The following is a 114320-nucleotide window of genomic DNA, read 5'->3' as shown; positions in this document are numbered from 1 at the left end:
AAGTGCGCATTCCGCGCGATGCCATTGTCGCCTTCACCGGGGTCTCCGGTTCCGGGAAATCTTCCCTGGCCTTCGGAACCATCTTCGCTGAATCCCAGCGCCGATTCCTGGAATCGGTGGCTCCCTACGCGCGGCGGCTGATTGCCCAGGGGCACACGCCCAAGGTGGAATTCATCTCCGGGCTGCCACCGGCCGTGGCCCTGCAGCAACGGCGTGGTGTTGCCAGTTCCCGTTCCACCGTCGGGACCCTGACTACGCTGTCCAACTCCGTGCGCATGCTGTTCTCCCGCGCAGGAACCTACCCCCAGGGTGCGGCGAGGCTGGATTCGGATGCCTTTTCCACCAACACCGCGGCCGGCGCCTGCGCGCAATGCCACGGTGCGGGAACGGTGCATTCGGTCAGCGAGGAATCGCTGGTCCCGGATTCCTCCCTGAGCATCAGGGACGGCGCGATTGCGGCTTGGCCCGGCGCCTGGCAGGGCAAGAACCTGCGGGACATCACCACGCACCTGGGCTACGACATCGACGTTCCGTTCCAGCAGCTGCCCGCGGAAACACGGAAGTGGCTGCTGTTCACCGAAGACCAGCCAGTCGTGGAAGTCACCCCGGAACGGGATCGCGTGGCCAAACCGTACAAGGGCCGGTTCTGGAGTGCCGAACGCTACGTCCGGCACACGGTTGCGACCTCGAAGAGCGAGAACCTGCGGTCCAAGGCGCTGGCTTTCATGCATTCGCAGGATTGCCCGGCATGCTCGGGGACGGGATTGCGCCCCGATGCGCTCCAGGTCACCTTCGACGGTCTGGATATCGCGGAATTCAACGGCAAGCCGCTCAGCTCCCTGGCCGAGCTCTTGCGCCCCTTCGCGGCTGATGCCCAGGCAGAGGCGCAGGCCGAAGTCGCGAGCATCATCAGCGCCGACCTGCTGGGCCGAATCCAGGTGCTGGTCGAGCTCGGGCTGGGATACCTGAGCCTGGACCGCGCCACCCCGACGCTGTCGCCGGGGGAAATGCAGCGCCTGCGCATCGCCACCCAGCTGCGCGCGGGACTGTTCGGCGTCATCTACGTGCTCGATGAGCCATCGGCCGGGCTGCACCCGGCCGATGTGCAGCCGCTGATCGAGGTGCTCGACGCGCTCAAGGCCGAAGGCAACTCGGTGTTCGTGGTGGAGCACAATATGGATGTGGTCAGCCGTGCGCAATGGATTGTCGATGTCGGCCCGGGCGCGGGCAGCAACGGCGGGCAGGTGCTCTACAGCGGAGAAGTTTCCGGCCTGTCCGGAATTCAGGAATCCGTGACCCGGCGCTTCCTCGATCCCGGGCCTGCGCCGCGCCGCGAGCCGCGCGAAGCCCAAGGATGGGTGCAGCTGCGCGGGGTGAACCTGCACAACCTGGACGACGTGGATGCCGCGTTCCCGCTGGGGGTCGTCTGTTCGGTCACCGGCGTGTCGGGATCGGGCAAGTCCAGCCTGGTCTGCGGTGCCCTGGCCCAGGCTGCGGGCGGCCCGGTGCTTGCCGGGCCGGAGGATCCGGAGGCGGTGGCGGATCGCGCGGTGATCGCCGAGGTCACCGGCGCAGACCAGCTAAGCCGCGTAGTGCTCATGGACCAGAAGCCCATCGGGCGCACGCCCAGATCCAATGTCGCAACCTACACGGGCCTGTTCGATGCGGTCCGCAAGGCTTTTTCCGAGCTGCCGCTGTCCAGGCAACGCGGCTACAGTGCCGGACGCTTCTCCTTCAACGTCGCCGGCGGGCGGTGCGAGAACTGCCAGGGCGAAGGCTACTTGGAAATCGAGCTGCTCTTCTTGCCAGGGACCTACGGGCCATGTCCCGAATGCCGCGGAACCCGGTACAACCAGCAGACCCTGGATGTCGAATACCAGGGCAAGAACATTGCCCAGATCCTGGAACTGGACGTCAGCCAAGCCGAGGATTTCCTCTCCGGGATCCCTTCCGCGGCACGGGCCCTGGCGACCCTGCGCGAAGTCGGACTGGGGTATCTGCAGCTGGGCCAGCCTGCCACCGAAATGTCCGGCGGCGAAGCCCAGCGCATCAAGCTGGCCACCGAACTCCAGCGCCAGCGCCGCGGGCACACGCTCTATCTGCTCGATGAGCCCACCACCGGACTGCACCCTGCCGACGTGCAGCTGCTGGTATCGCAGCTGCAGCAGCTGGTCGACCAGGACAACACCGTCATCGTGGTGGAACACCAGATGGATGTGGTTGCCGCAAGCGACTGGGTGATCGATTTGGGGCCGGCCGGAGGGGATGGCGGCGGGCGCATCGTTGCCGAGGGGACCCCAAGGGCGGTGGCGCAAGACAAGGCCAGCAGAACCGCGCAATACCTTGCGCGCCGGCTGGCCTTGTGAAGCTGGACTAGTTGCTGTTCAGCAGTGCGTGCGGCGGAGTCTGCACCCCGTCGGCCACGGCTTCGGCAGGATCATCGCCGAGGTGGATGATCTTGTTATCGGCATCCACATGCACCACGCTCGGCACATAGCTGCGCGCCTCGGCATCGTCCATCTGCGCATAGCTGATCAGGATGACCAAGTCGCCGGGGTGCACCAGATGCGCTGCCGCACCATTGATGCCGATGACCCCGCTGCCTGGCTCGCCAGCGATGGTGTAGGTTTCCAGGCGGGCGCCGTTGGTGATGTCTACGATGCTGACCAGTTCGCCGGGCAGGATATCCGAGGCTTCGAGCAGCTCGGAGTCAACGGTGACCGAGCCTACGTAGTGCAGGTCTGCCTGGGTGACAGTTGCCCGGTGGATCTTGGACTTGAACATGGTGCGTTGCATTAGACGATTCTTTCACGCGAGGTAAGTGGTTTCCCGGTATCCAAGCTTACGCCTCTTGCGCGCAGATGCCCGGGCATTGTCCGGCACCCCACACAGTTGGCCGCGAACGGCTACTTTGGCAGATGGGTTTCCAGCACGCGATGCACTTCCCCGGAGGCCAGCAACTGGCAAGCAGCTTCCAGCTCGGCAGAGAGGAAACGGTCCTCGCCCGGGCCTGCAACCTTGGTGCGCAGCAGCTCCAATACGGCGCGGGTAGCCGGGCCAGGCTGCAATGGCTGGCGCAGATCCAGGGCTCGGCCGGCAATCAGCATTTCTATTGCCAGGATGCGGCGCAGGTTGGTGACCGAGGTGCGCAATTTGCGCGCCGCGTGCCAACCCAGGGAAACATGGTCTTCCTGCATCGCTGATGACGGGATGGAATCCACGCTGGCCGGTACGGCCAGACGCTTGTTCTCCGCGACCAGTCCGGCCTGCGTGTACTGGGCGATCATCATGCCCGAATCCACGCCCGGGTCATCGGCAAGGAACGCTGGCAGGTCGCGGGAACGAGCCGGGTCGAGCATGCGATCGGTCCGGCGTTCTGCAATGGATCCCAGGTCAGCTACGGCAATGGCCAAGAAGTCCAAGACGTACGCCACGGGAGCGCCGTGGAAGTTGCCGTTGGAAGTGACTTCACCCGATGGCAGCACGACAGGGTTATCGATGGCTGCTGCCAATTCGCGGGTGGCGACCAGGCGGGCATGGGCGATGGTGTCGCGTACTGCGCCGGTAACCTGCGGGGAGCAGCGCAGCGAGTAGGCATCCTGCACGCGGCCGTCGCCTTCGCGGTGCGAAGCGACAATGGGGGAGCCCGAAAGGAAACTGAACATGTTTGCAGCACTGCGGCCCTGGCCCGGATGCGGGCGCAGCGGTTCGTGCAGTTCAGCACGGAAGACCTGGTCGGTGCCCAGCTGGGCTTCGACGCTCATGGCCGCGGTGGCATCGGCAATGTCTGCGAGCTCTTCCAGGTCTGCCAGTGCCATCAGCAGCTGGCCGAGCATGCCGTCGGTGCCGTTGACCAGCGCCAGGCCTTCCTTCTCCGCCAGTTCGACAGGTTCCAGTCCTGCTTCAGCAAAGAGCTCCGGCACGGGGCGCTTCACGCCTTCGCGGTCAGTGGCTTCGCCTTCGCCCATCAGGACCAGTGCGCAGTGGGAGAGCGGAGCAAGGTCTCCTGAGCAACCCAGCGAACCGTACTCACGCACTACCGGGGTGATGCCGGCATTGAGCAGTCCAACCATGGTTTCCAGCACTACCGGGCGCACGCCGGTGCGGCCCGAGGCCAGGGTCTTGGCACGCAGGAACATCAGCGCGCGCACCACTTCGCGCTCAACTGGGTCGCCCATGCCGGCTGCATGCGAGCGGATCAGCGAACGCTGCAGCTTAGCGCGGTCCTCGGGAGCGATGTGGCGCGTTGCCAGGGCGCCGAACCCGGTGGAAATGCCATAGACCGGGGTGTCGGCTGAAGCGAGGGCATCGATGTGGGCGCGGACTGCTGCCAGTTCTTCAAGAACCTGAGGCGCGATGCTGATTTGCGCGTTGTGCCGGGCTACCGCAATCACGTCATAGGCGGTGGCGCCAGCTAGGTCCAGGGTTACGTGCGGGGAAGTAGCCATGATTTTCAATCCGTTCTCTACGCTGCAATGAGGTCTCTAATCTCCATTGTTCGGCAGAACGAGTTTGCACGGCACTGATATTCGGGTCATCTGTCCGAAATGCCAGACAGTGCCCTGGAGGCCCGTTCAGGGGTTCCGGTTTCAGAAGGTGATGCCTTCGAAGGCATCCTCGCCAAATTTGTTGGACGAGCCGTTGTCCGTGACCTTGGCGTTCTCGTTAAGGGATGCGGCCGAATTGCCGATGCCGCTAAAGGTTACGTGCTTGATGTTCTTGACCGCTGCGATATTACCGCTGCCGTCCAGCTCAAGATTTTTGATGTGCGGAGCGACGATCATGTTTCCGGAACCAGAGATGGTGACGTTCTGGCAATCGCCGATGAGCTTCAGCATTTGATCCATTTCAGAGATATCCATGCCGCCCGTGCACCTGATTTCGGTCGCTTGCGCATCGAGGAAATCATAGACGAACTGGAAGGTGCTGTCCGCAGGTGCCTTTGGAACATTGGGAGTACCAGTAGAAGCGCCTTCTGGTGCTTTGGAGCTTGGGGTGACGCTGCCTTCGATAGGCCCGGCGTTCTCCGGTGCCATGCTTTCTTCTGCTGGTGCGCTTGTCTCTTCGCTGGAGGGTTGGATGCTCACGCAACCTGCCAGTGCGCCTGCAAGGATTCCAACCGCCAGCGGCCCAGCGAAGCGTTTGGTAATTTTCGAGAACATGACCATCCTGTCAATCGAACCGGCCAGCGCATTTGGACACGTGGTATAGATACATTCTGCGTTGAATGACGATAAATGACCAACGCGAACGGCACAGGAACGAATGAGTTCTCGTGCCCCGGGAGCACGCAACCATGCAATTTACTGACGATTCCATGCGGGGACAAAAGCAATCGCTTCACCGCATGCCCAGTGCAAGCAGTGAAGCTACTACTAGTGCCCAGGGGGAGAAGGGGCACGGTTTGAGCCGGCAGGCGAACCTACCGGGCTATTTGGTTCCTAGAATCCTTCATTCCGCTCTTCGGAACCAAACTGGCTTTCATCGTTTCCATACGATTGGCCATCGGACTGCTGTCCGGCCTGGCTTTCGCCGCCAAACGATTCCTCACCGGATTCGTTGCTATCGCCGTAGGATTGCTGCTCCGACTGCTGGCCTTCACCGCCGCCGTAGGACTGCTGGCTTTCGCCACCGCCGTCGGACTGTTGTTCCGACTGCTGGCTTTCGCCACCGCCGTAGGACTGTTGTTCCGACTGCTGGCTTTCGAAGCCTTCAGATTCGTTGTTGTCGAAGTTCCCGAACTGCTCGTTTGCATCCTGCTCAGATGTGCTGTCCTCCGCGGGTCGGTGCTTCCTGACTTGCCCTACGCTATGCGCAGAAAAAGCCCGGTTCAAGGATTCCGGGGAAGCTCAGAGCCGCTGGAAACCCGCAGTTAAGCCAATACCCATGGTGTTCGGAGACTTCGGCCAATATTCACCACTGCGTGCCAAAAGGAATCGCCGTTCCCGGGAACCCGAGGGGCAAAGAGTATTTTCCGCAGCTGCCATGGCGGCTTCTGGAATCGCTCAACAGGCGCGAAGAGAAAGCTGAGCGTTCTCCGAAAGAATTGTCCATCCGGTCGGAATCCGCCCGGTAAATCGGTAGTGTCCAGACTGGGACACCGAGACAGGTCTTGCCCCAAGCGTCCATGACAACGTAAGGAGAAGCATTGGCTAATTCGAAGAAGACTCCAGCAAAGAAAACTGATCGCGAAAACGCAGAAAACGGGTTCGTGGCTCCGGAAGTGCTGCGCGAGTCCTTGCAGACCGTGCTGATCCAGCTGCTGGACCTGCAATTGGTGGGCAAGCAAATCCACTGGAACGTCGTTGGCCCCAACTTCCGCGACCTGCACCAGAATCTCGACGAAATCGTTGACATCGCGCGTCGCGGCTCGGATGAAATCGCCGAGCGGATGCGAGCTTTGCATGCCACTCCGGACGGGCTGGCAGCAACGGTCACGAAGTACACGAAGCTGGAACAACCGGTGAATACCGAAATCCTGACCACTAATGCAGTGGACATGGTTGTCAAGGCACTGCAGACCACGGTGGGAGTCATGCGAGAGGTCCATGACCCGGTGGATGAAGCGGATCCGACCACCGCCGATATCCTGCACCAGTACATTGCGGATCTGGAGCAGCAAGCCTGGTTTATCAGCGCGGAAACCCGGAAGCCTTAACCCGGGCCGCGCGGTCCTGGAATTGAATAAATAGCCTGAGGCACCACAATCAGTGGTGCCTCAGGCTATGTTCGCGTCCTACTTCTCCTGTGTGGCCATCGGGATGCGCACGCCGCGTTCAGCGGCAACTTCGGCGGCGCGTTCGTATCCGGCATCGACGTGGCGGATGACGCCCATGCCCGGGTCATTGGTCAGCAGTGCCTCCAGCTTCGCGGCGGCCATTTCGCTGCCGTCAGCCAAGGAGACCTGGCCGGCGTGGATGGAACGGCCCATGCCCACGCCACCGCCATGGTGGATCGAAACCCAGGTGGCACCCGAACTGGTTGCGGTCAAGGCGTTCAGCAGCGGCCAGTCGGCCACGGCATCGGTGCCATCCTTCATGGCCTCGGTCTCGCGGTACGGCGAAGCTACCGAACCCGAATCCAGGTGGTCGCGGCCGATCACGATAGGTGCAGAGACCTTGCCTTCGGCGACCAGCTGGTTGAACAGCAAGCCGGCCTTGTGGCGCTCGCCGTAGCCCAGCCAGCAGATGCGCGCCGGCAGGCCCTCGAACTCCACGTGCTTCTGTGCGGCATCCAGCCAGCGGTGCAGGTGCTCGTTTTCCGGGAACAGGTCCTTCAGCGCCTGGTCGGTGACCTTGATGTCCTCGGGATCCCCGGACAGCGCTACCCAGCGGAACGGGCCCAGGCCTTCGCAGAACAGCGGACGGATGTAGGCCGGGACGAAGCCGGGGAATTCGAAGGCGCGGGTGAAACCGCCCTTGCGTGCCTCGTCGCGGATCGAGTTGCCGTAGTCGAAGACCTCCGCGCCGGCGTCCTGGAATCCCACCATCGCCTCGACCTGCGCGGCCATGGCGGCCTGGGCTTTCTTGGTGAAGCCGGACGGATCGGCTTCGGCTTCGGCGTGCCATTGGTCCATGGCGTATTCCACCGGCAGGTAGCTGAGCGGATCGTGGGCACTGGTCTGGTCGGTGACGATGTCGAAGGAGAATTCTCCAGCTTCGTGGCGCTTGAGCAGCGCCGGGAAGACCTCGGCGGCGTTGCCGACGTAGCCCACCGACAGTGGTCGGCCCTCGGACTTGGCTGCCAGGACTTTGCCCAGCGCCTTGTCCAGATCCAGTTCGACCTCATCGAGGTAGCGCTTGGAGGCACGGCGGCGCAGTCGGGTTTCATCCACGTCAACGATCAGCACGGCACCGCCGTTGAGGGTCACGGCCAGCGGCTGGGCGCCGCCCATGCCGCCGCAGCCACCGGTCAAGGTCAGGGTTCCGGCCAGCGAGCCCTTGAAGCGCTTCTCGGCGATCGCGGCGAAGGTTTCGTAGGTGCCCTGCAAGATGCCCTGGGTGCCGATGTAGATCCACGAACCGGCGGTCATCTGGCCGTACATCATCAGGCCTTCGGCTTCGAGCTTGCGGAAGTGCTCCCAATTGGCCCAGTCGCCAACGAGGTTGGAGTTGGCAATCAGCACCCGTGGTGCCCACTTGTTGGTCTTGAAGACGCCGACCGGCTTGCCGGACTGCACCAGCAGCGTCTCGTTCTCTTCCAGGTCCTTGAGCGTCTGGACGATCGCATCGAATGCCTCCCATGAGCGGGCTGCCTTGCCGGTGCCGCCGTAGACCACGAGATCCTCGGGGCGTTCGGCAACTTCCGGATCCAAGTTGTTCATCAGCATGCGCAATGGGGCTTCGGTGGCCCAGGACTTGGCGGTCAGTTCGGTACCGCGCGGGGCGCGGACAACACGTGGTTCGTGGCTCATGGCAATTCCTTACGATGTAACGTAGCTAACTGATTCCATCATTGGCTATCGGCCATGGCTTGGGTACCGGAGAATGGGCAGAGCTGTCCGGTATTTCAGAATCGGAAGAATTTCCGGTTGCCTCCAGCTCCTAGGTGGCGGGGATCAGCGCCAGCGCGCTGCGTTCGATGGCCTCCGGGCTCAGGGCTTGGCTGATGGCGATCATGCTGGCTCCGCGCAGGGCTCCAACTTCCCAGCTGCGCGAGGTGCGGATCTGCAGGTGCTGGGTGGAAAGCGGCGCTCCGCGCTGGTAGACCACCTCGCGGATGCCTGCCAGCAGGTGCTCTCCGGCGGCGGAGATCCGACCGCCCACCACGATCAGCGACGGGTTCAGCAAGCTCACGCTGGCAGCCAATACCTCGCCCAAGTCGCGGCCGGCTTGGCGCACTGCATGGATCGCTTGGATGTTCCCCGAGTTCACCAGGGCGACCACATCGGTGTTGCTGTGCGCTTCGATGCCCTGCGCCCGCAATGCGGTGGCAATTTTGGGTCCGGCGGCTACGGCTTCCAGGCAGCCTTCATTGCCGCAATGGCAGTAGATGCCATCGCCGCGGCGGATGCGCACGTGCCCGATATCGCCGGCTGTGCCCTGCGCTCCGCGTTGCAGCAGCCCTCCGGAAATGATGCCCGAGCCGATGCCGGTAGCCAGCTTGACGAAAATGAAGTCCTCGCTGCCGGTCTCCAGCTGGTCCTTCTCGCCAATGGCCATGAGGTTGACGTCATTGTCCACGACCACCAAGGCGTCCAGCTGCTGCTGGAACCAAGCGGGGATGTCGAAGTCGTCCCATCCGGGCATGATGGGCGGATTGGCGGGACGGCCGGTCTCGAAATTCACCGGCCCTGGCACTCCCATGCCTATGGCAATGACATCGTCACGGGTGCGGCCCAGCGAATCGAGCAAGCCATCGGCCAGATCCATCGCGGTCTGCAAGATCGCCACCGGGCCGTCGGCGAAGGAAATGGGAGCCTGGGATTGCACCAGGGGAGTGGGGGCCAGATCGGTCAGCGCAACGCGCAGGTGGCTGGCTCCCAGATCGACGGCCAGCACCAGGCGGGCATCGGCGAGCAGGGCAAGCCGCTGGGGAGGGCGGCCTCCGGTGGACGCGCCATCCGCAATGGTGCCAACCAGGCCCAGCTGGATGAGCACGTCGAGGCGCTCTTGCAGGGTGGAGCGAGCCATGCCGGTCAGGGCGGCAAGGTCCGTGCGGCTGTGCGCGGCACCGTCCATGAACAGTTGCAAGACGTCGCCTGCCCCACTGGCGCCGCGGGCGAATTGCATGCTTTGGGGGCTCGAAGGATTGGCCATGAACCCAGTAAAACACAGCAATGGACGCGAAGCCGAAACACTTTATGAGAATGTCGACATACTTCTATTGACTATCGACAAAAGTAAAACTAGTCTCAAGGTGTGATGCAAGTCATGAGCATCTGGATCGCACCCACCACTTCTTTCAGGAGACGCCTTTGCCTGCCCACGACCTATCAATCCAGCTGTACACGCTGCGCGAGCACATCGCAGAGAACCTGGCCGCGACGCTCGAACGCGTAGCTGGCATCGGCTACACGCAAGTCGAGCCGTACAACTTCGTGGCCCGCGCTGACGAGTATGCACAGGCGCTGGCCGAGAACGAACTCAGCGCGCCAACGGCGCACGCACCGCTGCTCTCCTCGGACTACGACGAGGTCTTCGCCGCGGCCGGCAAACTCGGCATCAGCACGGTCATCGATCCGTTCATCCCGGCGGAGCAGTGGCAGGATGCCGAGTCCATCGGTGCCATCGCGCAGAAGCTCAACGCCGCCTCCCGGCGCGGTGCCGAATACGGCATCAAGGTCGGCTACCACAACCACGACTGGGAGATCTCCAGCAAGATCAATTCCAAAACGTCCCTGGAATACCTGGCCAGCCTGCTGGACCCGGAGGTCGTCCTGGAAGTGGACACCTACTGGGTTGCCGTGGGCGGCGCCGATGTGCTCCAGCTGCTTGAAGCGCTGGCACCCCGCGTTGTGGCCCTGCACATCAAGGACGGGCCGAAGTCCAAGAACCACAAGGAACAGGTTCCGGTGGGCAGCGGATCCATGCCGATCGACCAGATCATCGACGCCACCAGCGGCATGCTGCATGTGGTGGAACTCGATGACTTCGCAGGCGACATCTTCCAGGCCGTGTCCGAAAGCCGCGCCTACCTCGTAGCAGAAAAGAACTAGGGACTATGGAATTCCAGAATCAGCCCATGGGCGTGGGCATTGTCGGAGCCGGCACCATCAGCGACCAGTACCTGGAGAACCTCACCGCATTCCCGGACCTCGCCGTGCGGTTCATCGCCGACCTGGATACCGAGCGCGCAGCAAGCCAAGCGCGCAAATGGTCCGTGGAGGCCTCGGGAACCTATGCTGAATTGCTGGCCCGCGAAGACATCCAGATCGTCGTGAACCTGACGATCCCGGCAGTTCATGTCGAGGTAGCCCTGCAGGCGGTGGCCGCCGGCAAGCACGTCTGGGGCGAGAAGCCCTACGCGCTGGACCGCGAATCCGGACGGCAGCTGGTCGACGCCGCCAAGGCAGCAGGAGTCCGCGTCGCCGTGGCCCCGGATACCATCCTGGGTGCGGGCCTGCAGACCGGCCTGCGGCAGATTGAAGCAGGCGCCATCGGCACCCCGCTTTCGGGCCTGGCCATCTTCCAGGGCCCCGGCCCGGAATCCTGGCACCACAGCCCGGAATTCCTCTTCGCCCACGGCGCGGGACCGCTCTTCGACCTCGGGCCCTACTACCTGACCACCCTGGTGCGAGTCTTCGGCCCGGTAGCCAAGGTCGCCGCCCTGGGTTCGCAGGCCCGCGCGCAACGGGTCATCGGTGCAGGCCCCAAGGTCGGAACCAGCTTCCCGGTCGAGGTCCCAACCCACGTCGGAGCGCTGCTCTCCTTCGAATCCGGGGCCAGTGCGCAGTGCATCTTCAGCTTCGACTCCAAGCTCAAGCGTGCAGGGTTCGTGGAGATCTCCGGAACGGAAGGCACCGCGCAGCTGCCGGATCCGAACGAATTCACCGGAGACACCATCCTGCACTTCGGGGACCAGGAGCCGAGCGTTGTCACCGCCCAAGGATCCACCTACGGGCGTGGCACCGGCGTTGCCGAACTGGCCCAAGCCATCCGCGAGGGCCGCAAGGAACGCGTGTCCGGCGAACTGGCGTTCCACGTCCTGGACATCATGGTCTGCGCCGCGGAAGCCATGGAATCGGGAGCTTTCATCGACGTGGCCTCGACGGTCGAGCCCATCGCGCTGCTGGACCCGGCCTGGGATCCTTCGGCTCCCGGCATCCTTGCCTGAAGCACCACCCCTTGACAGCATCACCCGCACCTGAAAAGGAATAAACATGTCTGCACCACATTTCAAGAGCAAGCTGGGGCGCTTCACGGCGATCACCTCCATCGCAGCGCTGTCGCTCAGCGGCCTGGCCGCCTGCTCCGGCTCGGCTTCCGGCTCCGGGTCGGAAGAAGCCGGCGGGACCATCACCTACTGGGCTTCGAACCAGGGCAGCTCGGTCACCCAGGACGAGGAGATCCTGGGCGAATCCATCAAGCGGTTCACCGAGGAAACCGGCATCGAGGTCGAGCTGGAAGTCGTCCCCTGGGCCGACCTGTACAACCGCATCCTCACCGCCGTCTCCAGCGGCGAAGGGCCGGACGTGCTGAACATCGGCAACACCTGGGCCACCACCTTGCAGGCCAGCGGTGCCTTCGTCCCCTTTGAAGGCGAGGCGCTGGAGGCCATAGGCGGAGCCGAGAAGTTCGTGCCGGCAGCCCTGGCCACCGGCGGCGCCGAGGGCCAGGCCCCAACCTCGCTGCCGTTGTATTCCATGGCCTACGGCCTGTACTACAACACCAAGATGTTCGAGGAAGCCGGCATCAAGCAGGCTCCGAAGACCTGGGATGAATTCTTGGCCACCGCCAAGAAGCTGACCAAGGATACCGACGACGACGGCAAGGTCGACCAGTACGGCTTCACCTTGGCCGGACAGCGTACCGCCAATAATGCCCACTCCGCATTCATCCTGGGCATGCAGAACGGCGGCGAGCTGTACACCACGGACGGCAAGCCGGACTTCACCAATGATGGCGTCGTCAGCGGCGTCAACGACTGGATCCAGCTGATGGGCGAGGACGGCGTTGTCTCCAAGTCCAACGCCGAGATCAATGACGGTTCGGTGCTGCCAGGGGAAATCATGGACGGCAACGCCGCCATGTTCTTCGACCAGGCCCCGGGCAAGTCCTTCAATGCCGCTGACTTCAAGGACTACGCCATGGCGCCCATCCCGCTGAAGAACGCCGATGCCACCGGGCTGGAAGCCACCCAGTCGCTGGTTGCCGGCATCAACGTGAGCGTCTTCGAGAACTCGGATAACAAGGATGCCGCCCTTGAATTCGTGAACCACCTGCTCAGCGTCGATGAGCAGAAGAAGCTGAACGCCAAGTACACCTCGCTGCCATCGGTCACCGAAGCTTTCGACGACCCGGCCTTCGACACCCCCGAGCAGCAGGCCAAGAAGGAGATCCTGGCCAATAACGCGGCCCCGATGCCGCTGTTCCCCACCGAAGGGCAGATGGAATCCCTCGTAGGCGAGGCCATCGCCAAGCAATTCGCCAGGATTGCCCAGGGCGAAAAAATCACCGAGGCCGATGTCCGCAAGGCATTGGAAGACGCGCAGAAGCAGATGCCGGCTAGCTAGCGGCCCGACACGTTGCACTGGCCGCGGGAGCGGACCTCCTTGCGCCCCCGCGGCCAGTTGCAGCACCCAAATTCGTTTTCATGAAAGGAGACCGAATGTCGGCGCCAGCCCAGACACCGCCTCGAATCAGCGAACCGCTCAAGCCCCGCGACGCTTCAAGGGCGATCAAGCGCAGTTCAATCAAGCGCGACCGGTTCTTCCCCTATGCGCTCTCAGCTCCCGCAGCATTCCTGGAACTGCTGATCCACATCATCCCGATGCTGCTCGGCGTATGGATCGCCTTCCTCTCGCTGACCCAGTTCTCCATTGCCAACTGGGTCAAGGCCCCGTTCGTGGGACTGCAGAACTTCACCACCGCGCTGGACCCCAACGGTCCGATCGGTTCCCAATTCTTCGACGCCCTCGGGCGCACCTTCCTGTTCACCTTCCTGGTAGTGGCAATCGCCTGGAGCCTTGGCATCTTCGCCGCGGTCTTGCTGGCATCCAAATTCCGCAGCAACGGATTCTTCCGCACCCTGTTCCTGGTGCCCTACGCACTGCCAAGCTACGTCACCACCATCGCCTGGGCGTTCATGTTCAACCAGCGCGATGGCATGGTCAACCGCTTCCTGGTCGAAGACCTCGGGATCCTGGAGGAAGGGCCGTTCTGGCTATTGGGCGGGAATTCCTTCTTTGTCATGGTGGTTGTCGCCGTCTGGCAATTCTGGCCTTTCGCTTTCCTGATGCTGCTGGCCGCCCTGCAATCCATCCCGAACGAAGTCTATGAAGCCGCTTCCCTGGATGGAGCCAGCCTGTGGAAGCAGTTCACCAGGATCACCCTGCCAATGATCAAGCACGCCAACGTGGTGCTGCTTTTGATGCTGGGACTGTGGGTGTTCAACCAGTTCGACATCCCCTACCTGCTCTTCGGCCCGGTGTCCCCGGAAGAAGCAACCCTGATTTCCCCGTTGATCTACCAGCAGTCCTTCAACAACTGGAACTTCGGCGTGGGTGGCGCCTTGAGCGTCGTCCTGCTGATTGCCCTGCTGATCGTCTCAGCGTTCTACATCCGACTTGTCATGCCGAAGGGAAAGAGCATCGATGATTGAGACCCGCGGCTTCCGCATCCTGCGAGTTTTCGGACTGGCCTTCATCACCCTGATCATCGTGCTGCCGCTCTACGTGGTGCTCACGACCTCCATCAAGCCCCTCAAGGATGTGCGCGGCGCCTTCGAGTGGATTCCCTCGGAAATCACGCTGGCCCCGTACCTGGATATCTGGACCACGGTGCCGCTGGGCAAGTACTTCGCCAACTCGTTGATCGTGACCATCAGCGCCACCATCCTCTCGGTTTCCATCGCGATCCTGGCCGCCTATGCGCTCTCGCGCTTCGACTTCCGCGGGGCACGGTCCTTCCGGCTGATCGTGCTCTCCACCCAGATGTTCCCCGGCATCCTGTTCCTGCTGCCGCTCTTCTTGATCTTCACCCAGCTGGAGCGTGCCGTGGGACTGCAGCTGAACGGAACCTACCTGGGGCTGATCGTCACCTACATGACGTTCTCCCTGCCATTCTCCATCTGGATGCTCACCGGCTTCTTTGCCGCCATGCCCAAGGAACTGGAAGAGGCGGCCATGGTCGATGGACTTGGCCGGCTCGGCGCACTGCTCAAGGTGGTCTTGCCGGTAGCACGCCCGGGGATCATCGCGGTGTCGGTCTACTGTTTCATCACTTCCTGGAGCGAAGTGCTCTTCGCCAGTGTGCTCACCAATTCGGACACCAGGACGCTGTCCATCGGCTTGCAGGCCTACGCTTCGCAGACCGATGTGTACTGGAACCAGATGATGGCCGCCTCGGTGGTGGTATCGATTCCGGTGCTGGTCGGTTTCCTCTTCGCGCAACGGCACCTGGTCGCAGGCTTGTCCTCCGGCGCGGTCAAGTAAGAAAAGACAAGGAATTACATGTCCCAGTTGAACAGCCAGCAGGTTGCACCGGCCATGCAGGAACTGAAGGTCGGCGTCATCGGCGGCGGCTTCATGGCCCGGACCCACGCCGATGCGATCCGCCGGGCAGGCGCCCAGCTCATCGGGGTGCGGTCCAACGGCGAGCAATCCACCCGCCAAGCGTCAGCCGCCCTGGGCGTGCCCGGTTTCGGCAGCGTCGAAGCGCTGCTCGCCCAATGCGACGCCGTGCATGTCACCTCGCCCAATGCGTTGCATGCCGAGCAGGCAGCCTCCGCACTGGCAGCTGGCCTGTCCGTTGTTTGCGAGAAGCCGCTGGCGACCAGCGCCCGGGAAGCCGGCGAGCTGGCATTGCTGGCATCGCGTTCCCGAGCCGTGGCTTCGGTGCCGTTCGTCTACCGCTACCACCCCATGGTGCGGCAGGCCCGGGCCCACGTGCAGGAAGGGAAACTTGGCCGGCTGCTGACCGTGCGTGGCCAGTACCTGCAAGACTGGATGCATACGGTCAGCGACAGCAACTGGCGGGTAGAACCGGCCAAAGGCGGACCTTCGCGGGCCTTCGCGGACATCGGTTCGCATCTGGTGGATCTGCTGGAATTCATTGCGGGGGAGCGGATCGTTCGGCTGAACGCGACCACCTCCATTGCCCATAAGCAGCGGGGCGCCGTGGACGTCGATACCGAGGATGCTGCCGCCTTGATTGTGCAGATGGCTTCGGGAGCCATCGGCACGCTGATGGTGTCACAGGTCAACGCCGGCCGGAAAAACGCCTTGACCATCGAGTTGTCCGGATACCGGTCGGCGTTGGAATTCAAGCAGGAAAAGCCGGAAGAACTGTGGATCGGCAAACCCGACATGTCCTCGATCCTGTCGCGCCAGGCCGCTGATCTCAGTCCCGATGCCGCACGCTTGTCGGTGGTCCCTGCAGGACACCCGATGGGCTACCTGGATGCTTTCGCCGCTTTCGTGGCCGACACCTACGCGGCGATCCGTGGCGAAGCACCCGAAGGGCTTCCAACTTTTGCCGATGGCGCCCGCGCCTGCCGTTTGACCGATGCCGTTCTGGAATCGGCTGATTCCGGGGACTGGATCGACACCGATGACTAGAGGAGAAACCACCATGAACGCGACGCATCCAGTGACGCTATTCAGCGGCCAGTGGGCTGATATGCCCTTCGAAGAAGTCGCCCGGCTGGCTTCAGAATGGGGTTATGACGGATTGGAAATCGCAGCCAGCGGTGACCACCTGGACCTCAAGCGTGCCGACGAGGATCCGGCCTACCTCCAGTCGCGGCTGGAAATCCTGGACAAATACGGGCTGAAAGCCTGGGCGATCTCCAACCACCTGGGCGGCCAGGCTGTCTGCGATGATCCCATCGACTTCCGCCACCAGGCCATCCTGCGCGACTATGTCTGGGGCGATGGGGATGGGGAAGGCGTCCGCCAGCGGGCCGCCGAGGACATGAAGCGCTCGGCCCGCGTCGCCCGCAAGCTCGGTGCCGATGTAGTGGTTGGCTTTACCGGCTCGAAGATCTGGCAGTACGTCGCCATGTTCCCGCCGGTTCCGGGCGAGGTCATCGATGCAGGCTACGAGGACTTCGCGGATCGCTGGAATCCGATCATGGACGAATTCGATGAGCAGGGGGTGAAGTTCGCCCTGGAGGTGCACCCATCCGAGATCGCCTACGATCACTGGACCACCGTGCGCACCATGGAAGCAATCGGCCACCGCGAAGCGTTCGGGCTGAACTGGGATCCCAGCCATATGTTCTGGCAGGGCATCGACCCGGTCGCATTCATCACCGACTTCGCCGACCGCATCTACCACGTGGATTGCAAGGACACCCGGATGCATCATCCCAACGGGCGCAATGGCATCCTGGGTTCCCATCTCCCGTGGGGCGATCCCCGCCGGCGCTGGGACTTCGTCTCCACCGGCCACGGCGACATCAACTGGGAAGATGCCTTCCGCGCACTGGACTTCCACGGGTACAAGGGCCCCATCTCCATCGAATGGGAAGACGCAGGAATGGACCGCTTGCACGGTGCGAAGGAAGCTGTGGGCTACATCCGCAACCTCCTGTTCAAACGCCCCGAAGCGTCCTTCGACGCGGCATTCTCGAACCAGTAGCACCTGGCTAGGAAGGACGCTTGCCCTGCACCCGCGAGGTAATCACCGAAGCAGTGGCGCGGATCTGCAGCAGGAGAGTCTCCCACTGCTCTTCGGGGACACGATCGGCCCGGAAGGTGACAGCAACGGCGGCCACCGGCCAATCGCTGGAATCCCGGATTTCTACCGCGAGCGAGTGGAAATCCGGGGTGACATCCCCGCGCTCTACGGCATAGCCGCGCTGCGTGCTCTGGTCCAGCTCGCGGCGCAACTGCGAGTAGCTGGAGATCGATGACTCGGCCACTCGCTCCGTGAAGCTGGCAGCACCGGGGTAGAGCGCACGCACCTGGGATTTGGGCAGCGCGGCGAGAATTGCCCTGCCGGATGCGGTCAGGTGCGAAGGCAGGCGAACACCCACGTCGGTGACCAAGGATGGCCGGCCCTTGGCGCGTTCTTCGACAATGTAGAGAACATCGGAACCATGCAGCACGGCCAGGTGGGCGCTTTCGCCGACCTTGTCGACCAGCTGGGCAATCAGCGGGGCACCCAGCCGTGCCAGCGGTTCCTGGCGGGTATAGGCGCTGGAAAGCTCAAAAGCGGAGACACCCAGACCATAGGATTTGTCCTCTGGATAGTGGGTGATGAATCCGTGCTCCAGCATCACGTTCAGCAGCTGGTAGACACTGGATCGAGGAAGCTCCAGCAACGTGGCGATCATTGCCGCCGGAGTCGGGGTCTTCCGGCTGGCCAGCAACCTGAGGATCCGCAAGGTGTTATCGGCCGCCGGAACCTTGCTGCCCATGGGGCCTCCTCAATGAATCGTGCATAGTGCTCTGCAAGGAACTCTAGCAACCTGGTCTGCCGTTTCCTTCGATAGTCCAGGCTGCTGGGCTGGCTGCCGGCGGATAATGCAAGTCACCCACAACGAATGAAATAAATAGTCGCTGGGACCAACGCCATTCCAGGCGGAGATCCCAGCGACTATCGGCCAGAAATGAAAGGTCTAGCGCGTCGTGGAACTGAGGAAATGATTCAGCTCGTCAAGGGTTGGAGGATTCGCCCCGGCGCGCGACACGGTGATTCCCGCGCACACCGAAGCGATCTGCATGACCTTCTCCAGCTCGACGCTGTCCAGCTGCGTGCCATCGCGAAGGGACTTGGCCAGCGAGCTGTCCAAGATGGCGTGGAGCAGCCCGGCCATGAACGCATCACCGGCGCCGACCGTATCTACGGTACGCACCGAAATCGAGGGAACCATGACCTCGCTTTGCCTGGTCCGGGCCTCGGCTCCGCGTGCGCCGAAGGTAATGATCGCTAGCGATGCCCCGCGCTCCAAGAAGTGCTCCAGGATGCGATTGGTGTCCCATCCCGGATAGAGCCACAGGGCGTCTTCGTCACTGAGCTTGACGATATCCGCCAGCCCGGCCAGCTTCTCGATCTGCTTGACCGATTCTGCCCGGTCCTCGACCAGCTCCGGGCGCAGGTTCGGATCGAAGCTCAGGATCTGGCCCGGTGGGGAAGCCTCGAAAGCCTCATGGATTCGAGCGGCACTCGGACCCTGGAATGCTGCAACGGATCCTGAATGGAACAAGGTGGCTTGGGTCGAAGCCATGCTCTGCAATTTGCAGTTCAGCTGGAACTCGTAGTTGGCATCTCCGGACTCGTCCAGCACGACGGTGGCGCTGGAAGTCTGCGCATCGGTGTGCGATCCGGCTGCGAGCTGAACGCCTGAGGCCGCCACATGTTCGGCGATCAGCCGGCCATGCTCGTCATCTCCGATGTCCGTCTGGAGCAGGACTTCGTGGCCCAATCGGCCGAGTCCAACAGCAACATTCATCGGGGAACCGCCGGGATGCGCCACACCATCGACGATATCGACTAGGGCTTCACCGGCAACCTGAATATTAACCATGACATCGATCCTACGTAACCCGGAGGGAAAAAGCCCATCGGGGCGATCATACGTTCAGCCTGTACCCACGTTTGATGACCGTGGCGATGATTTCCGGTTGCGGCAACGCCTTGCGCAGCCGGCTCAAGGTCATATCCAAGGCATGCTTGGAACTGGCTTCCGGAAGCGCGGCACCCAGCTCGTCGCGGGAGAGGACGCTGCCGCCGGCCTCGATCAGCGCCCGCACCAATTCAGCCTGCCCGGGCGTCAACTCGCAGTTTTCGTCCTGGACTGAGAGGGTGCGACCGCGCAGCTGCACCTGGCCGTGGACTGTTTGCGCCTGCAACGTGCCCAGCGAGGCCAGATGCTCCACGAGCTGGCCGATCATGGCACCCATGCGATGGCGCTCGGGAACCAGCGGGCAGATGCCCGCCTCGATCAGCGGGGCAGCAGTCACCGGTCCAACGGTGGCCACCGCGACGCGCTCGGCCAGGGAGCGCAGCAGGGCGGGCAAGCGATTGCGCGCCTTGGCAGCGGCGAACAGCGCGTGCACGCTCGGCGCGCTGGTGAAGGTCACCGCGTCGAAGTGGGCGGCGCACAGGCCCTCCACCAAAGCAGAAATCCCGCTATCGCTGCTGGTGTCCTGCCAGCGGTAGGGCTCCACCTTCAGCACCCGGCGAGCGCCCAGCCCGCGCAGGCTCTGGGGCATTCCATGGTCGGAATCGGCATGAAGCTGCAACGCGACGGTGGCGCCCTGGAGCTTGCCCTCCAGCAGTTCCAGCATGGAGGCGCTGCGCCCGTCCTTGGCCACGGCGGCCGGCTCCAGGCCCAGCGCCTTGACGGCGCCATGGGCTTTGGCCCCGCGGACGTAGAGCTGCGCCTGCCCGAGCGCTGCCAGCAGCTCGTCGCCAATGCCGGCAGCCTCGGAGGTATCAACCCAGCGGCGCAGTCCGTAGGCGGTCGTAATGACGGCTACCTGCGGACGGACCTCAATCAGCTTTTGCGTTTGGGCGATCAGTTGCTGCTCATCGTCCAGCGGGGCGAGCTGGAGCAGCGGAGTATGGGTCACCTCGGCGCCGCGGCGTTCGAAGGCTTCGATGAGTTCTGCGGAACGGCGGTCGCTGGTGACGGCCAGCCGGAAGCCGGCCAAGGGTTTGGGGCTGCTCATCAGGCCACTTCCAATTGCGCTGCCAGCGTGGCTGGCTCTTCTTGCGCTGCCGCGTTCACCAGGGTGGCCGGCAGCCCAGCGACTTCACCGATGACAATGACTGCAGGGTTGGAATGGCCGCGGGCTGTTTCGGCGAGATGGGCTAGCCGTGTGCAGCTGGTGCGCTGGATGTCGGTGGTGCCGGATTCGACGATGGCGCATGGCATTTGCGGGTCCATGCCGACCCGGTGCAGCCCGGCGACGGTCTGCTCGATGGTGCCCATGCCCATCAGGATCACGATGCTTCCGCCCAGCTTGGCCAGGTGGTCAAGCTGCGCATCGCTGAGTGGATCGTGGGCCGAGACCACGGTGAACATGGTGTTCACCCCGCGGGCGGTGACCGGGATGCCGGCTGCTGCCGGCACGGTGATGCACGAGCTCAGTCCCGGGATGACGCTGATCGGGATGCCCGCAGCGGTAGCGGCCGCGATTTCTTCGAAGCCGCGGCCGAAGACGAAGGGATCTCCGCCCTTGAGCCGGACTACGGCAGCGCCACCGCGGGCCGCTTCGATCATCAGGGCTTCGATATCCCGTTGGGTGAGCTTGTGGTGTCCGGGAAGCTTGCCGACGTCCACGATTTGAGCTTGCGGTGCGAGAGCGGGCAGGTGCGCTGCGGGACCGAGCCTGTCGGCGAAGACGACTTCTGCTTCGGCCAGGGCCCGCACGCCGCGCAGGGTCAGCAGGTCCAATGCGCCGGGGCCGCCACCGAGCAGGGTGATGGATCCGGCCCGGGTCGCTGGTCCAAGGTGCATGACGGGAATGCGCGCTGCCTGCACCACCGAGGCGAAGCGCTGCGGTTCGGCATCGCAGATCACCAGCAGGCCGGCTTGTTCCAGCAACTGTATTGCCTGGAAGGGCCCGTCGGCGGTGAGCACCGTGGCGCCCTCCGCCTGGAAGCGCAGCGCAGTATTTTTGCTCCCGGATTTACTTCCAGCGATCAGCACAGTGCATCCGCGCAGTTCGAGGTCGATGCCAATCATGGTTTCCTTGATTCTGCTCGAGTTTCTAGGGGTGACATGGGATTCTCCTTGAACTAGTGGATGCACCCAGCCTAGGCCCCCAGGTTTTCCCGGAGGTATCGCAAATGTTTCAAGCGCAATAATTCGAGTAAAGGTTAACCTTTTCGAAATGTTCGCGAGGGTAAGACGAAACACAAAGTCTCTAATGTAAATATTGTTGCGAGGCACTGGCCTGGCTGATCCTGCAAAGTTCAGTGAGCGAATACGCGGGAGACTTGCCGAGCTCTGCCTGCAACGGGCACGCTGGGAACATGGAATCCCTGTTCGACGACAGCGCACTGCCCCGTACCGGGGGAGCCTTGCGCCCAGGAGCCTGGCACTTGCCGGGGTGGCTGGACGCGCCCGCGCAGCAGTGGATCGTCCGGCGCTTCTTCGAATGGGGCAGCGGGCCTGTTCCGCCGCACCGCACAGCCGTCAACGGCCATCCGATGAGCGTGCAGAGCTTGTGCCTGGGGTGGCATTGGAGCCCGAACCGCTACTCCAAGACCGCTGACGACCTGGACGGGCAATCAGTGGCGCCCATGGAAGACTGGCTGGTCCGCTTGGGCAAGCAGGCGGTCGCAGAAGCTACTGGTGACCTGCAGCGCGCGCAGGACTACCAGCCCGATGCGGCTATCGTGAACTACTACGACGTGCAGGCCGCCATGGGCATGCACCAGGATGCGCAAGAGCGCATCAACGCCCCCGTGGTTTCGCTGTCCATCGGCGATTCGGCAACATTCCGCTTGGGCAATACCGAGAACCGCAACCGGCCATGGCAAGAGATCCGGCTGGCTTCGGGGGACCTGTTCGTCTTCGACGGCCCCTCACGCTTCGCCTATCACGGGGTGAGCAAGATCCATGCCGGGACCGCGCCTGCAGGCCTGGGCCTTGGCGGCGGACGCATTAACATCACGCTGCGCCAGACCGGGCTGGAAGCGAACTAGTTCCCCAGGTCGATCGTGGCAGAGAGCGCGTAATGATCGGAATCGGCGATTTCCAGCCGCTCCAGGCCTGCTGATTCGACGCCGCGCAGCATCACATGATCGATGCCGAGCATCGGGAACAGGGACCGCGGCCAGGTCAGGGCCAAGCCCCAGTCGCTGTAGTGGGCTTCCTCCAGCTGGTTAGCGACCGGCGCGAAGTGGCGGTCGGAGCTGGTGGCGTTGAAGTCTCCGGCGGCAACGATCCTCGGAGAATCGTCATCGGCGAGGTAGCCGGCCAAGGAAGCAAGCATCATGTCCCGCTCGTGATGGCCGGTAGGCCTGGCCGACGCCGCATGCACAGCGTACAGGCGGACATCCCCTTTTTCGCTGGCCACGTCCACCCGCAACGCGCGGTCCCAACCCAGGCCCAGATCCAGGGGCTCTGGATTCTTCAGCGGATAGGCGCTCCACACGCCTACGGTGCTGACCATGTAGCTGTAAGGGTGGGATTGGGCGAGCTCGGCGGTGATTTCCGGCTCCTGGCCTTCACCGATTTCCTGCAGGGTGATGACCTGCGCGCCGTTGGCTGCCAATTCGCGGGCAGCCTGCACGCCCGCAGACTCGTGGACGTTTTGCGTGGCAACCAGCAAGGAAGCTTCTGGTGCGCGCCGGTCCGAAGGCAGGAACGCCGGCCCGAAGAGCACAGCCCAAACAACGACCGGTACGAGCAGGCCGATGAAGCTGATGCGTCCGCGCACCACCAAGGCCATCAGCAAGAGCACTGGAATTCCGAGGCCCATCCACGGGGCCAGGTTATCGACGATCAATCCGAGACCCAGGACATCGGGGATCTGCTGGTGGAACACCATTAGCCCGGCCAGCGCGAGACAGAGCATGACAAAGAAGAACCTCGCGATTATTCGCGAGGCCGACAGGCGATGGTGCGATGAATGAGGCATAGGACTTAATACAGTGGCACAAAATACTGTGGGATTCGTAATTTTCCGCTCGGGGATTGCCACTGTCGCCCGATGCAGTCACTACGATGGATAAGAGCGCCGAGGGAGCCGCTTCCCAAGACCCTGCCATGAATTGAGAAATTGAATGACTGCCTATGTATCTGGCGGAAAACTACTGCTGGCAATTATTGCCTTGGCCATGGGCGGCGTCGGCATCGGTGTCACGGAGTTTGCCGTGATGGGCTTGCTCCAGGAAGGCGCCGCTGATCTGGAAGTGGGCTATGCGCAGATGGGCCTGATGATCAGCGCCTACGCAATCGGCGTGGTGGTGGGCGCCCCGGTGCTCACTGCGCTGGCTGCCAAGATCCCGCGCAAGCGTGCGGTGCAGCTGCTGATTCTCTTCTTCACGCTCGCCAACCTCTCCTCATTCTTCGCTCCGGACTACAACACCATGCTGGTGACCCGCTTCCTTGCAGGCCTGCCGCATGGGGCCTACTTCGGGCTGGCCGGGGTGCTTGCCGGCAGCCTGGTTCCGGCCACAATGCGCGGACGCGCCATTGCCTGGGTGATGCTCGGGCTTTCGGTGGCCAACGTTGCCGGTGTCCCGTTGGTGACCCGGCTCGGCCAGGAATACGGCTGGCGTTCGATGTTCCTGGTCGTCACTGCGATCGGCGTGTTGACCGCTGTGCTGATTAGCTTGTTCGTCCCATGGCGCAAGACCGATGCCGGGGCGAGCATCCGCCGCGAGCTGACCGCCTTGAAGAGTGCCCAGGTGTGGCTGGCGATGCTCACCGGCATTGTCGGCTTCGGCGGATTCTTCGCGGTGTACTCGTACATTTCGCCCACGCTGACCGAAGAAGCAGGACTGCCAATTGAGCTGGTGCCGCTGGCTTTGGCGCTCTATGGCGTAGGCATGGTCGTTGGTTCGCTGGCCGGTGGCAGGCTTGCCGACTGGTCGATCTTCGGCGCGATTAAGCTTTCTTCCGTTTTCATGATCGCCACCATGCTGATTTTCGCTGCCGTGACGAGCTGGGTGGTTCCGACGATGATCATGGTCTTCGTGATGGGCGCGGTGGGTTCCTTGCTGATCCCTGCGTTGCAGACGCTGCTGATGGATTCGGCCCCGCATGCGCAGTCGCTGGCTGCCTCGCTGAACCACTCGGCGCTGAATGTTGCCAACGCGCTGGGCGCCGCCCTGGGTGCCGCGGTGATTGCCGCCGGTTACGGCTTCCGCGCCCCATCTGTGGTCGGCGCTGGCCTGGCCGCCTTGGGCCTGCTGATCGCGTGGATCACCCAGATCCGCGCGAAGAAGGTGGGCCTGCTCGTAGGCCGCGAAGCTTTGGAAGCCCGCGAGCAGGCGCGCACCCACTAGCGCTTCGGCTAGCTGGTCACCGCGGTGATGTTGAACATCCAGACCACGCCGAACTTGTCGCGCAGCTCGCCAAAGGAGTCGCCCCACGGGGCCCGCTCCAATGGCATGTTGATCTGGCCGCCTTCGCCCAATCCTTCCCACCACCGGGTCAGGGTCTCCGCGTCGGCTCCGGCCGTCCCGTCGCTGCTTAGCGCGATCACGCCATTGCCCCGGACGTCCATTTCAGGCGGGGTGTCCGAGGCCATGAAGTGCAGGCCGCGTTCAACGAATAGCGAGGAGTGCATAATCTGGTCGGCAACGGCCGGATTATTGTCATTCATGCCTTCTTGGAAGGTCATCATGGAAAGCTCGCCACCGAGTACCTGGTGGTAGAACTCCATAGCTTCTTTGGCGTCTCCGGCGAAACGCAGGTATGGGGTCAGTCCGATGGTCATGGGATTGCGCCTTTCGAAGGAATGGGTGGGGCCGGCAGGTCCCGACCCATATTCTTCCACTTGGGGAGCACCGTGTGAATAGAGGATTGTGACCAGCGTCTCGAACAGCCGATTTGGAGTTTTCGGCAGTGCTCCGGTAAAGTTTTATCTCGGTTCAGGGGTTCTACAAGCCACTGGAATCACCTCGTTTGGGGGTATGGCGCAGTTGGTAGCGCGTCTGCATGGCATGCAGAAGGTCAGGGGTTCGAATCCCCTTACCTCCACCAAATGGAAAAAAACCGGGAAACATCAGAAATGATGTTTCCCGGTTTTTTTGCATTCTCCCAAGTTCCCAACAGGCCATGCTGTAGGGTTGGCTCAACTTCCCAGACGATTCCGTCTTCGAGCCAAGGGAGAATCAATGAGAGAACTAACCTACTTCGTTGCAGTGAGCTTGGACGGGTACATTGCCGGTCCTCACGGCGAATTCGATGCATTCGCGGTGGCTGGCGACCATGCGGCGCCCATCTGGGACCGCTACCGCGGCACCGCGCCGACCCAGCTGGCAGAGTCGGCTGGACTGCCTATCGAGGGGTGCCCTTTCGATACGGTGCTGATGGGATGGAATACCTACGCTGTCGGCTTGCCAGCACTGCCCAGCCCGTACTCGCATCTGAGACAGATTGTTTTCACGCGCGAGCACTCTTCACCTCCAGGAAGCCAAGAGGTGCAGTTCAGCAGTGCGGATCCGCGAGAGGTCATCGGGGAACTCAAATCCCAACCGGGTGACGGCATCTGGCTGTGCGGCGGAGGGCAATTGGCCGCCAGGCTCCGGCCGGACATCGACAGGTTGGCCCTGAAGGTGCAGCCGGTGATGTTCGGGTCGGGTATCAGGCTCTTCGGGGACACAGGGTATGCCCCGGATCGCTGGAGGCTGGAGAACATGCAGGCTTTTGCCTCCGGAGTCTGTCTTGCCGAGTACTCGCGCGTCTAGTGGACGTTGGAGGCGGCTACATACCTTCGTCTCCGATATGACCCGCAGCTGTCGCATCGAGCACACGCTCAACGAACGCCGCATATTCGCCCATGTAGTGGGCCAAGAACTTCTCAGTGTCCGGGTTGCTGATGCTCCCGTCCTCGCCGAAGTCTTCGGGACGGTACTGCAGGTAGACCTCGGGGGAGTTCAGCTGCGGGGCATCCAGGAAGCTGAGGACGCTGCGCATGCTGGACTGCATGACCGCAGTGCCGATGGCTCCGACCGAAGCGCCGAGCAGGCCCGTGGGCTTACGGGCGAAAGAGTTGGAGCCCCAGGGCCTCGAACCCCAGTCGATGGCATTTTTCAGCGCACCGGGAATTGAACGGTTGTACTCCGGGCTGATGAATAGCAGGCCGTCCGAAGCCTCGATGGCGGACTTGAGCGCGGTCCCGGCTTCGGGATAATTGTCATCGTAGTCAGCGCTATACAAGGGCAGATCGCTGATCGGGATTTCCGTGAAACTGAGGTTTTCAGGTGCCAGGGCTATCAGGGCCTTGGACAGGACGCGGTTGATGGAGTTCGTGGCGAGCGAACCGACGAAATAGCCGATGTTGTAATCCATGGAACCACTTCAGCACCGGGGCGAGGGGTGGCAAAAGGCACTCGGGCAAACTCCCAGCTAAGCCAGTCCGCCTGGTTGACCGCGCTGGGTAATCTGCTGCGAGCCGAAGGCTGAGAAGTCGGCTTTGCGTGGCGGGGCCTAAAGCGTGAGCACGCGCAGGCCAGTGCCGCCGGTATTGCGCAGGCCGTGGTCCGCTCCGGCGTCGGCCAGTATGCTGCCACCGGGACCGAGCTCGTTATCGTGCTCGCCGACCCGCATCAGCGCCCGACCCTCTCGCACTTGGTAGAACTCCTGGGAAGCACTCTCGCCCTCGTGGCGATGGAAGCCCTCGAATCCGCCTGGTTCGATCACCCAGGTCTGGATGGCTACTGGCATCCCGGTGCGCCCGGCAAAATGATGGCTGACTTTCATGGCCGAGCCTTCGTGCATCCGGTAGTCGAAGGCATGGGCATCGCGCGCTTCAAACGGGTCCATGGCTAACTTTCCGACTGGTATCCCAGCCTGGTGCTGATTCGCCTTGCTGCGGTGCGGGTGCTGGAGCAGAGCTGCTCCAGCTCATCGGCGCCGATGCGGTAGAACGGAGCGGCAGTCATGGCGCAGGCTACGAGTTCACCGCGGTGGTCGAGGATGCCTGCGGCCACTCCGACCTCCTCGGCGGAAGTCTCGCCGTAGTTGACCGCGTAGCCGCGCTCGCGCACAAGATTCAGACGTGCTTGGTATTCGGTGGGGGCTGTGCCTGCAAGATCGATCTCTCCACTGGAGATCAGCTCCGCGCGGCGTACTGGATCCTCATTGGCGAGGAATACCTGCACGGTAGCGCTCAGTCCCGAACGGTAACGCGACCCCATGACCGAAGTGTGCTTGACCAGGTGGGTAGAAGGCAGTTGTTCGACCGAAATCGACTCGTTGCCGTCCCAGATATTCAGTACAGCGGTCTCGCCGGTCGCTTCACGAAGATCTTCCAGAAGAGGGTAAGCCACCTGCCGCACATCCAGGTTCGCAAGCAATGGACCGGCAATGGCAATCAGGCCGACACCCAAGCGGTACTTGCGGGTTTCCTCGTCTCTATCCACAACGCGTTCCTGCTCAAGGGTGGCCAGAATGCGCGAGACGCTGGATTTGTGGAGACCAACCTGATCTGCGATTTCGGTGACGCCGACTAACGGGCGCTCAACGGTGAAGCAACGGAGCACATCGAGCACGTTGACAATCACCGAGGCGCCTCGGGTTTCGCTGCGAATTTCAGTCATTTCCCCTCCTGAGTTGCTACTATCCTACGGCTCAAACCAATGGTTTACGGCTGGTTTCGACCGAGCAGGCCACCGCCACCAGCGAAATCACTGCTGCGCCCATCAAGTACCAGCCGGGGGCAAGGACGTTGCCGCTAGTGGCAATCAGTAATGTGGCCACGAATGGCGCGGTTCCGCCAAACAATGCATTTGAGAGGTTGAACGACACTGCGAAGCCGGAATAGCGGACCTTGGTGGGGAACATTTCCGCGAGATAGCTCGGAAGGGTGCCGTCGTTGAGCGTGAGCATCGCGCCGAGCAGGATCTGGACCAAGACAATGACCAGGAAGTTTCCTGATTCCAAAGCCATGAAGGCAGGAACGGTGAACAGGATGAACAGAATCGATGCGCTGATCAAGATGCGCTTGCGTCCGAAACGATCCGAAAGCATGCCCGTGATAAAGATGAAACCGACGTAGGTCAACAGCGCAACGGTCGTTGCCAGGTAGGAACGGGTGGCGTCCAGTCCGAGCTCTTCGGATAGATAGGTCGGCATGTAGGAAAGGATGACATAGAACCCCACGGCGTTCAGCAGCACCGCACCCGCAGCCTGGACCAGCTGGCGCCAGTAGTTCTTCAGCAACGACCCGACTGGGGATCCCTCAGGAGTGGAGGACTCGGACGCTTCAAGGAAAGCTGGCGAATCCTCCAGCTTGGTGCGGATATAGCGGCCAATGAGCCCCATGGGCGCGGCCAGCAAGAACGGTATGCGCCATCCCCAGGACTCCAGATCCCCGGTTGACAGCAACCCGGTCAGCCCGGCGGCCATCAGTGAGCCGAAGAGCAGGCCGGTGGCAGTGCTCGCCGGAACCACTGCCGCGTACAGGCCGCGCCGGTTGGCCGGCGCGTACTCGACCAGGAAGGCGGAGGCGCCGGCATACTCGCCGGCGGCAGAGAAGCCCTGGACCAGACGCAGGGCCAGGAGCAGCAGAGGCGCGCCAAAACCGATGGATGCGTAGCCGGGGAGCAGCGCTATGCAGAAGGTGGCACCGGTCATCAGCAGGATCGACCACGACAGGGCTTCACGCCGGCCGATCTTGTCGCCCAGATGCCCCCAAATGAACCCGCCGACAGGACGGACCAGGAAGGAGATGGCGAATACCCCGAAAGTCATCAGCAGACCAGCTTGGGGGTCGTCGCTGGGGAAGAATACGGCGGCGATGGTGACGGCGAAGTAGCCGTAGGCTGCGTAGTCGAACCATTCCACGAAGTTGCCGATGAAGCTGGCAGCGATCACCTTGCGGCGGGTCTTCGCGTCAATGGTGCGGGACTGGGGCACGCAGGTGGACGCTGCGGCCGTGGTTCCGGTGGGGGCTTGCAATGGGGAATTGCTGGAATGGTTCATGGGGTGAAACCGCCTCTGGAGGGCAACGGCTTTGGCCAGTCCTGGCTTTGATGCCGCTGGAATGATGAAGTGTTTCGACAGACCGGTGGGTGGTCTTCGGTTCTAGGCACAGCCCCCTGCTTGCTGCGCCCCAGATGGCTAAAGCAGCCGTGGGGCGGGGCTCGGGCCCCGCCCCACGGTTATCAGTTGCCGCTAGGCATCGATGATGTTGTTGTCCGGGCCGAAGCCGAACTTGGTGATGTTCTCGACGCCACCGTCCTCGCCGATGACGAGGATGTCGTGCTCGCGGTAGCCGCCGGCACCTGGCTCGCCATCAGCGACGGTGATCATTGGCTCCATCGAAACGACCATGCCCGGCTCCAGGACAGTCTCGATGTCCTCGCGCAGTTCCAGGCCAGCTTCGCGGCCGTAGTAGTGCGAGAGCACGCCGAAGGAGTGGCCGTAGCCGAAGGTGCGGTTCGGCAGCAGGCCGTGGGAGATGTAGATTTCGTTCAGCTCCGCTGCGATGTCCTTGCAGACTGCTCCGGGCTTGATGAGCTCCAGGCCACGCTTGTGGACCTCGACGTTGACGTTCCACAGTTCCAGGCTGCGGGCATCCGGCTCGCCGAGGAACAGGGTGCGCTCCAGCGCGGTGTAGTAGCCGGAGGTCATCGGGAAGCAGTTCAGCGAGAGGATGTCCCCGCGCTCAAGCTTGCGGGTGGTGGCCCAGTTGTGGGCGCCATCGGTGTTGATGCCCGATTGGAACCAGACCCACGTATCGCGCACTTCGCGGTGCGGGAAAGTCTTGGCAATCTCGTGCACCATCGCCTCGGTGCCGATCAGTGCGACCTCGTATTCGCTGATGCCTTCGCGGATCGCTGCCTTGATGGCTTCGCCGCCCAGGTCGCCGATGCGTGCACCGTGCTTGATGACCTCGATTTCCTCGGCGGACTTGATCATGCGCTGGCGCATGGCGTCCTGCGAGACATCCACCAGGGTTGCGCCGTCGAAGGTGTCGGCGATCTGCTGGCGGGTGCGGCCCGGCAGGAAGTCGTCTTCCACGCCGATCCGGGTTGCCTTCACGCCGTCGCGCTTAAGTGCTTCCTGCAGGCCGTAGAAGAAGTTGTCGCGCTTCCAGTCGGTGTACACGATGTTCTCGCCGTAGCTGGTGCGCCATGGCATGCCGGCGTCGATGTTCGCGGTGACGGTGGTGGAGTTGGTCTGGGTGACCACCAGCGCGTAGTTGCGACCGAAGGTGGTGTACAGGAAGTCCGAGTAGTACTTGATGCCGTGGTAGCTGGTCAGGATAACTGCGTCCAGGGACTTGGCTGCCATGATCTGGCGCAGGCCGGCCAGGCGGCGTTCGAACTCCGCATCCGAGAAGGTCAGCTGCTGCTTGGATCCGTTGTGCAGGGTCTTCAGGCGGGCCAGTTCGGAAACGTTCGTGGCGATGTTGGCGGTAGTCATGGTTGTGGCTCCTTGTAAGAAATCAAGTGTCAAGGCAGGCCGGCCCAATCAGATGGATTGCGAGGATTCATGGGAATCGCCGGAGAAGAAAGTTACGTGTTGCGCTCACTGCAACGCCGTTGCAATTAGACTATGTGTGCTCTGCGTCACTGTCAAGGGAGAATCCAAAAACTTTTCACTTTTACCGAAAAACTCCAATTGACTTAGTGGTATGCAATACAGGTGCGGAGATGATGAAGGCCGCGCAATTGAATATGACCAGTTGCGCGGCCTTCATGCTCGATGCTTCCCAGAGCCTAGTTGTGGCTTCCCTGGTCCGGCTCCGTCTTGCGGATGGCGCCTTCTCCACTGGGATCCGGAACGAAGACGAGGTTCGGGTCCGGATTATTGATGTCCTTCTCCAGCTGCTTGATGGCCTTATCGCGCTTGAGTAGCCGGCGGATGAGGTTGATGATCATCAAGATGATCACGAACGAGAACGGGAAGGCCCCGATGATGGTACCGGTTTGCACGGTATCCACCACCGCGGTTCCGCCCATGGTCAGCAGCACAGTGGTCACGGTGGCCACCGAGAGCACCAGGACCACGCGGAAGACCGGGCCGGACTTGCCTGGCGCCGAGACGAACTCGCTCAGTGCATAGATGCCCGAATCCAGCGAGGTGACGTAGTAGGTGGCCACCAGGATGGTGGAGACCACCAACAGGATCGTGCCAACCACCGGCAGCGAATCAAGCATCACGAACAAGCCCGAAGAGGTGTCTTCGGCCACCGCGGCGCTGACGCCGCGATCGGTCTGGTCATCGTAGTAGATGGCGGCGGAGCCGATGACGGCAACCCAGACCATCACGATCAGCGAAGGGATGATGGTCACGCCCAGCACGAATTCGCGAATGGTGCGGCCTCGGGAGATGCGTGCGATGAAGCCGGCCACGAATGGCGAGAAGGCGATAACCCAGCACCAGATGAAGACCGTCCACCAGCCATTCCAAGAATCCTGCCAGCTGTCCAAAGTCGTGGCCGCCAGGCCGGAATCGGTCCACAGGCTCATATTCGCGAAGTTCGTGAAGAAGCTGCCGAAAGTCTGGGACATGTTCGAGATGATGTACAGCGACGGTCCGAAGATCAGCACCGCGGCAACCAGTGCGATACTCAAGATCGAGTTCAGCCCGCTGATGCGGGCCATGCCCTTGTTGATGCCGACAATCGCGGAGATCGAGGTGATGCCGGCGAAGATCAAGATAACCATCAGCCACATCATCGGGCTGGCAGTCAGGCCAGTAAAGGAAGTCAGACCCGAAGAGAACTGCATGGCGGCGAAGCCGAAGGAGGTGGCCAGGCCGAGCACGGTAGCGATGATGGCCAGCAGTTCAACAATCACGCCGGCGCCGCGGCGGGACCAGCGGGGCAGGATGTCCACGGTGGCTTCGCGGAAGGTCAAGGTCTTGCCCAGATTGTGGTGCGAGTAGGCCAGGCAGACGGCTACGGCGCAGTACATGGCCCAGGCGGTCAGGCCCCAGTGGAAGTAGGTCCAGACGATGGCGCCTTCTTCTCCGCCGCCGCCCGGCATTGCCGGAATGACCGGGTTTTCATCGCGCAGCATGATCGGTTCGGCCACGGACCAGAAGATCAACCCGATGCCCTGGCCGCAAGCGAAGAGCATGGAGTACCAGGCGAACTTGCTGTGCTGAGGTTTGGCATTCGGACCGCCCAAGCGGATCTTGCCCACCCGGCTCATCGAGAGCCAGATGCACACCACGACGGTGAAGACCGAGTACAAGATGAAGAGCCAGGTGAATTTCCCGGTGACGAAGGTGCGCATTTCGGAAATGGCAGCCGAGGCGGCTTCAGGATTCGAGAGCACCCAAATCATCACGGCGACAATCAGTACTGGCGGGATCGCCCGGATCAGCAGGCGATCAATCGGAGGGATATGCCGTCCCATGAAGCGTGGAACTTCAACTTGCTGTGGGGAGGAGTCTGAAGGCTTGGATGCTTTCAAGGACTTTTTCCTGTCTTGGGATGTTGAATTATCCACCGACATGTTAATTCACCTCTATATTTACATCGCCAAGAAGCAGCTCGCCTTTGAGCGCTTGGGCAACTTGGTCTGTGACGGTTTCGAAAAGTAGTTGGCCGCGTTCGGCGGTTGCTCCCTTGGCGGATGACAAGCAGCCGCTGTCCGGGGTGCGCGCGGGGTCTTCGGGGAAGATGTCGTAGGCGGTGAGCTTGGCTGGCGGGTGGTCGATGACCCGGTCCATGTCCACCAGCTGCGGGTGCAGCAGGAGCATGAGCGAGGTTTCCAGGATGCCGCCGTGCTCGATATCCCAGCCGAGGAATCCGTCGGGGAAGACCTTGGCCAGGGTGTTCTCGTCGACGAAGTCCCAGTACGAAAGCAGGATGGCGCGGGCGGTGGAACCGGCGGTGCGTGTTTTGGCCACGGCGTTATCTACACCCTCGTAGAGGAACTGGTAATTCTCGAAGTGCCCGTTGAGCAGCACCACGTTGTCGAATCCCTGGGAGATGAATGAAGTGACGACATCTTCGACCATCAGGCTCAGCGATGTGCCTCCCAGGCTCGTCGTGCCTACGCGGTGGTTGCCGCCGCCCGAGCGCGGCTGCGACTTGTAGCCGTAGCAAAGAGCTGGAGCAACCAGCGCGCCGGTGAGCTGGGCGACAGCTTCTGCGATGGAGCGGGAAAGCATGGCGTCGACGCCCAATGGCATGTGCGGACCATGCTGTTCGGTTGCGCCCGCAGGAATGATGATGGTGGATCCGGTACGCGCTACGTGCTCGGCGTAGGTCTGGGCATCGAGTTCGTCGATGAATACTGAGTGCATGGATTTCTCCTGGACCCGTGGGGCCCTTGAGGCCGCAGGCGGGGATGATTCTGTATCGGAATACAGTTGCAAGATCTGCAACACTGTTGCAGTGAATCATTTCAGTGGCTCACATCACAGTCAATACCCGTGGTGAAAAACTTTCGAATGGCCGAACTGCGGGCACTCGTAACGGTGCTTCAGACTGAGGAATCCAGCCGGAGAAATCAGTGGTTTAGCGTGACGGCGACCCGAAAAAACTTCTGTTCAAGCGCGTAGCGCCCTCGTGGCTGGCTGGATTCCGCGGCGGCGTCCCTGTTTTATACAGGCGGAGGTGGGCACCGCCAGTGTGTAGCGAGACAAAGTGAAACAGTTGGCAATGCGCGGGCTGCTCCATATTGTTGGTGGCCAGCTCGGCGGGCAGTGGGGCGCCTAGAGGACGGCGCGAACCGACTTCTGGAAATGCACGATATGTTCTAGGGCCAGCTGGCGCGCTACTGGCGCATCCCCGTCCAGAATGGCCTGCAAGAGCGAGACATGCTCGGCGATATGCTCGTCCACGCTGGGCAGTCGATCCAGTGCCATGCACCAGATGCGCGTGGCCAAGTTATCCAAGCGGATTAGTGTCTCTTCTAAGTGGTGGTTGCCGGCGGCCTGGTAGATCAGCCGGTGCACTTCGAGGTCATTTTCCATCAGGGTGCGGCGCAGATTCTCTCCGGAGAGCTGGCTGACTGCTTCCAAGGTGGCTTCGATGCCGGCGCGGGCGGTTCCTCCGCGCAGGGTTGCGGCCTTAGCCGCTGCCAGTGGTTCAAGGACCTGGCGGATTTCGGTGATATCAGCTAATTCGGTGATATCCACGCGGGTGGCGAAGGTGCCGCGGCGCGGGTAGGACTGCACCAGATGGTCTACTTCAAGGCGCTTGAGTGCTTCGCGCAGGGGAGTGCGTCCCACTCCTAAGTCATCGACTAGTCCGGCTTCGTTGATCGGGTCGCCGGGGGCGATGTCCATCATGATCAGCCGGTCTCGCAGCACCTGGTAGGCGCGTTCGGCCATGGACTCGGTGCCTGCTGCAAGCTGCGTCGTGGTTGTCATCCCGCCTCCAATTTCCTTGCTCCATTCTGCACGATTGTTACGCGCTGAAGTAATTTCGGGTAACCCATTGACCGGGCTGTGATTTCCATCATACAGTGAGTTGCAGATTGATATATCAGTTGTCGACAATTCATACATTTAGGGATGGGTAATGGCACACGCTACGACTCTTGCTGCAGATTCACTGACTGCAGACCTCGCACACCTCGACCCGGAGGTGGCGCAGCGTATCGACGCTGAGCTGGCTCGCCAGCAGCGCGGTCTGGAAATGATCGCGTCGGAGAACCACACCGCGCAGGCAGTGATGCAGGCGCAGGGTTCGGTACTGACCAACAAGTACGCCGAAGGCTACCCGGGCCGCCGTTACTACGGCGGGTGCGAAGAGGTTGACGTGATTGAGACGTTGGCTATCGAGCGCATCAAGGAATTGTTCGGTGCGAAGTTCGCTAATGTGCAGCCTCACTCCGGTGCTCAGGCTAATGCGTCGGTGTACCACGCGTTGGTCCGCCCGGGCGATACCGTGCTGGGTTTGAACCTGGCTCATGGTGGTCACTTGACCCATGGCATGAAGCTGAACTTCTCGGGCCGCTTGTTCAACATCGTTCCTTACGGTGTGGACGAGGCCACTTATGAAGTGGACATGGACGAGGTGGAGCGTCTTGCTGTGGAGAACCAGCCGAAGATGATTGTTGCTGGCTGGTCGGCTTACCCACGCCAGTTGGACTTCAAGCGTTTCCGCGAGATTGCTGACAAGGTCGGCGCGTACTTGTTCGTGGATATGGCTCACTTCGCTGGCCTGGTGGCTGCGGGGTTGCATCCGTCGCCGGTGCCTCATGCGCATGTGGTGACGTCGACTACGCATAAGACTCTTGCTGGTCCTCGTGGCGGCATTATCCTCTCGAATGATGCTGAGATTGCGAAGAAGCTGAATTCTGCGGTGTTCCCTGGTCAGCAGGGTGGTCCGTTGGAGCATGTGATTGCTGGCAAGGCTGTGGCTTTCAAGATTGCTGCATCCCAGGAGTTCAAGGAGCGCCAGGCGCGTACTTTGGCTGGGGCGAAGATTCTTGCTGAGCGTTTGACCCGGGCTGATGTGTCGGCTCAGGGCATTAGCGTTCTGACTGGTGGCACTGATGTGCATTTGGTGTTGGTTGATCTGCGTGAGTCGGAGCTTGATGGGCAGCAGGCTGAGGATTTGTTGGCTCAGGTGGAGATTACGGTGAACCGTAATTCGGTGCCGTTTGATCCTCGTCCGCCGATGGTGACTTCGGGTTTGCGTATTGGTACTCCTGCGTTGGCTACTCGTGGTTTCTCTGAGGCTGCGTTTGCTGAGGTTGCGGAGATCATTGCGCAGACGTTGATCGCCGGCGCCCAAGGCAACACCGAAAAACTTCCCGAACTCAAACAGCGCGTACTGGACCTGGCCCAGGCCCATCCGCTCTACCCGAACCTGAAGAAGATTGGAGAATAGCCATGGCTGATCTGCTGCCTGAGCACCCAGAATTCCTCTGGGCAAACCCGGAACCGAAGAAATCCTATGACGCCATCATCGTTGGCGGCGGCGGCCACGGCCTGGCCACCGCATACTTCCTGGCCAAGAACCACGGCATCACTAACGTCGCCGTCTTGGAAAAGGGCTGGCTGGCCGGTGGAAATATGGCCCGCAACACCACCATCATCCGCTCGAACTACCTCTGGGATGAGTCGGCCGGCATCTACGAAAAGTCGCTGAAGCTGTGGGAACAGCTGCCCGAGGACCTGGAATACGACTTCCTGTTCTCCCAGCGCGGCGTGCTGAACCTGGCCCACACCCTGGGAGATGTGCGCGAATCCGTGCGCCGCGTCGAAGCGAACAAGCTCAACGGCGTGGACGCCGAATGGCTGGACCCATCCCAGGTCAAGGAAGCCTGCCCGATCATCAATACCTCCGACGACATCCGCTACCCGGTCATGGGCGCCACCTGGCAGCCACGCGCCGGCATCGCCAAGCACGACCACGTAGCCTGGGCCTTCGCCCGCAAGGCCAACGAAATGGGCGTGGACATCATCCAGAACTGCGAAGTCACCGGCTTCATCAAGGATGGCGAGAAGGTCACCGGCGTGAAGACCACCCGCGGCACCATCCATGCCGGGAAGGTTGCGCTGGCCGGGGCAGGCCACTCCTCGGTGCTGGCAGAAATGGCCGGCTTCGAACTGCCGATCCAGTCCCACCCGCTGCAGGCTCTGGTTTCGGAACTCTTCGAACCGGTGCACCCGACAGTGGTCATGTCCAACCACATCCACGTCTACGTCTCCCAGGCCCACAAGGGTGAGCTGGTCATGGGCGCGGGCATCGACAGCTACAACGGCTACGGCCAGCGCGGTGCCTTCCACGTCATCCAGGAGCAGATGGCCGCGGCCGTGGAACTGTTCCCGATCTTCGCCCGGGCGCACGTGCTGCGCACCTGGGGCGGCATCGTGGACACCACCATGGACGCCTCGCCGATCATCTCCAAGACCCCGATCCAGAACCTGTACGTGAACTGCGGCTGGGGCACCGGCGGATTCAAGGGCACCCCGGGCGCCGGCTTCACCCTGGCGCACACCATCGCGAACGACGAGCCGCACGAGCTGAACAAGCCGTTCAGCCTCGAACGCTTCGAAACCGGCCACCTGATCGACGAACACGGCGCTGCCGCCGTCGCACACTAGGAGCAACCACCATGATGCTGATTGATTGCCCGAACTGCGGGCCACGCAATGAGAATGAATTCAAGTACGGGGGGGAAGCCCACGTGGCCTACCCCGCAGATCCCCACGCGCTGAGCGACAAGCAATGGTCCCGCTACCTGTTCTACCGCCAGAACAAGAAGGGCATCTTCGCCGAACGCTGGGTCCACGCCGCAGGCTGCCGCAAGTGGTTCAACGCTCTGCGCGACACCGTCACCTATGAATTCAAGGCCATCTACCCAGCCGGCGCACCACGTCCGGAAATCCACAGCGCCGAAGGAGGCACCCGATGAGCAAGCCACAACGCCTGAGCGCCGAGCAGAGCTCCCGCGCTCGCATCAACCGCGAGGAAGCACTTTCCCTCACCGTTGACGGGGCCAAGCTTTCCGCCTTCCGCGGCGACACCGTAGCCAGCGCACTGCTGGCCAATGGGGTGCGCAGGGCCGGCAACTCCCTGTACCTGGACCGCCCGCGCGGCATCTTCGCCGCCGGAGTGGAAGAGCCCAACGCGCTGGTTACCGTCAGTGCCCGCCACGAGCAGGACATCGATGAGTCGATGCTGCCAGCGACCACCGTCCCGGTCACCGAAGACTTGAACGCCACCTTGCTTTCCGGCCTGGGCGTACTGGATCCGACCAAGGATCCGGCCTACTACGACCACGTCCACGTGCACACCGATGTGCTCGTGGTCGGCGCCGGCCCGGCAGGCCTGGCCGCGGCCCGCGAAGCCTCGCGTTCCGGAGCCCGGGTGATGCTGCTCGATGAGCGCGCAGAAGCCGGAGGCACCTTGCTGGATACCGCCGGCGAGCAGATCGATGGCATGGACAGCAGCGCGTGGATCGAGCAGGTCACCAGCGAGCTGGCTGAAGCCGAGGAGACCACCCACCTGCAGCGCACCACCGTGTTCGGCTCCTACGATGCGAACTACCTGATCGCCGCGCAGCGCCGCACCGTGCACCTGGATGGCCCATCCGGCCCCGGCGTCTCCCGCGAACGCATCTGGCACATCCGTGCCAAGCAGGTAGTCCTGGCCACCGGCGCCCACGAACGTCCGATCGTCTTCGAGAACAACGACCGCCCGGGCATCATGCTCGCCGGCGCGGTGCGCAGCTATCTGAACCGCTACGGCGTACGTGCCGGAGCGAGGATCGCGGTAGCCACCACCAACGACTCGGCCTACGAGCTGGTGCGTGAACTGGCCGCCACCGGCGGAGTTGTTGCGGTCATCGATGCCCGCTCAAGCATTTCGGCCGCCGCCGCACAGGCTGTGGCTGACGGGGTCCAGGTCATCTCGGGCTCCGTAGTGGTGGACACCGAAGCCGATGAAAACGGCGAACTGTCGGCCATCGTGGTCGCAGAGCTCGATGAAGCACGCGAGCTGGGGGAAACCCAGCGCTTCGAAGCAGACGTGCTGGCCGTGGCCGGCGGCTTCAACCCGGTAGTGCACCTGCACTCCCAGCGCCAGGGCAAGCTGGATTGGGACACCACCATCCACGCCTTCGTCCCAGCCGATGCCGTGGCCAACCAGCACCTGGCCGGTGCGATGACCGGACGCCTCGATACCGCCAGCGCCCTGTCCACCGGCGCAGCTACCGGCGCCGCGGCAGCTACTGGCGCCGGCTTCGCCACCGTGGCCCGCACCCCGCAGGCCTTGGAAACCGCACTGGGCGAAACCCGGCCGGTCTGGCTGGTGCCATCGGTCAGCGGCGATGACGCAGTGAACTACAAGTTCCACTTCGTTGACCTGCAGCGCGACCAAACCGTAGCCGACGTATTGCGCGCCACCGGCGCCGGCATGAAGTCGGTGGAGCACATCAAGCGGTACACCTCGATCTCCACGGCCAATGACCAGGGCAAGACCTCGGGCGTGGCAGCGATCGGCGTGATCGCCGCGGTACTGGGCATCGAGAACCCGGCGGCAATCGGCACCACCACCTTCCGCGCACCATATACGCCGGTGGCCTTCGCAGCCCTGGCCGGACGCAACCGCGGGGACCAGCTGGACCCGGCACGCATCACCGCAATGCACTCCTGGCACCTGTCCCACGGCGCCGAATTCGAAGACGTCGGACAGTGGAAGCGCCCGTGGTACTACCCGCAGGCCGGGGAAACCATGGACCAGGCCGTCTACCGCGAATCCAAGGCCGTACGCGACTCGGTGGGCATGCTCGACGCCACCACGCTGGGCAAGATCGAGATCCGCGGCAAGGACGCGGCAGAGTTCCTGAACCGCATCTACACCAACGGCTACACCAAGCTCAAGGTGGGCATGGGACGCTACGGAGTGATGTGCAAGGCCGACGGCATGATCTTCGATGACGGCGTGACCCTGCGCCTGGCCGAAGACCGCTTCTTGCTGCACACCACCACCGGCGGCGCCGCCGACGTGCTGGACTGGCTGGAGGAATGGCTGCAGACCGAATGGCCTGACCTCGACGTCACCTGCACCTCGGTAACCGAGCAGCTGGCCACCGTAGCCGTGGTGGGACCGCGTTCGCGCGATGTCATCGCCAAGCTGGCCTCCACTGTGGACGTGTCCAACGAGGGCTTCAAATTCATGGCCTTCAGGGACGTGGTGCTGGACTCCGGAATCGAAGCGCGCATCAGCCGCATTTCCTTCTCCGGCGAACTCGCCTTCGAAATCGCGGTCCCTGCCTGGCACGGGCTGCGCGTCTGGGAAGATGTGTACGCCGCCGGCGAGGAATTCAACATCACCCCGTACGGCACCGAAACCATGCACGTGCTGCGTGCCGAAAAGGGCTTCATCATCGTCGGCCAAGACACCGACGGTACGGTGACCCCGCAGGATGCCGGCATGGAATGGGTTGTTTCCAAGCTCAAGGACTTCATCGGCAACCGCTCCTACTCCCGGGCCGATAACGCCCGCGAGGACCGCAAGCAGCTGGTCTCGGTACTGCCGGTGGACAAGTCCCTGCGATTGCCAGAAGGCGCCGCGCTGGTGGCCTCGGATGCTCTGGCAAGCGAAGGCATCACCCCGATGGAAGGCTGGGTCACCAGCTCCTACGATTCGCCGAATCTGGGCCGCACCTTCGGCCTGGCGCTGATCAAGAACGGGCGCAACCGCATCGGTGAAGTGCTCAAGACCCCGGTCGGCGACCAGCTGGTCGACGTCGTAGTCTCCGAAACCGTCCTCTATGACCCGGAAGGAAGCCGTCGAGATGGCTAACAAGACCTTGATTGAAACCCCGCTGCGCCATTCACCAGCAGAACACCTGGATACGGTCATGGACGCAGCCAGCGTAGCCGGACGTGTGGAACTGCGCGAAATCGCGTTCACCACCCAGATCTCGCTGCGTTGCGCACCGGGCACGCAGGCCCATGCGGCATTGGCCGCGGCCACCGGCGCAGGCTTGCCAGCGAAGGTGGGCGAAGTTGCCGGCGAGGCACAAGGCACCGCGGTGCTATGGCTGGCTCCGGATGAATTCCTGGCCACCAGCGCGGAGAACACCGAACTGGGTGGCGTGCTCAGCGCGGCGCTGGGCGATGCACCGGGACAGGTCGTTGACCTCTCGGCTAACCGCAGCGTGCTGGAACTGACCGGACCGGATGCGCCGCTGGTGCTGCGCAAGAGCTGCCCGGCGGATCTGCACCCGCGTGCCTTTGCAGTGAACCAGGCGATTGTCACCTCGGTGGCGAACATCCCGGTATTGCTGTGGCGTACCGGCGAGCAGGCCTGGCGGATCATGCCTCGCGCATCGTTCACCGAGCACACCGTGCATTGGCTGGTTGATGCCATGTCCGAGTTCGCCTCGGAAGCAATGATCTAGCCCAGCTTCGCTAGAGCACCTTGAGCACAGTTCCGGCCCCGCCCTGATCTTTGGGGCGGGGCCGGAACTGGCCAAGAATGCAAAGGCAGGCTAAGCAATATTCTGTCCAGTTCATGGTGGTAGGCCGTATGCTCCGGCACCGTGCTACATAGGCCGTCCACTCACAGAAAAGAAGGACTCATGAGCGAGCAAATCCGTCACGTCTTGACCCTGCAATGCCCCGAAGGAATGGGGATCGTGAATGCGGTCACCGGATTCCTGGTTAAGCATGAACGCACCATCGTGGAACTCAAGCAGTTCGACGACATGAGCGCCGGACGCTTGTTCCTGCGCGTGGAATTCTCTGGGGAGGCCGAAGAGAATCTGCTGGCTGAGCTGCGCGAGGAATTCACCGCCATCGCCGCCAAATTCGAGATGGACTGGCAGCTGCGCGAACGCGGACAGAAGACCAGGGTACTGATCATGGTCTCCAAATACGACCACTGCCTCAATGACCTGCTTTTTCGCTCGCGCACCGGCGAACTGCCCATCGAGATCGTTGCGGTGGCCTCAAATCACGAAGACAGCCGCGACCTGGTCCAATGGCATGGCATCGAATACCACTACATCCCGATCAGCAAGGAAACCAAACCGCAGGCCGAAGCGAAGCTGCTGGAACTGATTTCCCAGACCGGCACCGAATTGGTAGTCCTGGCCCGCTACATGCAAGTTCTCTCAGACCATCTGGCCACGGAGCTGACCGGCAAGACCATCAACATCCACCACTCGTTCCTGCCCTCCTTCAAGGGCGCCAAGCCGTACCACCAGGCTTGGGAGCGCGGCGTGAAGACCGTGGGCGCGACCGCCCACTACGTGAACTCCGAGCTGGATGAAGGGCCGATCATCGCCCAGCAGGTCGTGGAAGTGGACCACACCTTCGGGCCATCGGAGCTGATCGCCGCCGGACGCGACTCCGAATGCAGGGCGCTGTCCAACGCGGTGCGCTGGCACTGCGAAGGCCGAGTCTTCCTCTACGGAAACCGCACGGTCATCCTGCGCTAGGCATCATCATCCAAGGCCCGGTATTGCTGCTGGGCATCAACCGATTCCACCGCCGATAAGCCGCGCAGCTTCTCGGCAACCTCCTCGCTGCCCTCGCCAATCACCTGGCCGAGGGCGGCGAGCACCTGCTTAACCTGCAATCCGCGGGACTGCAGTTCGCTGACCACCGGTTCCAGCGGGTGCTGGGTGGAAATGGTGATGACATAGACGTGCACTTCGGCGCCGGACATGCCGCTACGCTTCCTGTGAGGCCGGGGCCTGGACCAGCCCGGCTCCGGCATCCATGGCCGGCAGGGAGACATCTCGGGAAGTTGCCACCAGCTTGTCCCACAGCTGCTGGGAGCGCAGGCCGGTGGATTCGGCCAGCAGCGCTGCCACGCCGGCCACATGCGGGGTGGCCATGGACGTTCCGCTGATGGTGTTGTACCGCTTGGCGACGGGCCACGAAGAGTAGATGCCAACGCCGGGGCCTGCAATATCCACCTCGCCGCCCTCGGTGTCCAACGCCTGGGCCGAGAAGTCCGCCACGGCCAGCTTCGAGTCCAAAGCCGCTACGGCCATGATGTACGGGCTGTTGGCCGGTGCGCCGACGAATCCCGGGTTCCCGGCAGAGCGCTGTGCATTATTTCCGGCGGCCGCCACGATCAAGGAGCCCAGCTCCAAGGCGCGGCGTCCGGCAGTGACATAGGGCGGGTGCACAGTTCTCACGTCAGCACCCAGCGACATGGAGATGACCTCGCACTTGTTTTCCAGTGCCCAGTTGATGCCGGCCAGGATCGTGGAGTCCGAACCTGAGCCATCGGCGCCCAGCACCTTTCCAGCAAAGATATTGGCTTCCGAGGCGACCCCGTAGCCCGGACCCTGCTGCGGTTCGCGCGGACCGCAGGCGCTGCCGATGCAGTGGGTTCCATGTCCATGGCCGTCAGTGGCGTCCTCGCCTGCGACAAAGGACTTGGCGGTCACCGTGCGGCCTGCGAAGTCCGGATGCGCACTGTCAAAACCGGTATCCAAGACGGCCACGTTGATGCCCTTGCCGGTGTAGCCCGAAAGCGAAGCGCCTACGGCCTGCAGGCCCCAGGTGAATTGGCCGGTGTCCGCATAGGAGTCCGTGGCGGCCGGGGCATCGGGCAGGATCCGGTAAACCAGCTCGGGTACCACCGAGGCTGGCAGCTTGTGCCCGGCGCAGCGCTGGCGGAAGTCCTCAAGCTGGTCAGCCGAGCTGGTGACCACAGCGATGCCCAGCATCGGGAAGTACTCGGTACTGGAATAGCCCTGTTCAGCCAGTAGCTGCGGAAGTTCTGATTCGCGCTGGGCTGCTGCGATGCCCGGGGCTCCGGATTCCTGCCGGTCGAAGACCAAGACGTAGCGGTTGGGAATTTCGGCGACGGCTGCGTGACGGGTCTGGTTGCTGTACATGACGGGGCTCCTTGCTGGTTCCGAGAGGCTTTCATGCCAAGGCCTACGAGGTACCTCGCACTGTACCCGGTGGCATGGACAAACTGCCATGCCTGGCAACAAGCATCTATGCAGCGCACAGCAACCACGGCGCACCGCCCGGCGATACCCGACTGGCAGAAAGAAGCCACTATTCTTCGCTGGCCCTTGAATCTTCGCGGCGAAAGAACAAGGGTGGAAGTCCTAGGGCATTTCTCTGAGTGAAGGAGCCTGGACCATGACGAAGAACATTGACGAAGTTGAACCTCCCGAAGCAGATAATGGGCAGCACGCAAATGCTGTGCTGGAAGCATCCCCGCATACCGCGCCGATCCCGGTGCACATGCACATTGCCGAGGACGACACCGACGAGCAGATCACCGCGAAGCTGCGCCGGCAGGGCGTGCGCCTAGGCAAGGGCGGGATCGCCCCTGCGGTCTTCTGGCCGGCGCTGCTGGTGATCCTGGCTGTGGCGGTCTTCGCGATCCTCGCGCCCAACGCGGCGGACACGACTTTCAACGCCGTGCAGAACTGGATCGTAGCCAACCTGGGCTGGTACTACATGCTGATCATCGGCGGCTTTGTGGCGCTGGTGATCGCCATCGGCTTCTCCAAGCTCGGGCGGATCACCTTGGGCAATGACGGAGAGAAACCCGAATTCGGCCTGTTCAGCTGGTTCGCGATGCTCTTCGCCGCCGGCATGGGCATTGGCCTGGTCTTCTACGGGGTCGGCGAACCTCTGATGTACGCCACCGTGGATCCGAAGCCGGGTTGGGAAGGCAGCGAATCGGAGCTGGCCGGACTGGCCATGGCGCAGACCTTCATCCACTGGGGCCTGCACCCGTGGGCCATCTACGCGGTGATCGGCTTGGCTTTGGCCTACGCGATCCACCGCCGCGGCCGCCCGGTGTCCATCCGCTGGGCGCTGGAACCGATCCTGGGAGATCGGGTCAAGGGCTGGCTGGGCGATGTGATCGACGTGCTGGCCATCTTCGGCACCGTCTTCGGCATCGCGACCTCGCTGGGCTTGGGCGTGCAGCAGATCAGCTCGGGACTGCAATCCATCGGGCTGGTGGAGTCGGTGGACAACACGCTGCTGGTCGTCCTCATTGTCGTGATCACTTTCCTGGCCACCATGAGCGTGGTCAGCGGCCTGGGCGCCGGGATCAAGTGGCTGTCGAATATCAACCTGTCCATGGCCGGGCTGCTGATGATCAGCGTGCTGCTGCTGGGCCCGACGCTGTTCCTGTTCCAGAATTTCGTGCAGTCCCTGGGCGTGTACCTGGCCAATTGGATGAACATGACCTTCGACGTCGGCGCCTTCCAGCAGGGTGAGGAATCGGCCACCTGGTTCTCCAGTTGGACGGTCTTCTACTGGGGCTGGTGGATCGCCTGGGCACCGTTCGTGGGCATCTTCATTGCCCGCATTTCGCGCGGGCGTACCGTGCGCCAGTTCGTCACCGGCGTGCTGCTGGTGCCGACCATAGTCGGTTTCCTCTGGTTCTCGGTCATGGGCGGGTCGGGGCTGTACCGCCAGTTCTTCGGCGCTGGGGACATGGTCCAGGACGGGGCGGTCTCCGCGGAGGGCTCGCTGTTCCAGGTGCTTGAAGCCTTGCCGCTGGGTTCGATCCTGTCGGTGGTGGCGATCTTGCTGGTGGCGATCTTCTTCATCACCTCCTCGGACTCCGGCTCGCTGGTGGTCGACATGCTCGCCTCCGGCGGGCACCCGAACCCGCCGACCTGGTCCAGGGTGCTGTGGGCGGTGCTCGAAGGCGTGCTGGCCGCTGCCTTGCTGGTGGCTGGCGGGCTGCAGACGCTGCAGGCCGGTTCGCTGGCCACGGCCTTGCCATTCAGCATCATCATGATCATGATGTCGGTGGCCACGATCAAGGGGTTGCGCCATGAAAGCCGGGCCTTGGAAGTCATCGAGCAGAAGCGCCGGCTGGCGCGGGTCACCGAGCACGTCTCCGATGAGCTGTGGGGCGCCTTGGACGAGCAGCCCGAACTGCGCCGCTACGTCGATGACCGTATCGACTACCGGGTCTCGCGCACGCGCGGGATCTTCGGCAAGCGCGTGGAATCAGAAGCAAAATCCCGGCACGTGAAGCCAAGTGACGACTAGGTCCGGGACCTGACCCCCGATGCCTTGCCAAGCAGGGCATCGGGGTGTGAGGATCAAGGTGACAAGCACTATCCACTGGCCGCGGTCCGTCACCGCGGCGGGAAGCAGAGGGGTTGTTCCATGGACCAGGAGTCGATAGTCATCGTTGGTGCCGGGCTTGCCGCCGCCAGTACGGTGGCAGCACTACGCGAGCGGGGACATGCCGGCCCGATCACTCTGATTGGCGAGGAATCGCACCTGCCCTATGAGCGTCCGCCCCTGTCCAAGGGCTTCTTGCAGGGCAATGACAAGCCAGAAGACTTCACCGTGCATGACGCGCAGTGGTACGCAGCACAGGAGGTCACCCTCCGGCTGGGAACCGCCGCAATCAGCGTGGAGACCGGCAAGCAGCAGGTGATGCTGGCCGATGGCACCGCCGTGGATTACGGGCAACTGGTGCTGGCCACCGGTTCGCGGGCCAGCGTGGGCGGGGACTCGCCAATGCCCGGTTATGACCTGCCCGGGGTGCATGTGCTGCGCACGCTGGAAGATGCCCAGTCGCTGCGCGAAAAACTGGTCGAGGGTGCCCAAGTGGCCGTGGTCGGCTCGGGCTGGATCGGCATGGAAGTGGCCGCCACAGCCCGCCAACGCGGAGCCCGGGTCACCGTCTATTCACCGTCCGAGGTGCCGTTGGCCAAGGTTTTCGGAGAACGCTTCGGGAACCACCTGCTGGAGCTGCACCAGTCCAATGGAGTGGATGTGCGCACCGCACGCGTGCAGGGCATCGAGCAGGTCGACGGGCACCTGCAAGTGCTTTCGGATGCCGGCTCATCGCGTGCCGATGTGGTGCTGCTGGCTATTGGTGCCAAACCCAATCTGCAACTGGCCGAGACTGCCGGGCTGGCAGTGGATCACGGGGTGGTGGTCGATGCGTCGCTGCGCAGCAGCAACTCCAAGATTCTGGCCATCGGGGATATCGCCCAGGCGTTCAATACCAAGCTGCGCGCCCAATTGCGCGTGGAGCACTGGGACAACGCGATCCGCCAGGGCAAGCTGGCGGCCGCGACGCTCACCGGTGCCGACGCATCCTATGACTGGTTGCCGTATTTCTTCACGGACCAATTCGATCTGGGAATGGAATATGTGGGGCATAATTCCCCAGATGACGTCTCGGTAGTCCGCGGCAGCATGGAAAGCGGAGAATTCTTGTTGTTCTGGCAAGATGGCGAGAAGATCACCGCGGCGGCAAACGTGAATATCTGGGACGTCAATGATCGCCTGCGTGAGCTGGTGGGCAAGACGGTGCCAGCCGCCTCGCTGGCGGATCCGGATATCGACCTCGGTGATTTATAGGATTTTACTAAGCAGCAAGTGACCCTCCAAGAAAGTAGGAATAGCTGATGAGCATCATGGTCATGGGCGTGGAGCCGGGGATGTCCCCGGCAGTATTGGCCGCGGCGGCTTCGCTGGCGCGCGGCCTGGATGCGAAATTGGTGTGCATCCATGCCGACTCCGGACGTTTCGTCACCGACAAGCTTGCCGAAGGAAACCTGCTGGCTTCGGCTGCTCCGCTCTCCGAGGAACTCGCCTGGGAACTCAACTCGGTGGTTACCGGTGTCGAGCTTGAAAGCTACACGGTGGCCGGCGACCCGGCCAAGGTGCTCGCTGCCGTTGCCGAACAGCTCGATGCGCAGATGATCGTCGTGGGCACCCGGCGTCCGGGGATCCGCAATAAGATGGCTCAGCTGGTCGAGGGATCAATCGCCGTGGCGCTGGCCCATAAGCAGCACCGCCCGGTCCTGGTGATTCCACAGCAACCTTCCGAAGAAAACGAACTGCCCTGGGACTAGGCGGCTGACTTCATCTCGAAGTACAAGTCCAGATGCAGTTTGCAGCCCGGATTGAACAGTGCCTGACAGTTCGGGCAGGAACTGGTTTCCAGATATTCTGCGGGGCTCAGCTGCGTGCTGCAGACTCCGCAGAGCACCGCCGGTTCATCGAACCTGTCTGCCGGCCACGGCTCTGCCTGGTGATCGGCGAGCTCGGCATGGCAAAGGTGGCAGGGGTAGAAGGTCGCGCAGCAATCGTGCTTCAGCGCGATCACATCGAAGAGCGAGTGGTAGTGGACGCACCGAGTTTGCCCATCCATGCGCACGCCTCGCAATGCTGCAGGGTGCGCCGGGTTTCCCCATTTCTTCATATGGATCCTTTCAGATAACCGTGATCGGGTGTGCAAATATGCACGCCGAATGTGCACAATCCGTGTCCCACTATGCCTCGTTTTACCTATCTTTCGCGATGTGATCTAGGCCATACTCGCTGATGAAGCTGGTTCCAAAGGGGGTACTGGCGTGGGCGGAAGGAACGCACAGTGGCAAGCGAAACGTCATCGAAGGCCGAGCGCAAGGGATTGCGCCGGGTCGTAGCAGCCTCCATGGCTGGCACCGTCGTCGAATGGTATGAATTCTTCCTCTACGCGACCGCGGCAACCCTGGTCTTCAACAAGATCTTCTTCCCGGATACCGGCAACGATCTGGATAACATCATCAAGGCCTTCCTGACCTACGCGGTCGGTTTCATTGCGCGCCCCATCGGCGGCATCGTCTTCGGCCACTTCGGCGACAAGTACGGGCGCAAGCACCTGCTGCAGGTGGCGATCGTGCTGGTCGGCGCAACCACCTTCCTGATGGGCTGCCTGCCCACCTTCGACTCCATCGGCTATGCCGCACCGATCCTGCTGATCGTGCTGCGCTTCGCCCAGGGCTTCGCCGTGGGCGGGGAATGGGGAGGCGCGGTGCTGCTGGTGGCCGAGCACGCGCCGAACAAGGAACGCGGCTTCTGGTCCTCCTGGCCGCAGGCCGCAGTGCCGGTGGGCAACCTGCTGGCCACCGTGGTGCTGCTGGTGCTCTCGGCAACGCTGAGCGAAGCGGCCTTCCTGGCGTGGGGCTGGCGCATCGGCTTCTGGCTCTCGGTGGTGATCGTGGTCGTCGGCTACTACATCCGCACCCGCGTTTCCGATGCCCCGATCTTCAAGGAGGCCAAGGCTGAGCTGGAGCAGAACGCGGCTGCCGGCTACGGCGTGGGCGAAGTCTTCAAGCGCTACCCGCGCGGGGTGTTCACCGCCATGGGCCTGCGCTTCGGGGAGAACATCATGTACTACATGGTGGTGACCTTCTCCATCACCTACATGGCCACCCAGCTGGACATGGACACCTCCACGATCCTTGGCCTGATGCTCATTGCCCACGTGATCCACGCGATCCTGGTGCCGATCGTCGGCCGTTTCACCGACACCCTCGGCCGCCGCCCGGTCTACGCCACCGGCGTGGTGCTCATGGCCGTCTGGGGCGTGGCGGCCTTCCCGCTGTTCAATACCGCCAATGATGCGGTCATCCTGGCCACCATCGTGCTGGGCTTGGGTGTGCACGCGCTGATGTACGCCGGGCAGCCGGCCATCATGGCCGAGATGTTCCCGACCCGCATGCGCTACTCGGGCGTCTCGCTGGGCTACCAGGTCACCTCCATCGTGGCCGGGTCCATGGCCCCGATCATCGCCACCTTCCTGCTCAAAGTCTACGGATCCTGGGTTCCGGTGGCCGGCTACATCGTGTTCGCCGCCCTGGTCACCCTGGTGGCGGTGTTCTTCATGAAGGAAACCAAGGGGCTGGACCTCGGCGAGATCGACGAGGCGGACCGGCTGGCAGTGAACGGCGAAAATGCCGTCCGCGATGAACTGAAGATGCAGAAGTAAGCCGCAAGATCCAGCACGACGCCGAAGGCCAGCTCCACGCACGGGGCTGGTCTTGGGCGTGTTCAGTGGCCTGCGGGCGGGCCATCGGCTTGCGCCGCCGTTGCCGATCTGCGAGTCTGGCAGCCAAGAAGGGTGGGGTTTTGGTGGACGTCACTGTCCCCAGCATGATGCGATTGCGAGGTGCACGGGCAGATGGGAATCGAGTACCTGTTGGCGTTCCTGTTCGGTATTGGCTTCGTTGCCGCTTGCGCTTCATACGGGCGGCGCCGGAGCAGCAAGAAGAATAATGAAAAGTAGCCAAGTTTGCCGTCGGGGTTCGGCATGAAGCGGTGCAGGCTGCATATCTTCGGTGCCAGCGGCAGTGGCACCACGACCCTCGCGCGCGCCGTGGCCGATGCCTGGTCCGTGCCGCATGCCGATAGCGACGACTACTTCTGGGTTCCGACCGATCCTCCATACCGCGAGCAGCGTGCGCCGGCTGCCCGAACCATGCTCATGAACCAGGTCTTCGTTCCGCGCAAAGCCTGGGTACTGTCCGGATCAGTGCAGGGATGGGGAGAAGAAGTCCTGTCGCAGTGCGATGCCTTCGTTTTCCTGGCGCTGGATTCCCAAGTGCGCCTGCGCCGTCTTGCAGAACGCGAGAAGCAGCGCCTGAGCGGGCAATCCCTGGAACTCGGAGCCCTGGAACAATTCATGGCGTGGGCAGCTGGCTACGATGACCCGGACTTCAGCGGACGCAGCCGCGCCCGCCATGAGGCCTGGCTGGAGAACGAAGTCCGTCCGGTGCTCCGGCTGGACAGCGCCCGATCAGTGGCGCAGCTGCTGCAAGCCATCGTGGACTGGGAACCGGACGGGCCACGGTGAACGGCGCCTAGCCGGGGGACAAGTTGTACGCCGGGAATGGCGGGATGAACCAGTCGCCGGCGGTGGCTGCATCATTGAGCGCGCGCACCGTTTCCTGGACCGCGCGGCTGCGCAAGGCTTCTTGGCGTCCCACCAGCCAGTACTCGGACTGGTAGGTGAACTGGTCATGGAGCACCGGAACCATATTCGGGTAGTGCTCGGAGAGGAAAGTGGGGAGCAAGCCGATGCCTGCATGGTTCATGGTGGCCGCATATTGCACCGCGATGCTGGTGGAGGAAATCGCGCGGTGCATTGGCGGCAAGGCGCCGGTGGCCTCGTCGAGCTTGTCCACCGTCAGCGCGGTGTCGATGTAGTAGTTCAGGCTATGCCCGGCCAGGTCGGCAACCTGTGCCGGGGTGCCGTGGGCTTCCAGGTACTCGGCCGTGGCGTAGAGCCGCAGCTCGTAATCCAGGAGTTTGGTGGAGGCCGCCTTGCGGACGCTGGGTTCGCCAATGACAATCTCCAAATCCATGCCGGTCCGCGTCTGCCGTGCACGGGTGGTTTCCGAAACGATCTCGAAGACCAGTTGCGGATGCTTTAGCTGGAGCTTTGCCAGGGCCGGAGCCGCCAGGTGGGCGCTGAAGGCGTCGGGAGCGGCAACGCGCACATGGCCGGCCAATGCACCGGTCTCCTCCTGGGAGCCGATGGCTTCCACGGCCTGCTCGATGGCTTCCGCGCTGGACATGGCCCGGCGCCCCAGGTCCGTCAGTTCCCAGCCGTTGGGGGAGCGCGTGAGCAGGTGGCCGCCCATGGCTTTTTGCAGTGCATCGATGCGACGGGAAATCGTCGAGTGGTTCACCCCGAGAACATTCGCGGCGGCGGTGTAGCGGCCCAGGCGCGCAACGGTCAGCAGGGCAATGAGGGATTCGAGATGGCGGTAATCGATCTGACGGTCCATGGTCCACAGTCTGCCATGCCTAGTGTGCGCTAGCGCACACTAGGCCTGCGCAATTGGCGTGCCCAAGTGCATTGAGTCTGGCACGCCGCGCACCCTACGCTGGCCTGACAAGGACAATACTCAAGGACGAGGGGTGTGCAGATGAGCACGTACGCATGGATTGGCCTGGGCAACATGGGCGGACCGATGACCGCGAATCTGGTGGCCGCAGGGCACACCGTGCGCGGCTACGACCTGGACGAGCAGGCCTGCGCCGCCGCGGCCGACGGCGGAGTACAGATAGCCGGATCGATCGCCGAAGCCATGGACCAGGCCGACGCCGTGTTCACCATGCTGCCCAAGGGAGAGCACGTGCGCGCGGTCTATGAGGGTGACGCCGGCATTTGGGCCAACGCCAGCAAGGACATGCTGCTGCTGGATTCCTCCACGGTGGACATCGAGACTTCCCGCTACATCCACGCGGGCTCCGCGCAGCGCGGCCTGCACTTCGTCGATGCCCCAGTCTCCGGCGGCATCTCCGGAGCCGCGGCCGGAACCCTGGCCTTCATGCTCGGCGGGGCACCAGAACTGATGGAGCAGGCCACCGGATTCATCGCCCCGATGAGCGGGAAGACCATCGTTGCCGGGGGCCCCTCCATGGGCATTGCCGCCAAGATCTGCAACAACATGATGCTGTTCATCGACCTGATGGCCAGCGCCGAAGGCTCCCAGCTAGCCGAGGCCCTGGGCCTGGACCCGGAAGTCTTCTGGCAGATCGCCTCGGTCTCCTCGGGACGCTCCTGGGCGCAGCAGACCTGGTACCCGGTGCCGGGCATCATCGATACCGCCGCGGCGAACAACAACTTCGAGGCCACCTTCCGCACCGACTTGGCCCGCAAGGACATCGGGTTGGCCCTGGACGCGGGCGCAAGCACCGGGGTGCAGCTGCCGGCAGCCAGCTTGGCCCGCGAGCACTTCGACGAACTGATCGAGCAGGGACTGGGGGACAAGGACTGCTCGCTGATCGTGAAGAACCTGCTGCCAGAAGGTGGCGTGCGCGGGTGGAACCCGGAGTCGGCCGAAGCCAACCAGCCAACCGTGGGCTGAGCATGCGCCAGATCCATGCCGCGGTGCTTGAGCGCCGGGAGAACCAGCGGCCCTATGCCAAGCACCGGCCGCTGGCGATGCGCCAGCTGCAGCTCGAAGAACCCGGGCCCGGCGAAGTGCTGGTGCGCATCACCGCGGCCGGACTGTGCCATTCGGACTTGTCGGTGATCGACGGGAACCGGCCGCGTCCGCTGCCGATGGTGCTGGGCCACGAGTCAGCAGGCATCGTCGAGCAGGCGGGTGATGGGGGGGATCTGGACATCGGCCAACAGGTGATCTCGGTCTTCCTGCCGCGCTGCGAGAAATGCGAAGCCTGCGCCAAGGGCGGCAAGCTGCCGTGCAGCGCCGGCACCGCGTCCAACGGTGCAGGGACCCTGCTGACCGGCGCTCGCCGGTTGGCCCTCGACGGCCAGCCGGTCCATCACCATCTCGGCGTCTCGGCCTTTGCCGACTACGCGGTGATGGATGCGCGCAGCCTCATCCCGGTGGGCGCGGACGTTCCTGCTGAAGTGGCCGCGGTGCTGGGCTGCGCGGTGCTCACCGGCGGCGGTGCACTGCGCAATGCCGCCGGGGCAACCGGCGCCCAGGATGTTGCCATCGTCGGCCTGGGCGGGGTAGGCATGGCCGCCTTGCTGGTGGCCGCGGGGCAAAGGAGCACCGGCAGTATCCTGGCCGTTGACGCCAATGAGGACAAGCTGGCCACCGCGCTGGCCTTGGGCGCCGATGAAGCCTGCACGCCGCAGGCCCTAGGGCAGCGCACCGCCGAAATCGTGATCGAGGCCGCGGGGCATCCGCGTGCCTTCGAAACCGCCTTGCAGGCCACCGGCGTGGGCGGAACCCTGGTGACCGTGGGGCTTCCGGCTCCGGGCGCGATGAGCAGCATCGAGCCCCTGGGCCTGACCGCAGGTGCGCGTACGATCATCGGCAGCTACATGGGTTCTGCCCTGCCCAAGAAGGACATTCCCTACTACGAGCAGCTCTGGCGCTCCGGCAAGCTCCCTGTGGAGAAACTCGTGGAAACCAGGCCGCTGGCCGAGGTCAACGACGCCCTGGATGCACTAGCCGAGGGACGGTCGGTGCGCCAAGTTCTGCTGCCCTGAAATCAGGGCAGAAGGCCAGTAGGATTGGTGGGTGACTGATTCCACTGCGGGGCCCCGTGCCCTGGCAACGCTGACTGACATCCGGGTATTCGATTACCTTTGCCAAGCCCCGGCGACCCGTACCCAGATCGCTGCGGATCTGGGGATCTCCAAGCCCACCGCATCACAGGCGATCTCGCGCCTGCAGGAGAACGGCCTGGCCTCGTCCATCGAGCGGGACAACGAGCCCAAGCGCGGCCGCGTTCCCGAGCACTATGCGCTGGACAGCGGCTTCGGCCACCTGCTGGCACTGTGCCTGCAGGCAGAATTCCTGCAGGTCCGCGCCACCGACTTGGCCGGAAAGACGCTGGTGGACCGCTTCTACCCGCTGACGGCGCAAACCACCGCCGCGCAGGTAGAGCAAATGGGAGCCCGCGAGATCTCCCGCGTGGCCGCTGAGCTCGGCTCCCCATTGCTGGCCGGGGCCGTGAGCCAGTCAGCCCCGGTGCAGCGCGATGGCGGGCTGCGAGTCCTGGCCACCCCGATTTTCCCTTCCTCCGGGGCCAACCTTGCCGGCCAGTTCGCCGGCGGGGTTCCGGTGCTGCTGGATAACGACGTGAATTGGATGGCCCTGGCCGAAGCCGGGGAGCTGGCCGGTTCCTTGATGATGATCTACATCGGTTCCGGCCTGGGCGCAGGCCTGGTCATCGACGGTGCGCTGCACCGCGGCAAGCACGGCACCGCCGGCGAGCTGGAGACCCAGCTGGTAGGCACCGCGAACCTGCGCGATGCGCTCGGCGAGGCCGGGATGTTCCAGACCCGCGTGCTCTGGGAAAAACTGGCCGATGAACGGAACTGGCCAGCCTTCCTGTCCCCGTTCGGCCGTGTCCTGGCCAACCTGATCGGCTTCGTCGATCCGCAGCGAGTGGTGGCCATCGGCCCGGGGCTCACGCCTCAATTGTGCGCGGCGCTGGAAAGCGAACTGAACAGCTTGCTGCCCAAACCGGTTCATGTTCAGCTTTCCACCTTGGGAACGGAGGCCGCGGCACGCGGCGCTTTGGCCGGCGCCCGGGAGCTGGCCTTGGCCAACTTATGGGAAAACTACCGGGTACGTTGACCAAAGTGATCCAAGCTATATATTGTAAAGAGTCCTTAAAATTTTATTTGCTTCACCGGGGAGACCACTGATGGCACCATCTGACGCATCGGCATCCACGTCCCAGTTCGCTGCCATCGGCCTTGATCTGGGCGGCTCGTCGATCAAGTACGGATTGGTTGGAACCGACGGCAAGCTTGTTGAGAGCACCTTCAGCAAGGCAGCTACGCCTGAGGGCGCGCATCCGGATGCTGTCGCCCAGGTGATGGCGGGCATCGTTGCCGACCTGCAGGAGCTCACCGGCGACGAGCTGGCAGGAATCCCCGCTGGCGTCACCGTGCCTGGCATCGTCATCGACGGGGTCGTGCACTCGGCGGCCAATATCGACAAGGCCTGGATCGGCTTGGACGTCACCGCTACCTTCAGCGCGATCCTGGGCCGTGACGTCTTTGTGCTCAACGATGCGGATGCCGCCGGCGTGGCCGAGGTCTACGCGGGTGCCGGAGCCGAGCAGGGCAAGCCGGTCAAGGGCAGCACCTTGCTGCTGACCCTGGGCACGGGCATCGGCTCGGCCTTCTTCCGCGACGGCGTGCTGTTCCCGAATGTCGAATTCGGCCACCTCGAAATCGACGGATTCAATGCCGAGAGCAAGGCCGCCGCGCGAGTCATGCACGAGGAAAACCTCAGCTGGGAGCAGTACATCGCCCGCCTGCAACGCTACCTGTCCCACGTGGAATTCCTGTGCAGCCCGGATTTGATCATCATCGGCGGAGCGATCTCGGAAGACCACGAAAAGTTCCTGCCGCAGCTGGAACTGCGAGCCAGGATCGTGCCTGCCCAATTCAACAACGCCGCCGGGGTACTGGGCGCTGCGCATCGCGCGCTGAAACCCGGCAACTAGGAACCTATGCATACGATTGACCCGAAGGCCCAGATCAAGCTCGTCGCCGTTGACATGGACGGCACTTTCCTGGACGGCGAAGGCAAGATCCCCGAGGCCTCGTGGGCTGTGATCGACAAGCTCCAGGCCCGCGGCATCAAGTTCGTGCCGGCTTCCGGGCGCCAGTTCGCGACCCTGCGCGAGCAGTTCGCCCCCTTGGGGGAGATCGCGATCATTGCCGAGAACGGGACCGTCGTGATGCACGGCGAGAATGAGATCTACTCCAACATCATCGATCCGCCATCGGTAGCCGCCGTGATCCAGGCCGTGCGCGGGCAAGCCGCGCTGGACGCCGGATTGGTGCTGTGCGGACGCCGCACCGCCTATGTGGAGCGCGCCGATGAACGGTTTGCCAACGCCGTGGCCCCGTACTACCGCGCCGTGCAGGTGGTTGACGACCTGGCCCAGGTCGAGGACGAGATCATCAAGATGGCCGTCAACGTCGGCACCGGCGCCGTGCAGACAATGGCGGCAGCGCTGCAGGTGCCGCTGCAGGTGGTGATCTCCGGCAGCCACTGGGTGGATGCCATGAACCACGGCGTGCACAAGGGACTGGCCCTGGCAGCGTTGCAGGACAAGCTGGGAATCAGCGCGGATGAAACGGCAGTTTTCGGCGACTACCCCAATGACCTGGAAATGATCAAGGCCGCCACCTACTCCTTCGCCATGGCCAATGCGCATCCGGTGGTGGCAGAAGCCGCGAACTTCACCGCGCCTTCCAACCTCGAGCACGGTGTGCTGCAGGTGCTCGGCGCCTACCTCGATGGGCGTACCCGGCTCTGAAGCCACGGTCAAGATACCTCTTGGGGCCGATGCCGGCGGCGGCCGATTCCCGCTAGGCTCGGGGCATCGAGTGAACCTGCTGGGTGCTATTGGGCAAAAGGGGAATGAGCCATGGAATCGACAACAGCCATCATGGGCGCAGTCCTGGTGCTTATCGCGTTGATCGGTTGCGGGGTTTTCGATCGCAAGCCCAAGGGCTAGCGTTCGGGCGGAACTGCACGGGCCGGGGTCCGGGTGGAGGTTTTTCCTTCACCTGGACCCCGGCTTTTCGCGTTGGCTAGTTGCCCAGGTAGTGGCGGATTCCCGCCAGGGCGGCCCGTACCCCCGAATCCAATGCGCCACGGTATTCGGGCAGGAAGAACGGGGAGTGGTTGCCAGCCGGTGCTGGATCCTGCGGGTCGGCACCGCCGAACATCCAGAACACGTTCGGCACGCCGATGGCATCACCCAGGGAGCCGAAGTCCTCGGACCCCATGAGCGGCGGCACCAGGCGGACCTGCTCCTGCCCGAATTCCCCGCGCAGTGCGCCCACGACGTTGCCGGTCTGCTCCGGGTCGTTGTACAGCCGCGGGAAGGTGTAGAGCTGCTCGATCTTCGGCTGCGGAGCACCGGAGGCCTGCGCCTCGGCATTGATGATGCGGGTGACCGCATCCAGCACCTTCTCGCGGACCGGTTCGGTGAGCGTGCGGATGTTCAGCGTGAGCACCGCAGTGTCCGGGATGATGTTTTCCTTCAGGCCCGCATGGAACGAGCCGCAGGTGACCACGGCGGAATCCAGCGGATGCACTTCGCGCGAGGTGATGGTCTGCAGCCGGGTGATGATATTGGCTCCCAGGACAATCGGGTCGATGGAATCCTGCGGCTGGGAACCATGGGCCTGCTTGCCGTAGAGGGTAACCTCCAGCGAGTTGGCCATCGCCATCGCCGATTCCGGGGTGATGTGGATGATTCCCGTGGGGAAGGGGAAGACATGCTGGCCGAGGACTGCTGATGGCCGCGGAGCCCGCTCCCACAGGCCATCGGCGAGCATGGCGGCGGCTCCGGCGCTGGTTTCCTCGCCGGGCTGGAAGATGAACACCACGGTGCCGGCCCACTGGCCGGTGCTGCGGGCCAGCACGCGGGCCGCGCCCAGGGCGCTGGCCACGTGGGTGTCGTGGCCGCAGCCGTGCATCACCGGCACTTCGGTGCCATCAGCCAGCAGGCCCCTGGCGGTGGAGGCGTAGTCCACCTTGGTGTCCTCGGCGATGGGCAACCCGTCGCTGTCGGCGCGGAAGGCCACCACTGGCCCCTCGCCGTTGCGCAGGATGCCCACCACACCGGTGCCGCCGCAGCGGAAGTGCTCGATGCCCAGGTCTTCGAGCCTGGACTCGATGAACGCGGCCGTGTTGTGCTCCTGCATGGACAGCTCCGGGGTGCGGTGCAGGTGCAGGTAGTCCTCGTGCAGGGTTTGGGTTTCGGTTTCGGTGAGCCCGAAGGTGTTCAGCATGGAATGATCCTCTAGCTTTCTGCGGTGTAGATTTTCTTGCGGTCGCGCAGGACCCAGGAGAAGACGATGGAGCTGATGACCACGATGGCGGTGGCGAACATGCCCACCGCTGGTGCCGCCGGAACGACCACGAAGTTCATGGCCTGGGCCAACGCCAGGGCGATGATGGTGGGGCGCAGCGACTTCATTGCCACGATGCTCTGGACCAGCACGGCACCCATCAGCGAAGGCAGGATGTACAGGCGGGCCACCTCGATGACTTCGAGGGGGATCATGGAAACAAGCCAGGTGCCCAGCAGGCCGACGAACAGCAGCAAGCTGGTCAGGTGGACGGTTGCTGCACCGCAGATGGCCATGACCGCGGCTAGGTCGCCGCGTTTGGATCCGGGCTTGGCGCCAATGGTGGATTGGGCCACGATCGCCGCCGGAAGCAGCTTATTGGAGATGTTGCCGATCATGAACGCCTGGTACATGGCTGCCGAACCGAGGATGGGGAAGTAGGTCAGCGGTTCGACGATCCACAGCACGCCGAAGGTTGCACCCACGGCGAGGAAGGCGACCCAAATCATGGACGGGGTGATCTGCAGACCGCTGAAGAAGGCGATGTAGATCGGGCCGATCAGCGAGAGCACCAGTCCGATGAGCATGGTGATCGAGCCGTAGCGCGACGTCTGCTTCTCGAATCGCGCCATTGATGCGTCGGCGCCGGTCAATTGGGGTGTCGTAGTCATGATTGGTCCTTAGGCGGTGTGCAGGAAGTAGGCGGCGACGATGGAAACGACGATGGAAATGCCCAAGGCCCATTCCTTGAGCCATTTGATGTTCAGCACCTTGGCCAGGTACAAGCACAAGCCCATGCAGGCTGCGGAGATTCCCACCAGAATTGCGTGGATGCTGGATTTCGGCAGTTCGGCAATGGTCAGTGCGGAGAACGCGCCGAGCAGGGCCGCGGTGGGGATCAGCGCCATGATTGCCGGGTTGCGCTTGGACATGGACGCGCCGCCCTTTTTCAGCAGCGGGGTCATGATCAGCGTGCAGATCATCCACATGGCGCCGGACAGGCTCATGGCCAAGAAGGCGACTCCGAAGACCTGCTGGGTGTATCTGCCTCCACCGAGGGACGCACCCATGGTGCTGGCCGCGATACTCGCAGAACCGGTTTCAGCCGCGGCGGAGCCGATCAGGCCGATGCGTACCAGGACCGCGGGTGTGCCGAAAAGGGCCAGCAGTGCGATAGCTACCAGGACCACCGCCAGGGACGGGCCGATGGACGCGACCATGCCGGCACGGAAGGATTCCTTGACTTCGTTGAGCGGCATGTCCACATGCGGAGCTGCCTTCTTCGCCGCCCGCGAATACAAGATGCACTGCACGAAGATGACAGCGAAGACACCCAGCGCGCAAAGCCAGAGGACCGGCGAGTTGGCCAGAGCCCAGATGTCGGTTGATCCGGGATCACCTGCTGCCATGACGAGTTGCGGATTCATGAGTGCTCCTTGGGTTGGAAACAGTGGATGTGAGCTGGATCTCTATCGAGTACCAACGATCCGGGATTAGAATGTTTCTGGCAAGATATGAATTGATTAGCCATAAATCTGGCCAAATCCTCCAAAACACCCCAATTGCACGAGTGGAACTTGGGAATTTAGACGAAATAATCTGAACTTTTTCCATATGAATTGCAGTGGTACCGGCGCCATGCGGCGGTTGTGGCCTGAAAGCAGGAATCATGTCCGATTTAAGCATCCTCAGCGACCTGGAACGGCAAATCATCGTCGCCTTGCAGGTCGACGGCCGCGCGACTTGGCGCAAGATCGCCCGGGTGATTGGCGAACCGGAACGTACCGTTGCCCGCTACGGTTCAGCCCTGCTCGAGCAGGGGAAGGTGAAGATCGCGGCTATTGCCCATCGCGCCGGCGCCGTGATTGCCTCGGTGAGCTGCGCGCCCGGAACGATCCCGGTAGCCAGCCAAGCGCTGTCCGCGCGAACCGACACCAGCTTCACCTATATGGTCACCGGTGAAAGCGACGTCGTCAGCGAACTGCACTACGACGGCGGGTTGCAGGACATCCTGACGTTGCAGCTTCCGGCCACCCCGGGCCTGAGCAATATCCAGATCTACCCGATCCTGAAATACTTCAAGACCATTCGCGCATGGCGCGGCGCGGCACTGAGCAATGCGCAGGAAACGGCTTTGGCCCCCAGCACCGGAGGGGAACTGACCACGTGGAACCCCGTCGGAGAGCTGGGGGACAGCGATCACCTCATCATCGACGTGCTGCGCAAGGACGGCAGGGCAAGCATCGAAACTATCTCGCGCCAAGTGCGCCTGAGCGAAACCTCGGTCTCCCGCCGGCTGGATTGGTTGCTGCGCGGCGAGCACATCTCCATTCGTGCGCTGGTTGATCCCGCGCTGATGGGATTCAAGGTCGAAGCGCTGCTCTGGGTCCAGGTCTCCCCGGCCCATGTGGATGCGTTGGGGACCCTGCTCACCAGCCTGCCGCAGGTGAGGTATGTTGCCGCGGTGGCTGGCGATGCCCAATTGCTCGTGGACGTCACGGTGCCAACCCAGCGGGATCTCTACGAATTCATTGCCAAGACGAAATGGGGCGAAATGGTCCAGCTGCGCACCTCGATGGTGCTCGGTGCCCGCAAACGCGGCGGTCAGCTGGCCGGCGCCTGAACAGGCCGGCGGATAAGGTGTTCAGCAACAATTCACCGGTTTTTCGCTCCCGCAGCCGAGGGGGGCCAGCGGCGGTAAACGCAAGGTGAACACTTCCCCGAAAGGCGATAATAATGCGTAATATCGTCTCAACGGTTCGGAACCGCTTCGGAAGTGGCATAGTCTCACGATACCGGGCGGCATGGCTTCGCTCGCGCTGTTAACAACCAGTTAACGCTGCAGGGGTGAAAGGAATACCGGCAACCGTGAGCAAGAGGTTGACCTACGGGACGAACCAGGGAACGGCTACGCCTGAAAGCGCGTGGCGCAAACGCAAGGACGCCTGGGAGCACTTGGGCTATGTGCTCAGCGAGATCTCTTCTGAATACCAGGAGGAAGACCGCCGCACGGAGCACGAACTGGAGGCCGGCCGGTTGCTGGGGCTGCTGGCAGCCATAGAACCGTACTGGGCGAATCCCGGCATCGAATACTTCAACGAGGTTTCCCGGCTCATGTCCGGCGGGCAGTACGAAGATGCCATGAAGCTGGTCTACCAAGCGAACCAGACCTTCAGGACGCTGACCCAGTACATCGACCTTGAAGGCCATGACGAGGCGGAACAGGATCCATCCCAGCTGGGCAACGGTGCACCTGGCAACGCCAGGGTGCAGGCACCGATGGTGGAAATCCTGCTGGTGGATAATGGCCCGGCGGAGGAGATTGAGCTTTTCAAGGAAGAAATCGCCGAACAGCGCCAGCGCACCGATCCGTTCCACTACAACTTCGTGGTGGTGCCCAGCGTGGAAGATGCCTTGGCCGCGATCCTGATCAATCCCGGCATCCAGTCCGTCGTGCTCACCGCACGCTTTGATGTGCGCACGCGCCGCCGGCTTTCCTCGACGCTCAAGAATTTCATTGCCCGGCGGATGGAAGGCTATTTCCAATCCACTAGGCAGATCCAGGGCCTGCTGGATCTGGAAAACATCCTCGATGAACTGCGCCCCGAAGTCCCGGTGTACCTGATCGCCGGGGTCGCCCTGGAATCGATTGCCCACGAGATCACCGGGCGTTTCCGCCGGATCTTCTCGCGCAATGACCGGATGGATCTGCACCTGTCGATTGTCTCGGAAGTGCTCGAACGCTACCAGACCCCGTTCTTCAACGCGCTGCAGAAGTACGCCAAGCGGCCTGGCGGGGTCTTCCACGCCATGCCGATCTCCCGCGCAGGTTCGGTGCAGAACTCCCCATGGGCCAGGGACCTGGTGGACTTCTATGGCAAGAACCTGCTGCTGGCCGAAACCTCGGCCACCTCCGGCGGGCTCGATTCCCTCCTGGACCCGCAAAGTTCCATCAAGAAGGCCCACGAGCTGGCGGCCCGGGCTTTTGGCAGCCACCGCACCTACTTCGTCACCAATGGCACGTCGACCGCCAACAAGATCGTGCACCAGTCGATTCTCGCTCCGGGGGACATCGTGCTGGTGGACCGCAACTGCCACAAGTCCCACCACTACTCGCTGGTACTCGCCGGGGCGAACGTCAGCTACCTGGAGGCCTACCCGCTCAACGAGCATTCGATGTACGGGGCGGTGCCGCTGGAGGAGATCAAGGGACGGCTGCTGCAACTGCGCCGCGAGGGCCTGCTGCACAAGGTCAAGATGCTGACCTTGACCAACTGCACCTTCGACGGGATCATCTACGACCCGCGCCGGGTGATGGAAGAATGCCTGGCCATCAAGCCGGATTTGGTGTTCCTCTGGGACGAGGCCTGGTTCGCCTTCGCAGGATTCCACCCGGTGTACCGCCAGCGCACCGCCATGACCGTGGCGGCCGTGCTCGAAAAGCAGCTGCAGACCGCGGATTACCACCAGCGCTACGCCGCGCAGCGTGCGGCCCTTCCATCACCGGGCACCGTGGAGCACCCGGAGAATGACCAGGCCTGGCTGGACACCCGGTTGATTCCGGATCCGGAGCAGGTCCGCTTGCGGGTGTACTCCACCCAGTCCACGCATAAGACCCTGACCTCGTTGCGCCAGGGCTCGATGATCCACATCTACGACCAGGACTTCGCGGTGCGCAACCTCAACGCCTTCCGCGAGGCCTACATGACCCACACCTCCACCTCGCCGAACTACCAGATCCTCGCTTCGCTGGATATCGGCCGCCGCCAGGCCGAGCTGGAAGGCTACGCGCTGGTGCAGCGCCAGGTCGATTTGGCGCAGTCGATTTCGCGGGCCATGGCGCGCAACGAGCTGCTGGGCAAGTATTTCAAGATCCTGCACTCGACGGACCTAATCCCGCAGAAGTACCGCCGGTCCACCACGCAGAACCCGGTGCGCGACGGCCTGGCAGCCTGGGACGAAGCCTGGGCAGAAGACGAGTTCGTGGTGGACCCCTCACGCCTGACCCTGGACATCAGCCGCACGGGCGTGGACGGGGACACATTCAAGCACGAGTACCTGATGGATGGGCATTCGATCCAGGTCAACAAGACCGGCCGCACCTCGGTGCTGCTGATGACCAATATCGGCACCACCCGTTCGGCCGTGGCGCACCTGATCGAGGTGCTGGTGAAGATCGCGGAGGAACTGGACCGCAAACGCCGCCTGGATGGGAGAGTGCTGGCGCTGGGCAAGAAGCCTGCAGCCGAACAGATTCCGTTGCCGGACTTCAGCGCCTTCGCTCCTGAATTCGCAGGAGGCGGTGGAAGCGGGGACATGCGCTCGGCCTACTACCTGACCTACCAGGACCCGGCGACGCATTTCCTGTCCTCCGCGCAGATCCGCACCCAGCTGGTGAACGGAGAACGCGTGGTGTCGGCGGTATTCGTCACCCCGTACCCGCCGGGATTCCCGGTGCTGGTCCCCGGCCAGGTCATTACCCTGTGCATTCTGGATTACATGGACCGATTGGACACCCGCGAAATCCACGGTTACCACCAGGATCTGGGCTACCAGGTGTTCACCTGCGAAGCCCTGGAACAGATCGCGGCGCAGCAGCCCTGAGCGGGTTGAGCGGCTTGCCTTGAACGCAGCTTGCGAACCCACCCGGCATCCCCGGGTGGGTTCCGGCTTCCGCGGCGAAGAACGCTGCACGCAAGAACAGTTGCCGTCACGACCCGAAAGGCCCTGATTCGCGCACCGAATGCGCAAATCAGGGCCTGAATCGTAAGCAGCCCTAAGGCTGTATTTTCCGTCCGGCCAGATGCGCCGAGATCGCCTCGAACGCACGAATGGTCGGGAACAGCTTGGAAGCATCCTGCGGCAGCGGCCAGCTGGACAGCTTGACCGCGACCAGCTTGGTCGCCGGATCCATATAGATCATCTGGCCATGGATGCCCAGGGCCACCGCGGCCCCGGTGGCAGGGTTCGGGAACCAGATCTGGTTCCGGTAGTGCCCGCCGGGCATCATGTTGTCGCCCGGGGACTGGGCGAACGCCTGGACCAGCGCGGGATCGGTGGCGAAGGTGTCGGCGATCCATGCCTCGGAGAGAACCTGCTTGCCGGTCAGCGCACGCCCGCCATTGACATAGAGATGGCCGAAACGCGCCAAATCGCGCAGGCAGGCGTTGAATCCGCCGTCGAACATTCCGGTGCCGAATTGGTCAACGCCCATCACCAGATCCTGCTGGGCACCGAGCTTGGACCAGACATAATCCGAAAGCAGTTCCTGCAGCGGGGCGCCGCCGGCGGCTTCCAGCACCCAGCCCAGGGCGTCGGTCTCGCAGGAACGGTATTCGAAGACCCCGCCGTGCGGTCCCTTGGCCTGCAGGGTCAGCAAGAACTCGTACATCCCGATAGGCCCGATGCCGCCACGCGACGGGGCCCAGCCGATGGCCTCCTCCAGCTGGCGCACCTCGGCATTGGGATCCAGATACTCTTCGGAGAATTTGATCCCGGAGCGCATATCCAGCAGGTCGCGCACCCGGGCGCCGGCATAGCCGCTGCGTTCCAACGCCGGCACGTAGGTGGCTACCGCCTGCTCGGTATCAAGCATTCCGGCGTCCACCAGCGCCCCGGCCAGGGAACCCACCAGGGTCTTGCTGACCGACATCAGCAGATGATCGGTCAGCGAGGTCATGGTGTTGTAGTACTTCTCCCAGAGGATCCGTCCATTGTGCATGACCAGCACGGCGTCGGTATTGGTCGCGTGCATTACCCCGCGCACGGTCAGCGCCGGGTCGGTAATGCTCGCCTTGGCCACTTCCAGTTTGCCCAGCTTCTCCTCGGCCAGGTGCAGCCTGACGATCGGGCCATCGCCGCGCGAGACCTTCACGGTGGGATGGATCCTGGCGATGTTCTGGAATGAGCGCTTGATATTCTGCGGGTACTGCCAGGTGGCGATGTTCAGCGCCTTGCTGGGAGGACCTGCCAAGTTGGCCGCCATGTGCCCGGCGGCATCAGTCGCTTCAGTTGCCATGCTCTGATGGCGGAACGTCAATTCCCTTGTATTGGGATCGGATGCAGGAGATGAAGTGCTTGGCATCGATGCTGAGCTTGGTTTTCTTCTTGCCTTCGTACTGCAGCTTGGCCTTGGTGACCAGGACCCCAAGATCGGCTCCCTTCCATCGGTAATCCTCTACGCCGTAGATGCGCAGGAAGAATGCTTCCTTGTGGGTCTGCAGCTGGTGCCAGTCCAATGCGGAACGGGAAAATTGCAGCTTGCCGCGCGAGTCGAGGTAATAGTTTCCGGTGCGTGGGGCATGGGTGATGTACTGCAGGATGTCATCGGTTTCCTTGATGATCATGTGGCTCCAGACATCAGCCCCGCTCATCTCTTCCCAGCGAGCATTGATCTCGTCAACGTCCAGCTCGAATTCCACATCAAGGAATTCAAGCAGGTGGAAGAGGAACAGCGGCACGTCGGCATAGGCTCCGGCGGTGACGTTGGTGATGGCGCTAGCCCCGGAGATGCGCGGGTTCAGTTCGCCCAGGTACACCTCGTCGGTGTCGGTGTCCACCAGCACGTCCACCTCGAAGAAGCCGCGGTAGCCGGTGTCCTTCAGACCGTTGCCCACCTTGCGGACCAGATCGATGGCGCGCGAACGCTGCGAGTCGGTGATCACATCCGGGTGCATCTCATTGCCGCACCAGCCGCCCTTGTACGGAGTCAGTTCCTTGTAGCCGGCCAGTTCGGTCAGGATCGGCCCCACCACCGTGCCGCATTCGGTCAGCACTGCCTCAACGGCTACCGGCTGGTTGTTGATGCGCTTCATGATCTTGAGCTGTTCGCCGATGATGTTCTTGGCATGCGCCTTGAACTGCGCCTTCGAGTCGATGAAGAAGGTCGTCTTGCCCGAATCCCCGTAGGGGGTCTGGACGACCAGGTCCTTGCCCAGGCCGGCTTCCCCGGCCAGTTCCATGAGCTCGTCGTAGTTATCGGCGGTGCCCAGCACGTTGGGCACCGATGGTGCGCCGGCGGCATTGCCCAGCTTGGTGGTAACGATCTTCGAGTCCAGTTCGGTGCGCAAGGCGGCCGAGGGCAGGATCAGGTCGTAGCCCAGTTCCTCGCAGATTGATTCGGTTTCCTCGTCGAAGAAGACCATCGCGATCTTCGGCCGGGGACCGCCCGGGGTGCACTGGGAATCGATGTATTCGCGGACCTCGGAGTTCTCCAGCAGCCAGTTGTTGATCTCTTCGGCGCTCTGGAAATCGACATAGGGCTTCTCGGCGGGGGTGAAGACCCGCGGGTGGTGGCCGTCCCAGCCGTCGTAGTAGGTGATGTAGCTGAATTTGCGGACCCATCGGTCAAGGCCCAGCAGATTGACCGGGGTGGCGCCGAGGAAGAATATCGGAGTGGTATTGGTGCGGAAGAAATGGCGAACTTCGCTCATGTTCTTCAGCTTGCGGTCCATGCGCAGGACCTTGGCCGGGAGATTCTCGGGTTCGGACTCGTTGTAGGCCGCGTCGACGGCGACGTTGGCGCTGAGCTGATCGGTAACAACGCGCGCCTTGTGGCGCAGCTTGTCCAGATCGCTGGGTTTGGGCATGCGGTGGCGAGAAGCCGGGGCGTGGGCTTCAAGAATGTTGGCCATGATGTGGAGATGTCCTTTGAAACTGTCCGAAGAAGGGCGGTTGCACGGCACAATGCGTGACAGTTTCATGCTCAGCGCTCATCGTAAGCACCGGCACACGTTCTGCTTAACGCGTGGTGAACATTGAGCCCGCCCCCGCCGATGCGGCCTGTGACTTGGCATGCAACGGCAGGTTCGGGCTCAAAGCTAGGTAAAGGTTACTCCTTATTGCGGTAACTGGCGGCTGCTAGCCAGACACCGTCGATGCGAAATCCAGCTGCTGGAATTCGAATCCGGCCTGCTGCAAGACTTCGCTGGTGACCTTGCGGCCGGTCAACGCGACCCGGGCATTGGATCCCATGACCGCGGCGCCGATCTTGGGCAGCACCGACCCGGTGGGCAGGCCAGGCAACCCCGCGATGGATCGCAAGGCGGCCATGACCTCGGCATTGCGCAGCGGCTTCGGGCTGGCGGCATGAACCAGGCCGGCAGGGATGGAGGGCTCTTCGAAGCCGAGCAGGCAACGGATCAAGCGCAGCCAGTCTTCCAGCCCAATCCAGCTGAACCATTGCTTGCCGTCCCCCAGCGGACCGCCCATGCCGGTATTCACCAGCAGGTTCAGCGGGCCAAGCAGGGGAGCATCGGGGTGCATCACCAGCGAGGTGCGCAAGAGATAGCGCTGCTCGGCGTTGACCGCGGCTTCGGCGAAGGCCTGCTCCCATGCCGAAGCGACCCCGGTCATTTCCGGCAGGGCGCGCTGGTCGCTGGGCACGGGGCTGGACTCGGTCAGCTCTTCCTCGCCGGCGTCACCGAAGATGGCGGTGGTGCTGGCCTGGATCCAGGTGGCCAGCTGGGGCGCCGAGGCTGCGGCTTCGGCCAGGGTCTTAGTGGAGGCCACGCGCGAGTCGGTGAGCGCTGCGATGTTCTCCGGGGTGTTGCGCTTATCGACGCGCTCGCCGGCCAGATTGACCAGGTGCACCGGGTTCTTGCTGGACAGCGCACGGGCCCAGGGCCCCTGGTGCACGCCATCCCAGCTGTACTGCTCGGCAGGGAAATCATTTTCCGGGTTGCGGGTCAGCACCGATACGGAAATGCCGCGGCAGACCAGATCGGCGACGAGGTTGCGGCCAAGGAATCCGCGACCGCCGGAGATCACCACATGGGCATCGCGTTTGCGGTGCGCACCCGGGGCGATGATCCGGTACAGGCGGGCCGCCGCGATGGCGAAGTCCTTGCACAGGGCGTTGGCCACGGTGAATTTGAAAGCGGTGGTGCCCGGGCCGTTGAGCTCAGCGGTGAAGTGCAGCACGGATCCGTGCTCATGGGGCTCTACCTGCCAGCGCAAGACCATTTCACCGGCCGGCTGCGGCTGGGTGAACTCCACCATGAGGGTGTCCTGGTTGCGCCGGGTGATGGAGCCCGAAGGCGCGGTGCTGCGGTGCAACGGGCCGAAGAATTTGCCCGGCGGCAGCAGGTCCACCTTGGTGCCCACGCCGCGCTGGTCGTCATGCACGACGAAGCCGTCGAAGCTCTTCATCCACTGGCCGGTCTGCGACAGGTTGCCCACGATCGAGTAGACGGCCTGCGGGCCAGCGGCCAGGAACTGCGACTCGGTGCGCTGCCAGTGCGTGAATTTACTCGTGGTGCTCATCTTGGAATAGTTCCTTCCAGCTCGGTTTCTCGGGCATAGCTCTAGGCTACTGTGCCCGGTGCACTTCGGCAGGATAGACATCGAAGCCTGCCTGAACTGTTACACCAGAGTCCGGGAACGGGAAAAGCTCCCTTGGTCCATGCGGACCAAGGGAGCTTTGCATCGGTGCGTTGGCTAGGCGGTAACCTTCGCGCCGACTTCCTGTTCCATTTCGGTGAACTCGGCATCGATGGTCGGGTTCGGGCGGTAGGTTGCCCGGGAAACCAGCCATGCGACAACCAGTGCGGCGATGAAGCCCGGGACGATCTCGTACATGGCCGCGGACAGCGGCTTGACGTTGCCCCAGATGAACACCACGACGGCGCCAGTGACCATGCCGGCGAAACCGCCTACGGCGGTCAGCTTGCGCCAGTACAGGGCCAGCAGGACGACCGGGCCGAAGGCGGCGCCGAAGCCCGCCCACGCGAAGGAGACCAGCTTGAGAATGGACGAGCCAGGGTCCAGCGCCAGCAGGGCCGCGATTACGGCCACCAGCAGCACGCCGGAGCGGCCCAGCATGACCAGGGCCTTGGGCGAAGCCTTGCGGCCGGTGATGTTGTAGAGGTCCTCCACCAGTGCCGAGGAGCAGACGATCAGCTGCGAGGACATGGTGGACATGATGGCCGCCAGCACAGCGGCGAGCACCAGGCCGGCGATCAGCGGGTGGAAGAAGATCTGGCTCAGCAGCAGGAAGACAGTTTCGCTGCTGGCCTTGTCCAGTGGCTGATCGGCGAAGTACGCGACGCCGATCAAAGCGGTGGCGACGGCGCCCAGGGTGGTCAGGAACATCCAGCCGATGCCGATGCGCCGTGCGGTCTTCGCTTCGCCCGGGGTGCGCAGCGCCATGAAGCGCACGATGATGTGCGGCTGGCCGAAGTAGCCCAGGCCCCACGCTGCGGTGGAGAAGATGGCCACGGCGGCCAGGATCGCGCTGTTGTCGCTGAAGGAGGAGAACAGGTTGAACGCTTCGGGATTGACTTCGGTGACCTTCGAGGTGATGTCCCCGATGCTGCCGATCTGGATGACTGCCACAATTGGCACGGCAATCAGTGCGGCGAACATCAGCACGCCCTGGACCATATCGGTCAAGGATGCTCCGAGGAAGCCGCCGAACAGGGTGTAGAGCAAGGTGATTCCTGCCACGAAGAACATGCCCGCAAGGTACTGCCAGCCGAAGGAAGCCTCGAAGAACTTGCCTGCAGCCACCATTCCCGAGGATACGTAGAAGGTGAAGAACACCAGGATGATCACCGATGCGCCGATGCGCAGCAGGTGGCTGTTGTCCTTCAGGCGCTTTTCGAAGAAGCTCGGGATGGTGATGGCGTTCTGCGAGATCGCGGTGTAGGAACGCAGCCGCGGGGCGACGAACTTCCAGTTCAGCCACGCGCCGATGAGCAGACCGATGCCGATCCATGCTTCGTGCAAGCCACCGAGGTAGATGGCGCCGGGCAGGCCCATGAGCAGCCAGCCGGACATGTCGGATGCGCCTGCGGAAAGGGCTGCGACCCACGGCTTCAGGCCGCGGTCGGCCAGCATGTAATCGTCAATGTTGTTGGTGCGGCGATATGCAATATAGCCGATGCCAAGCATGGCGGCCATGTAAATTGCGATCGCAATCATCTGGAAAGTCTGGTCGGACATTTTTCCTCATTACCGTTTGTGCCTGGGGCTTTTCTCAGCCGCCATAGGCGCGGATTTCTGTGGTGCGAGTCACCACTATGGCACTAATTCTCCGGTTTGTCGCCGGGTGCCATTTGGTCTGTGATCATTCTGTTATCTAGTCGACCGTATCGAAGTCTGCAGGGGTAGCCAAAATCGCGGAGTTGCTTGCATCACTCATTCCGGGCTGCGCGTGCAGCGATTTGCGCACCGCGCGGATGGCCGGGGACTGGGTGGAGGAATGCCGCATGGCGGTGAAGATGGTGCGCTCCGGAGTGCCGGGAAGATCCACCGTGCGCAGGCTGCTGCGCTGGTCGCGCAGGACCAGCTCTGGGAGCATCGCCACGGCGTTGCCCGAAGCGACTAACTGCACGTGAGCCTGCAAATCAGCGGTTTCGTAGCGCAGGTCCGGCTCGAACCCTGCAAGCCGGCAAGCCTGCAGGGCCCAGTGCCGGCTGGCGGCACCCGCGGGTTCCACCACCCAGGGCAGGGAGTTGGCATGCTCCAAGGTGTGCACCCGGTCGAATTCTGCATTTCCGGCCGCGCCTCGTGCCGGCAAGGCCAGGCGGATCGGATCGTGAGTCAGAACACGCCGATCGAGGTTGTCGTAGTGCGGCGCGGAATGTCCCGAGTACTGCTCCGCGACCACCAAATCGAAACTTCGGCTGCTGGTTTCATTCAGCGCGTCGGCTGGTTCCTGCTGGCTCATTTCCACCCGCAGATTGGGGTGCCTGGTGCGCAGTTCGCGCAGTACTGGCGGCATGAGCCGGAGCATGGCCGTCTGGAAAACCGCTAGCCGGACGGTTCCGGACACCGTGGACATGGCCGCGGACAGGTCCGCTTCGGCACGTTCCATGGAATCGAGCAGCTCTTCGGTGTGGGCCACCAGGATCTGGGCCTGCGGAGTGAGCTTGAGGGTGCGTCCGGTGCGCCGCAGCAGCTCCACTCCGCTTTCGGTTTCCAACTGGCTCAGCTGCTGCGATACCGAGGAGGGGGAGTAGCTCAGCGCGTCGGCCACCTCGGCAATGGTTCCGCGGATATGCAATTCGCGAAGCAAGCGCAATCTTCTCAGTTCAAGCACGGTTTTCCCGCCATTCAGTTAATAGGGGCTCACGGAGTCCAAATACTTCGGCAAAACCGAACGAACATCTTCGGCTTTGTTCACTTTTGCTTAAGACAATATAGGTTCATACTCGATCTTGCACACAGCTTTTCTTGGCGGTTCTCTGGCAACAGCAGACCACCGGATTAGCCATAACGACATCAGCGTTCGGTGCCGAACCACAAGTACGAATTGCATCGAAGGGACCACCAGTGTCTTTCACCTCCACCCAGCACGTAGTGCCAGCCGCACTAGATGCCGACGGCAACCCGCTCACCTCGCCGGCCGAACTCGCTGACGACGTCATCAAGCTGGTGCGCCGCTGGCTCACCGAAGCTTCCGAATACCCTGTAGATGCTGCCGCTGCCCGTCTGGCCGGTGTGCTCAAGGACCCCAAGGGCCTGGACTTCACCGTAGGCTTCGTCGATGGCGTGATCCGCCCCGAAGACCTGAAGGTCGCAGCAGCCAACCTCAAGGCGCTGGCTCCCATGGTGCCAAGCTTCCTGCCCTGGTACATGCGCAAGGCCGTCGCAGTAGGCGGCGCCATGGCCCCAGTCGTGCCGCAGGTAGTAGTTCCCATCGCCCGCAAGGTCTTGCGCGAGATGGTAGGCCACCTGATCATTGACGCCTCGGATGCCAAGCTGGGCGGAGCGATCTCCAAGATCAAGCGCGAGGGCGTGGACCTGAACGTCAACCTGCTCGGCGAGGCCATCCTCGGCGAAGGCGAAGCGGCCCGCCGCCTGGATGGCACCACCAAGCTGCTGGAACGCAACGACGTGGACTACGTGTCGATCAAGGTCTCCTCGACCGTCGCCCCGCATAACCACTGGGCGTTCGACGAAGCCGTGGAGCACATCGTGGAAAAGCTGCAGCCGCTGTACGAGCTGGCTGCCAACAGCCCGAAGAAGAAATTCATCAACCTGGACATGGAAGAGTACAAGGACCTGGAGCTGACCATCGCGGTCTTCACCAAGATCCTTTCCAAGCCGGAATTCAAGGACCTGCCCGCCGGCATCGTGCTGCAGGCCTACCTGCCAGATGCCCTGGGTGCAATGATCCAGCTCCAGGAATTCTCCGCGGCCCGCGTGGCCGAAGGCGGCGCACCCATAAAGGTCCGCGTGGTCAAGGGCGCCAACTTGCCAATGGAAACCATGGAAGCCGACATCCACGGCTGGCCGCTGGCCACCTGGCACACCAAGCAGGACTCCGACACCAGCTACAAGTCCGTGCTGGAATACGCGCTGCGCCCCGAACACGTGAAGAACATCCGCATCGGCATCGCCGGGCACAACCTCTTTGACGTTGCACTGGCTTGGCTGCTGGCCAAGTCGCGCAATGCCACCGACGGCATCGAATTCGAAATGCTGCTGGGCATGGCTACCGGCCAGGCCGAAGCGGTGCGCAAGGACGTCGGCTCGCTGCTGCTCTACACCCCGGTGGTGCACCCGCAGGAATTCGACGTGGCCATCGCCTACCTGATCCGCCGCCTCGAAGAGGGCGCCAGCCAGGAGAACTTCATGTCCGCAGTCTTCGAGCTGGCCAAGAACGAGGCCTTGTTCGAACGCGAGAAGAACCGCTTCCTCGCTTCCCTGGAAGCCATGTCCAATGTGGTCCCTGCCCCGCACCGCGTGCAGAACCGCCAGATCCAGGATCCGGCGCTGAGCACCCGCGTGGCCGGTTTCGCCGATGGCTCCACCGAATTCTTCAACACCCCGGATACCGACCCGGACCTGAACCAGAACCGTGCCTGGGGACGCGAGATCCTGGCCAAGATGCAGGAATCGCCGCTGGGCAAGGAACTGGTCAAGAACAACACCCTGAACAGCGCCGGCGAACTCGACGAGTCCATCGCCATGGGCGTGGATGCCGCCGCCGGCTGGCAGCAGCTGGGCTCGGCCCAGCGCGCGCAGATCCTGCACCGTGCCGGCCTGCTCTTCGAGGAGCGCCGCGCCACCTTGCTCGAAGTCCTGGGCTCCGAATGCGGCAAGACCATTGACCAGGGCGATGTGGAAATTTCCGAGGCCATCGACTTCGCGCACTACTACGCGGAACTGGGCCGCGAACTGGATGCCGTGGATGGCGCGAAGTTCGTCCCGTCGAAGCTGACCGTGGTCACCCCGCCATGGAACTTCCCGATGGCGATCCCAGCCGGTTCCACCCTCTCGGCGCTGGCCGCCGGTTCCTCGGTGATCATCAAGCCTGCCAGCCAGGCCGCCCGCGTGGGCGCTGTCATGGTGCAATGCCTGTGGGATGCCGGCGTGCCCAAGGACGTGCTGCAGCTGGTCTTCGTGGGCGATCGCTCCCTGGGCCAGCAGCTGGTCTCCGATGAGCGCGTGGACCGCCTGATCCTCACCGGCGGCTACGAAACCGCGGAACTGTTCCGCTCCTTCCGCAAGGACCTGCCGCTGCTGGCCGAGACCTCCGGCAAGAATGCCATCATCGTCACCCCGAACGCCGACCTGGATCTGGCTGCGCGCGACGTCGTGCAGTCGGCCTTCGGCCATGCCGGCCAGAAGTGCTCGGCAGCTTCGCTGGTGGTGCTGGTGGGCTCGGTGGCTGAATCCCGCCGCTTCAACAACCAGCTGATCGATGCGGTGAAGTCGCTGAAGGTCGGCTACCCGTGGAACCCCGAATCCCAGATGGGTCCATTGATCGGCGAGCCGGGCGAAAAGCTCAAGCGCGGCCTGACCACCCTGGGCGCCGGAGAGCGTTGGGCCATTGAGCCGAAACAGCTCGATGACTCGGGCAAGCTCTATTCGCCGGGCGTGCGCTACGATGTGGCCCGCGGCAGCGAATACCACAAGACCGAATACTTCGGCCCGATTCTCGGCGTGATGACCGCCAAGACCCTGGAAGAAGCCGTGGAGATCGTCAACGAGGTGGACTACGGCCTGACCTCGGGCCTGCATTCGCTGGATTCGGCAGAGATGGGCTACTGGCTGGAGAACATCCAGGCGGGCAACATCTACGCCAACCGCGGCATCACCGGTGCCATCGTGCAGCGCCAGCCATTTGGCGGCTGGAAGAAGTCGGCCATCGGCGCAGGCACCAAGGCCGGCGGTCCGAACTACCTGATCGGCATGGGCTCCTGGGTGGATGCCCCAGCCAAGCAGGGCGCAGCGCTCTCGGCATTCGACGAGCGCCTGCTGAACACCGCAGAACTGGATTCGGAGCAGGCGCAGTGGCTGGGCTCGGCACTGGCCAGCGACAAGCTGTGGTGGAACAACGAGTTCAAGCAGGCCAAGGACCGCTCGGGTCTGGTCGCCGAACGCAACATCTTCCGGTACCGCGCCGTTGACGTGACCGTGCGCTTCGAAGAAGCCACCAGCGGCCACGGACTGGCCGAGGCGCTGCGCGTCATTGCCGCCGGTGTCACCGCAGGTTCCCGCGTGATCTTCTCCGCTGACGTGCAGCTGCCGTTGGGCGTGCGCAACCTGTTGGCCGAGAACTCGGTCACCGTGGTGCGCGAAGACGCTGCGGCATTCGCCGCCCGTGCTGCGAAGCTGGCTGCGAAGACCGGTCCGGAGTCCGCTGCCCGCATCCGCCTGATCGGCGGCTCGATGAAGGCTGTCGCCGAGGCAGCCAACGGCAAGCCGGATGTGGCCATCTACGCATCGCCGGTGACCGCTGCCGGACGGGTGGAGATGCTTCCGTTCCTGCATGAGCAGGCCGTATCCATCACCGCTCACCGCTTCGGCACCCCGAATCACCTCAGTGATTCGCTGATCTAGCAGGCAAGCGCATAAAGCAGTGGCCAGCATCCATTTATTTGGATGCTGGCCACTGCTTTATGCCGGATGCTCTTTACTTCTTGCGTACCTTGTACTTGGCGACCAGAAGATCCGCGGTGGCGGAGAGGATCGCCGGAAGAATGTAGCGCGCCAAGGTCACCAGGGTAAAAGCGAGTACGGATCCGCTGGCCGAACCAGCCACGGACAGGGCCGCAAATCCCAGGCCCACCGCGGAGAGCAGGCCGACGATCCAGCCAGCGAGCTTGCGGGGACGCAGGACGAACCAGCCAACTAGCGAAAGCACCGGCAGGAGCAGGCCCCAGACGGTGAAGTAGCCGGTGTACATTCCTTGCAGATCCAGCGCGGAGACCAGGAACCAATCGCCATATTCCACGGTGTCCAGTACCGGCAGCTTCAGCAAGATGTCCAGGACCAGCGACAGCAGGACCAGCAGCATCGCGAAGACCTTGGTGTCCTTGCGCGCTTCGAGCAACCAGAAGCTGCCGATGGCCACGAGCCTGATCACTCACAAGGCGATCAGGGAGAGCAGGCTGCCGCCGGTGACATAGTCGGCGGTGGACAGCAGCGTGGATCCGGTGATGCCGGCGATCAGCACCAGCCAAACAATGATCAGGCGGGCCGGCAGATGCAACAGTGGTTTTTCTTCGCTCACTTAGCCAAGTCTAATGAAACTGGCTGTGCATCGACTTGGTTTCACCCTAATGGAGTACCGATTAGTAGGCCAATACAGGGCTAGGATGACTTGCATGGCGCGTTCATTCACTCTGATCCAGTTGCGGTATTTCATTGAAGTTGCGCGGTTCGAAAACATGCGTGCCGCAGCAGCGTCCTTGAATGTCTCGCAATCGACATTGTCTGCCGCGATCAACCATTTGGAACGCGATTTAGGCGTGCAGCTGTTCCTGCGGTTACCAAACCGTGCGTTGAACCTGTCCGAGGACGGGAAGCGACTTGTGGCAGGTGCCCGGAACCTTTTGGAAAATGCGGAGATCTTGCACTCGTCATTGAGCGGAGCGAGCCATGAACTTAGCGGAAGACTGCGCGTCGGAATTTTCGCGCCGTTGGCACCCTTCGTTGCACCGAGGTTGTTCGCAGCATTCAAATCCGCATTCCCCGGTATCGAATTGCAATTTATCGAAGGCGAGCAACAACAAGTTCTAGATGCCTTGCGCAAGGGCGAATGCGAAATAGCACTCATGTATGACCTCGGCGTCGGAGCAGAATTCTCGATGGAGCAGGTAGACCGGTTAGGTGCGCACGTCATCGTGGCCCAAGAACATCCGCTGGCGCAAGGCAACGGAACTGTATCGCTAGAGGACCTCGTTGACGAGCCGCTAGTTCTGCTCGATCAAGAACATTCAAGAGAGTACTTTCTCAAGCTCTTCTCCTCGTTGGGACTCCAACCCAATGTGGCCCATTGGGTTTCAGGATACGAGACCGTCCGTTCCTACGTGGCCATGGGGTTGGGATATTCGGTTCTGAACCGGCGTTTGTCGCATGACCTGACCTACACCGGCAAAGCCGTAGTGCCCCTGCAAATCAGTGATCCGGTCATTCCCATTTCAATTGTGGTCGCCTATCCGAAGGAGATGCAGATGACGCGGAAAGCACGGGCGTTCGCAGACCTTGCGGGCGAGATCCTGAACGACGGGTAACTTCTGATCGTTTTTAGCGATCACGCCAATAAAACTTTTGCGTTGGACGACATGACGTGGATCACAGATGGTTGAGTACTAAGAGGCCGGACTGCTCGTCCGCTCCTTCCACAGCAGCTTCCTGAGAATTCGGCGGAGCTTAGCCCGAAAGAAGGCAGACTCGTGACCCTGAATAGCATTGATGCCGGCGCGGTGCCGTCTACGACGAAATCCGACATGAAACAGAAGCGTCGTGTGCTGGCCGGTGGCAGCATCGGACAGTTCATCGAATTCTACGACTTCACGCTCTACGGGTTATCGGCAGTCACGCTGTCCGCACTCTTCTTCCCATCAGACAGCCCGCTGGCAGGCCTGCTCGCGACGTTCGCGACGTTCGGTGTCGCCTTCTTCGTCCGGCCGCTTGGCGGAATGTTCTTCGGCGTGCTGGGAGACAAACTCGGTCGCCGTAAGGTCTTGTTCATCACCTTGATGACTATCGGACTGGCAACATTCGCTATCGGACTGTTGCCGACCTTCGCGCAAATTGGAGCTCTGGCTCCAGCACTTCTGGTGTTGTGCCGACTCGTCCAGGGATTCTCGGCCGGCGGCGAATCTGTCGGTGCACCTGCCTTCGTCTTCGAACATGCGCCAATTGATAGACGAGGCTTCTGGCTGAACATCACTCTGGCAGCTACAGCATTGCCGTCGGTGATAGGTGGAACCCTGATCCTGGTGCTGTCCACGACGATGGACTCCGAAGATTTTGCATCCTATGGCTGGCGTATACCATTCCTGCTCGCCCTCCCGCTCGCACTCTTCGGCCTTTGGATTCGCTCCAAGACCGAAGAGTCGGAAGCATTCCAGCAGGTGCTCAAGAAAAACGAGCACAAGGAGTACAGCCCTTTGCGCCAGACGTTCGCAGAGAACAAGCTCCGGATGCTTCAGGTCATCTTCGTCATGGCGCTGACAGCCATGGGGTTCTACTTCCTCTCCGGATACTTCGTTTCCTATGTCCAGGTAACCGGAAACCTGAGCCTGGAAATGTCGCTAGTGGCAAATGCCGTAGCCATGGCCAGCTACGCGATCCTGCTTCCTATTGGCGGACGGTTCAGCGACCGCTTCGGACGCAAGCCGATGCTCATCGCAGGTTCCGCAGCGCTGATGATACTCAGCATTCCATGCTTCATGCTGGTAACCAGCGGTTCACTCGCCTTGGCAATCATAGGGCAACTGCTCTTCGTGGTTCCCATGTGTATTTATGGCGGCGGTTGCTACACCTTCTTCGTGGAAATATTCACCACCAGAACTCGGTACACTTCCTCAGCCATCAGCTACAACGTTGCCTACGCAATCTTTGGCGGCACTGCTCCATTCGTCGGGACGTGGCTGGTCTCGGGCACCGGTATTGCGATGATCCCAGGCGTGTACATGGCCACAGCCGCACTTATCGTGCTGTGTCTGCTGGTCTTCACCCCAGTGCCGGAAACCCATCCGCTTTATGCCAAGTCTTCGCCAGCCACCGGCCAGTAAAAGCGCCGTACTCTAACTTCACAGAAAGGAATTCACCATGCACAACGAATTTCTCGTTGACTTCCACCACGTTGCCGAATTCGGCGCAACGGATAAAAACGGTGTCGACCGGCAAGCAGCCACACCCGAGGACAAACTCAGTCGAGATTGGTTCGCGCGATTCACCAGGAACCACGGCTGGGAACTTCGCGTCGACACTATCGGCAACATGTTTGCATTGATCGAACTTACGCCAGGGGCCCCCTACATACTGCTGGGATCGCATATGGATTCGCAACCACTGGGTGGACGCTTCGATGGTGCCTACGGTGTCCTCGCAGGCCTGCATGCTGCCAAAGCCATTGAGTCAAGGTTGAAAGCGGAATTACAGCAGCCGGCCTTCAACATAGGGGTAGCCAATTGGTTCAATGAAGAAGGCGGCCGGTTCGCCCCGTCCATCATGGGCTCTTCTGTGTTCGAGGGCTCCATGGACGAACAACAGATGCTGCAAACCCGGGATTTGGCGGGGATCAGCGTCGCAGAAGCCCTGGAATCTCTTGGATACCTCGGCCACGATCAACGTCCTGAAGTGGCAGGCTACGCGGAGATCCACATCGAACAGGGACGCATCCTGGAACGAGAGTCGATCAACATCGGAGCTGTCGATTTTTCCTGGCACACGCAGAAGCTGGACGTCGAAGTGCTTGGGGAACAATCCCATACCGGTGCAACGGCCATGGCCGATCGTCATGACGCACTTGTCGCTGCGAGCAAGGTGATACTGAAAGTCCACGACGTCGTAGGACACTTTGCTGAGGGCAGCATCGTGTCGTCGGTCGGGCAAATGACGTTGGAACCGAATTCTCCGATTGTCGTAGCTCGTCGGGTGCACTTGGTTGCTGACCTTCGCGCCGAGATGAAAACGGACGTATTGCGAGCGCGACAAATTCTAATTGGGCATATTGCGGAGATTGCCCGTGAACACGACATTCGGATCAACGTCAATGATTTCGACGTGCGCGAGATTCAGTACTATCCCGAGTCTGGCCTTGAATTAATCGAGAAAATAACCGCCAATCTGGGCAAGAGCGTTCGTCGTATACGCACGATGGCTGGGCATGACTCGGTAGCGATGAACCGAATGGTGCCGACGGTCATGCTCTTCATTCCCTCAATCGACGGCGTCAGCCATTGCGAACGAGAATTCTCTACTGACGAGGACATGATCCACGGGTTGGAAGTCCTCACTGAGATTGGCTGGGAAATGATCTTTGGCGCCCTAGATGAGAATGCAGCGTTGGCTGGCAACGAGAGCAAAGCAATCCATGGGATTTCCGCATGATGGATGATCTAGCCTTCCTCAGCGCAACAGAGCAGTTATCAGCTTTCCGCAGTGGAGAAATCTCTCCTGCAGAGGTCCTTGAAGCCCAGTTTGAATTGATCAATGCCGACAGGGACCGTGGGGTCGAAAGAATCAACGCGCTGACCGAGACGATGGAAACCGAAGCATATGCTGAAGCTGCCAGAAACACGGAGGCGTACGCCAAAGCCCGTCGCGCAAATGAAGTGCAGCAGTTGCCGGCATTGTTAGGCATCAGTGTCGTCGCGAAGGAAAAACACGGGCTAGCCGGGCACAGCCTTTCGATGGGACTGCTCTCGCAGAAACAGTCTGTTGCCGAGGTCGACCATCCGATCATCGAACGGCTCCGAACTGCCGGAGCCATTATCCACGGCCGAGCGACGAGTCCTGAGTTCAGCTGCGCCACTGTAACGCACTCTCCTATCTGGGGAGTTACCCGCAACCCTTGGAACCCCCAAATGTCACCGGGCGGATCCTCCGGGGGATCGGGTGCAGCGTTGGCAGCCGGATTTACCACGTTGGCTACCGCCTCGGACATTGCAGGATCAACTCGAATTCCGGCTGCCTTCACCGGAACCGTTGGGTACAAGGCCCCATACGGAAGGATCCCCGGGGCTGGGGAATTGGCCGCTGATCGTTACCGCGGCGATGGGCCGATGGGACGAACCGTCGCGGATGTTCTGCTTATGTCATCAATCATCAGCGGTACGCACCCGGCTGATTCGAACTCTTGGGGATCGACAAATCCCAGCCAAGAATTTGAAGAAGCGTCTCTCGCCGACTTGAAGATCGGGGTCTCCCTGGAGCTGGGCAATTACCCCGTAAGCCAAATGGTTGCCGCAGCGTTCGCCTCGACGATCCAGCGGCTGCGGGATCTGGGCGCGAATATTGTGGAAGTCGACCTGCCCTGGACAACAGACCAGGTCAGGGAAACAAGCTTCGCCCATTTCGGACAAATTCTTGCCCCGGCGATGACCCAGATCATCGGGAACTCTAAAAATCCGAGAGCTGCTTATACCGATCAATTCATTGCCGACGCGCTGGCTCAGGCGGAATCAGTGTCATTGGTCGATTCCCTTCGCTTGGACGCACTGTTCAATCAGCAATTGAACACGGCTATGTCAGGCGTGGATGTCTTGCTTTGCCCGACGAACGCAGTCGATTGGCTGCAGGCCGACGGAGACTACCTGGACGGGATCAGCGTGGCAGGACGGAAGCTTAAGCACTATTGGGAGGGCCATATGACCAGTCCTTTCAACATCGCCAATCATCGACCGGTGATGAATCTTCCGTGCGGTGTGGGTGAGGCCAACGTTCCGATTGGACTGCAGATTGTCGGTCAGCCATGGGATGAAAGGACCGTATTCCAGGCTGCGCTCGCTATGGAACGAGTCATCCAGTTTACCAGTGGTAATCCATACCCAGCACTGGCAGGAACACCGACCGGTTAACATCAGGGAATATGCGGGGACCAGTCCAGAATGGACTGGACCCCGCCTATTCTTGCAGGCTCAGACCTCGAGTTTCAGTGCCTTGCGCAAGGTCAGCGCCCCACCGGTGTGCATCACTGCCCTGCCGTAGATCTTCTCGGCAAACAGCAGCACGAGCCAGCAGGCAGCCAGGAGAATTGCCAGCGAAAGAATCGGCTCCCAGAAAGCTACCTCGCCGGAGAGCAGGCGGCTAGGCATCGCCGCCGAGGAGACGATAGGAATGTACGAAGCGACCACCAGGAAGCTGCCCTTGGCATACAACCCGATAAACAGCACCGCCATCAGGAGGCCCACCACGGGCCCGCTGGATTGCTGCAGATCCTCGGTACGGGTAGCCAAGGAGCCCAACGCTGCCCAGATCCCGGCCAGAAGCAGGAAACCGCCGAAGAAGAACACCACGAACCACCCGGCCACCTGGGTGACAACTCCGAGGAACGGGATCTGGATCGGGGAAATGTAGGCAGCCAGCAAGCCAATGCTGAGGAAGGCCAGGAGCTGGATCATTGCGAGAACGACATTCCCGATGATTTTTCCTGCCAGCAGCTGGCGCAGCCGGATGGTGCTGGCCAGGATCTCGACCACGCGGTTCTGCTTCTCCTCGATGACCGAGTTGGCGATGGGCATGCCGAAGAGGAATGCGGCCATGTAGAAGAGGAATGAGAAGACCAGCGCCATGGCACTGGCCATCGCGGCCCGTTCGGAATCGCCATGGAGCTGATCGAGAATGAGGTCCTCGTTATCGGGCAGGCCAGCTGATTCCAGTCCGGCCTCGGCCAGCAGCTGATCGGTCTTCACGGTTTTCATTGCCTCGCGGACCAGGGAACTGAGCTCTTGGTCGACCGCGTTGAAACCGGTCAGCGTGAATTCCTGCGCATCGGCCGAACCGGACAAGGTCGCGTTCAGCCGCTCAGCGGATAGCTGCTGCTCCGCCTGTTCAGGAGCGAGCCTGGAAATGCTCAATTCCACGTCTTCGGGGCGATCCTGGATCACCTGCTCCAGCACCCGGAAACTGGCATCGTCGGTGGCAGCCACGGCGAAATTCGACGTGCGATTGGCGAGGAATCCGGTAACGGCGACCGATCCGATGATGAATAGCAAGGTCACGATGGTGCTGATGATGAAAGCTTTGTCGCGCAGCTTGGTTTCGACTTCGCGCAAGGCGACAATGAGCCATGGAGCCGTAGTGGTGTTCACTTGATGATCTCCCGGTAGATGTCGGCCAGCGAAGGGCGATGGACCGCGAACTCTGCGACGGGCCCGCGGCTCATGGCGGTGGCGAGCACGCGTTGGGCATCGGCTTCGGAATCGAAATTCACCAATGCGTCATGGCCTGAAATATCGATAACGGTGACCCCCGGTTCATTGCGCAGCCAGCCCGTGTCGGAGCCCAGGGACAACCGGTGCCGGGAGGCCTGCGTCGCACGGAGCCCGGCTGCCGATGAATTGGCCAGGATCCTGCCGCCCTGGATGATCACCAGATGATCCACCAGCACATCGAGCAGATCCAGCTGATGCGAAGAGAAGAGGACCGGCACGCCGCGCGCTGCGTAGTCGCGCAGGATGGAGCTCATTGCGTCCACCGCGATCGGGTCAAGTCCGCTGAAAGGTTCGTCGAGGATGAGCACGTCGGGTTCGTGCAGCAGTGCTGCGGTGACTTGAACGCGTTGCTGGTTGCCCAGGGACAGGGATTCGAGTTTCGACTTGGCGCGGTCAGCCAATCCGAAACGGGCCAGCAGTTCCATGGCCCGTTTGCGTGCTCCGGAGCGGGACAGGCCATGGAGCTGTCCGAGGTAGACCAGCTGGTCTATGACCGGCTGCTTGGGATACAGGCCGCGTTCCTCGGGCATGTAGCCGAAGTTGGGGCGGGTGGCTCCATTGAGCGGTTGGCCGTTGAGCGAAACAGAACCGGAATCGGCGCTGAGCAATCCCATGATGATGCGCATGGTGGTGGTCTTGCCGGCACCGTTGGCACCGACGAATCCGGTGAGCGCGCCGCCAGGTACGGTGAAGCTGATGTCATCGAGCACCAAATTCTGTGCAAATGACCGTGACACATGGTTTAGCTCAAGCATGTTTTCCTCTGCCAAGTATTGTTTCTACTCATCAGCTTAGGAAACTAAGCAGCATTTGCGCTCCGTCTGGAGAATGAAACTATTGGATGAGTCCGGCGCGGTGGGCGAATAGCACGCCCTGCACCCGGTCGCGCAGGTGCAGCTTCGCCAACAGGTTCGACAGGTGGGTTTTCACCGTGGCTTCCGACAAGGAGAGCACTGCGGCGATTTCCCGGTTGTTCTTGCCCTGGGCCAGTTCGCAGAGTACCTGGCGTTCGCGTTCGGTGAGTTTTTCCAGCTGCTGGGCCTCGGTAGTTGCCGCTGCCGAATCCGCGGCAGGGACCGCGCCGGTGCCACGCTGGATGAGCTTGAGCGTGACTTCGGGGGAGAGCAGCCCGTGGCCGGCGGCCACCTGGTGCACGGCGGCCACCAGCATTTCAGGCTCTGCATTCTTCAGCAGGAACCCGCTGGCCCCGGCATCCATGGCCTCGAAGAGGTAGTCGTCGCGGTTGAAGGTGGTCAGCACAATGACTTTGGTCTGGGTGGTGCTGGCGATCAGCTTCGTGGCTTCGATGCCGTCCATCTGCGGCATTTGGATATCCATCAGGGCCACCGTGGGGTTCAGCTCGCGAACCATTTCCAGGCCCGCTTGGCCGTTGCCTGCCGTGCCGATGACCTGGATCTGCGGATCGGTTTGCAAGATCAGTTTCAGCGACGAGAGGATCAGCGACTGGTCATCGCAGATCACCACGGTAATTTTGCTCATGTTGCCAGTCTAGTTGCCGCGTCGGAAACCACGCGCAACCGGGCCCGGGTACGCCAGCCGTGCGGAATGCGCGGGCCGATTTCCACTAGCCCGTGATGCAGCTTGGCGCGTTCGCGAATGCCACGCAGGCCGTAGCCGCCACCGGCGGAATCCGGCCGGGGACGGCCGCTGTCGGTGACCTCGACTTCTATCCATGCGCCATCGGCATCGGTTCCCGAACGCAGCGACAAGGTAGCTGTGCGGGCCGTGGAATGCGCACGGACATTGGCCAAGGCTTCGCCGCTGATGCGGTAGAGCGCGAGCGACAGGCCTGCCGGCAGAGCGGAAATGAAGCCGGGCTGGTGTTCATCGCGGGAGATCTGGATGCTCAGTCCCTGGCGTTCATTGGCTGCGATCAGCTCATCGAGCTGCGCCATGGAGGGTTCGGGGTTCCGTGCCCCCTCAGCGCTGTTCGGCGAATCCTCCGGTCCGCGATGTTCGCGCAATACGCCCAGCAGTGCCCGCGTTTCGCTGACTGCACTGCGTGCCGAGGACTCGATGCCGCGCATCAGTTCGATGGACTGCTGGGGATCGCGCTCATGCACCATGCGGGCGGCCGAAGCCTGGATTCCCACCGAGGCAATGTGGTGGGCAATGACATCGTGCAGCTCGCGGGCGATGCGCAGCCGTTCCTCGTTGACCGCACGGTCTGCCAGCTGCTGGGACTGGTCGGCAATGCGCTGGGCCTGGGTTTCAACTATTTGGCTGGCGTAGGCATTGGTCCAGCTGACCATGCCCAGGAAGATCGCGCCGCCGAAGTACAGCAGGTTCGTCAGCAGGTTGTAGAAGATGAAGGCCGTTGACGTCGGCAGCACGCCTGCTGGATCCTCGACCATGGAAGTTCCGGTGGCCGTGAGCAAGTCGGAGGTGAAGAAGGTGACGATCACCCAGGTGGCCATGAACAGCAGCACCACGCTCATCGCTATCCACAGTCCCCGGCGGTTCTTCGACCACGTGACCGCGGTGTAGATGCCGATGAAATAGGCCAGCTGCGCGCAGAGCTCCATGCCGACTTGGTAGGTATTTTCGCTTCCGGCGCCCACGAAGGCAGCCGAACCGATGAGCATCATGGTGATGGGCCAGCGCCGGCGGAACATCAGCGGCACGATCAGGGACACAAGCACGAGATAGGCGAGAAGGGGATCGGGCGCGTTCTCTTGCTCGGTCAGGGAGAGCAGGAGTTCGTGCATGGCCAGCGCCAGCAGGAGGAAGCCCGAAGCGACGATAATGTCGCGGCGCAAGCTCTTCTTATCCGGAGACGGACGTTCCCAATCCATCGGAGGCAGCGTTGGGAGCCTCCGGTGTACTAGCTCGGGGAGTCGGTACATGGTGTTCCTTGATCATCTCGTTGGCCAGGCATTGGAAACGACTTTACCGGTCTGCGGTTTTCCGGGCATGAGCCTGGAGGCTTACCCCTGGCGTTGACCCGGGAGGAAATGCGCTAGGCAGAAAGGTTACTAGGCAGTAATGTGATGGTATGCACATGATTTTCCGAATCCTCATGGTTTACCTGAACAGCAAGAAGGCTTCCAAGCTGTCCATGTTCGACACCAGCTCAGTGGGCATGCGTGCCACGCTGACCGATATCGACTTTGCCGGCCACATCAACAACGGCATGTACTTCTCGATCTTCGATCTCGGACGCTTCGACTTGATGTTCCGTTCCGGTGTCTGGGACATCATGTCCAGGAATAAATGGGTTCCGGTCGTGCAGACCGAGACCATCACCTTCCGCAAGTCGGTGCGCCTGGGAACCAAGTTCTCCCAGGAAACCCGGCTGATCGGCATGGACGACAAGTGCATCTTCTTCGAGCAGCGCATCGTCGTGAAGGGCGAAATCTACGCTCGCGCCTATGTCGCCACCCGGATGACCTCGAAAAAGGGTGCGGTTTCCAACGAGGAAATCCTGGCTGCGGTCGGCTTGGAACTGCCAGCAGATATGGTGCTGCCCGAGTGGCTGCACCAGTGGCGCCAGGACGGAGCGCTGCCCAGCACCCGCAAGCCGGCCCCGCACAATTGGATCCGCTGAATCAATTCACTCGCGCAATTCCTGCTGGACCGGGCCGCCATGCCGTGCCGGGGGACTCAGCGTGCGGGGTTCGGCGAAGCCTTGGCCGCATCAATGAACATGGCGATCAGCTCGGGATCCTTGACTCCGCGCGATGATTCGACGCCCGAGGAGACATCGGCGCCGAAAGCGCTGGACGCAGCTAGGACATCAGCAACATTCTGCGGGGACAGTCCGCCGGCCACCAGCCAGCGCCGCCCAGCGGCCAGATCCTTCACTGCCGCATAATCCCAGCTTTCGCCGCTGCCGGGGACCGAGGCGTCAATGAGCAGCAGATCTTCGCCCCAATCGGCAAACTGCTCTTCCGGGTCATCGCGCCGCACCGCGCGGATGACCTTGAACCCGGCCTCATGGGCGGTGCTGACATCCGTTGCCGTGCGCTGCCCGTGCAGCTGCACCCAACTCACGCCGGCGTCCGCAGCACGCTGAAGCACCGTCTGGATCTCTTCGCCGCGGAATACCGCCACGGTGGCAATGCCTGCGGGAACCGCCTCCACCAATGCGGCGGCGCGCTGCGCGGAAATTTCCCGGGCACTGGGCGTGAGCACGAACCCGATGGCGTCAGCACCATGGGCCGCAGCGGTTTGCACGTCCTGGGCCGTGGACAAACCGCACACTTTGACGAAGGGCTTTGCTGCATTCACTTGGCGTTCTCCTTGGCCATATGGATTGGGGTGTAACCGCCAGGCGCGTTGGCGCGGATGGCCAGCAAGTCGCGGGCGTGATTCCACAGCCGCTTGTCCTCCCCGGTGACGGGCACCCAGGGCTTGACCGGAACAGCGGTGCCGGTTTCATCGCGGGTCACCATCACGGTCAGGCAGTAGGTCGTCAGCTGCATTTCCCGGATCTTCGGATCGCCAGAGCGCACATGCACCGCAATGTGCATCCCCTTGTTTCCGGTGTAGACCAGGCGGGCCTCGACCTCCACCAGGTGGCCGATCAGCAGCGGACGGTAGAAACGCACGCCGCCGGAGAACACCGCAACGGTTTCTTGCTGGCAGTAGCGGGCCGCGCACAGCTCAGCGGCATCGTCAATCCACTTCATCACGATGCCGCCGTGGACCTTGCCGCCCCAGTTCACATCGGTGGGCGCCGCCAAAAAGCGCAGCGTCACGCGTTCGGCGGTTCCTTCATCGGTGTATACCTGTTCATTCATGGACGCGACGATCTGCTCGCGGATCTCAATGCGCGCCAGCGCATTCTCGCGCATGGCGATTTCCCTGGCCGTCCCCGGGGTGAATGCCGGAACCGGGGTTGGCTTGCCATTCTCGCCGACGGCTACGAAGATCACCAGGCAGCTGCTGGAATTCACCGGACGCAATTCGCGCGGATCGCTGAAGGACACCTCGGTATGGATGTGCATGGAGCTGGTTCCGGTGTACACCACCGAAGCGGTCACTTCCACCAGATCTCCGGAGTGGATCGGGTCTTCGAAGTGGATATTGCCTACATAGGCGGTGACGCAATAGCTGGAGGACCATCCCACCGCCGCGGCGTAGGCGGCCTTGTCGACCCACTCCAGAACGGTGCCCGCAGGAACAATCCCGGTAACATCGACGTCGGTTGGTGCCGCGAGGAATCGCAAGGTGACAGAATGCGGACGTTGTTTCAGCTCCGGGGTGCTCATGCACTCCAGTTTCGCGCACAACGCGCATCACAGGCAATGTATGACGCTTCACGGCCCAGCCTTGCCGGCAAGCCCCACGGCGCGGAACTGCCGGTGGGCTCTGCCCTAGGATAGGAGGGTGCGTAGGGTCTTTGGAATATTTTCGGCTGCAACAGCCATCGTGGTGGCACTGAGCCTCAGTGCCGCGGCCGGAACCGCCGGCTTGGTGATCGTCGTGGGCCAAGGCCTGGATGAACTCATGGCCCATCGCCCGCTGGGCACCCAATGGTATGCCAGCGCCTTCGGCGAACTGCTGATCATGGCGGTTGCCACCTTCTTGATCCCGGTGGTGATCTCGCGCAACAGCCTCGACCTGACCGAGTACCACCGCATGAAGCTGCTCAAGCATTATCTGTCCATCGGCCCGCTGGCGGTGCGCGCCACCGGCGATGGGGAGCTGCTGCATGCGGCGATGGACTCGGTGGAGCGGTCCGTGAAATACCGTTCCAGCTTCATCGGCCCGGCCATCTCCGCGGTAGCCACCCCGGTATTGATCCTGTGCTTCATCGCCTTTGCCATCGATCCGCTCAGCGCACTGGTGCTGCTGGTTCCCACCGCGCTGGTCCCGGTCATCGTCCTGGGCTTCCAGCGGCGCTTCGGCTCCTCGAACGGCGAGTACCGCCGAGCCCAGGGCATCCTTTCGGCGACCTTCCTGGACGCACTGCGCTCGCTGGGCATGCTCAGGCTCAACGGCGGCAGCCGGTGGATGGGATCGCGCATCGAGCAGGCCACCGAACGCGTACGCCAGCAAGTGATGAAGCTGCTGGCCCGCAACCAGTTGATCTTGCTGGTCATCGATTCCAGCTTCGCCGTGCTGCTGCTCGCCAGTGCCGCCCTGCTGGCCTGGTGGCGCGCCAGCTCCGGGGCCATCACCCCGGGTTCTGCCCTGTCGCTGGTGATCCTGAGCTTCCTGATGCTCGCCCCGGTCAACTACGTCGGCAGCTTCTTCTACATCGGGATGACCGGCAAGGCTGCCGAGAAGAAACTGGCCGAAGTCGCCGACATCCCCATGCACCGTTCCATGGCCAATCCGCTGCACGTGGACCTGCGCCACCGCGATCTGATCCTGGAAGAAGTCAGCGCCAGCTACGACAGCGGGCACCACGCGCTGGACAAAATTTCCTGGCATTTCCCGGCCGGTTCGCGTACTGCCATCATCGGCCCCTCGGGCAGCGGCAAGACGACGCTGCTGCGCGTGCTCCAGGGCCAGCTCGAAGCTTCCTCCGGCACCATCCGCGATGCCCGGCAAGCCATGGGCCCGGCAACCTTGAAGGCCAATACCGCCGTAGTGGAACAGCACGCCACGCTCTTCGGCATGAGCCTGCGCGAGAACCTCCTGCTCGGTGCGCCCCAGGCTGCCGACGGCGAACTGCTCCTGGCGCTGCGCCAGGTCGGCATGGGAGCGTGGTTCGAGGCGCAACCCGGGGGATTGGCCCAACGCCTGGGCGAGGGCGGGGCACGGCTTTCTGGCGGCCAGGCCCAACGCCTGTCGCTGGCCCGCGCCCTGCTGGCGCAGCGTCCCGTGCTGTTGCTCGATGAGCCCACCAGCGCCTTGGACGTCAAGACCGAAGCGGACGTGCTCGGGACCCTGCGCTCCTTGGACCGCAGCACCACGGTCATCACCGTCACCCACCGGCTGGGGTTGCTGGCCGACTACGACTACGTGCTGGTCATGGACCACGGGCAGCTCATCCAGGCCGGACGCCGTGACGAGCTGCTGGCCGCCGACGGCTATCTCAAGGAAGCCATGGACGGATTCCGCCAACGCGCTGATGCGCTGCATGCCAGTGGCCGGAGCCAGCGGGGGGAGGGGAACTAATGCGCACGCAGAAAATCTCCACGATCAAAACCGTCGCCTGGCTGATTGGCAGCACCAAGGACCTGCTCCCGCCGCTGCTGCTGGCCTGCGTGCTGGCCTGCGCCACTCGCCTGGCTTCGCTGGGGATCTACGCTGTGGCCGGGTTCGGCCTGGCCAAAGCCCTGCACCTGGGCGGTGCGCAGCTGCCTCTGGACCTTGGCTGGGGACCGCTGATCGCCGTGGTCATCCTGCTGGGGCTGGCCAAGGGGGCGGTGCGCTACCTGGAGCAGTATGTAGGGCACCGGGTGGCCTTCCTGTCTCTGGCGCGGCTGCGCAACCGCATGTACCAGGCATTTGAACGCCAAGCGCCATTCGCCGCGGACAGCAAGAATTCCGGCGGCATGCTCGCCAAGGCCACCAGCGACATCGACAAGGTTGAAGTGTTCTTCGCCCACACCCTGCCCCCGGCGGTGGCGGCAGTGGCAGTCAGCGGCCTGGCAACCTGGGGAACCTGGGCGGTATTCGGCATGCAACCGGCCCTCGTGCTGCTCGCCGGCTACGTGCTGATCGGGCTGGCCATCCCGGCCCTTGGCGTCGGCGCCCTGCGCCGTACCGCGCGGGCCACCGCCAGTGCTCGCGGCACCCAGAACCAGCTACTGGCCGACGCGCTTGCCGGCATCGACGTGATTCACGGATTCAATGCCGGCAAACCCGTCATGGCGCGGATGCGCGAAAGCCTGCACGAAAGCCGGCAAGCGGCGCGCTCGGCCGGAACCGTGAGCGCGGTACGGGCCACGCTGACCCAGCTGGTGGTCTGGGGCAGCCTGCTCGCGCTCTTTGTCCTGCTGGGAACCGCCGGGCAGTTCGGCACGCTGATCGTGCTGTGCTGTGCTCTGGTCCCTTCCTATGAAGCGGTGCGCGCGGTAGACGGGTTCATCCTGGGCCTGCAGGATTCGCTGGCCAGCGCTCGCCGGCTGTACGCCACGGCGATAACCAGCCATCCGGTTTCCGAACCCGCCAACCCGGTTCCCCTTCCTGCTTCCGGCACCTTGCGCGTGGCGGATCTGTCGGTTGCCTTCGAGCGCCATCGGGTAGTTCGCGGCGTGGATTTCGAGCTGGAACCAGGCTCCCTGCTCGCATTGGTGGGCGAAAGCGGCTCCGGCAAATCGTCGGTCGCGGCAGCCCTGGTGCGCTCGGTGGAAGCTGCCGGCACCGCCAGCTTCGGCGATGTGCCGCTGGAGGCCGCCAGCTTGGCGCAGCTGCGCACCCGGATCATCCTGGTCTCACAAGAGGCGGTGATGATCCGTGGAACGCTGCGCGAGAACCTCTTGCTGGGTGCGGAAGGGATCAGCGACGCCGAGATGGAGCAGGTCCTCGACGAGCTGGGCATGGGCCCCTGGCTGCGCCAGCAGAAGGCCGGATTGCAGACCCGGTTGGGGGATCGCTTTGCCCGGCTTTCCGGTGGCCAGCGCCAACGCGTGGCCCTGGCCCGGGCGCTGCTGCGCAACCCCGCGGTATTGATCCTCGATGAATCCACTAGCGCCCTGGATGCACGCAGCGAACAGCTGGTCCTGGAAGCAGTGGAACGCCGCCGCGGTGAAGGGATGGCGGTGCTGATGATCAGCCACCGGCTATCGATCCTGGCCCGGGCGCAGAACGTGCTGGTGCTCCATGAAGGAGTGGTGCTGGAACGCGGTGCGGCGCCAGCGCTATTGGCCGATGGGCAATCCTTGTTCTCCCGCATGGCCGTGCGCGAAGCGGACCGGATTTTGCCAAGCTGATCCACGCCCCGCCCAATGGATGGAACTGACAAGGCAGCGGGGAGGTACTAGGCTCGCATCATGATGCGAATAGTGGTTCTCCTGTTCCTGGCTGTCCTATTCACTGGCTTCGTGGTGACCGCAATCCTTGCCGGCACCTCCGGGGAATGGGTGTGGTGGATCCTCGTCGTGCTCACCGGTTTGCTGGTGCTTCTGGGCATCAGGGACCTGCTGCAAAAGAAGCATGCGATCCTGCGCAATTTCCCGATTGTCGGGCACGCCCGCTACCTCTTCGAATTCATCCGCCCCGAGATCCAGCAGTATTTCATTGAGCGCAATACCGATGGCCGTCCTTTCAACCGCGACACCCGCTCGCTGATCTACGCGCGGGCCAAGGGCGCCGATAGCCATAAGGCTTTCGGCACGGAGCTGAATGTCAATGAAGTCGGCCACGAATACCTGCTGCATTCGGCAGCTCCGGTAGCCCCGGTGGCATCGCAGCACCGCGTACGGGTGGGGTCCAGCCAGTGCTCGCAGCCCTATGAGATTTCGCTGATGAATATCTCCTCGATGAGCTTCGGCTCGCTTTCTGCCAAAGCGGTGCTGGCGATGAACAAGGGCGCCGCGATGGGCGAATTCGTCCATGAAACCGGTGAGGGCGGGCTGACCAAGTACCATCTGGAATACGGGGCGGACTTGTTCTGGGAAATCGGTTCAGGCTACTTCGGCTGCCGTACCGAGCAGGGCCGCTTCAACCCCGAAACCTTCGCTGCCAAGGCGAACCATGAAAAAGTCAAGGGCATCACCATCAAGCTCTCCCAGGGCGCCAAGCCCGGGCTCGGTGGCGTGCTGCCGGCTGCCAAGGTCACCGCGGAAATCTCCGAGGCCCGCGATGTCCCGATGGGCGTGGACTGCATTTCACCGGCCAGCCACGCAGAATTCTCCACCCCGCGCGAATTGATGCATTTCGTAGCGAAGCTTCGCGACCTCTCCGGTGGCAAGCCAGTGGGCATCAAGTTCTGCGTTGGTTCCCGCACCGACGTCATGGCCCTGTGCAAGGGCATGCTGGAAACCGGCATCCTGGTGGACTTCATCACCATTGATGGCGCTGAAGGCGGCACCGGAGCTGCGCCGCTGGAATACGAGGACCATGTTGGCGCCCCGCTGACCGAAGGCTTGATGCTGGTGCACAACACCTTGGTGGGTGCCGGACTGCGCGACGAAATCCGCCTCGCCGCGGCAGGCAAGGTCGCCAACGGCTCCGACATCATCAAGCGGCTGATCCAGGGAGCGGATTTCACCTTCTCGGCGCGTTCCATGATGATGGCCACCGGCTGCATCCAGGCCCAGCAGTGCCACACCAACCACTGCCCCGTAGGCGTAGCCACGCAGAACAAGCGCCTGATGCGTGCCCTGGATGTGGAGGACAAGGGCCACCGCGTCTACAACTACCATCGCTTGACCGTCACCGAATGCGCGCAGATCATGGCATCGATGGGACTGACCAGCCCGGAGCAGCTGAACACCCGGATGCTGCGCCGCCGGGTGAACCTGCAGTCCACTCGCTCCTACGCCTCGCTGTTCCAGTGGTTGCGTCCCGGCGAGCTGCTCGAGGATATTCCAGGTTCCTGGAAGGAAGACTGGAATGAAGCAGACGCGGACCACTTCGGCGAGCACGCACCGCTGGACTACGCGGCACCCAAGAGCGTGGATATCACCCCATCGGTGGTTCGCGAACCAGCCGATGCAGTGAACGCACCGCGCATCGAGCCCAGGGATTCAGCCAAGGTGCGCCCGGTACATGCAGATGTCACCCGGCCAGAAGGCAAGCCGGGAGCTGACAGCTAGCCTTCCGAATCAGCAGCCAGAGACCGCAACGCCTCGTGGTCCACTTCCTCCAGCGAAGCCGGAATCCACGTGGGGTTGCGGTCTTTGTCGATGACCTGGGCACGGATGCCCTCGGCAAGATCGGCACGGTGCATCAGGTAGCGAGCCAGGCGCAGTTCGCGGTCCAAGGCCGAACGCAGGTCCTGCTCCTCACGTGCAGCCCGCACGTTGTAGAACGCGCTGGCCACGCTGGTCGGGGAATTCGCTGCCAGCATCTGCGCGGCACGCTGCGCCGAAGGATGGACCATCTGCTCCAAGCGTGCCAAGACTTCCTGCGGGGTGGCGGCACTGAAAGCATGATCGATCCAGCCGCGGTCCAGTTCCAAGGCGAAGGACTCGGGCGCACCGTGCATGACCTCGATAGCAGCCGCGATCTCTCCGGCATTCAGCCCCGCGAACTCAGCGAGCTCATCGAGGATGTTCTGGGCGAAGTCCTCGGTGACAACGGCATCGGCAAAACCGAGAAGTACGGCATCGGCACCGGTGAAGGACTGCGCACTCATCGCAAAGAACTCGCCGAAGTGGCCCGGCGCGCTGGCCAGCAGGTGGCTGCCTCCCACATCCGGGGTGTAGCCGATCTTCGCTTCGGGCATTCCCATGGTGGCGTTCGCGGTCACCAGGCGCACCGGTGCGTGCGAGGCCAAGCCGATGCCCCCACCCATGGTGATGCCATGGGCCAAGGTGATCAGGGGCTTGGGATAGGTGGAGATCAGGTAATCCAGTTCGAATTCTCTCGCGAGCAGATCGACGAAGTCCTGATGGCGTCCGGTGGTGACTGCTGCATGGAAATCGGCGATATCTCCGCCGGCACAGAAGGCGCGCTCACCGCGGCCGGTGAGCAGCACCAGCGAAATCAACGGGTCCACGGCCCACGCACGCAGCACCCGGCCCAGCTCGGTGAGCATTTCCAGGGTCAATGCATTGAGCTTGCTGGCACGGTTCAGCTCGATGTGGCCGATTGGGCCATGCACGGCCGCGATGACTACGCGATCGCTGGAAGATGCAGGTGTCTGGTTCTCCACCGGGACATTCCTCTTTCTTGGGACGGATGCAGGCACCAGTGGCGCCGCGGCGCAACGAATCAGCGGGAGAGCACCTGGGCGAGCCGGTCCAATACCAGCGCGGCCTTCGGCTTCTTGGAATTCTCCGGTTTCAACGCGAAGATGGAGCGGGCCAGGCGAATCTCGGGGGCATCAACTATGCGGATGCCTTCCGGAGCGTTGGCCATGGCCAGATCGGGAACCAGGGCGGCGCCCAGTCCCGAGGAAACCAGGCTCAGCGACGCATTGAAGTCGTCGCAGTAGGCAGCCACCTGCGGGTGGATGTTGTAGGAAGAGAACAAGCGCGAAATCAAGGTGGCATCCGAGGTGCCCGGGTGGTGGAAGATCCATGGCCATTCGGCCAACTGGTCCACGGTCAGCTGGGCGTCTTCAGCGATGGGCCAGGACGCCGGGATCACTACCCGGAACTGGTCATCGCCCAACCAGGTGCGCTCCAGGGACGCTGGCCACGACAGTCCGCCGGGTCCCACCTGGAAGATCAGTGCGAGGTCGAGGTCGCCGCCGGTGCCAAGGCCTGCGACAGTTTGCTGGGGTTCGCCGATCCACAGGCGCAGGTTGATGCCCAAGGAGGACCAATCCGGTGCCTTAAGGATCTGCGGCAGCGCGTAGGTCGCCAGCGAGGGGAAGATGCCAAGCTTGATTTCCTCAAGGTCGGTAGCTTCGGTGGAGATGGTGGCGACGTCTGCCATGAGGGCGTCGAGGTCGGTGAGCACCCGTTTGGCGTGGCGCACCATGCGCAGGGCGCCTGGTGTCGGGGTGATGGAGCGTGCGCCGCGCAGGAACAGCGTGGTACCGGTGCTTCGCTCCAACGCTGTCATCTGCTGGGAGACAGCGCTGGCCGTGTAGCCCAAGCGGGTTGCGGCCGTGGCAAAGGAACGATGCGCCACCACTTCGAGCAATGTGCGCAGATGAACTGGATTAATCACTTCTAAAGTCTATGGCCTTTAGCCAAAGATTTGCTTAGCCCACGGCCTAGAGTTCGTCCTCAAGGTCATCAAGCTCTGTGCTTTCCTCGTCGTCGTCATCGTCTGCGGCGAATTCGTTGTCGAGCTGGTCTTCGGTTTCCAGGTCATCGTCGTAGAGGTAATTGCGCTGTGCCAGCGGGTCGAGGTTGCGCATGGTTTCCGGCATGTCGCTTGAGCCCTCATAAGCCTGGGAATCGCGTCCGTCATCCGGTTCGTAGATGTCGTTGCCGAACTCCGGCGCAAATTCTGTGGTGTCGAAATCCTTCGTCATTGCGTACTCCTTCGTCGAATACGAGGGATCCGCCGGAAGCCGGGGATTTACCTCGTGACTTCTCGTATCACCAGAGTAGGACGCTGCTTCGGGAAACGAAAGACTTGTTTTCTGCAGCTGACAGTGAATGACTTCTCAGTGGTCATGTTCGGCATAGTGCTCCAGCAGGGGAGCGGCACGGTAGGCCAGGTGCGTATGGAGCGCGAAGGTTGTTTCCGAACGGGTGACACCCTTGACGCGCAGGATCTGGCGCAGTGCTGATTGCAGCTGGTGGGTGTCGGTGGCGATGAGCCGCACCCAGAGATCGCCACGTCCGGAGGTCTCGTGGATTTCCAGCACGCTGGGGATCTGGCGCAGCGCAGTGACCACGGTATCCAGATCGCGGTGGTTCACTTCCAACGTCACGAAGGCCAGGACGTCGTAGCCGAGCTTGCTCAGATCGATGTCGCGGCCGCCGTCGCGGAGGATTTCGGCGCGCTGCAAACGGCGCAATCGCGACTGAGCTGTGTTGCGCGCAACACCGACCTCATCTGCGAGTTCAGAGATTTGGATGCGGGGATCCTTGATCAGTGCGAGCAGCACTTTCAGGTCTACATCGTCTAATCGCACTATATGCTCACTCCGGGTTATCTGCGGGGACAAAATTTTGAACAATCTGCTCAAATGCTAGCAAGAAATCTCTCTCGTTGCTTTCAGCAGGCGGATATTAGTGAGTGAACGCTCTGTTGTAGTAGACAAACGCAAGCAGAACGCTCAACTAACCGGTGGGGCAGCGAGTGGCCCCACCGGTAAAAACTCTTTCTGGGCATTCTTCGTGCCCAGCTGGTCTGGACTACTTTGATCCCGGGAGTGAATTTGTCGGTTATCAGCGAGCTGCGCATGCAGCCTATGAACCATCGCGTACTCTCCTGGAACCCCGGGCTGACCGCTCGACTGGTGATCACCGTGTCCGTCAGCTTCCTGCTGCTGGTCGGAGCCAACCTGGCCACCCCGCTGTATCCGGCACTCCAATCCGAATTGCACCTTGGCGCCATGGGAACCACCGTGGCCTTTGCCAGCTACGTCTGTTCGCTGATGCTCTTCCTATCCACCGTGGGGCATTGGTCGGATCATATCGGACGCCGTGCGGCGCTGGTGATCGCGGTCGTTGTTTCTTTCGCTGGAACCCTGGTCTTCGGATCGGCCGGCAACCTGCTGGAACTGTGCCTTGGCCGTGGTTTGCAGGGCGCCGGTGTCGCGCTGGCTACCGGTGCTAGCGCCGCGGCCCTGCGTGAACTTCTTCCTGCGCGGCCTGAGTGGGCTTCGCGCTTCACCCTCTTGGCCTCATCGGGCGGTGTCGCCTTCGGACCGGTCTTGGGCGGACTGCTGGCTCATCTGCCTGGCGGGCGCACTACCGTGTTCATGGTGCAGGCGTTCTTGCTGCTGCTGGTCCTGGTCCCATTGAGCACCCTGCAGGCCCGTCCGGCCATTGCGCTGGCTGAGCGCGGACAGCGAAGCAAGGCCCTGGCCCCACGCCGCTTGGGCGTCCCCAGCTCGGCCCGGGCACCGTTCTGGCTCGCTGCCCTCGTTGGCTTCTTGAGCTTCGCCATCTTCGGCTTCGTGCTGTCCTTGGCACCCGGCTACTTCGCCCAGGCCTTTGGCCTGGATTCGGTGCTGGTCATTGGCCTGATTGCCGGCCTGCCATTGGGCATATCCGCCCTGTCGCAGCTGGTCGTGCGCGGCGGCAAGGCCTTGCTGCCTATCGGTCTGGGATTGATGGCGGCCTCCACCGTAGTGCTGGCCGTGGCTGCCGAGCATCGCCAGCTGCCATGGGCCATCGCGGCATTGGTTTTCGTGGGCCTGGGCCAGGGCATGGCCTTCCGCACTGCCTTCGCTCAAGCGGTGGACGCGGTCAACGACAAGCAGCATGCCCAAACCGTGTCCACCATATACCTGGTGACCTACCTGGGCAGTGCTGTTCCAGTAATCGCGCTGGGCTGGGCCGTCGGGGTCTTCGGGCAGCAGCAAAGCATCCTGGTCTTCTCCATCGGCTGCGCCGTGGTGGCGGCAGCGCTAGCCGTCTGGGCACTGGCAGGACTGCGCAAAGCACGCTAGAACCGGGCGTACTGTGGAGGCATGACTAGTCCACTTCCAGAGCCTGCTAGCCGCGGCGCACAGTGGGCCGTGGCTGCACGCATCTACATTCCTGCACTGTGGCTCGGCCTGATCATCGGCATTTCATTCATCGAGGCACCACTGAAATTCACCGCACCCGGAATCACCATTCCCCTGGGACTGGGCATTGGACGCCGCGTCTTCTTCGCAATGAACATGGTCGAGGTCATCTTCTTCATTGCCCTGGTGGCCGGGTCGGCCAAGCGCGCTGCCGGCAAGGCCTGGGGCTGGGGCGTAGGGCTGGTCGGCCTATTGCTGCTGATTAAAACCGCAGCGATCCGCCCGGGTCTGTCTGCGCGTACCGATGCGGTGCTTGCAGGAGTCTCCGATGGCGGATCGCTATGGCATTACGCCTATATTGGCGTGGAATTCTGCTTGACCCTCGCTCTGGTTGCGCTGCTGCTGATGGCAGCCAAGCGCTGGATCAGAATTACCGGTCGCTAGCCAGCTGGCAGGCCTCGGCGGTAATCATCACCGATTCGAGTCGAGCGTGCTCCTCGGTGGGGTAATGGATGGTGATCAGTTCATCTGCCTGAGCTGCCGAAGCGAAGTGGCGCAGGTATTCGGCAACCTGTTCTCCGGTGCCAACCGCGGTGTAGCGCATCATGTCCAGGATCTGCTGCGCCTGCGGAGTATCCATGAGTATATCGATCTCCGCTTCGGTGAATTCCTTCTTCGCGGAACGGCCGATGAAGCTTGCCACGCGATGGCGCTTGGCAACGTCCAGCAGTTCATGCGCTCGTTCAGCCGTTTCCGCAGCCAGCACGCCTACGCCGGCAATGACATACGGTTCAGCCAGTTGCTCTGAGGGGGTGAACTCCTCGCGGTAGATGCGGATCGCTTCATGCAGCGCAGCCGGTGCGAAATGCGAGGCGAAGGAATACGGCAGTCCCAGCTGGGCGGCGAGCTTGGCACCGAAGAGCGAGGAACCCAGGATGTACAGCGGAACGTTGGTTCCTGCTCCCGGGGTCGCCTGAACGGTAGGAACCCTGGATTCGCCGGCGAGATAGGCCTGCAGCTCCAGCACATCGTGCGGGAAGGAATCGGCGGCCGACGGGTCGCGGCGCAAGGCACGCAGGGTGGTCATGTCGGTTCCCGGTGCACGGCCCAAGCCCAAATCGATGCGGTCGCCGTAGATTTCGGCCAGCGTGCCGAACTGCTCGGCGATCACCAGGGGGGAGTGGTTCGGCAGCATGATGCCGCCTGAGCCGAGGCGAATCTTCTCGGTGTGGTGGGCTATGTGGCTGATCAGCAACGAGGTCGCGCTGGAAGCAATGGTGGGCATATTGTGGTGTTCCGCGTACCAGACGCGTTCATACCCATGGCGTTCTGCAGTTTGCGCCAAGCGGACGGAGGACTTGAAAGAGTCGGAAATAGTTGTCCCGGGTTCAACCGGAGCAAGATCCAGAATAGATAGCTTCACACTGGGTACAACCGGTGGCGTACGGGAAGTATTCCAGTAATTTCCGCCTCAAACGCAAGGAACGGCTATCCGCAGTGCGGATAGCCGTTCCCTGGCTAAGTCTGGCGTTAGCGCCAAAGACCTTCTTTAGAGAGCGCGAATGTCTGCAGCCTGCAGACCCTTTGGACCCTCAACAACTTCGAACTCCACCTTCTGGCCCTCGTCCAGGGTGCGGAAACCCTGGGTCTGGATTGCAGAGAAGTGTGCAAAGACGTCTGGATCGCCGCTGTCTGGAGCGATGAAGCCGAAGCCCTTTTCAGCGTTGAACCACTTGACGATTCCGGTTGCCATTTTCTTATTTGGTCCTTTCAGACGTTTCTCGCCGGTTTAGTTGGCGAGCTTGGTTGTAATCTGCGCACCCTCCGAATTCCAGGATGGAAGACGGATAATGCGAAGCAGCCAAGTCATTCACTTCACGTCTAGAAGGGGGCTCGCGTCAACCGAGGTGGTACGACATTCACAAACTTCTAACGGGTACTTCGCGAATTACTTTGGAACTACATTGCCTAGCCTACGTGTTTGGTGACGACAAATGAATAACTTTGAACCAATTAATCAGAAATTTGGTTAAGCGGTGAGCCGAGTTCACCGAAATGCCGGTTTGATGACGCGGAATACGACCACGGCAGCGATCAGGGACAACGCCGCGGCGATGCCGGAAGTCAGCAGGACTCCGTGGTCGAAGGCCATGGCTGCGGAGCCCAGCAGCGCTTGCGCATCGGCGGCACTCAAATCGGCGGCGACCTGGTGCGCTCCGCCCAAAGTCTCGCCGGCAGTTTGCAGCTGGGCATCGGTCAGCGAGCCGGGCGCGAGCAGCCGCGAGGTGTAGACCGTATTCAGGATGGTACCGAGCACTGCAATGCCCAGTACCGAGCCCACTTCGTAGGCGGTTTCCGAGATCGCCGATGCCGCGCCGGCCTTGGAAGCCGGGACTGCGGAGAGCACCATGTCATTGGACAAGGTCTCGGTCATGCCGATTCCCGTACCGAGGACAGCAAACGCGGTCATGAGCAGGAAGGAATTGGATCCCTCCCCGGCCAGGATCACCAGCAGGTAGGCGACCGCGGAGAGGATCAGGCCGATGGCCATGATGTTCGGCGTGCCGAAACGGCGCGAGAGCGCCACCGAGAGCAATCCGAAGCCCATGGTCAGCACCAGGCCCGGGGTCATCCACAGTCCCGCCACCAGCGGGGAGAACCCTGCAATGAGCTGCAGATGCTGGGAGACGAAGTAGATGAAGCCCACCAGCGAGAAGATGCCGATCAGGTTGACCATCAACGCGCCAGAGAACAGTGCGTTGCTGAACAAGCGGACATCGAGCATCGGCTGTTCGGCCTTGAGCTGCCGGCGTACGAAAGCCGCACCGCAGACAATGGCCAGGACGATGGCCGCGGCCGAGAAGTACCACGGGGCAGTTACCGCAGTCTTGATGGCGTAGACAAAAGGCAGGAGGGTGAAGACCACCAGCAGGATCGAGAACGGATCCACGCGGCCCGGGTTCGGGTCCTTGGATTCGGGAACAAGGATCATGCCGCCGATCAGCAGGGGCAGGAGCATTGGCACGGCCATCAGGAAGACCGAGCCCCACCAGAAGTGCTCGAGCAGCACGCCGCCGACAATGGGGCCAAGCACAGCGCCGCCGGAGAAGGCCGCCGCCCACACCGCAATGGCGGTCCGGCGTTCGGTATCATCCATGAAGATATTGCGGATCAAGGACAACGTGGCCGGCATGAGCATTGCGCCGAAGACGCCAAGCAGGGCACGGGCTGCCACCAGCTGGGTGGCATCCGTGGCGAAAGCGGCGAGGGCGGAAACCAGCGCGAAGCCGGTCGCACCGATCAGCAGCAGCTTGCGCCGGCCGATGCGGTCGCCCAGTGAACCCATGGGGACCAGCAGCCCGGCCAGGATCAGCGGGTAGATGTCGATAATCCACAGCAGCTGGTTCCCCGAGGGGGACAGGGCTCCGGTGATTGCCGGGACCGCGAAGGAGAGTACGGTGTTGTCGACGGAAATGAGCAGTACAGGGAACAGCAGGACCACCAGTGCCGCCCAACGGCGCGGCTTGCTGAGCACTGTAACGCGTTCGGAGATATTCGAGGTCATGACGTTCGCCCTTGGATAGGTAGTGGAATGCGCGGCGATTTGCCCGCAATTGTTAACTGTACCGTCTAGACGGTATAGTTACAATTGTTGGTAAAGTCAGATCGATCACGAACTACACCTTGGAACGGAGAACTATGGCTCGCCCACCTGCTGCCCGCGGCAAAGTGCTTGACGCCTATATCGCGCTCTTGTGCGAAGAGGGGGAGCGGGCAGCCACGCTGGATGCCACGGCCGCACGCGCCGGGGTCTCCAAGGGCGGGCTGCTCTACCACTTCGCCTCCAAGGATGCGCTGGCGGACGCGGTCATCGAGGCCGCGGAGGAACATGTTGCCCGTGATGTCGAGGGGATGCGCACCTCGGCGGAAGGGGCGTCCGTTTATTACGTGCGCACCAGCGCGGAAGTCGATACCGAATTGGATCGGCACCTGGTGGCCCTGCAACGCCTGGCCCAGGCCGGGGTCAAAGCCGCGACGGAAAAAATCGAGAGCACCAATGAGCGCTGGTACCGGTGCATTCTGGATGAAGTCGGCAGCAAGGACATCGCGCATCTGGTGATGCTCGCCGGCGAGGGGCTCTACGCGAACCTGGCCCTGCCCGGGACTTGGTACGAACGCAATTTTGATGGCGAGCTCAATCGCTTACTAGAGTTGGTCTCGAGAATAAAAAAGTTGGGAAACCTCAACGAATAGCGAGCAGGTAGAAATCAATGAAGAACAAGAGCGTTGCTTCTCCAATCAGAGGACGAGTTGGAGCGCTGCTTGGCATCCTGCTGCTGGCACTGTCCCTGCGCGCCGCAGTGGTGTCAGTTTCCCCGTTGCTCTCCCGCATTGAAGCGGATATCGCGTTCACCGAGTTCACCACCGGCCTGCTGGCGATGCTCGCGCCCATTGCTTTCGCAGTCTTCGGCCTGCTCACTCCGCGGTTGATCAAGGCTTTCGGCCTGGAAAAAACCCTGATGATCTCGCTGGGCCTAGCTGTCATCGGCCAGGTCGCGCGGATCTTCATGCCCGAGGTCTATTCCTTCCTCGCCCTGTCCATCATCACCTTGGCTGGCTACGGCATGGGCAATGTGGTGCTGCCGCCGTTGGTCAAGAAGTACTTCCCGGACTGTATCGGCATGGTCACCAGCGGCTACGTCACGATGTTGGCCATCGGCACCTGGATGGCCCCTCAGTTCTCTGTTCCACTGGCCAATCTCAGCGACTGGAAGATCTCCATTGGTTCCTGGGCCGCCCTGTCGGGCATCGTGCTGGTGCCATGGCTGGTGCAGCTGGTTGCCGACCGCGGGACACAGCGCCTGGATAATCCCGTCCACGCCAGCGGGCATCCGCAGCCTATCGCCAAGATCAACCCCTGGAAGTCCAAAGTGGCTTGGGGTCTGGCAATTTTCCTGGCCGGGAACTCGGCGCAGACCTATGTCTACTTCACCTGGCTTCCGCCCTACCTGCAGAACCGCGGCCTCGACGAAATGGCAGCTGGCAACATGCTGGCGCTCTTCGCGATCCTCGGCCTGCCGGTCAGCCTGCTGGTTCCGCTCTGGGTGCCTCGGCTGAAGCACCCGATCATTGCAGTCCTGGTCTTCACCATGTGCTGGATTGCCGGGCACCTTGGCATCTACCTGTCGCCAACGCAGAACACTGCGTTATGGATCTGCCTGGCTGGCCTCGGGCAGGGCACCTTCGCCATTGCGCTGCTGATGATGAACCTGCGCTCGCGCACAACCTACGGTTCAGGCGTGCTCTCGGGCTTCGCCCAGGGCCTTGGCTATGCCGGTGCCGCGGTGGTTCCCATGCTCTTCGGCGTGGTGCAGAAAGCCACCGATTCATGGGGTGCGGCCTTTTCGATGCTCGGCGGCTGCGTCATCGTGATGCTGGTCGGCGCGATCATCATCAACCCGCCGCGCACCATCGAAGATGATTCGCCAGGCACCGAGGACCTGGGCAAGCTCGAGCGCATCGACTAGAAGTGGCGCTGCGGACCTTCGCTGGACGGTGGCGTGGGGCGGGAGCGATGCCAATGGCCCGCGGCCAACGGGACCGACCAGCCGAAGCGGATGGAAGCCACGCGGATGGCAAAAGCCAAGGCGGCAATGCCGGCGCCCACCGGAACGTTCATCAGCGCCAGATGCCAGGCCACGGCGGTGAGCGCGGCACCCACCATGGCGGCCAACGCGTAGATATCGCGCGGGTTGAACAAATCAGGGGTGACGTTGGAAATGACATCGCGCATCAAGCCGCCGCCTACGCTGGTGATGACACCAAGCAGGACCGCGGCGACCGGATTGAAGTCGTGTTCCAGGGCCTTGAGCGTACCGGTGACGCAGAACAGGCCCAGGCCTGCCGCGTCGAATAGCTGGACCAGGCGGTGCAGCTTCTGCACCGCGGGGGTAAACGCGTAGACGCACAGCGCCGCGAGCACCGGAGGCACAAAGTAGACCGGATGCGCGAAAGTCGCCGGGGACTGATTGAGAATCAAATCCCGCACCACTCCGCCGCCCAGACCGCAGACCCCGCCGAGGAAGGCCGAACCGAGCAGATCGAAGCCACGGCGCGCGGCCATCAATGAACCCGCGACGGCGAAGAAGAAAATGCCAATGAGCTCGATCAGGATGTACATTCCGGGCCTTTTGCAGGTCAATCAGTGGGTCAAGGCTCAATTATTGCTCACCGGCGATCTCAGCCAAGAATCTTGGCGAGCTTGACCAAGGTGTTGTGGTTACGGGTCGTCACAATGCGTTGCTTTGCCTGTGCGGCCATGAGCTTCCCGATGGGATTCGCGGTGCTTTCGCCCTTGCGGACAATCCACGCTACGGCACGGCCCTGGACCAGATAGGCTCCTGGCCCAGCGAGTCCCTGGATAGCGGCGCCCACCGCTTGGGCATCCTCAGCCGATTCGCAGAGCGTGAAGTAGCCATGGTGTTCGCTGGCCGGATCAGGCAAGGGCAGCGGGAAGGGCTGGGACAGCTGCTGGATTTCCGCGACGGTGCAGACAATCGTGGGAATCGGCCGCTGGTAGTGCCCGGCCAGAACCGCATTGCAGTGCTCCTGGACTTCCAACGGATCAGAACTGGATGCGCTGAGCACCGCATTGCCGCTGGCCAAAAGGGTTTTCACGTCGGTGAAACCAGCAGCGAGAAGCAGCTGGGCCAGGTCCTTCATCAGGACCTTGACCCCACCGACATTCACCCCGCGCAGGAATACGGCGTATCTAGTCATGGATCAATCCAAGCGCATCGGATTGATGCTTGTCGAGGGTCGTTATGAGTCATAAAGATCGCTAGGATCAAGAATATGCCTACGCACTTACCCTTTGGATCATGGCCATCATCGATTTCCGCGCATGACGTCGCTGCCGGAACCAAGCCGCTGGGCGGAGCCTGCTTCTTCTCGGACAAGCTCATTGTCCAGGAAGGCCGTCCTGCCGAAGGCGGGCGCATCACGCTGATGGAGTACGGCACCGACGGCACTGCCGGTGCAGAGCTCATCCAGGCACCATTCAACGTGCGCTCCCGGGTCCACGAATACGGTGGCTCCAGCTGGATGCTCATCGAGGGCGGCACCTCGGCAATTGTTTTTGCGAACTTCGCTGACCAGCGGGTTTACCGGCAAACCGTAGGGGAGCACGATGCCGCGGCCCTGACCCCCGCCAGCGGAGTCGACGCAGACCCGCAGCTGCGCTTCGCCGAATTCACCCCTGGTCCAGAAGGCAGCATCCTGGCCATCATGGAAGACCTGCGGGCAGAACCAGTACGCCACATCGTGCAAATTCCCCTGGACGGCAGCGCAGCCGAGGACCCGGGCAAGATCCGCATCCTCAGCGCCCCAGCGCGATTCGTTGCAGCGCCACGGCTGAACCCCGCGGGAACCCGGCTGTCCTGGATCAGCTGGGAACATCCGAATATGCCGTGGGACTCCACCGAGCTGCACGTGGCTGACTTCACCGAAGAAGGCGTACTGGAGGACACCGTCATTGCCGGTGGAGCAGAAGTCTCGGTCATGCAGCCGGAATGGCTCGATGATGACCAGTTGGCTTTCATCTCCGATGCCAGTGGCTGGTGGAACCCCTACCTCTACCAAGACAGCTCGGCACGCACCACCCGGCTGGTTGACCGTGCCGCAGAATTCGCCGGCCCGCTCTGGCAGGTGGGCACGCGATGGTACCTGGCAGAAAGCGCCCGCACCCTGCTGTGCTCCTACGGCACCGGCACCACCAAGCTGGCACGCTTGCACGCGGACACCGGGGGATTCGAAGACCTCGCGCTGCCATTCACCGGCATCCGCCCGTTCGCGCTGCGTGACGGGTGGCTGCTCGCCGGCACGTCCTCGATGACCCAGGGCGAAGAAATTACCTTGATCAACCTCGACACCTTGGAACACCACCCGGTGACCCGTGCGATTGCGCAGCTGCCGGATCCAGCGGTGCTTCCGGAGGTTGAAGAGTTCGAGTGCAAGAACCTCGCCGGCCAGTCCGTCCACGCGTTGCTCTACCGGCCTTCCCAGGAAGGCTACGCAGGGATGGAGGGCGAACTGCCGCCCTTCGTCACCTTCGTGCACGGAGGCCCGACCAGCCAGGCTTCCCCGACGCTCAGTGCCACGGTTGCCTATTACACCTCGCGCGGGATCGGGGTAGTCGACGTGAACTACGGCGGCTCCACCGGCTATGGCCGCGAATACCGCAACCGCCTGCGCGGCTCCTGGGGCGTAGTCGATGTTGCCGATACCGTCGCGGTGGTCAACGCGCTGGTAGCGCAGGGCATTGCCGACCCCGCACGCATCGGCATCGAAGGCGGCAGCGCCGGCGGGTGGACCGTGCTGTGCGCGCTGACCTTCTCCAATGCCTTCACCGCGGGCATCAGCCGCTACGGTGTTTCGGATCTGGTGGGCCTGGTGCAGGACACCCACGACTTCGAATCGCAGTACATGTTCACGTTGGTCGGACCGTACCCGGAAGCTGCCGATCTGTACGAGAAGCGCGCGCCAATCAATCACGTGGCGAAGATTTCCTGCCCCGTATTGCTGTTGCAGGGGGATGAAGACAAGGTGGTGCCGCCGGCGCAGTCCCAGATCGTGGCGGACGCGCTGGCCGAACGCGGCATTGCCCATGCCTACATTCTCTTCGAAGGAGAACAGCACGGGTTCAGGAAGTCGGAGAACATCATCAAGGCGTTGGAAAGCTCATTGGCCTTCTACGCGCAGATCTTCGAATTCCAGTCGGACGTTCCGGCGATCGTGTTGTCCTAGGACAGATCAGGACCTGGATCCGGGGCCTGCCAGGAATCCCGCAAGCGATCCATTTCGCGGCGGTCCTTCTTGGTGGGCCGGCCGGCGCCGCGTTCGCGGATCGGTACCTGGGGAATGACCAGGCGTTCGCGCGGCGGGGTGTGGTCGATGTAGCATTTTGCGGCAACTGGCGCGCCGACGCGCTTGGAGATCAGCCCGCTGACTTCCAGCTCGCGGTCGAAACCGTCTTTGCGCACACGGATGCGATCACCGGAGACAACGGTTTGCGAAGCCTTCACCGGATCGCCGTTCAAGCGAACATGTCCGGCACGGCAAGCAGTGGTCGCGGACGAACGGGTCTTGTAGATGCGTACTGACCACAGCCACGCATCGAGACGTACTTTGCCGCTTCTTGGAATTTCGACCATGGGAAAATTCTAAATCAGCAGATGGCTAGTGCCGCTGAAGCTGCTAAACCGTAGCCTCGTCGCAAATCCCGATCAGGCGCTGCTGCAGCGCTTCGGGTGCTTGGTCTCCTGAATTGGCGAGCTCCTGGAGCACATCGACCAAGTCTTGCGGCAGGCCACCGCCCTGGACCGACTTCACAATGGACGAGAGGACACGAAGTTCGCTAGCGTCAATGGTGCCGTCCTGTACCGGTGCGCAGGCCTGGCGCACGATTTCCTTGGACGCTGCATCGGTCAGCTGGTTAGCCGCGTCGGCCGCGGTGTCTTCAACAAATGCGCATCCGGTGCTCAATAGAGCCATACACGAAATCGCAACGAGCGCTGTTGCTTTTCGAACTTTCTCAATCCCCATAACAATAAATCATAGCCATGGAGATTGAGTTTCTGCTGAATGCCAACCGAGTCGATCATCTGAAGATCGGATGGCATGATGCACAATGGATCGGTGACTAGCGAGCAGAAGAACACCGCAAATGACAGCGCAACGGGGCAGCAAATCATTGCCCAACTGGCCCGGGAACTCTCCGAGGAATCCGCGGTAGCCCCCTGGCAGGTCAAGGCAGCGATCGAGCTCCTGGACTCCGGATCCACCGTTCCCTTTATTGCCCGTTATCGCAAAGAGGTTACCGGCATGCTCAGCGACAGCCAGCTGCGCCTGCTCGAAGAACGGTTGCGCTACCTGCGTGAATTGGAAGACCGCCGCGCAGCTGTACTGGAAGCCATCGCCGAAGCCGGCAAGCTGACCGACCAGCTTGCCGAGGCGATTCGCGCCGCCAGCACCAAGGCGGAACTCGAAGACCTGTACCTGCCATTCAAATCCAAGCGCCGCACCAAGGCCCAGATTGCCCGCGAGGCTGGCCTGGAAGCCTTGACCGATCTGCTGCTCGCGGACCCAATGACGGATCCGGTGCAGGCGGCTGCCGACTACCTGAACCCGGATGCAGGATTTGCCACCGACGCAGATGCGCTTTCCGGCGCGCGTTCCATCGTGACCGAGCGCGTATCCCAGGATGTCGTTCTCGCCGGTGAACTGCGCGAACGCCTGTGGAACACCGGCAAGATCGGTGCCAGCGTCGCCTCGGGCGCCACCGCAGAGGGCCAGGGAAAGTACTCCGATTATCTGGACTATGTGGCACCACTTGATCGCTTGCCATCGCACCGGGTCCTGGCACTGTTGCGCGGTGAACGCGAAGGCGTGCTGAATCTGCAGCTCGCTGAAGCTGATCCACGCGACGAACAGGCCTTGGACGAAGCGCGCAGCGCCTACGAGAACGCTATCGCCTCCTCCCTGGGGCTGAACGTTCCCACCGGTGCGCCTGCTGCCAAATGGATTGCGCAGACCGTGCGTTTGGCGTGGAAAGCCCGCCTGCTGACCCGCTTTGAATCAGACCTGCGCTCACGCCTGTTCGAAGCCGCTGAAGATGAATCGGTGAAGATTTTCGCGGCGAACCTGCGCGATGTGCTGCTGGCGGCGCCGGCCGGCAACAAGGCCGTGCTGGGCTTGGACCCGGGCCTGCGCACCGGTGTGAAGGTTGCAGTGGTGGACCTGACCGGCCAATCGGTGGAAACGGCAACGATCTATCCCCATGCGCCAGCCAATAAATGGAATGAATCCATCGCGGTACTGGCCAAGCTAGCCCAGAAGCACGGCACCACGCTGATTGCGGTAGGCAACGGCACAGCGGGGCGCGAAACAGACCGTCTGGCTGCCGAGGTCATCAAGGTGCTTGGCGGCGAGGGCGTCAGCAAGGTCATCGTCTCGGAAGCCGGCGCTTCGGTCTACTCGGCCTCCGAATTGGCCAGCCAGGAATTGCCGGATATGGATGTGTCGCTGCGCGGCGCGGTATCGATCGCCCGCCGCTTGCAGGACCCGCTGGCCGAGCTGGTGAAGATCGATCCGAAGTCCATCGGCGTGGGCCAATACCAGCACGATGTCACTGCCTCGAAGCTGGACCGCGCACTGGATGCGGTGGTCGAGGACTGCGTGAATGCCGTCGGCGTCGACGTGAATACCGCATCCCCTGCCTTGCTGGCCCGTGTAGCCGGCGTGGGACCGCTGCTGAGCCGCAACATCGTGGATCACCGTAACGCCAACGGCCCTTTCGCCACCCGCAAGGATCTGCTGAAGGTACCGCGTCTGGGAGCCAAGGCCTTTGAACAGTGCGCAGGCTTCTTGCGCATTACCGGCGGCAAGGAGAAACTCGATGCTTCCTCGGTGCACCCCGAAGCTTATGTTCTGGCCAAGACCCTGCAGAGCAGCGCCGAGGCGCAGGGCCGCCGGCTTGAAGAGCTGAACCCGCAGGACTTCGCCACGGACCAATTTGGCGAGCCAACCATTCGTGACGTGATTGCCGAGTTGCGCCGTCCTGCCCGCGACCCCCGTGGCGAATTCGTGACGGCCACGCTCAAGGAAGGCGTCGAGACCATCAAGGACGTCAAGCCGGGGATGATCATGGAAGGCACCGTCTCCAACGTTGCCGCCTTCGGTGCGTTCGTGGACCTGGGCGTCCACCAAGACGGCCTGATCCACGTCTCGGCCATGAGCAGCAAGTTCATTTCGGATCCTCGCGAAGTGGTCAGTTCCGGCCAGATTGTCAAGGTCAAGGTGCTGGAAGTGGATACCGTGCGCAAGCGCATTTCGCTGACTCTGCGACTGGATGACGAACTGCCTGCTGCTGGCGCGGAGGCCAGGAACTCCGGACCAGGCGAACGCAAGGGACCGGGAGCTGGCCGTTCGGCGCGCTCGGGCCAGAACCGCACTGGCCAGAACCGCAAGGCCCAGCCCGCGCAGGGCAAACCGGCTGCACCGGGCAACACCGCGATGGCCGAGGCGCTGCGCAGAGCAGGACTGGGCAAGTAGGTTAGCATCGTATCGGCATGCCTAAGTTAGGTTAGTATCGGCTACATTAACTCGATCCCAACTTGGGATGATTCCCTAATTCAGGTTTGACTAAGTGAGTCCGAACTTCGGTGACAAGGTGGCAAAACAGGTTTAGTCTGATGACATGGAACTTACAGGAAAACTGGCAGAAGCCTTCAGCACCCAGGTAACTCTCGAACTAACCGCAGCAACGGTTTACCGTCAGCTGGCAGTTGAAATGGACGTATTGAGCCTTCCCGGCATTGCTGGCTGGTTCCGCGCCCAGGCCGGCGAGGAAATCGTGCACGCGGAAAAGTTCATGACCCACATGACCGACCGCTCGGCCCACCCGAAGATTGGCGAGCAGCCTGCCCCGACTGTGAATGTGAACAGCGTTGCAGATGCCTTCGCAGCTTCCTTGGCCCACGAGCAGAAGGTCTCCGGAGCAATTCGCGAGCTGTACCGTTTGGCACAGACCGAGGGCGACATCGACTCCCTGCCGCTGCTGCACTGGTTCATCGATGAGCAGGTTGAAGAGGAAGCCACCGTTGGTGAAATCCTGGATCGCGTCAGGATGATCGGCAACGATGGAAGCGGCCTGCTGCGACTGGATGCAGAGCTCGGCTCGCGTTCTTCCGCATCCTAAGAGGCGGCGAAGCACGCATCTTCTAAAAATGGAATAAACTTAGGGAAGCAACCGGTGGTTGCTTCCCTAAGTTTTTTCATTTGAGGTGGTTGTGAACCAGGTGGGCTATCCACATCAGTCGGCTCGGACGTCGTCCATTGCCAATACCCACCGGACGACTGCCTCGCTCAAGCTGCGCAAGGGCGCCGGCCGCCACTACGTAGTGCAGAGCCATTTGGAGCAAGGCACAGAGCTGGTCCTGATTGAGGTCAACGGCTCGTGGGCGCATGTTCTCGTGCACCAGATCTACGGTTGGCTGCCGAATATCTATCTTGAAGCGATCCCGGCGGTCTTTGACGAGCCGGTAGTTGCCGAAGACGATGACGAGCTGGCCGAGCCAGTTCTTTCACGCTATTCATTGATCGAAGCCACCCATGCTACGACGGCAACGTTGAATCTGCGCAAGGGCAGCGGCACTGGGTATCCGGTGCTCAAGGTCATTGACCAGGGGTCCAAGGTCCGCTCGATGCTCCAGCAGGGATTGTGGTCCCAAGTGCAGTGCGGCAAATTGCTGGGCTGGGTTCCCAGCATGTACCTGCAGGAGATTCCCTCCCGTCCAGCCAAGGGCGGGCTGATCGCCGTCCCCAACCAGCGGGCACTGACCACCATCGGATTGAACGCGAGACGCGGTCCTGGCGACCATTACTCGCTAGTGCGGATTCTCCCAGCAGACACGGCCGTGGTCATCGTCGCGCGCCAGGGCGCGTGGCGGCAGATTGACCGTGACGGCGAAGAAATGTGGATCCCTGCCAGCCAGCTTCGTACGGTGTACTGACCAGATTCGATTCTGCTTCAGGCGATCTGCAGATCCGCAGACGAAACCAATCCGGATTCTGTAGCCACTACTGCCAGCTGCACACGATTGGTGACGCCCAGTTCCTCCATGATGCGCGCCAAGTGGAGCTTCACCGAGCCCTCGGAGATGTGAGCGATGCGGGCGATCTGAGAATTGGTGAGCCCGGCCGCTACCAGGCGCACCAAGCTGCGATCGCGTTCGCTGAGCTTGCGCACGACAGATTGCTGGCCTGAGCGGCGCACGATTTTCGCGGTCGATTCCCAACCGTCCGACGGCTGGGCAAAAAGTTGGTAGCCTGCAGCGAGCATGCGCAATGCGCTGGGCAGTTCCGAGCTGATGGAGCTTTTCGAGATCAGTCCCGAGCTGCCGGCATCGTAGGCCTTGGAGATATCGTCCCGCTGGTATCGGGCAGCCAACACCACGATCTTGGTATTCGGTGCACTCTCGGAGATTTCCCGGATCGAGGAGAACAGATCCGTCCCATTCAGCGACGATTCCAGGATGACGAGGTCCGGTTCCAACTCGGTTGCAGCTTGAACGGCCTCGGACATGCAATCCGAAACATGCTCGATCATCATGTCGCTGGCCTCGGCTAAGACTCCAGCAATCCCGGCCCGTGAGAAATGGTCACTATCAGCCAGATGAATGCGGATGTGCGACATACAAGAATCCTCCATCACTACGAACTGGTGTTGTCCTGGCCAATCCTTCCTAACCCGTTCTGCGGTGGGGAAAGCTAGCAGGTGATTCACAGTCTATGGCCAACTAGTCAAATCCCTTGGCTTGACAGATAGCATTGCGAGGTTGTTGTCATATTGTTACATCACTGTTTGGGTAAATTTTCAGGTCAGTGGTTGTTAGTGCATTATTTTCTCCAATGGCAGGAAGTTAAATTACTGCCCAGTATTACCTGCTGGCCATCGATTCTGACCGCGTGGCCAAGAAGTTTGACCTGAGTATGCAAAGAAATGGCTGAAAGAAACCTGTGAGTCGAGGTTCATCAACCGTAGAGTCAAATACGGGCCTCCCTGCGAGGGTGCGCTCAAGATCCGATGGAACGAATCGGCTTCGCAAAATGTTTTTGTAATCAGGTTTTGCGAGGCCTCGCAACTTGAGGAGCCATTGGAATACGGCCCAACCGGGCGATATTTCAATGCATTACTGCGTGGGAGGACACGAGTTTTGAAGAATATCAATAAGGATGCGCGTTTCAGGCGCTCAGCTACCACCGGGCTGGCCTTTGGAACGACGACGGCCGTATTTGCCGCATCAGCGGTTTTATGCGCTGCGCCAGCAAACGCGTTCAGCCCTGAGGATCCGTCGCAAGCTCAAGCTCATATCATTGATCTTGACTTGTCGACCTTCGACATTGCCGGTTCGGGATTCACACAGCAAAGTTTCCCGACTGACGCTAACCTCGGTGCGGATACCAGTCAGCTGGATGTGGGCCTGCTAGCGGATGAGACGATTGATCTCGGAGATGGTATTCAGCTTCCGCTACTCAAGAATGCTGAAGGCGATGGTCTTATTGATCTAGGCAGCCTCGGTGCGCTGAACAGCTACAGTCTTGCTGATACGGAGACGCACTCTCGTGCATCCTCCGGCGCGGTAACTGACGGCGGAGCCGTCGCTGTGTCACCAAACACCGGCGTCGGCGCGGACCCTGCATACATCGATTTGGGCGCACTTTTCGATCAGGCAAATATTGACATTCTGACCGATCAGATCCTAGACGAAGCGCGCATTGAGCTTGGTGCACTTGCCTCGGAAGCTGAGAGTAACGAGGATGTTGTCGATGTAAAAGACTATGTTATCGCTGGTGCGGAACTTGAGCTGAGCAGCCCTCTGGTCGGTACTTTAGGCACCACCTTAGGTGAAACATTCCAAACAGCTGTGGATCCGGTAAGTGGGCTGGTGGAGCCCGGAGGGGCACTGGATTCTCTGTTGCAGAGTGTTCGCGCTGCAGCTGAAGTAATTCCACTAGTCGATGTGAATGCCGCAACAGTAACCATCGATGGTTTGGATACGGTGGGAGACACCATCGTTGACGAACTGATCTCTACCCCTATTGCCAACGACAGCGGATCGATCTCGATTGATTTGGGAACTGGTGACATTCATGTTGATCTAGCTAAGCTGATCGAAGAAAACGGTAGCGATCTCAATAGCTTTGACCCGAATACTCCGCTGATCGGTGAGACCGTACTGAATGCTATCGCTAATGGCATCACTGAGAGCCTGTCCGGTATCAGCACCAAGGCAACGACCATCGTTGAATCAGCGCTGAATGATCTCAACGTAAAGCTTGACTTGAATGTTACAGCTGGAACGTTCCCACTTACGGCGACCGGCGGCGTATTGATCGAAGGTAGCCTAGCCCAGTTCGCAGGAACCGAGTCTCCTGCACCAACTGCAAAAACTCAACTTGATTTGCTGGGAATTATCCCAGTCGGCAGTTTGCTGAACCCAATCACTGCTGCAGTCGCTTCCGGAATTACTACTACGACCGGTCCGTTGGTCCAGGGTGTATTGGATAATGTTGGAAACGGCCTCGGAGGGATTGTCGATCCCGTTGTCGCTGTTGTCGCCGACGGACTTGAACCGGTGCTTCGTCGAGTTCTCGACGAAGTCGTCACGATTACGATCAACGAACAGCCGACCGAAGCTCCAATGCTCGGAGAAGGCGATCTTGGGCCTGACAGCTTCACGATTCGTGCAATGTCGGTGACAGTATTGCCAGATGTCGTTGAAGGCGGACTTGCGAATCTGTCGCTTGCCTCCTCGACCGTGCAATCAGCCGCGGCAGAGGAAACTGCAGCTCCAGTCGACATCCTGACCCCAACCGATGGCCAAGAAGTTCCTACTGGTGACGTGGTTGTGACCGGTACGGGAGAACCAAATACTGAGTTGCAGGTCGCAATCGATGGCGGAACCCCTGAGCCTGCGACGGTGGACTCTGAAGGTAACTGGACTTACACCTTCACTGATGTCGCTCCAGGTGAGCACACGGTCACGGCAACGGATGATGTTACTAACGATAGTGTGACCTTCACTGCTGTAGAGGCTAATACCGATGTCAACACCGCGGACAACACTGAGGTGAACACTGCGGACAACACTGAGGTCAACGCCGCGGACAACACTGCGGACAACACTGAGGTGAACACTGCGGACAACACTGAGGTCAACGCCGCGGACAACACTGAGGTGAACACTGCGGACAACACTGAGGTCAACGCCGCGGACAACACTGAAGTGAACACGGCGGATAATTCGGCTGAGAACACTGAGGTGAACTCGGCTGAGAACACGGCTGAGAACACTGAGGTGAACTCGGCTGAGAACACTGCGGATAATTCGGCTGAGAACACTGAGGTGAACTCGGCTGAGAACACGGCTGAGAACACTGCGGATAATTCGGCTGAGAACACTGAGGTGAACTCGGCTGAGAACACTGCGGATAATTCGGCTGAGAACACTGCGGATAATTCGGCTGAGAACACTGAGGTGAACTCGGCTGAGAACACGGCTGAGAACACTGAGGTGAACACGGCTGAGAACACGGCTGAGAACACTGCGGATAATTCGGCTGAGAACACTGAGGTGAACACGGCTGAGAACACGGCTGAGAACACTGAGGTGAACTCGGCTGAGAACACTGCGGATAATTCGGCTGAGAACACTGAGGTGAACTCGGCTGAGAACAA

At 62.1% G+C, this 114320-nt stretch carries 100 protein-coding genes and 1 tRNA gene (1 of these 101 running past the window's edge); 49 read left to right on the top strand and 52 right to left on the bottom strand.

Features of this window, described 5'->3' with window-relative positions; translation table 11 throughout:
• A protein-coding gene (locus ACWICV_RS08035) for an ABC transporter (RefSeq protein ID WP_454090494.1) crosses the window boundary here: on the top strand, positions 1-2366 show its 3' portion. 91 nt of this gene lie to the left of the window's left edge; 2366 of the gene's 2457 nt are visible here — the last part of the coding sequence; its start codon lies beyond the left edge, outside the window; it ends in the stop codon at positions 2364-2366.
• 7 nt (positions 2367-2373) lie between these two features.
• Here the strand turns inward: ACWICV_RS08035 and panD are convergent, their stop codons facing one another.
• The 4 genes from panD to ACWICV_RS08015 form a co-directional block, all read right to left on the bottom strand.
• Positions 2374-2796: an aspartate 1-decarboxylase gene (panD, locus tag ACWICV_RS08030; protein ID WP_365943724.1), complete on the bottom strand. Its 423-nt coding sequence runs from the start codon at positions 2794-2796 to the stop codon at positions 2374-2376.
• A 110-nt stretch (positions 2797-2906) separates the two neighbouring features.
• The gene (gene hutH, locus ACWICV_RS08025; protein ID WP_454090495.1) at positions 2907-4448 is read right to left on the bottom strand and encodes a histidine ammonia-lyase; all 1542 of its coding nucleotides are present in this window, start codon (positions 4446-4448) and stop codon (positions 2907-2909) included.
• 141 nt (positions 4449-4589) lie between these two features.
• Positions 4590-5162 carry a DUF3060 domain-containing protein gene (locus tag ACWICV_RS08020; RefSeq protein ID WP_454090496.1) on the bottom strand — a complete coding sequence of 191 codons (573 nt, stop codon included), beginning with the start codon at positions 5160-5162 and terminating at the stop codon, positions 4590-4592.
• Between the two features lie 279 nt (positions 5163-5441).
• On the bottom strand, positions 5442-5834 hold the full coding sequence (locus ACWICV_RS08015; RefSeq protein WP_454090497.1) for a hypothetical protein: 393 nt from the start codon (positions 5832-5834) through the stop codon (positions 5442-5444).
• Positions 5835-6148: 314 nt separating this feature from the next.
• Here ACWICV_RS08015 and ACWICV_RS08010 point away from each other — a divergent pair, with 314 nt between their 5' ends.
• The gene (locus ACWICV_RS08010; RefSeq protein ID WP_133834001.1) at positions 6149-6658 is read left to right on the top strand and encodes a Dps family protein; all 510 of its coding nucleotides are present in this window, start codon (positions 6149-6151) and stop codon (positions 6656-6658) included.
• 78 nt (positions 6659-6736) lie between these two features.
• Here the strand turns inward: ACWICV_RS08010 and hutU are convergent, their stop codons facing one another.
• A complete protein-coding gene (hutU, locus tag ACWICV_RS08005; protein WP_454090498.1) occupies positions 6737-8413 on the bottom strand; it encodes a urocanate hydratase in 1677 nt (558 codons plus the stop codon).
• A 130-nt stretch (positions 8414-8543) separates the two neighbouring features.
• Positions 8544-9758, bottom strand: coding sequence for an ROK family transcriptional regulator (locus tag ACWICV_RS08000; protein ID WP_454090499.1), 1215 nt, complete (start codon positions 9756-9758; stop codon positions 8544-8546).
• 158 nt (positions 9759-9916) lie between these two features.
• Between ACWICV_RS08000 and ACWICV_RS07995 the strand changes: the two genes are divergently transcribed.
• The 7 genes from ACWICV_RS07995 (at position 9917) to ACWICV_RS07965 (ending at position 17243) form a co-directional block, all read left to right on the top strand.
• Positions 9917-10657, top strand: a complete 741-nt coding sequence (locus ACWICV_RS07995) for a sugar phosphate isomerase/epimerase family protein (protein WP_365943719.1) — start codon at positions 9917-9919, stop codon at positions 10655-10657.
• Between the two features lie 5 nt (positions 10658-10662).
• Positions 10663-11775 (top strand): Gfo/Idh/MocA family protein, encoded by a 1113-nt coding sequence (locus ACWICV_RS07990; protein ID WP_454090500.1) that lies wholly within the window; start codon positions 10663-10665, stop codon positions 11773-11775.
• A 46-nt stretch (positions 11776-11821) separates the two neighbouring features.
• Positions 11822-13174, top strand: a complete 1353-nt coding sequence (locus ACWICV_RS07985; RefSeq protein ID WP_105656349.1) for an ABC transporter substrate-binding protein — start codon at positions 11822-11824, stop codon at positions 13172-13174.
• 95 nt (positions 13175-13269) lie between these two features.
• Complete coding sequence (locus ACWICV_RS07980) at positions 13270-14262, top strand: carbohydrate ABC transporter permease (protein ID WP_105656350.1); 993 nt, start codon at positions 13270-13272, stop codon at positions 14260-14262.
• The gene (locus ACWICV_RS07975; protein WP_105656351.1) at positions 14255-15094 is read left to right on the top strand and encodes a carbohydrate ABC transporter permease; all 840 of its coding nucleotides are present in this window, start codon (positions 14255-14257) and stop codon (positions 15092-15094) included. The genes ACWICV_RS07980 and ACWICV_RS07975 overlap by 8 nt, the downstream gene beginning before the upstream one ends.
• A gap of 18 nt (positions 15095-15112) precedes the next feature.
• On the top strand, positions 15113-16219 hold the full coding sequence (locus tag ACWICV_RS07970; RefSeq protein ID WP_454090501.1) for a Gfo/Idh/MocA family protein: 1107 nt from the start codon (positions 15113-15115) through the stop codon (positions 16217-16219).
• A 13-nt stretch (positions 16220-16232) separates the two neighbouring features.
• On the top strand, positions 16233-17243 hold the full coding sequence (locus tag ACWICV_RS07965; protein ID WP_454090502.1) for a sugar phosphate isomerase/epimerase family protein: 1011 nt from the start codon (positions 16233-16235) through the stop codon (positions 17241-17243).
• Positions 17244-17250: 7 nt separating this feature from the next.
• On the opposite strand, the gene ACWICV_RS07960 is transcribed toward ACWICV_RS07965, so the two are convergent.
• The 4 genes from ACWICV_RS07960 to cobA all read right to left on the bottom strand — a co-directional run bounded on the left by ACWICV_RS07960 (position 17251) and on the right by cobA (position 21300).
• Positions 17251-18024 carry an IclR family transcriptional regulator gene (locus ACWICV_RS07960; RefSeq protein WP_454090503.1) on the bottom strand — a complete coding sequence of 258 codons (774 nt, stop codon included), beginning with the start codon at positions 18022-18024 and terminating at the stop codon, positions 17251-17253.
• A gap of 201 nt (positions 18025-18225) precedes the next feature.
• Positions 18226-19134, bottom strand: a complete 909-nt coding sequence (locus tag ACWICV_RS07955; RefSeq protein WP_105656354.1) for a carbohydrate kinase family protein — start codon at positions 19132-19134, stop codon at positions 18226-18228.
• A gap of 46 nt (positions 19135-19180) precedes the next feature.
• Positions 19181-20281 (bottom strand): uroporphyrinogen-III synthase, encoded by a 1101-nt coding sequence (locus ACWICV_RS07950; protein WP_454090504.1) that lies wholly within the window; start codon positions 20279-20281, stop codon positions 19181-19183.
• A complete protein-coding gene (gene cobA / locus ACWICV_RS07945) occupies positions 20281-21300 on the bottom strand; it encodes a uroporphyrinogen-III C-methyltransferase (RefSeq protein ID WP_454090505.1) in 1020 nt (339 codons plus the stop codon). The genes ACWICV_RS07950 and cobA overlap by 1 nt, the downstream gene beginning before the upstream one ends.
• 290 nt (positions 21301-21590) lie before the next feature.
• Between cobA and ACWICV_RS07940 the strand changes: the two genes are divergently transcribed.
• Positions 21591-22265, top strand: coding sequence for an alpha-ketoglutarate-dependent dioxygenase AlkB family protein (locus ACWICV_RS07940; RefSeq protein WP_365943713.1), 675 nt, complete (start codon positions 21591-21593; stop codon positions 22263-22265).
• Here the strand turns inward: ACWICV_RS07940 and ACWICV_RS07935 are convergent.
• The gene (locus ACWICV_RS07935; RefSeq protein WP_365943712.1) at positions 22262-23140 is read right to left on the bottom strand and encodes an endonuclease/exonuclease/phosphatase family protein; all 879 of its coding nucleotides are present in this window, start codon (positions 23138-23140) and stop codon (positions 22262-22264) included. The genes ACWICV_RS07940 and ACWICV_RS07935 overlap by 4 nt on opposite strands.
• A gap of 208 nt (positions 23141-23348) precedes the next feature.
• Between ACWICV_RS07935 and ACWICV_RS07930 the strand changes: the two genes are divergently transcribed.
• Positions 23349-24575: an MFS transporter gene (locus ACWICV_RS07930; RefSeq protein ID WP_454090506.1), complete on the top strand. Its 1227-nt coding sequence runs from the start codon at positions 23349-23351 to the stop codon at positions 24573-24575.
• 8 nt (positions 24576-24583) lie between these two features.
• Here ACWICV_RS07930 and ACWICV_RS07925 read toward each other — a convergent pair whose 3' ends face one another.
• Positions 24584-25009: a VOC family protein gene (locus ACWICV_RS07925; RefSeq protein WP_332731479.1), complete on the bottom strand. Its 426-nt coding sequence runs from the start codon at positions 25007-25009 to the stop codon at positions 24584-24586.
• Between the two features lie 190 nt (positions 25010-25199).
• Between ACWICV_RS07925 and ACWICV_RS07920 the strand changes: the two genes are divergently transcribed.
• Both ACWICV_RS07920 and ACWICV_RS07915 read left to right on the top strand, forming a co-directional pair.
• A tRNA-Ala gene (locus ACWICV_RS07920) sits at positions 25200-25275 on the top strand.
• A gap of 134 nt (positions 25276-25409) precedes the next feature.
• Positions 25410-25982, top strand: coding sequence for a dihydrofolate reductase family protein (locus ACWICV_RS07915; RefSeq protein ID WP_402473528.1), 573 nt, complete (start codon positions 25410-25412; stop codon positions 25980-25982).
• Positions 25983-25998: 16 nt separating this feature from the next.
• On the opposite strand, the gene ACWICV_RS07910 is transcribed toward ACWICV_RS07915, so the two are convergent.
• From ACWICV_RS07910 to ACWICV_RS07875, 8 genes are all read right to left on the bottom strand, one after another.
• Complete coding sequence (locus tag ACWICV_RS07910; protein WP_365943707.1) at positions 25999-26586, bottom strand: NADPH-dependent FMN reductase; 588 nt, start codon at positions 26584-26586, stop codon at positions 25999-26001.
• Positions 26587-26724: 138 nt separating this feature from the next.
• A complete protein-coding gene (locus ACWICV_RS07905) occupies positions 26725-27060 on the bottom strand; it encodes a cupin domain-containing protein (protein ID WP_454090507.1) in 336 nt (111 codons plus the stop codon).
• A 2-nt stretch (positions 27061-27062) separates the two neighbouring features.
• Complete coding sequence (locus ACWICV_RS07900; RefSeq protein ID WP_454090508.1) at positions 27063-27836, bottom strand: IclR family transcriptional regulator; 774 nt, start codon at positions 27834-27836, stop codon at positions 27063-27065.
• 31 nt (positions 27837-27867) lie between these two features.
• On the bottom strand, positions 27868-29220 hold the full coding sequence (locus ACWICV_RS07895; RefSeq protein WP_454090509.1) for an MFS transporter: 1353 nt from the start codon (positions 29218-29220) through the stop codon (positions 27868-27870).
• A gap of 192 nt (positions 29221-29412) precedes the next feature.
• The gene (locus ACWICV_RS07890) at positions 29413-30666 is read right to left on the bottom strand and encodes an aminopeptidase P family protein (RefSeq protein WP_454090510.1); all 1254 of its coding nucleotides are present in this window, start codon (positions 30664-30666) and stop codon (positions 29413-29415) included.
• A gap of 296 nt (positions 30667-30962) precedes the next feature.
• On the bottom strand, positions 30963-32609 hold the full coding sequence (locus ACWICV_RS07885; protein ID WP_402473614.1) for a BCCT family transporter: 1647 nt from the start codon (positions 32607-32609) through the stop codon (positions 30963-30965).
• Positions 32610-32709: 100 nt separating this feature from the next.
• Positions 32710-33504, bottom strand: coding sequence for a creatininase (locus tag ACWICV_RS07880; RefSeq protein ID WP_365943702.1), 795 nt, complete (start codon positions 33502-33504; stop codon positions 32710-32712).
• Between the two features lie 411 nt (positions 33505-33915).
• A complete protein-coding gene (locus ACWICV_RS07875; RefSeq protein ID WP_402473523.1) occupies positions 33916-34575 on the bottom strand; it encodes a GntR family transcriptional regulator in 660 nt (219 codons plus the stop codon).
• A 151-nt stretch (positions 34576-34726) separates the two neighbouring features.
• On the opposite strand from ACWICV_RS07875, the gene glyA reads away from it, so the two are divergent.
• From glyA to purU, 6 genes are all read left to right on the top strand, one after another.
• The gene (glyA, locus tag ACWICV_RS07870; RefSeq protein WP_134779506.1) at positions 34727-36043 is read left to right on the top strand and encodes a serine hydroxymethyltransferase; all 1317 of its coding nucleotides are present in this window, start codon (positions 34727-34729) and stop codon (positions 36041-36043) included.
• 2 nt (positions 36044-36045) lie between these two features.
• Positions 36046-37263, top strand: coding sequence for a sarcosine oxidase subunit beta family protein (locus ACWICV_RS07865; protein WP_013350045.1), 1218 nt, complete (start codon positions 36046-36048; stop codon positions 37261-37263).
• 11 nt (positions 37264-37274) lie between these two features.
• Positions 37275-37574, top strand: coding sequence for a sarcosine oxidase subunit delta (locus tag ACWICV_RS07860; RefSeq protein ID WP_013350044.1), 300 nt, complete (start codon positions 37275-37277; stop codon positions 37572-37574).
• Positions 37571-40468 (top strand): sarcosine oxidase subunit alpha family protein, encoded by a 2898-nt coding sequence (locus ACWICV_RS07855; RefSeq protein WP_454090511.1) that lies wholly within the window; start codon positions 37571-37573, stop codon positions 40466-40468. The genes ACWICV_RS07860 and ACWICV_RS07855 overlap by 4 nt, the downstream gene beginning before the upstream one ends.
• On the top strand, positions 40461-41069 hold the full coding sequence (locus ACWICV_RS07850; RefSeq protein WP_454090512.1) for a sarcosine oxidase subunit gamma: 609 nt from the start codon (positions 40461-40463) through the stop codon (positions 41067-41069). Before ACWICV_RS07855 ends, ACWICV_RS07850 begins: the two co-directional genes overlap by 8 nt.
• Positions 41070-41249: 180 nt before the next feature.
• Positions 41250-42110, top strand: coding sequence for a formyltetrahydrofolate deformylase (gene purU, locus ACWICV_RS07845; RefSeq protein ID WP_454090513.1), 861 nt, complete (start codon positions 41250-41252; stop codon positions 42108-42110).
• Here purU and ACWICV_RS07840 read toward each other — a convergent pair.
• Together ACWICV_RS07840 and ACWICV_RS07835 are read right to left on the bottom strand one after the other, a co-directional pair.
• Positions 42107-42340, bottom strand: coding sequence for a hypothetical protein (locus tag ACWICV_RS07840; RefSeq protein ID WP_134779510.1), 234 nt, complete (start codon positions 42338-42340; stop codon positions 42107-42109). The genes purU and ACWICV_RS07840 overlap by 4 nt on opposite strands.
• Before the next feature lie 4 nt (positions 42341-42344).
• Positions 42345-43526, bottom strand: coding sequence for a S8 family serine peptidase (locus ACWICV_RS07835; RefSeq protein WP_402473521.1), 1182 nt, complete (start codon positions 43524-43526; stop codon positions 42345-42347).
• A gap of 256 nt (positions 43527-43782) precedes the next feature.
• On the opposite strand from ACWICV_RS07835, the gene ACWICV_RS07830 reads away from it, so the two are divergent.
• The 3 genes from ACWICV_RS07830 (at position 43783) to ACWICV_RS07820 (ending at position 47495) form a co-directional block, all read left to right on the top strand.
• Positions 43783-45666 carry a BCCT family transporter gene (locus ACWICV_RS07830; RefSeq protein WP_402473520.1) on the top strand — a complete coding sequence of 628 codons (1884 nt, stop codon included), beginning with the start codon at positions 43783-43785 and terminating at the stop codon, positions 45664-45666.
• 120 nt (positions 45667-45786) lie between these two features.
• Positions 45787-46998 carry an NAD(P)/FAD-dependent oxidoreductase gene (locus ACWICV_RS07825; protein ID WP_402473519.1) on the top strand — a complete coding sequence of 404 codons (1212 nt, stop codon included), beginning with the start codon at positions 45787-45789 and terminating at the stop codon, positions 46996-46998.
• 47 nt (positions 46999-47045) lie between these two features.
• Positions 47046-47495, top strand: coding sequence for a universal stress protein (locus ACWICV_RS07820; RefSeq protein WP_402473518.1), 450 nt, complete (start codon positions 47046-47048; stop codon positions 47493-47495).
• Here the strand turns inward: ACWICV_RS07820 and ACWICV_RS07815 are convergent.
• Entirely contained in the window at positions 47492-47845 is a 354-nt protein-coding gene (locus ACWICV_RS07815; RefSeq protein ID WP_454090514.1) for a CHY zinc finger protein, read from the bottom strand. The genes ACWICV_RS07820 and ACWICV_RS07815 overlap by 4 nt on opposite strands.
• 171 nt (positions 47846-48016) lie before the next feature.
• On the opposite strand from ACWICV_RS07815, the gene ACWICV_RS07810 reads away from it, so the two are divergent.
• Both ACWICV_RS07810 and ACWICV_RS07805 read left to right on the top strand, forming a co-directional pair.
• A complete protein-coding gene (locus ACWICV_RS07810) occupies positions 48017-49396 on the top strand; it encodes an MFS transporter (RefSeq protein WP_332731453.1) in 1380 nt (459 codons plus the stop codon).
• A gap of 321 nt (positions 49397-49717) precedes the next feature.
• Complete coding sequence (locus tag ACWICV_RS07805) at positions 49718-50260, top strand: hypothetical protein (RefSeq protein WP_454090515.1); 543 nt, start codon at positions 49718-49720, stop codon at positions 50258-50260.
• Positions 50261-50267: 7 nt separating this feature from the next.
• Here the strand turns inward: ACWICV_RS07805 and ACWICV_RS07800 are convergent, their stop codons facing one another.
• The gene (locus tag ACWICV_RS07800; protein WP_454090516.1) at positions 50268-51197 is read right to left on the bottom strand and encodes a LysR family transcriptional regulator; all 930 of its coding nucleotides are present in this window, start codon (positions 51195-51197) and stop codon (positions 50268-50270) included.
• 141 nt (positions 51198-51338) lie between these two features.
• Between ACWICV_RS07800 and mmsB the strand changes: the two genes are divergently transcribed.
• The 5 genes from mmsB to ACWICV_RS07775 all read left to right on the top strand — a co-directional run bounded on the left by mmsB (position 51339) and on the right by ACWICV_RS07775 (position 56181).
• Entirely contained in the window at positions 51339-52283 is a 945-nt protein-coding gene (gene mmsB, locus ACWICV_RS07795) for a 3-hydroxyisobutyrate dehydrogenase (RefSeq protein ID WP_400289539.1), read from the top strand.
• Between the two features lie 2 nt (positions 52284-52285).
• The gene (locus tag ACWICV_RS07790; protein ID WP_454090517.1) at positions 52286-53383 is read left to right on the top strand and encodes an alcohol dehydrogenase catalytic domain-containing protein; all 1098 of its coding nucleotides are present in this window, start codon (positions 52286-52288) and stop codon (positions 53381-53383) included.
• Positions 53384-53414: 31 nt separating this feature from the next.
• Complete coding sequence (locus ACWICV_RS07785; RefSeq protein WP_400289543.1) at positions 53415-54479, top strand: ROK family transcriptional regulator; 1065 nt, start codon at positions 53415-53417, stop codon at positions 54477-54479.
• A gap of 70 nt (positions 54480-54549) precedes the next feature.
• Positions 54550-55359, top strand: a complete 810-nt coding sequence (gene ppgK / locus ACWICV_RS07780; protein WP_332727753.1) for a polyphosphate--glucose phosphotransferase — start codon at positions 54550-54552, stop codon at positions 55357-55359.
• 6 nt (positions 55360-55365) lie between these two features.
• Positions 55366-56181 carry a Cof-type HAD-IIB family hydrolase gene (locus tag ACWICV_RS07775; RefSeq protein WP_454090518.1) on the top strand — a complete coding sequence of 272 codons (816 nt, stop codon included), beginning with the start codon at positions 55366-55368 and terminating at the stop codon, positions 56179-56181.
• Between the two features lie 277 nt (positions 56182-56458).
• On the opposite strand, the gene ACWICV_RS07770 is transcribed toward ACWICV_RS07775, so the two are convergent.
• The 3 genes from ACWICV_RS07770 to ACWICV_RS07760 are packed head-to-tail and all read right to left on the bottom strand — an operon-like array spanning position 56459 to position 59154.
• The gene (locus ACWICV_RS07770) at positions 56459-57667 is read right to left on the bottom strand and encodes an amidohydrolase (RefSeq protein WP_454090519.1); all 1209 of its coding nucleotides are present in this window, start codon (positions 57665-57667) and stop codon (positions 56459-56461) included.
• An 11-nt stretch (positions 57668-57678) separates the two neighbouring features.
• Positions 57679-58398 carry a hypothetical protein gene (locus ACWICV_RS07765; protein WP_454090520.1) on the bottom strand — a complete coding sequence of 240 codons (720 nt, stop codon included), beginning with the start codon at positions 58396-58398 and terminating at the stop codon, positions 57679-57681.
• Positions 58399-58407: 9 nt separating this feature from the next.
• The gene (locus ACWICV_RS07760; RefSeq protein ID WP_454090521.1) at positions 58408-59154 is read right to left on the bottom strand and encodes a DUF5058 family protein; all 747 of its coding nucleotides are present in this window, start codon (positions 59152-59154) and stop codon (positions 58408-58410) included.
• 242 nt (positions 59155-59396) lie between these two features.
• On the opposite strand from ACWICV_RS07760, the gene ACWICV_RS07755 reads away from it, so the two are divergent.
• Entirely contained in the window at positions 59397-60350 is a 954-nt protein-coding gene (locus tag ACWICV_RS07755; RefSeq protein ID WP_454090522.1) for an Lrp/AsnC family transcriptional regulator, read from the top strand.
• Positions 60351-60595: 245 nt separating this feature from the next.
• Positions 60596-63331: an aminotransferase class I/II-fold pyridoxal phosphate-dependent enzyme gene (locus tag ACWICV_RS07750; protein ID WP_454090523.1), complete on the top strand. Its 2736-nt coding sequence runs from the start codon at positions 60596-60598 to the stop codon at positions 63329-63331.
• A 172-nt stretch (positions 63332-63503) separates the two neighbouring features.
• Here ACWICV_RS07750 and ACWICV_RS07745 read toward each other — a convergent pair whose 3' ends face one another.
• The 5 genes from ACWICV_RS07745 to ACWICV_RS07725 form a co-directional block, all read right to left on the bottom strand.
• Positions 63504-64745 carry a serine hydrolase domain-containing protein gene (locus ACWICV_RS07745; protein WP_105658879.1) on the bottom strand — a complete coding sequence of 414 codons (1242 nt, stop codon included), beginning with the start codon at positions 64743-64745 and terminating at the stop codon, positions 63504-63506.
• Positions 64735-66360 (bottom strand): biotin carboxylase, encoded by a 1626-nt coding sequence (locus tag ACWICV_RS07740; protein WP_454090524.1) that lies wholly within the window; start codon positions 66358-66360, stop codon positions 64735-64737. The genes ACWICV_RS07745 and ACWICV_RS07740 overlap by 11 nt, the downstream gene beginning before the upstream one ends.
• Positions 66361-66586: 226 nt before the next feature.
• Positions 66587-67990: an NAD-dependent epimerase/dehydratase family protein gene (locus ACWICV_RS07735; RefSeq protein WP_454090525.1), complete on the bottom strand. Its 1404-nt coding sequence runs from the start codon at positions 67988-67990 to the stop codon at positions 66587-66589.
• Between the two features lie 174 nt (positions 67991-68164).
• Positions 68165-69670 (bottom strand): sodium/proline symporter PutP, encoded by a 1506-nt coding sequence (gene putP / locus ACWICV_RS07730; RefSeq protein ID WP_402473508.1) that lies wholly within the window; start codon positions 69668-69670, stop codon positions 68165-68167.
• Between the two features lie 136 nt (positions 69671-69806).
• A complete protein-coding gene (locus ACWICV_RS07725; RefSeq protein WP_454090526.1) occupies positions 69807-70769 on the bottom strand; it encodes a LysR family transcriptional regulator in 963 nt (320 codons plus the stop codon).
• Between the two features lie 233 nt (positions 70770-71002).
• Here ACWICV_RS07725 and ACWICV_RS07720 point away from each other — a divergent pair, with 233 nt between their 5' ends.
• Complete coding sequence (locus ACWICV_RS07720) at positions 71003-74521, top strand: proline dehydrogenase family protein (protein ID WP_454090527.1); 3519 nt, start codon at positions 71003-71005, stop codon at positions 74519-74521.
• A 73-nt stretch (positions 74522-74594) separates the two neighbouring features.
• On the opposite strand, the gene ACWICV_RS07715 is transcribed toward ACWICV_RS07720, so the two are convergent.
• Both ACWICV_RS07715 and ACWICV_RS07710 read right to left on the bottom strand, forming a co-directional pair.
• Positions 74595-75035, bottom strand: a complete 441-nt coding sequence (locus ACWICV_RS07715; protein WP_454090528.1) for a hypothetical protein — start codon at positions 75033-75035, stop codon at positions 74595-74597.
• A 12-nt stretch (positions 75036-75047) separates the two neighbouring features.
• Positions 75048-75194 (bottom strand): hypothetical protein, encoded by a 147-nt coding sequence (locus ACWICV_RS07710; protein WP_454090529.1) that lies wholly within the window; start codon positions 75192-75194, stop codon positions 75048-75050.
• A gap of 94 nt (positions 75195-75288) precedes the next feature.
• Between ACWICV_RS07710 and ACWICV_RS07705 the strand changes: the two genes are divergently transcribed.
• The 4 genes from ACWICV_RS07705 to ACWICV_RS07690 all read left to right on the top strand — a co-directional run bounded on the left by ACWICV_RS07705 (position 75289) and on the right by ACWICV_RS07690 (position 80496).
• Complete coding sequence (locus ACWICV_RS07705) at positions 75289-76197, top strand: LysR family transcriptional regulator (RefSeq protein ID WP_400343791.1); 909 nt, start codon at positions 75289-75291, stop codon at positions 76195-76197.
• A gap of 162 nt (positions 76198-76359) precedes the next feature.
• Positions 76360-77706: an MFS transporter gene (locus tag ACWICV_RS07700; RefSeq protein ID WP_359192590.1), complete on the top strand. Its 1347-nt coding sequence runs from the start codon at positions 76360-76362 to the stop codon at positions 77704-77706.
• A 37-nt stretch (positions 77707-77743) separates the two neighbouring features.
• The gene (locus tag ACWICV_RS07695; protein WP_454090530.1) at positions 77744-79027 is read left to right on the top strand and encodes a M20 family metallo-hydrolase; all 1284 of its coding nucleotides are present in this window, start codon (positions 77744-77746) and stop codon (positions 79025-79027) included.
• Positions 79024-80496 (top strand): amidase, encoded by a 1473-nt coding sequence (locus ACWICV_RS07690; protein WP_402473504.1) that lies wholly within the window; start codon positions 79024-79026, stop codon positions 80494-80496. The genes ACWICV_RS07695 and ACWICV_RS07690 overlap by 4 nt, the downstream gene beginning before the upstream one ends.
• Before the next feature lie 60 nt (positions 80497-80556).
• Here the strand turns inward: ACWICV_RS07690 and ACWICV_RS07685 are convergent, their stop codons facing one another.
• From ACWICV_RS07685 to ACWICV_RS07670, 4 genes are all read right to left on the bottom strand, one after another.
• A complete protein-coding gene (locus tag ACWICV_RS07685; RefSeq protein ID WP_359192582.1) occupies positions 80557-81729 on the bottom strand; it encodes an ABC transporter permease in 1173 nt (390 codons plus the stop codon).
• The gene (locus tag ACWICV_RS07680; RefSeq protein ID WP_402473503.1) at positions 81726-82607 is read right to left on the bottom strand and encodes an ABC transporter ATP-binding protein; all 882 of its coding nucleotides are present in this window, start codon (positions 82605-82607) and stop codon (positions 81726-81728) included. The genes ACWICV_RS07685 and ACWICV_RS07680 overlap by 4 nt, the downstream gene beginning before the upstream one ends.
• A gap of 79 nt (positions 82608-82686) precedes the next feature.
• Entirely contained in the window at positions 82687-83352 is a 666-nt protein-coding gene (locus ACWICV_RS07675) for a response regulator (RefSeq protein WP_454090531.1), read from the bottom strand.
• Positions 83349-84668, bottom strand: coding sequence for a sensor histidine kinase (locus tag ACWICV_RS07670; RefSeq protein WP_454090532.1), 1320 nt, complete (start codon positions 84666-84668; stop codon positions 83349-83351). Before ACWICV_RS07670 ends, ACWICV_RS07675 begins: the two co-directional genes overlap by 4 nt.
• A gap of 200 nt (positions 84669-84868) precedes the next feature.
• Between ACWICV_RS07670 and ACWICV_RS07665 the strand changes: the two genes are divergently transcribed.
• On the top strand, positions 84869-85420 hold the full coding sequence (locus ACWICV_RS07665; RefSeq protein WP_105658869.1) for an acyl-CoA thioesterase: 552 nt from the start codon (positions 84869-84871) through the stop codon (positions 85418-85420).
• 56 nt (positions 85421-85476) lie between these two features.
• Here the strand turns inward: ACWICV_RS07665 and ACWICV_RS07660 are convergent, their stop codons facing one another.
• Both ACWICV_RS07660 and ACWICV_RS07655 read right to left on the bottom strand, forming a co-directional pair.
• The gene (locus tag ACWICV_RS07660; protein ID WP_402473502.1) at positions 85477-86103 is read right to left on the bottom strand and encodes a phosphoribosylanthranilate isomerase; all 627 of its coding nucleotides are present in this window, start codon (positions 86101-86103) and stop codon (positions 85477-85479) included.
• A complete protein-coding gene (locus ACWICV_RS07655; protein WP_454090533.1) occupies positions 86100-87086 on the bottom strand; it encodes an acyl-CoA thioesterase in 987 nt (328 codons plus the stop codon). The genes ACWICV_RS07660 and ACWICV_RS07655 overlap by 4 nt, the downstream gene beginning before the upstream one ends.
• Positions 87087-87204: 118 nt before the next feature.
• On the opposite strand from ACWICV_RS07655, the gene ACWICV_RS07650 reads away from it, so the two are divergent.
• Genes ACWICV_RS07650 through ACWICV_RS07640 form a run of 3 tightly spaced genes read left to right on the top strand, consistent with a single transcriptional unit; the run spans position 87205 to position 92531 of the window.
• Positions 87205-88944: an ABC transporter ATP-binding protein/permease gene (locus ACWICV_RS07650; RefSeq protein ID WP_454090534.1), complete on the top strand. Its 1740-nt coding sequence runs from the start codon at positions 87205-87207 to the stop codon at positions 88942-88944.
• Positions 88944-90704, top strand: a complete 1761-nt coding sequence (locus tag ACWICV_RS07645) for an amino acid ABC transporter ATP-binding/permease protein (protein WP_402473499.1) — start codon at positions 88944-88946, stop codon at positions 90702-90704. The genes ACWICV_RS07650 and ACWICV_RS07645 overlap by 1 nt, the downstream gene beginning before the upstream one ends.
• Positions 90705-90764: 60 nt before the next feature.
• On the top strand, positions 90765-92531 hold the full coding sequence (locus tag ACWICV_RS07640; protein ID WP_454090535.1) for an FMN-binding glutamate synthase family protein: 1767 nt from the start codon (positions 90765-90767) through the stop codon (positions 92529-92531).
• On the opposite strand, the gene ACWICV_RS07635 is transcribed toward ACWICV_RS07640, so the two are convergent.
• The 4 genes from ACWICV_RS07635 to ACWICV_RS07620 all read right to left on the bottom strand — a co-directional run bounded on the left by ACWICV_RS07635 (position 92528) and on the right by ACWICV_RS07620 (position 95479).
• Positions 92528-93592 carry an enoyl-CoA hydratase/isomerase family protein gene (locus ACWICV_RS07635; RefSeq protein WP_454090536.1) on the bottom strand — a complete coding sequence of 355 codons (1065 nt, stop codon included), beginning with the start codon at positions 93590-93592 and terminating at the stop codon, positions 92528-92530. The two genes, ACWICV_RS07640 and ACWICV_RS07635, sit on opposite strands and share 4 nt — an antisense overlap.
• Positions 93593-93651: 59 nt before the next feature.
• A complete protein-coding gene (locus tag ACWICV_RS07630; protein ID WP_105658862.1) occupies positions 93652-94557 on the bottom strand; it encodes a LysR family transcriptional regulator in 906 nt (301 codons plus the stop codon).
• Positions 94558-94603: 46 nt separating this feature from the next.
• Positions 94604-94867, bottom strand: coding sequence for a hypothetical protein (locus ACWICV_RS07625; protein ID WP_402473496.1), 264 nt, complete (start codon positions 94865-94867; stop codon positions 94604-94606).
• A 135-nt stretch (positions 94868-95002) separates the two neighbouring features.
• Entirely contained in the window at positions 95003-95479 is a 477-nt protein-coding gene (locus tag ACWICV_RS07620) for an Lrp/AsnC family transcriptional regulator (protein ID WP_133834920.1), read from the bottom strand.
• 243 nt (positions 95480-95722) lie between these two features.
• Here ACWICV_RS07620 and ACWICV_RS07615 point away from each other — a divergent pair, with 243 nt between their 5' ends.
• The gene (locus tag ACWICV_RS07615; protein ID WP_454090963.1) at positions 95723-96961 is read left to right on the top strand and encodes an MFS transporter; all 1239 of its coding nucleotides are present in this window, start codon (positions 95723-95725) and stop codon (positions 96959-96961) included.
• Between the two features lie 21 nt (positions 96962-96982).
• A complete protein-coding gene (locus tag ACWICV_RS07610; protein WP_454090537.1) occupies positions 96983-97465 on the top strand; it encodes a hypothetical protein in 483 nt (160 codons plus the stop codon).
• Here ACWICV_RS07610 and ACWICV_RS07605 read toward each other — a convergent pair.
• The 3 genes from ACWICV_RS07605 to ACWICV_RS07595 all read right to left on the bottom strand — a co-directional run bounded on the left by ACWICV_RS07605 (position 97452) and on the right by ACWICV_RS07595 (position 100586).
• Complete coding sequence (locus ACWICV_RS07605; protein ID WP_454090538.1) at positions 97452-98444, bottom strand: LLM class flavin-dependent oxidoreductase; 993 nt, start codon at positions 98442-98444, stop codon at positions 97452-97454. The two genes, ACWICV_RS07610 and ACWICV_RS07605, sit on opposite strands and share 14 nt — an antisense overlap.
• A 126-nt stretch (positions 98445-98570) precedes the next feature.
• Complete coding sequence (locus tag ACWICV_RS07600) at positions 98571-98774, bottom strand: cold-shock protein (protein ID WP_013349999.1); 204 nt, start codon at positions 98772-98774, stop codon at positions 98571-98573.
• Between the two features lie 294 nt (positions 98775-99068).
• Entirely contained in the window at positions 99069-100586 is a 1518-nt protein-coding gene (locus tag ACWICV_RS07595) for an MFS transporter (protein ID WP_400289605.1), read from the bottom strand.
• Positions 100587-100720: 134 nt separating this feature from the next.
• On the opposite strand from ACWICV_RS07595, the gene ACWICV_RS07590 reads away from it, so the two are divergent.
• Both ACWICV_RS07590 and ACWICV_RS07585 read left to right on the top strand, forming a co-directional pair.
• Positions 100721-101275 carry a TetR/AcrR family transcriptional regulator gene (locus ACWICV_RS07590; RefSeq protein ID WP_105658857.1) on the top strand — a complete coding sequence of 185 codons (555 nt, stop codon included), beginning with the start codon at positions 100721-100723 and terminating at the stop codon, positions 101273-101275.
• A 17-nt stretch (positions 101276-101292) separates the two neighbouring features.
• Positions 101293-102549, top strand: coding sequence for an MFS transporter (locus ACWICV_RS07585; RefSeq protein ID WP_454090539.1), 1257 nt, complete (start codon positions 101293-101295; stop codon positions 102547-102549).
• Here the strand turns inward: ACWICV_RS07585 and ACWICV_RS07580 are convergent.
• Positions 102546-103202: a trimeric intracellular cation channel family protein gene (locus ACWICV_RS07580; RefSeq protein WP_454090540.1), complete on the bottom strand. Its 657-nt coding sequence runs from the start codon at positions 103200-103202 to the stop codon at positions 102546-102548. The genes ACWICV_RS07585 and ACWICV_RS07580 overlap by 4 nt on opposite strands.
• Before the next feature lie 59 nt (positions 103203-103261).
• On the bottom strand, positions 103262-103801 hold the full coding sequence (locus ACWICV_RS07575; RefSeq protein WP_454090541.1) for a DUF1697 domain-containing protein: 540 nt from the start codon (positions 103799-103801) through the stop codon (positions 103262-103264).
• 75 nt (positions 103802-103876) lie between these two features.
• Between ACWICV_RS07575 and ACWICV_RS07570 the strand changes: the two genes are divergently transcribed.
• Positions 103877-105826: a prolyl oligopeptidase family serine peptidase gene (locus ACWICV_RS07570; RefSeq protein ID WP_454090542.1), complete on the top strand. Its 1950-nt coding sequence runs from the start codon at positions 103877-103879 to the stop codon at positions 105824-105826.
• Here the strand turns inward: ACWICV_RS07570 and ACWICV_RS07565 are convergent.
• Together ACWICV_RS07565 and ACWICV_RS07560 are read right to left on the bottom strand one after the other, a co-directional pair.
• Positions 105823-106233 (bottom strand): RNA-binding S4 domain-containing protein, encoded by a 411-nt coding sequence (locus ACWICV_RS07565; RefSeq protein ID WP_133834871.1) that lies wholly within the window; start codon positions 106231-106233, stop codon positions 105823-105825. The genes ACWICV_RS07570 and ACWICV_RS07565 overlap by 4 nt on opposite strands.
• A gap of 43 nt (positions 106234-106276) precedes the next feature.
• Complete coding sequence (locus tag ACWICV_RS07560; RefSeq protein ID WP_286172318.1) at positions 106277-106573, bottom strand: hypothetical protein; 297 nt, start codon at positions 106571-106573, stop codon at positions 106277-106279.
• A 129-nt stretch (positions 106574-106702) separates the two neighbouring features.
• On the opposite strand from ACWICV_RS07560, the gene ACWICV_RS07555 reads away from it, so the two are divergent.
• The 3 genes from ACWICV_RS07555 (at position 106703) to ACWICV_RS07545 (ending at position 110592) form a co-directional block, all read left to right on the top strand.
• Positions 106703-109132: a Tex family protein gene (locus ACWICV_RS07555; protein WP_454090964.1), complete on the top strand. Its 2430-nt coding sequence runs from the start codon at positions 106703-106705 to the stop codon at positions 109130-109132.
• A gap of 145 nt (positions 109133-109277) precedes the next feature.
• On the top strand, positions 109278-109778 hold the full coding sequence (locus tag ACWICV_RS07550) for a ferritin (protein ID WP_133834868.1): 501 nt from the start codon (positions 109278-109280) through the stop codon (positions 109776-109778).
• 100 nt (positions 109779-109878) lie between these two features.
• Positions 109879-110592, top strand: a complete 714-nt coding sequence (locus tag ACWICV_RS07545; RefSeq protein WP_146112337.1) for an SH3 domain-containing protein — start codon at positions 109879-109881, stop codon at positions 110590-110592.
• Positions 110593-110609: 17 nt separating this feature from the next.
• Here ACWICV_RS07545 and ACWICV_RS07540 read toward each other — a convergent pair whose 3' ends face one another.
• Complete coding sequence (locus tag ACWICV_RS07540; protein WP_454090543.1) at positions 110610-111275, bottom strand: LuxR C-terminal-related transcriptional regulator; 666 nt, start codon at positions 111273-111275, stop codon at positions 110610-110612.
• 520 nt (positions 111276-111795) lie between these two features.
• Between ACWICV_RS07540 and ACWICV_RS07535 the strand changes: the two genes are divergently transcribed.
• On the top strand, positions 111796-114320 hold a 2525-nt coding region (locus ACWICV_RS07535; protein ID WP_454152484.1), incomplete at its 3' end, for a choice-of-anchor G family protein.

The sequence above is a fragment of the Glutamicibacter sp. NPDC055354 genome (assembly GCF_053644955.1).
Note: the sequence above shows the minus strand (reverse complement) of the source record. Positions and strands in the feature narration are given on the sequence as shown.

What these genes read in the sequence shown, in the direction of transcription:
- ACWICV_RS07775 (WP_454090518.1), top strand. Translation starts at nt 55,366, where the DNA reads ATGCATACGATTGACCCGAAGGCCCAGATCAAGCTCGTCGCCGTTGAC.
- ACWICV_RS07705 (WP_400343791.1), top strand. Translation starts at nt 75,289, where the DNA reads ATGGCGCGTTCATTCACTCTGATCCAGTTGCGGTATTTCATTGAAGTT.
- ACWICV_RS07595 (WP_400289605.1), bottom strand. Translation starts at nt 100,586, where the DNA reads ATGACCTCGAATATCTCCGAACGCGTTACAGTGCTCAGCAAGCCGCGC.
- ACWICV_RS07910 (WP_365943707.1), bottom strand. Translation starts at nt 26,586, where the DNA reads ATGGATTACAACATCGGCTATTTCGTCGGTTCGCTCGCCACGAACTCC.
- purU (WP_454090513.1), top strand. Translation starts at nt 41,250, where the DNA reads ATGAGCGAGCAAATCCGTCACGTCTTGACCCTGCAATGCCCCGAAGGA.
- ACWICV_RS07740 (WP_454090524.1), bottom strand. Translation starts at nt 66,360, where the DNA reads ATGGCCAACATTCTTGAAGCCCACGCCCCGGCTTCTCGCCACCGCATG.
- ACWICV_RS07790 (WP_454090517.1), top strand. Translation starts at nt 52,286, where the DNA reads ATGCGCCAGATCCATGCCGCGGTGCTTGAGCGCCGGGAGAACCAGCGG.
- ACWICV_RS07610 (WP_454090537.1), top strand. Translation starts at nt 96,983, where the DNA reads ATGACTAGTCCACTTCCAGAGCCTGCTAGCCGCGGCGCACAGTGGGCC.
- ACWICV_RS07905 (WP_454090507.1), bottom strand. Translation starts at nt 27,060, where the DNA reads ATGGACCCGTTTGAAGCGCGCGATGCCCATGCCTTCGACTACCGGATG.
- ACWICV_RS07975 (WP_105656351.1), top strand. Translation starts at nt 14,255, where the DNA reads ATGATTGAGACCCGCGGCTTCCGCATCCTGCGAGTTTTCGGACTGGCC.
- ACWICV_RS07915 (WP_402473528.1), top strand. Translation starts at nt 25,410, where the DNA reads ATGAGAGAACTAACCTACTTCGTTGCAGTGAGCTTGGACGGGTACATT.
- ACWICV_RS08000 (WP_454090499.1), bottom strand. Translation starts at nt 9,758, where the DNA reads ATGGCCAATCCTTCGAGCCCCCAAAGCATGCAATTCGCCCGCGGCGCC.
- ACWICV_RS07895 (WP_454090509.1), bottom strand. Translation starts at nt 29,220, where the DNA reads ATGAACCATTCCAGCAATTCCCCATTGCAAGCCCCCACCGGAACCACG.
- ACWICV_RS07840 (WP_134779510.1), bottom strand. Translation starts at nt 42,340, where the DNA reads ATGTCCGGCGCCGAAGTGCACGTCTATGTCATCACCATTTCCACCCAG.
- hutU (WP_454090498.1), bottom strand. Translation starts at nt 8,413, where the DNA reads ATGAGCCACGAACCACGTGTTGTCCGCGCCCCGCGCGGTACCGAACTG.
- ACWICV_RS07745 (WP_105658879.1), bottom strand. Translation starts at nt 64,745, where the DNA reads ATGGCAACTGAAGCGACTGATGCCGCCGGGCACATGGCGGCCAACTTG.
- ACWICV_RS07690 (WP_402473504.1), top strand. Translation starts at nt 79,024, where the DNA reads ATGATGGATGATCTAGCCTTCCTCAGCGCAACAGAGCAGTTATCAGCT.
- ACWICV_RS07585 (WP_454090539.1), top strand. Translation starts at nt 101,293, where the DNA reads ATGAAGAACAAGAGCGTTGCTTCTCCAATCAGAGGACGAGTTGGAGCG.
- ACWICV_RS07935 (WP_365943712.1), bottom strand. Translation starts at nt 23,140, where the DNA reads ATGCTCTGTCTCGCGCTGGCCGGGCTAATGGTGTTCCACCAGCAGATC.
- ACWICV_RS07960 (WP_454090503.1), bottom strand. Translation starts at nt 18,024, where the DNA reads ATGGGCAGCAAGGTTCCGGCGGCCGATAACACCTTGCGGATCCTCAGG.
- ACWICV_RS07575 (WP_454090541.1), bottom strand. Translation starts at nt 103,801, where the DNA reads ATGACTAGATACGCCGTATTCCTGCGCGGGGTGAATGTCGGTGGGGTC.
- ACWICV_RS07965 (WP_454090502.1), top strand. Translation starts at nt 16,233, where the DNA reads ATGAACGCGACGCATCCAGTGACGCTATTCAGCGGCCAGTGGGCTGAT.
- panD (WP_365943724.1), bottom strand. Translation starts at nt 2,796, where the DNA reads ATGCAACGCACCATGTTCAAGTCCAAGATCCACCGGGCAACTGTCACC.
- ACWICV_RS07680 (WP_402473503.1), bottom strand. Translation starts at nt 82,607, where the DNA reads ATGCTTGAGCTAAACCATGTGTCACGGTCATTTGCACAGAATTTGGTG.
- cobA (WP_454090505.1), bottom strand. Translation starts at nt 21,300, where the DNA reads ATGATTGGCATCGACCTCGAACTGCGCGGATGCACTGTGCTGATCGCT.
- ACWICV_RS07665 (WP_105658869.1), top strand. Translation starts at nt 84,869, where the DNA reads ATGCACATGATTTTCCGAATCCTCATGGTTTACCTGAACAGCAAGAAG.
- ACWICV_RS07955 (WP_105656354.1), bottom strand. Translation starts at nt 19,134, where the DNA reads ATGGTTAATATTCAGGTTGCCGGTGAAGCCCTAGTCGATATCGTCGAT.
- ACWICV_RS07820 (WP_402473518.1), top strand. Translation starts at nt 47,046, where the DNA reads ATGAGCATCATGGTCATGGGCGTGGAGCCGGGGATGTCCCCGGCAGTA.
- ACWICV_RS07970 (WP_454090501.1), top strand. Translation starts at nt 15,113, where the DNA reads ATGTCCCAGTTGAACAGCCAGCAGGTTGCACCGGCCATGCAGGAACTG.
- glyA (WP_134779506.1), top strand. Translation starts at nt 34,727, where the DNA reads ATGGCACACGCTACGACTCTTGCTGCAGATTCACTGACTGCAGACCTC.
- ACWICV_RS07640 (WP_454090535.1), top strand. Translation starts at nt 90,765, where the DNA reads ATGATGCGAATAGTGGTTCTCCTGTTCCTGGCTGTCCTATTCACTGGC.
- ACWICV_RS07925 (WP_332731479.1), bottom strand. Translation starts at nt 25,009, where the DNA reads ATGACCATCGGACTGACCCCATACCTGCGTTTCGCCGGAGACGCCAAA.
- ACWICV_RS07950 (WP_454090504.1), bottom strand. Translation starts at nt 20,281, where the DNA reads ATGAGCAGCCCCAAACCCTTGGCCGGCTTCCGGCTGGCCGTCACCAGC.
- ACWICV_RS07980 (WP_105656350.1), top strand. Translation starts at nt 13,270, where the DNA reads ATGTCGGCGCCAGCCCAGACACCGCCTCGAATCAGCGAACCGCTCAAG.
- hutH (WP_454090495.1), bottom strand. Translation starts at nt 4,448, where the DNA reads ATGGCTACTTCCCCGCACGTAACCCTGGACCTAGCTGGCGCCACCGCC.
- ACWICV_RS07890 (WP_454090510.1), bottom strand. Translation starts at nt 30,666, where the DNA reads ATGACTACCGCCAACATCGCCACGAACGTTTCCGAACTGGCCCGCCTG.
- ACWICV_RS07755 (WP_454090522.1), top strand. Translation starts at nt 59,397, where the DNA reads ATGTCCGATTTAAGCATCCTCAGCGACCTGGAACGGCAAATCATCGTC.
- ACWICV_RS07695 (WP_454090530.1), top strand. Translation starts at nt 77,744, where the DNA reads ATGCACAACGAATTTCTCGTTGACTTCCACCACGTTGCCGAATTCGGC.
- ppgK (WP_332727753.1), top strand. Translation starts at nt 54,550, where the DNA reads ATGGCACCATCTGACGCATCGGCATCCACGTCCCAGTTCGCTGCCATC.
- ACWICV_RS07835 (WP_402473521.1), bottom strand. Translation starts at nt 43,526, where the DNA reads ATGTACAGCAACCAGACCCGTCACGCAGCCGTCGCCGAAATTCCCAAC.
- ACWICV_RS07580 (WP_454090540.1), bottom strand. Translation starts at nt 103,202, where the DNA reads ATGTACATCCTGATCGAGCTCATTGGCATTTTCTTCTTCGCCGTCGCG.
- putP (WP_402473508.1), bottom strand. Translation starts at nt 69,670, where the DNA reads ATGTCCGACCAGACTTTCCAGATGATTGCGATCGCAATTTACATGGCC.
- ACWICV_RS07855 (WP_454090511.1), top strand. Translation starts at nt 37,571, where the DNA reads ATGAGCAAGCCACAACGCCTGAGCGCCGAGCAGAGCTCCCGCGCTCGC.
- ACWICV_RS07930 (WP_454090506.1), top strand. Translation starts at nt 23,349, where the DNA reads ATGACTGCCTATGTATCTGGCGGAAAACTACTGCTGGCAATTATTGCC.
- ACWICV_RS07675 (WP_454090531.1), bottom strand. Translation starts at nt 83,352, where the DNA reads ATGAGCAAAATTACCGTGGTGATCTGCGATGACCAGTCGCTGATCCTC.
- ACWICV_RS07765 (WP_454090520.1), bottom strand. Translation starts at nt 58,398, where the DNA reads ATGACTACGACACCCCAATTGACCGGCGCCGACGCATCAATGGCGCGA.
- ACWICV_RS07940 (WP_365943713.1), top strand. Translation starts at nt 21,591, where the DNA reads ATGGAATCCCTGTTCGACGACAGCGCACTGCCCCGTACCGGGGGAGCC.
- ACWICV_RS07880 (WP_365943702.1), bottom strand. Translation starts at nt 33,504, where the DNA reads ATGCACTCAGTATTCATCGACGAACTCGATGCCCAGACCTACGCCGAG.
- ACWICV_RS08020 (WP_454090496.1), bottom strand. Translation starts at nt 5,162, where the DNA reads ATGTTCTCGAAAATTACCAAACGCTTCGCTGGGCCGCTGGCGGTTGGA.
- ACWICV_RS07600 (WP_013349999.1), bottom strand. Translation starts at nt 98,774, where the DNA reads ATGGCAACCGGAATCGTCAAGTGGTTCAACGCTGAAAAGGGCTTCGGC.
- ACWICV_RS07985 (WP_105656349.1), top strand. Translation starts at nt 11,822, where the DNA reads ATGTCTGCACCACATTTCAAGAGCAAGCTGGGGCGCTTCACGGCGATC.
- ACWICV_RS07875 (WP_402473523.1), bottom strand. Translation starts at nt 34,575, where the DNA reads ATGACAACCACGACGCAGCTTGCAGCAGGCACCGAGTCCATGGCCGAA.
- ACWICV_RS07570 (WP_454090542.1), top strand. Translation starts at nt 103,877, where the DNA reads ATGCCTACGCACTTACCCTTTGGATCATGGCCATCATCGATTTCCGCG.
- ACWICV_RS07625 (WP_402473496.1), bottom strand. Translation starts at nt 94,867, where the DNA reads ATGACGAAGGATTTCGACACCACAGAATTTGCGCCGGAGTTCGGCAAC.
- ACWICV_RS07865 (WP_013350045.1), top strand. Translation starts at nt 36,046, where the DNA reads ATGGCTGATCTGCTGCCTGAGCACCCAGAATTCCTCTGGGCAAACCCG.
- ACWICV_RS07830 (WP_402473520.1), top strand. Translation starts at nt 43,783, where the DNA reads ATGACGAAGAACATTGACGAAGTTGAACCTCCCGAAGCAGATAATGGG.
- ACWICV_RS07565 (WP_133834871.1), bottom strand. Translation starts at nt 106,233, where the DNA reads ATGGTCGAAATTCCAAGAAGCGGCAAAGTACGTCTCGATGCGTGGCTG.
- ACWICV_RS07550 (WP_133834868.1), top strand. Translation starts at nt 109,278, where the DNA reads ATGGAACTTACAGGAAAACTGGCAGAAGCCTTCAGCACCCAGGTAACT.
- ACWICV_RS07655 (WP_454090533.1), bottom strand. Translation starts at nt 87,086, where the DNA reads ATGAGCACCCCGGAGCTGAAACAACGTCCGCATTCTGTCACCTTGCGA.
- ACWICV_RS07760 (WP_454090521.1), bottom strand. Translation starts at nt 59,154, where the DNA reads ATGAATCCGCAACTCGTCATGGCAGCAGGTGATCCCGGATCAACCGAC.
- ACWICV_RS07540 (WP_454090543.1), bottom strand. Translation starts at nt 111,275, where the DNA reads ATGTCGCACATCCGCATTCATCTGGCTGATAGTGACCATTTCTCACGG.
- ACWICV_RS07555 (WP_454090964.1), top strand. Translation starts at nt 106,703, where the DNA reads ATGCACAATGGATCGGTGACTAGCGAGCAGAAGAACACCGCAAATGAC.
- ACWICV_RS07815 (WP_454090514.1), bottom strand. Translation starts at nt 47,845, where the DNA reads ATGAAGAAATGGGGAAACCCGGCGCACCCTGCAGCATTGCGAGGCGTG.
- ACWICV_RS07805 (WP_454090515.1), top strand. Translation starts at nt 49,718, where the DNA reads ATGAAGCGGTGCAGGCTGCATATCTTCGGTGCCAGCGGCAGTGGCACC.
- ACWICV_RS07860 (WP_013350044.1), top strand. Translation starts at nt 37,275, where the DNA reads ATGATGCTGATTGATTGCCCGAACTGCGGGCCACGCAATGAGAATGAA.
- ACWICV_RS07735 (WP_454090525.1), bottom strand. Translation starts at nt 67,990, where the DNA reads ATGAGCACCACGAGTAAATTCACGCACTGGCAGCGCACCGAGTCGCAG.
- ACWICV_RS07825 (WP_402473519.1), top strand. Translation starts at nt 45,787, where the DNA reads ATGGACCAGGAGTCGATAGTCATCGTTGGTGCCGGGCTTGCCGCCGCC.
- ACWICV_RS07645 (WP_402473499.1), top strand. Translation starts at nt 88,944, where the DNA reads ATGCGCACGCAGAAAATCTCCACGATCAAAACCGTCGCCTGGCTGATT.
- ACWICV_RS07770 (WP_454090519.1), bottom strand. Translation starts at nt 57,667, where the DNA reads ATGCTGAACACCTTCGGGCTCACCGAAACCGAAACCCAAACCCTGCAC.
- ACWICV_RS07800 (WP_454090516.1), bottom strand. Translation starts at nt 51,197, where the DNA reads ATGGACCGTCAGATCGATTACCGCCATCTCGAATCCCTCATTGCCCTG.
- ACWICV_RS07670 (WP_454090532.1), bottom strand. Translation starts at nt 84,668, where the DNA reads ATGGATTGGGAACGTCCGTCTCCGGATAAGAAGAGCTTGCGCCGCGAC.
- ACWICV_RS07850 (WP_454090512.1), top strand. Translation starts at nt 40,461, where the DNA reads ATGGCTAACAAGACCTTGATTGAAACCCCGCTGCGCCATTCACCAGCA.
- ACWICV_RS07560 (WP_286172318.1), bottom strand. Translation starts at nt 106,573, where the DNA reads ATGGCTCTATTGAGCACCGGATGCGCATTTGTTGAAGACACCGCGGCC.
- ACWICV_RS07990 (WP_454090500.1), top strand. Translation starts at nt 10,663, where the DNA reads ATGGAATTCCAGAATCAGCCCATGGGCGTGGGCATTGTCGGAGCCGGC.
- mmsB (WP_400289539.1), top strand. Translation starts at nt 51,339, where the DNA reads ATGAGCACGTACGCATGGATTGGCCTGGGCAACATGGGCGGACCGATG.
- ACWICV_RS07590 (WP_105658857.1), top strand. Translation starts at nt 100,721, where the DNA reads ATGGCTCGCCCACCTGCTGCCCGCGGCAAAGTGCTTGACGCCTATATC.
- ACWICV_RS07885 (WP_402473614.1), bottom strand. Translation starts at nt 32,609, where the DNA reads ATGGGACGGCATATCCCTCCGATTGATCGCCTGCTGATCCGGGCGATC.
- ACWICV_RS07900 (WP_454090508.1), bottom strand. Translation starts at nt 27,836, where the DNA reads ATGACTGAAATTCGCAGCGAAACCCGAGGCGCCTCGGTGATTGTCAAC.